We start from the raw sequence: 115,343 nt of genomic DNA on the forward strand, positions 1-115,343 counted from the left end.
GAAGGTAGCAATGGCTAAAGTAATTAAAGCTTTTAAACTTAAACCTGACTGTCATTGTACATCGAAATATCTGAATAAGCTCATTGAGCAAGATCACCGTCATATTAAAGTAAGAAAGACAAGGTATCAAAGTATCAATACAGCAAAGAATACTTTAAAAGGTATTGAATGTATTTACGCTCTATATAAAAAGAACCGCAGGTCTCTTCAGATCTACGGATTTTCGCCATGCCACGAAATTAGCATCATGCTAGCAAGTTAAGCGAACACTGACATGATAAATTAGTGGTTAGCTATATTTTTTTACTTTGCAACAGAACCTTATTTTTTATATAAAGGGTGAGTGAGATTGCTGGAACGGCTGTCTCCTGTTTTAATATTAATAATGATGGGCGTTGCACTGTTCATAGGTCAGTATGAATGGATGGCGGACGTTCTCGGTGCATTGGTCATGCCGTTATTAATGGCGTTATTATTCCTGATTTTCCTTGATGTACCGTTCAAGGATATTCCTGCTTCGATAAAAAATTATAAATTTAACTTTGTATCCCTTGCCATAAATTTCATATGGACGCCGGTACTCGCTTATATTCTGGGGTACATTTTTCTTTTGGACCAGCCGGTACTGTGGCTTGGGCTGGTCATGCTGCTTGTAACTCCCTGTACGGACTGGTATATAATATTTACGAATCTTGCCAAAGGAAATACAGCATTATCGACAACGATACTGCCGATAAATTTCATACTGCAGATCATTCTCCTGCCAGTGTATATCTATTTATTTTTCGGTGTGTTCGAATGGGTCTCATTCAGTGTCGTCTTCTCTATGATAATGACGCTGATTATACCTCTTGCCCTTGCAGTAGTGATAAAACTCGTATTCCCGGGGGAATATCTGCAGCGCATGTCTTCGGTAAGCCCCGTTGTCCTGAATCTTGCTGTCCTTTCAATATTTGCCTCTGAAAGAGACACGCTGTTCAATAATTTAAATTTACTGCAGACAATACTCATGCCGATATTACTGTTTTTCATTATTAATTTCATAATTGCAAATGTGGCAGCGAAAATATTCAAATTTAATTACCGGAATACTGTCAGTCTTGTAATGACAACAATGGCAAGGAATTCTCCGCTCGCGCTGGCTATCGCTGTCGTAGTTTTTGATGATATGCCGATTATAACGCTGGCATTGATTATCGGACTGTTAATAGAGATACCGGTACTTGCTGTGACAAGCCGGCTGATGCAGATGAAAATGTAAACAGGACACCTGTTCAGTGAAAGCTGGCAGGTGTCTTTATCTATAAACAAATCATGATTGTTTATCAGTGCATATTTATAAAGTACAGAATAATGTGATAGAATGAAAGCACTAAAAAAACAGCTTTCAAAGGGGTGTATACGAGTGGATATTAAAAGATACTCCGAGAATTCTGTAACCGTTTACCTCGGAGATGAAATCAGCGAAGCTATAAATAAACAACTGGTACATTTGAAAAATGAACTGGAAGATATGGAGATGGACGGTGTCTCGGAAATCGTCATATCTTATACGAGCCTGATAATCTACTATGATATTTTTAAAACAAACGGTAAAGATCTGGAAGATGTATTGAAGACGATAGATCCGGCCAGACTCGAGAAACGGTCTTTCAAGTATAATCTGGTTGAAATCCCGGTCTGTTACGGCGGAGAGTACGGTCCGGATCTGGAGCTGTTCGATGACAACGGACTCTCACCGGAAGAAGTCATTGAACTTCACAGCGACACGAAATATCTCGTGTATATGCTTGGGTTCATGCCGGGGTTCCCTTATCTCGGAGGTCTGGATGAACGATTGTTCAAAGACCGTCTCGATAATCCGAGGACGAGCATTCCGGCAGGTTCTGTCGGTATCGGCGGAAAACAGACAGGAATGTACCCTTTCACTTCCCCGGGCGGCTGGAATCTGCTTGGGCGCACAGCGATTCCGTTGTTTGATGAGAACAGGGACCCTCAGATCTTATATGAAGCGGGAGACAGAATCATCTACAGGTCGATTGATGAAGATGAACATAAAAAGCTGCAGCAACAGGTGGAAAACAATGATTATGAAGTGAAAATCACGAGCAGGGAGGCAAAGTAATGACTTTTAAAGTATTAAATCCAGGAATGTTCTCAACAATCCAGGATGCCGGCCGGTTTTCTTATCAGACCTTTGGTTTCTCCCCTTCGGGGGTATTGGATTACAGAGCCTATCAATTGGCCAACCGTCTTCTTGGGAATGAAGATGATGCGGCAGTCCTCGAGATGACGCTGCAGGGTGTTGAACTGCTTGTAGAGAAAGACGCGATGATTTCAACATCCGGTGCAGAAGCACCGATAACAATTGAAGGTAATAATTACAGTCACGGCACCGTCATAAAAGTGATGAAAGGTGAGACTCTGAAAATTGGCAAGTGTGAAAACGGATCGAGGACATATCTCGCAGTTCTCGGGGGCTTTGATGTTCCGGAGATACTCGGCAGCAGATCAACACATACCAGAAGCGGAATCGGTGGTTTCAAAGGCAGAACTATAAAGAGTGGTGATGTTTTAAAGACACTCGGCGGTGATTTTTCAGATGGTATGAAGAAAATCAAAGCATTTGAAAGTGATAATAACATCCGTATCATACCGGGCCAGCAATATGAACGCTTTAAAGAGGATGTGCAGAGAAAACTGTTCAACTCTGAGTACACAATTACAAAAGACAGTGACCGGATGGGTATTCGTCTGGATGGTCCCGGTCTGGAAACTGACGAAGGGCATGATGTACTCAGTGAACCGACTCAGCTCGGCAGCATACAGGTACCGAAAAACGGACAGCCCATCATTCTGCTCAATGACAGGCAGACTGCGGGAGGATATGTACGTATTGCGACTGTGGCACTTGCCGATATTCCGAAGCTGGTACAAAAATCGCCGGGAGAAACACTTACCTTTGAAGAGATTGATGTAGACGAAGCAACAAAGATATATAAAGAGGAATTGGCAAAAATTGATTCCGGGGAATATTTTGAGGATATACGTGATTTCACGTCAGTCCGCCGTCATACTTCTTTAAAAATATCAAAACTGATGGGGGTATAATTATGAACGTTAAAAAAGTGAAGGAACTTATTAAACTGTTCAAAGATGAAGAGCTTACAAAACTGAAGATCGAAGAAAAAGGTGTGAAAATCCATATTGAAAAGGGAGGTATCGTACAGTCGTCATCACCGGCGGCGGGTTCTGAACAGAGTTCTGGCGGCACCGGTGAGGATAAGCCTGGAACACTTGAAATTAAAGCGCCCCAGGTAGGTACTTTCTATATGCAGAAAGAGGAAGGCTCTGATGAAAACTTTGTCAATAAAGGTGACACTGTCAAAAAAGGTGATCAAGTCGGCATCATCGAAGCAATGAAAGTATTCAATGACGTTAATGCCGATCATTCCGGTGTCATTGAAGAAATCCTAGTGGGAAATGGTGACACTGTCGAGTATGACCAGGTGCTGATGACTGTGCGCAAAGAGGGTGAATGATATGAAGAAAGTTCTGATTGCAAACCGCGGTGAAATCGCAGTAAGGATCATACGGACTTTAAAGGAAATGAACATAAAAAGCGTCGCTGTATATTCTACGGCTGACAAGGACAGCCTTCACGTCGCCCTGGCGGACGAAGCGCTTTGCATCGGTCCGCCGCCGAGTAACGAGAGCTACTTGAATATAGACCGGATACTCACTGCTGCAGAAATCAGTAAAGCAGATGCGGTTCATCCGGGTTACGGGTTTTTATCTGAAACACCCGAATTTGCAAAACGATGTGAAGAAAACGGAATTACTTTTATCGGCCCTACTTCTAAAATCATGCAGAAAATGGGTGATAAAGCCGAGGCACGGAGTACGATGAAAGAAGCGGGAGTCCCTGTCATCCCGGGAAGTGACGGTGTTGTCGACAGCCTTGAGTCAGTCAGGGCAGTCATTAAAACCATAGGCTATCCTGTCGTCATCAAAGCGGTATCAGGCGGCGGCGGTAAAGGGATGCGTTTTGTCCATGATGAAGCCTCTCTCGAAAAAAGTTACAAGGAAGCAAAAAAAGAAGCTAAAAATGCATTTAATGATGATAGGATTTATGTAGAAAAATATATTTCCAAAGCAAGGCATATTGAAGTCCAGGTTGTCGGAGACGGCAATGGCGGCGCGGTTCATTTATACGAAAGAGACTGTTCGATTCAGCGTAATAATCAAAAGCTGATTGAAGAGGCACCGGCAGAGATTTTATCCGGCGAGTCGAGAAAGTTCATCACTGAAACGACGAGGAATGCGATAGCCAAACTGGACTACGGCGGTGCGGGAACAGTTGAGTATTTATATGTCGAGGAAGAAGATGAGTTTTATTTCATAGAAATGAATACGCGTATCCAGGTCGAACATACAGTCACAGAGGAAATTACGGGTGTCGATATTGTACGGCTGCAGGTGGAAGTCGCCCTCTTCAATGAGCTGAATATCAGCCAGAGAGACATCAATATCAATGGTTTTGCGATTGAAACGAGGGTCAACGCAGAAGACCCTGAAAAGAATTTCCAGCCGGCACCGGGACAGATTGAGATGCTTCATTTTTCTCTTGGGCGGGGTGTCCGTGTCGATACCGCAGTGTATCCGGGATATAAGATTCCGCCGAACTATGATTCGATGATTGCCAAAGTGATAGTCAGCGGCAGAGACAGACCGGAAGCGATCAACAAGATGACGCATGTTCTGGATGAGACGGTCATCGGCCCTCTGAAGACCAATCTCGATTTTCAATATTATCTCATGCAGCATCCAAATTACATTAAAAATATAGTTGATATCAAGTTTTTACAGCGCAATAAAATTATTGAAGACCAGGAGGATAAAAATGCATAAAGTAGACTTGAATGCAGATTTAGGCGAAAGTTTCGGTAATTATACGATTGGAAACGATGACGAAATCATCCCTCTCATATCATCCGCGAATGTTGCATGCGGTTTTCACGCCAGCGATCCGAGTGTGATGATCAAAACGGTTGAAATGATTAAAAAAAGCGGTACGACAGGGCTTGGTGCTCATCCGGGCTTTCCTGACATGATGGGTTTCGGCAGACGTTTCATGGATATGACAATGGAAGAAGTAAGGGCAATCATGCTGTACCAGCTCGGTGCTTTGGAAGGGATTGCGAAAACTTACGGTGTCGAACTCAACCATGTCAAACCGCATGGTGCACTGTACAACGCAACATTCGACGATTATGAATTGTCGCTGGCAATTGCGAATGCAGTGAAAGAGTATGATCCGAAGCTGAAATTGATGGGACTGAGCAATCAGAACCTCATCAAGGCAGGGAGCGAGGTCGGCCTTGAAGTGAGACACGAGGTGTTTGCCGACCGTGCTTATGAAAATGACGGCACGCTTGTTTCCAGAAGAAAAGAAGGTGCGATGGTCACAGATACTGATCAGGCGGTAAAAAGGGTCGTTAAGATGATCAAGGAAAACAAAGTGGAAAGTATTGACGGCAATATGATAGATATTCAGGCGGACAGCATCTGTGTTCATGGAGACGGGGAAAAAGCGCTCGATTTCATTAAAGAAATACGTAATGCATTTGAAGAGAATGATATTAAGATAGAAACGATGTAAATATCATTCTGAAATAAGGGGGAAAATCAATGGATAATGAAAAACCAAAAATCACACCCGCGCAGCGGCGTCTGCTCTTCGGATCCGTATTCCTGATGGCAACATCAGCGATCGGCCCGGCATTCCTTACTCAGACAACCGTGTTTACAGAGCAGTTCCTGGCAAGTTTTGCATTCGCGATTGTTGTATCAATCATTATAGATATCGGTGCTCAGCTGAATATATGGAGAGTACTGAGTGTTTCAGGAAAACGCGGTCAGGAAGTGGCGAATGAAGTCGCTCCGGGCCTGGGCTATGTGGTGGCTTTCTTCATCGTCTTGGGCGGTCTCGCCTTCAATATCGGTAACGTTGCCGGTGCAGGGCTCGGCTTTAACGCGATATTCGGCCTGGATGTTCGTATAGGAGCGGCGATTGCCGGTGCATTTGCGATCTTTATTTTCCTGGTGAAGAACGGTCGTGCCGTGATGGATGTCGTGACACAGATACTGGGTATTTTGATGATTGGTATTACAGCATTTGTCATGATCCAGTCGAATCCTCCATACGGTGAAGCGGCATTCAGAACTTTTGTGCCTGAAGACCCGGTCGGTATGTTTGTTCCGATTGTCACGATTGTCGGGGGTACGGTCGGCGGTTATATCACATTTGCCGGTGCGCACAGGTTGATTGAAGCTGGTATGACAGGCAAGCAGAATATAAGATTTGTGAGTCATGCAGCGAACTATGGTATTTTAACGACCGGCGTTATGAGAGTGATACTATTTCTTGCAGTTCTTGGTGTTCTTGCGCAAGGTGCGGTTTTAAGTGAAGAAAACCCGCCTGCTTCAGTGTTCCAATTCGCTCTTGGTGATATCGGCATGCAGATATTCGGTCTGGTATTACTCGCTGCGGCGTTATCTTCAGTCATCGGTGCAGCCTATACGAGTGCATCATTCCTGAGGTCGTTCCACAATATTTTTGATAAATATAATAACATGGTAATTGTTACATTTATCGTCTTTTCAACATTGGTATTTACAGTAGTCGGTCAACCGGTAACGCTGCTGATTCTTGCAGGAGCATTCAACGGCCTGATTCTGCCGTTGATATTGGGCGCGGTATTGCTCGCATCAAGAAAGAAAAAACTTGTCGGAGACTACCGTCATCCGACATGGATGATCATCTGGGGTATTATAGCGGTCCTTGCAACAGCGATTATCGGTGTGATGTCCCTTGGCGGACTTGCCGATCTATGGAATGGTTAATCTAAGGCAGGTGAATAATGAAATGAATGCAGATAATATCAGAAAACGGATAAGAAGTGGCGAACATCAGGGGACAACATCAGGGCTCTCCGGGGATAAGGTTCAGGCGAATTTAGTAATATTGCCCAGGAAATATGCATTTGATTTCCTGCTTTTCGCCCTCAGAAATAAAAAGGCGGTACCGATTATCGAAGTGCTTGAAGACGGACAGTATGAAAGCAGATACGCCAAGGACTCCGATATAAGAACGGATATTCCAAAATATAATATATACAGATACGGAGAACTGATAGAAACTGTTGATGATGTGACATCATACTGGCAGGATGATTTCGTTACATTCCTGATTGGCTGCAGCTTCACATTTGAACAGGCAATTCTTGACGGCGGCATCGATATTAAACACATTAAGGAGAAGAAGAATGTGGCAATGTATAAGACGAATATTGACGCTGAATCCGCAGGTGCTTTTCATGGACAGGCAGTTGTCTCGATGCGACCTTTTAAAAAGGATGACGTGGATAAGGTGAAAGAGATTACCGGCAGGTTTCCAGACATGCACGGTGCACCGGTTCATGTCGGCACTCCGGGCGACATAGGCATAGCGAATATGTCCCAGCCGGATTACGGAGATGCGATTGCTATTGAAGAAGATGAGGTCCCGGTATTTTGGGCATGCGGAGTGACGCCGCAGAATGTCGCTCTGAATGCAAAGCCGGATGTTATGATTACCCACCTGCCGGGACATATGTTCATCACTGATATCAACAATGATGAATTTAAAGATTGAGTGTTATCAACTTCTATATGGTAAGTAATATAGTCAATGTATAAACCCAATAGTCATATATATAAAGCGTCTGAAAATCATAGGATTTTCAGACGCTTTAATTTTCATCAGATCATTAAGAACGTTAGGATGGATAATCCGACAGAAACGATGATCATTGCCATCAGTGGTCTGAATGCCTTGGTCCGCACATCGTTCAAGCTGACATTCAATCCAAGTCCAACCATCGCCATAGTCAGTAAAAACGTGGATAAATCATATACCCTTACAATTACCGTCTCAGGTATGAAGATGACCTGTCCGATTATATATGTATTCAAAAGACTCATGATCACGAAGCCCAGTAAAAACCATGGGAACTGCATTTTAATATCACCGGGTGATAATTTTTTCTGGTGACGTCTGACAAAATAAACGATGATGAAACATAATGGAATGAGCAGCAAAACGCGTCCAAGTTTTGCAAGAAGTGCAATCGCAAGTGCGTTGTTGCCCGCCGGCTCTGCAGCAAGTGCCACATGCGCCAGTTCATGCAGGCTCATTCCGGACCATGCCCCATAGTCATTGTTGGAAATGTCGAGTAACGGACGGGTTAATATATATCCCAGAGAAAACACTGTACCAATGAGTGCAATGATACCGACACTTATTCCTGTGTCTTCATCTTTTGCCCTTATGATCGGTGCTACAGCTGCGATTGCTGCCGCTCCACATACGCCCGTCCCTACCCCGAGGAGCAGTGAAAGATTGAAATCTGCTTTGAACAGCCTTGCAAGACCGAGCATGGAAAGGACCGCAAAAGCAATGACTATTGTATCTTTAAGCAGAAACTCAAGTCCTTCACCGAGAATGATATTTATATTTAAACGGAGACCGTATAAAATGATTGCCACACGCAGCAGTTTTTTAGATGAAAAAGTGATACCGCTGGAATATGTATAGGGATAGCCGAAAAGTTGCCGGTAAATGATTGCGGCTATGATTGCACTCCCAAGAGGACCGATCAATGAAAAACCGGGGAGGAGTGCAATGAAATATCCGGCGACTGCCATAACAAATGTAATCCCCACTCCAATTAACCATTTGGACCGCGGATTCAATTCGATGTCTGAACCTGTCACTGTTTCACCTCCATAAAATCCTTTTATTAAACTGAGAAATTTTACAACTGCAGACAATCGGTCATAAGTTAAAGACAAATCATGCTTGAATGATTTGTCTCAGTTTACACTATTTATCTTTCCAAAAGTCATTTGCCTGGGAAATTGTGTGAAAATGTATTGCCACTACTTCGGATGCATGTGCAATATTTCTGGCATCCCCTATATACTCCGGATACATTTTTTTACGGGATTCAGGGTCCGGCAGTATTGTGGATATCGCTTTTCTTGAGAGCTGGACAGCAAGCTGATACCTTTCTTCCGGAGTATCTGTAATCAGAGAAGTGATTTCATTGGACATATAAACCCTCCTATAATAATTTAGGTCAATTATTATTATATATGAATTACATTGGGCATGACACGTTTAGCAGTAATATGTTTAACAATAGCAGATAAATGTGAAGAGAAACATATATATGTTTTTGAATAATAAATTTCATTTTAGGATTTTTAATTACCTAATATGTTATAAAAAGTTGAGTGTGATGGTATAAAAATAATGATTTCAGAGGTGGATAAATATGTTTTTCAAACAATTTTATGATGAGAAGCTGTCCCAGACGTCTTATATGATTGCCTGTCAGCAAACTAAAGATGCGATTATCATTGATCCGAGCCGTGTTCTTGATGAATATGAAGAAGTGGCATATAAACAGGGCTATAACATCTCCTATGCTGCGGAAACTCATATACATGCAGACTTTGCATCCGGGCTGAGGGATGCCGCGAGAAAGTTCGGCTCCCGTCTGTTTGTATCTGATGAGGGTGATGACAACTGGAAATATGAAAATATGCCGGAAAACACAGTTTTTCTTAAAGAAGGCGACACGATTGAAGTGGGTAATGTTGAACTTAAAGTGATGCATACACCTGGACATACGCCGGAAAGCATTACATTTATCCTGACAGATCACGGCGGAGGCAGTGAAGAACCTATGGGAATGTTCACCGGAGATTTCTTATTTGTTGGAGACATCGGACGTCCTGATCTGCTTGAAGAAGCGGCAAAGATGAAAGGTACCACTGAACTTGGTGCAAAAGAAATGTTCAATTCATTGAAAAAGCTTGAGAACTACCCCGATTTTCTTCAAATCTGGCCGGGACACGGTGCCGGCAGTCCATGCGGAAAAGCTTTAGGTGCAGTACCATTATCCACCCTGGGTTATGAACGTCAAAACAACTGGGCATTAAAAGCAGAGAATGAAGAAAGCTTTGTCAAAGAGCTCGTGAGCGATCAGCCGGAACCGCCCACCCACTTTGCACATATGAAAAAGGTGAATAAAGAAGGCCTTCCTGAATTTAAGGTGAAGGAAGTGGACGTCGGAACCCCGGAACAGCTCCCCGGACAAATATTTGATTTAAGAAGCAAAGAAACATTTTCTGAAGGGTTTATAAAAGGGTCGATCAATATTCCTTTCAACGATAAATTTCTGCGGTTTGCCGGATGGTACGTAGATTTCAACCGGCCGATGACTTTGATTGCGGATCCGGAAAACAGTGAGCAGCTGCAAAAAGATTTTGCTTCCATAGGGTTTGATGATATAGCGCTGATTGTACCTGAAGATAAAGTGGAGCAGTATGCAGTTGCTTCTTATGAAAATGTGCAGCCTGCAGAACTTACTGCCGATTATGAAGATAAAAATATACTGGATGTCCGTTCAAAATCAGAGTACAGGAAAGAAAACTTAAAAAATGCAAAACATCTGCACTTTGGTCAATTAACATCTGAGGATAAAGAAATACCGTTTGATAAAGAAGATAATATTTATGTACACTGTCAGTCAGGTGTCCGCTCAGCCATTGCCGCCAGTGTTTTGAAGGCTGAAGGATATGAGAATATAATCAATGTGAGAAAAGGATACAATGGGATTAAAAACGAGCTTCAAACATAAATATCCATTAAATGATAAATAATCCTATAATATACGTTTAACTCTTTGTGGAGAGGCTATAATAGTATATGAAGATAAATGATATAGGATAAGTATGTCAAAAATATTTAAAAATTATAAGGAGCGTGTATTATTTAATGGCTGAATATTCACGAGAGGATATTCATAAAAGTGTTGAGGCGGATGGCGTGCAGTATGTCAGACTTCAATTCACTGATGTGTTAGGTGCAATTAAAAACTTGGAAATTCCTGTAAGTCAACTGAAAAAAGCAATCGATGGGGAAATGATGTTCGATGGTTCTTCCATCGAAGGATTCGTCCGAGTTGAAGAATCTGATATGTATCTGAAGCCTGATTTGAATACGTGGGTGGTCCTCCCATGGACTGAAGGCATTGATAAGACGGCACGTTTAATCTGTGACATTCACGATATTGATGGAGAGCCATTTACCGGAGACCCAAGATCTAATTTGAAGAAGGTCATTAAAGAAATGAAGGAGCTCGGGTACGATAATATGAACCTGGGACCGGAACCGGAATTCTTTTTCTTCAAGCTGGATAAGGACCGTAACTATACAACTGAAATCAATGATGACAGCGGCTACTTCGACCTGGATATAACAGATACGAGCGGGCAGTGCCGCAGAGAGATTGCCAGAACTCTGGATAAGATGAACTTTGAGGTTGAAATGTTCCATCATGAGGTTGGCCCAAGCCAGCATGAGATCAGTTTTAAATACATGGACGCATTAACAGCAAGCGATGCCCTTCAGACTTTTAAACTTGTAGCTAAAACAATAGCAAGGAAATATGGGCTGCATGCAACATTCATGCCGAAACCGATGTATAACCAGCCGGGAAGTGGTATGCATTACAATGTGTCATTATTTAAAGATGGTAAAAATATATTCTTTGATGAAAATGATGATTTCGGACTAAGTGAAGAGATGCGGTATTTTATGGCCGGTTTACTGGATCATGCCAGATCATACACTGCGGTATGTAACCCGCTTGTCAATTCTTATAAGAGACTGGCATCCGGATTTGAAGCACCAAGGTATATTGCCTGGAGCGGCCGCAACAGAACACCGCTGCTGAGAATTCCGTCCAGCCGTGGTGCAAGCACACGTGCAGAAGTCAGATCACTCGATCCATCTGCTAATCCATATCTTGCTACGGCGGTCATTTTGGCAGCAGGGCTCGACGGTATAAAAAATAAAGCGGATTTGACGACTCCTGTAAATGAAAATATTTATGAAATGACACAAAAAGAGCGTAAAGCTGAAGATGTTGAAGATTTACCGACTACGTTATACACCGCACTGAAAGCGATGAGAGAAGATGATGTGGTCAAAGATGCACTTGGTGAGCATATTTATGAACACTTTGTTGAAAATAAGATGATTGAATGGAAACAATACAGTGCGCAGATTACATCCTGGGAACTGGATGAATATTTAGGGAATTACTAGAAATAATAAAAAACAAGCCTGTCTCATACAGGCTTGTTTTTTATTTTAGAGGTTCTGATTAATAAAAGAAAACCTGGGTGTAATCACCCAGGTTAAAATTATTTAAGTCTGTTAATTACTGCTTCAGCAACTCCCTGTGCTGAGGCCGGGTTTTGGCCGGTAACAAAATTTCCGCTTGAAACAACATTCTCTTCCATCTCACGGCCTTCAACAAAACCTGCGCCGTTCTCTTCCAGTTTTGACTGGAGCAGGAAGGGCATTTCCTCTGTTAGATCCATAGCCTTCTCTTCAACATTTGTAAATCCTGTGAGTTTGATGCCGTCAACGAGGTGTTTACCATCTTTAGTTTTGGCATCGGCAAAAGCTGCAGGTCCATGACAGACAGCACTGATGATTCTGCCATCATCTTTAAAGTATGCCATAATGTTCTGGATGTCTGCATTGCCCGGGAAGTCATACATCGCACCATGCCCTCCGGCAAAGAGAATTGCGTCATAGCCTTCATATACCAGGTCTCCAAGGCGTTCTGTCTGCTGGAGTATCTTCGTCACTTCAGTGAACCTTTCATCATCATTTCCATTCTCCACCGAATTTGGGTCTATCGGTACATTTCCGCCTTTAGGCGATGCGATATCCACTTTAAATCCGGCGCTTTGAAAAGCGATGTAAGGCTCTGCCGCCTCGGAAAGCCAAACGCCTGTAGGACGGTCTTTATTGCCAGCTATCCTGTCATGATTTGTAACCACTATAAGTACAGATTTACTCATATTGATAACCACTCTCCTTTCCATTGCTTTACCCTAAAGTAACTCTGAATAATCTTAAATCAAGGATTATAAGCGACCGACGGGTTTTCATAAATTGACTTATACCCATGAGGGGTATATAATTGATGTAAGAATAAAATACGGAAAGGAAGAAGGTTTAAAATGTCACACAGCAGAAATGAAGAACATGATCACTCCCATCATCACGACGGTCACAATGATCATCACCATGATCACGATGACCACAGCGGGCATGACCACCACCATCATGGTGAATTTAAAAAGAAATTTTCTATATCGTTACTGTTTGGGGTTCCCATACTGTTTTTCGCACCCATGATGGGTATTACACTGCCGTTCCAATTCACTTTTCCTGGTTCTGACTGGGTAGTGCTGATTCTGGCGACGATATTATTCGTATACGGCGGAGAGCCCTTTTTAAGAGGTGCAGTGGATGAATTGAAAAGCCGCAGGCCCGGCATGATGACGCTTGTGGCCATGGGTATATCCGTCGCCTATTTATACAGTCTTTTTGCATTCTACATGAATCATTTCACGGCTGCAGAGGCTCATACGATGGATTTCTTCTTTGAATTGGCTTCTTTAATATTGATTATGCTGTTCGGTCACTGGATTGAAATGAAAGCGGTGGGCAATGCAGGTGATGCATTGAAAAAGATGGCTGAACTACTGCCCAATACGGCAATGTTGATAGATGATGACGGCAATACTGAAGAAGTGGAATTATCTGAAGTGAATGAAGGGGATAAAGTTCAGATAAAGGCCGGAGATAATATACCCACTGACGGTAAAATCATTTCGGGTAAAAGTTCGGTGGATGAATCTCTTGTAACGGGTGAATCGAAAAAGGTTGAAAAATCTATGGATGATGAAGTGATCGGCGGAACTGTGAATGGTTCAGGTACACTCATCATTGAAGTCACGGGCACGGGCAAGAGCAGTTACTTGTCGCAGGTCATGGGTCTTGTCAGTGAGGCCCAAAGTGATAAATCGAAGGCGGAATTGTTGTCGGACAAGGTGGCAGGGTATTTATTCTACTTTGCTTTAAGTGTCGGTCTGATTGCATTCATTGTCTGGCTGATGATTCAGGGAAATGTGGATTTTGCACTTCAGAGACTGGTGACGGTACTCGTCATCGCCTGTCCGCATGCTCTAGGCCTTGCTATACCGCTGGTGACTGCGCGCTCAACGTCGCTCGGTGCTAAAAATGGTCTGATTGTGAAAAATCGTGAATCGCTCGAAACAGCAAAACAGCTGGACTATATCATGATGGACAAAACAGGTACATTGACTGAAGGTGACTTTGCAGTCAACCATGTTGAAAGCTTCTATGAAAAGTATTCTGATGAAGATGTACTGGGTCTGATGGCGGCAATTGAGCAGAGTTCGTCCCATCCTCTTGCCGAAGGTATAATGACAGAAGCAGCTTCAAGAGAAGTAAATATCCCGAGAGCTGAAAATGTAAATAATATACCGGGGGTAGGTCTGGAAGCTTCAATTGAAAATAAAGATATGAAGATAACAAGTGTGTCTTACTTGAAGGACAATGACATAGCCTATGATGACAGTCAGTTTAAGGAGCTCGCCGGTCAGGGAAACTCTGTGAGTTTTCTGGTGGTGGACGGTGAGAATTATGGCATTGTCGCCCAGGGTGACAAGATCAAAGAAAGTTCCAGGGGCATGATAAAAGAAATTATTGAACGCGGCATCCGCCCTGTCATGTTGACAGGTGACAACAGACAGGTGGCAGAAGCCGTGGCCAAGGAGCTCGGTATTGAAGAAGTCAGAGCAGAATTAATGCCTGAAGATAAGGAACGGATTATCCAGGAGTATCAGTCTAAAGGTGAAAAAGTCATGATGGTCGGCGACGGGATTAATGACGCACCAAGTCTTGTACGTGCTGATATCGGTGTGGCCATCGGGGCCGGTACGGACGTAGCTGTCGAATCAGGTGACGTCATTTTGGTTAAAAGCGACCCGGCGGATATCATTCATTTCCTATCTTTGGCAGAAAATACTGTGAAAAAGACAGTACAGAATCTATGGTGGGGTGCCGGTTATAATATTTTGGCAGTACCACTTGCAGCAGGAATATTGGCATTTATGGGACTGATCCTCTCCCCTGCTGTCGGAGCAATATTGATGTCGCTGAGTACGATTATAGTTGCGATAAATGCGATGACTTTAAAAATGGAATAGTGAGCACCAAATACAGGGTTGAAAAACCCTGTTTTTTAATTGATGAAACTATATTGACAATCATCTATATAGAAGATAATCTATATAGTGGAAGGTGGAGATGATGTGACATATGATAAATTATCGGATTACTTAAAAATAATTGCTAACCCCAGCCGATTGGAAATACTGGACTTATTATCCTGCGGGGAACTGTGTGCAGATGATCTGTTAAAGTATTTTGAGTTTTCCCAGCCGACTTTAAGTCATCATATGAAAGTGCTGGCTGACATTGAACTGATCATCACCCGCAGGGATGGTAATAAAAAGATGTATAAATTGAATAATGAAGTATTGAAAGAAGTAGGCATCTATATAGATTTACTTGCCCGTGACAATGAAGAATGTGTCTGCAAATCCATCAGCAAAGGTGACTGTGCATCATGACGTTTTTAGCGATATTGATATTTTTAGTGACATTGGTCTTCATCATATGGCAGCCGAAAGGGCTGGATATCGGAATTACAGCAACTGCCGGAGCCGTTTTGGCAATCATCACAGGTGTCGTATCATTCAGTGATGTTATAGAAGTTGCTGAAATTGTCTGGAATGCTACATTGACATTTGTAGCGGTCATCATCATTTCTTTAATTCTTGATGAAATCGGCTTTTTTGAATGGTCGGCCAGACATATGGTTAAAGCCAGTAAAGGAAACGGCATCAAAATGTTCATTTACATAATATTACTCGGCGCCATTGTTGCAGCATTCTTTGCCAATGACGGTGCAGCACTTATACTGACTCCTATAGTTCTCGCAATGGTGCGTAATTTGAAATTCGAAGAACAGATTGTTTTTCCGTTTGTACTGGCGAGTGGTTTTATTGCGGATACTGCTTCACTGCCGCTGATTGTGAGTAACCTTGTGAATATTGTGTCTGCAGATTACTTTGGGATCGGTTTTCTGGAATATTTGAGCCGTATGATCATTCCAAACTTATTTTCAATTGCCGCCAGTATCATTGTATTGCTAATCTACTTTAGAAATTCCATTCCGCGCCATTTTGAAGCTCAGGAGCTTGCTTCACCGGAAGATGCAATTAAAGATAAAAAACTATTCCAAATTTCCTGGGTAATACTTGGCGTTTTACTGGCGGGCTATATGGCGAGTGAATTCATCGCCGTGCCTGTATCGTTCATCGCAGGAATCATCGCAATTATATTTTTACTGCTGGCCGGCAGATCAAAAGCTGTGAATACCGGCGAAGTCATTAAAGGTGCACCTTGGAATATCGTCATTTTTTCTCTGGGAATGTATATAGTCGTATTCGGTTTAAGAAATGCAGGGATAACTGAACTGCTGGCAGATGTCTTGATTATGATTGCCGGCCAGGGCTTGTTCGCTGCAATTATGGGTATGGGTTTCATCGCTGCATCCTTATCATCGGTAATGAACAATATGCCGACAGTGATGATCGATGCCATAGCAATCGACCAGTCCGGAGTCCGGGGCATCCTGAAGGAAGGTCTTGTCTATGCAAATATCATCGGTTCGGACCTGGGCCCGAAAATCACACCTATCGGTTCTCTTGCGACTCTGTTGTGGCTCCATGTACTGACACAAAAAGGCATGAAGATATCATGGGGTGTTTATTTTAAAGTGGGAATCGTCATTACGATACCGGTGCTCATATCGACACTTATCGGTCTTTATTTGACATTGCTTTTATTCTAGAAAGGAATTGATTTAATGGATAAGAAAGTAATTTACTTTATATGTACAGGTAATTCGTGCCGTTCTCAGATGGCTGAAGGGCTCGGCAGAACGATACTCGGCGACGGGTGGGAAGTTTATTCGGCGGGGATTGAAACCCACGGGGTCAATCCAAAGGCGATCCAGGTAATGGATGAAATAGATATTGATATTTCGTCCCAGACGTCAGATCTTATAGAGGCGGATATTTTGAAACGTTCTGATCTAGTTGTTACATTATGCAGTGATGCAGATGTGAATTGCCCTGTAATCCCTCATGGGGTTGAGAAAGAGCATTGGCCGTTTGATGATCCTGCAGGTAAGGGCTGGTCTGAATTTCAGAGGGTGAGGGATGAAATCGGAGGAAAGATAAAAGATTTTAAAAGGACTTTCTAAACGAAAGTCCTTTTTTAGTACCATACAAAGTATACGATTGTTGACGTCATTACCATGGTAATGAGTACTAATGGTGTACCTATTTTTACGTAGTCGCTGAATTTGTAGCCGCCGGGACCATAGACGATCAGGTTGGTCTGATACCCGATAGGTGTGATGAAACTGCACGATGCGGCGATTGCAATAGTGATGATAAGTCCCATGTAAGGGATATCCATCTGGGTTGCAATCTCAAATGCAATCGGGAACATCAAGACTGCTGCGGCACTGTTTGTAATCAACTCTGTAAATATATTGGTTACGATGTAAACGATGAATATGATACCAAGAATACCAAGCGGACGCGCAAAGGCGAGCATGTTTTCCGCAATGAAATGCGCGAGCCCTGACTGGGTCATTGCGGCCCCGATTCCAAAAGCACTGGCAATCAATAGAATGACATCGAACTGGATATACGTTAATATCTCTGACCAGTTGATCAGCCTGGTAATAATCAATAGAATGACTGCAATCAGCATGGCTTCAAACATTGACAGCATGCCAAGCGTGACGGACAGAATCATCACCAATAAGAGTCCAAGAGCCAAAGCACCTTTCAGGTTGCTCTGTTTCAGAGTTTCAGGCGGATTGACCGTTGAGACGACATAGAAGTTATGTGAATGCTGATGGTTCTGTACAAAACTGTCTTCAGCAAGGAGCAGCAAAGTATCGCCCGTTTTCAGGACTATGTCACCTACCCTGCTCGTAATACGCTGATTATTTCTGTGGACTGCAATGACGCCGGCATTATATTTTGATCTGAACAGCGTGCTTCTGATGGTTCTGCCGACTAAACCTGAATTATGGGAAATGACCGCCTCCACAAGGTGATGGTTGTCATTCTGCAGAACTTCCAGACTCTCGTTGGTGCCTGTTTCTAAAGAAACACCTTTTAATTTTTCAACTTCAGCTATTCTGCTGAGAGTTGCTGAAAAGATCAAATTATCTCCTTTTCGTATGATGGTATGTGCACTGACAGGAAATACATGTTCCCCGTCTTCGCGGATAATCTCAATGATGTAAATCCCTTTTAACGAATTTTTTGAAGCGGTAATAATTTTATCGTTGATATATTCAAACTTTTCTCCGATAGTGGCTTCAGCTAAAAATTCTTTTGCCTCTTTACGAATCGTATCTTCGGCACCCAGGTTACTGGGTAAGATTTTATAGCCGATGGTCAAAATATAGATCAGCCCTACTATGGCTATCGGCAGCCCGACGATAGCCATAGTGAAGAATGAAAAGCCTTCGACACCTGCGTTTATCAGTAATCCATTAACAATCAGGTTGGTGGATGTGCCGATCATCGTAATCGTCCCGCCAAGAATTGTTGCATAAGACAGCGGGATTAAAAGCTTGGAAGGTGAAAAACCGTTATCCCTTGCCCAGTCTCTTAAAATCGGGGTCAGTGTAATGACAATCGGCGTATTGTTTAAAAATCCGGAAGCCAGTGATATAGGTGCTAGCAGTTTCACCATGGACAGGCGTAATGATTGTGATTTGCCCAAAATTCCATAAATGAAATTTTCTATGATACCATGTTTTTGAATGGCGCCTGCAACGATGAAGAGCAGCAGCACCGTGAGCATCCCCTCGTTGGAAAACCCGCTCAATGCCTGTTCGGTGGTTATGATGCCGGACAGTAAAAATATCACCAGAAAGAAAAATATGACGAAATCTGCACGGGCAACTTCAAACAGTAGTAAGCCGAGCATTAAAATTATCATTAAAGCTACATAAATCATTTCTACAGTCATGATGGCACCCCCTGTCTGAAGAATAAACATTAAGAATATTCTAGCATACAATTTAATCACCGTGAATTTTTATTCTTAACATTCAAAATATGACAGGGGAAATACCCAAGTGACCGGGTAAAATGTTTAGGTCACTGTCATTTAGTTTAATTAGTATATATGTAGAGATTATAATATACACATTTAAATTTAAAACTGTTAGTTTGACCACAAAATACTTTTATACTATAGTGTGTCGTATCGAATGAAAATCGACTTAATTTCAAGGAGGAGTTATATTAGAAAAGGAGGCAATTAATATGATCATACAAGTGATCCAACATGACCCGCTTTTACCGTTGGGATATATAAAAGATTGGGCAAAGGAAAATAATTATCAAGTAAACACTGCCAGAATCTATGAAGGTGATCCATTACCTGTGGATGAAACATTTGATCTGCTGGTTATATTAGGTGGACGCCAGACGGCATATGAAACTGAAAACTACCCTTTTGTGGTCGAAGAAGCAGAGTGGTTGAAAAAACTTGTTGATGAAAATCAAAGCATGCTCGCAATATGTCTTGGAGCACAGATTTTATCAACGGCACTGGGCGGCGAGGTTCAAAGAATGGCACATATGGAAATCGGCTGGCACTATTTATATGAAGTGGAAGGTGCAACACAGCATCCTCTCTTGCAAGGTCTCCCGAGCGAAATCCGATTATTCCAGCACCATCAGGATTTCTTCTCTATACCTGAACGTGCTGAAAAAGTATACTACAATCAAAACTGCAACAACCAGGGATTCGTTGTAAACGACAACATATTGGCATTGCAGTTCCATCCGGAAATCGATGCAGTGGGCATTGAAGAATTTCTGGCAAAAGACCAGATTTATGAACCGGAAGAAGAAGTGCTTGTCCAGACTGAAAAACAGATCATCAATGATGAAAAGTTCGAAGCAGGACGCAAGTATCTCTATAACCTGATGGACAACTATAAAGCCGTGATCAATCAACCACGGCCGCATGAGGTTTAATATATGACGAAAGCCAGGTCACAATGACCTGGCTTTTTACATACCTTTAATATTTGTAAGATTGGCCGCCGTCGATATTGATGACTGCGCCGTTGATGAATCCTGATTCAGATAACAGGAATGCCACGAGTGAACCGACTTCTTCAGGTGTGCCAAAACGTTTCATGGGATTGACGGAAACGAATTCTTTTCCTGCATCTTCCCAATTTTCAGGGTCCATCTGCTTCTATGTTTGTCATCACATAAATATATTTATGCGGCTGAACCGTATTTGAAATAATATTTCGTTTAATCGTATAAAAAATAGATAGATTTTCCGTATTCAATCATAAGTGACACTAGTTAACAATGATTGTCATTATCATTTAAAATTGTTTAATATGTCAAATATTAACGATATAAAATTACATATATATAGTATAATTGAATTAAAGAAAAAATGTTTTCAATTTTGAAAGGGTGAGCTCATGACCGGTGCTTTGAAATGGATCAATAGTCACAGGGAACTTACGAATACGATCATCAGCGGTATATTAATTGTGCTGGGTCTGGTTTTCACGTGGAACAATGTTGAAACCATTGCTTCAAAAACATTTATAACAGTGTTTCTGATCGGCGGATATTACAGTGCGAAATCGGGCCTGATTGAACTTTTTCGTGACAAGCATCTGAACGTTGATGTACTGATGATACTTGCCGCAGTCGGCGCTTCCATAATCGGTTATTGGATGGAAGCCGCCCTCCTTATATTCATCTTTTCACTGGCGGGTTCCATGGAAACGATGGCCCGTATGAGAAGCCGCAATGCGATTGCGGAACTGATGAAACTGACACCGAATGAAGCCCGCAGATATAAGGATAATGGTGAAATTGAAATAGTGGAGACGAAAAAACTGAAAATCGGAGATTTACTGCAGGTTCCGAGGGGTGCGACGATACCCATCGACGGGATTCTTGCTGTTGATTATGGAGTAATCAACGAATCAAGTGTGACCGGGGAATCTGTACCTGTCGAAAAAAATTATGATGCTGAAGTGATTGGCGGTACAATCAACGAAGGGGAGCTCATCGATATCGAGGTGTCCGTAGAGGATGAAGATACACTTTTTTCGAAAATAATCCGTATGGTGGATGAAGCACAGTCCAAGCCTTCCAGAACGGCAGGTTTCATCGAAGGCATTGAAGACACATATGTCAAAGCTGTACTAATTGGTGTGCCGGTTTTCATCCTGGCCGTCCATTTCTTTCTTGGGTGGTCCATGGAGGAATCATTCTATAGAGGGATGGTGCTTCTTACAGTCGCTTCCCCCTGCGCTCTTGTGGCGAGTGCCACGCCGGCCACACTGTCGGCCATCAGCCGTGCCGCCAAAAAAGGGATGGTATTCAAAGGCGGAGAAGCTATCGACAATGTGAACCAGCTTAAAGCGATCATATTCGACAAGACCGGTACTTTAACTGTCGGGAAACCAGAAGTGGCAGAAGCATCTTATGCAGATGATGGCATGAAGGAAACAGTGGATGAAGTGGTAAAAGCCGCCGAATTCGGGTCCACCCACCCTATTGCCAGCGCCATTTTAAGATATTTGGATCGGACTGCTAAAATTGAGGTGGATCATATTGCAGACATCACCGGTAAAGGATTTGAGGTCACCCATAATGGCGATATCTGGAAAATCGGCAAACGGACATATGCCGCAGAAAGTGCCATGCTGCCTCCAGATATATCAAAGAAAACCGAAACACTTGAAGAACAGGGTAATACGGTAATATTCGTTTCGAGAAACGATGAAGTGCTGGCTTATTACTCCCTTGAAGATTCACTGAAACCGGAAAGCAGGATGGCAATTGAGCGTTTGAACACCATGGGCATACAGACAATCATGGTCAGCGGGGATAACCAGAGAACCGCCGAACATATCGCCTCTCTCGTCGGTATCAAAGAAGTGCATGCGAATCATATGCCGGATGAAAAAACGGAACGGCTGGAACAGCTTCGTGAAAAATACGGTGTGATCGGCATGGTTGGGGATGGAATCAACGATGCCCCCGCCCTGGCACTTGCCGATGTCGGTTTTGCGATGGGCAGCGGTACGGACATTGCAATGGAAACTGCGGATGTGGTACTCGTACAGGATGATCTTAAACAGATACCTTTTGCTCTCGGATTGTCCAGAAAGATGAAGAATATAATCATTTTCAATATCATTTTTGCCCTTTTCGTCGTCGTACTGCTTATTCTTGCCAATATACTGCAGGTCATCAACCTGCCTATGGGTGTGATCGGGCATGAAGGCTCTACCATACTTGTTATATTGAACGGTCTCAGGCTGCTGAACTATACAGGTGGTCTTAATGGCAGAAACGAAGACAGTGTGAGTAATATCACACGTCGCAGCACAGCGGTATGATAAAATGAAAGTAATAATAAAATTCATAAAAAGAGGAGGGATTTAATGGCAAAGTTACAGGACAAAGTCGTTGTTATTACAGGCGGAATTTCAGGAATCGGCAAGGCATCCGCTGAATTGTTTGCAAGTGAGGGTGCCAAACTGGTCTTAGTCGATCTTGACGAGACAAAAGGTAAGGAAGTCGTGTCAGAATTGGAAGACAAGGGGCACGATGCCATTTTTGTCCAGGCTGACGTGACAAGTGAAGAGGATGCGAAAAATGTGTTTTCAAAAGCTGTCGAGAAGCACGGACAGATTGACGTTCTCTTCAATAACGCAGGTATCGGCGCATCTAAACCGACACATGAAGTATCTTTCGAAGAGTACCGCAAGACGGTCAATGTGGACCTGGATGGCGTATTCCTGTTTGCACAAAACGCAATCAAACAAATGCGCAATCAGCCAAATGGAGGTGTCATCGTAAACACAGCATCTATGTACGGCTGGATAGGTGCGCCGGGCTCCGCTGCATATAACGCAGCTAAAGGCGGCGTGGTCAACCTGACAAGATCCCTCGGTGTGGAATATGCGTCGGAAAACATCCGTGTCAACGCTCTGTGCCCGGGATACATCGACACACCGATCATTCCTGAAGAAATGAAGGCACCTCTCAGACAGGCGACACCGATGGGACGCCTCGGTCTGTCAGAAGAGATGGCGAAAGCTGCATTATTCCTGGCATCAGATGACTCGAGCTTCATGACCGGTCAAAGTCTGATTGTCGACGGCGGTTTTACTGCACAATAAATTTAAGAAATGAGAGTCAGGAACCGGATATTTAATCCGGTTCTTTTTTATACAGTAATTCATTAAAATAGAAATGTCTGTTAATATTTAGATAAGAAAAATACGATGGAAAGAAGTCGGTTGTATGTTTCAACTCAGAAAAATATTCGGCGAAAGGATTATAAAAACAGGGATTTCAACCTTTCTTACGGCTTTGATATGTATATGGCTGAATCTGCCGCCCATATTTGCGGTGATCACTGCAATTGTCACGATCGAACCGACAGCGAAAGCTTCGCTGAAAAAAGCGTATGTCCGGTTTCCTGCCTCAATAATCGGTACTTTCATCGCTGTTGTGTCCTTGTTCATATTCGGTGAAACCGCAATTACATATGCAATCGCCGCAACATTGACCATTTTGGTGACTTACCGTCTGAAACTTTATGACGGTGTGCTGGTTGCTGCCATAACTGCTGTTGCGATGATTCCGTCAGTACAGGATGCCTATGTCTATCATTTCACTTCAAGACTGGCAACGACAATAATCGGTCTGACGACGAGTACCGTAATCAATTATCTGATACTGCCGCCGCAGTATACCGACCGGATTAAGGAGCTGGCAACCGCTGCGAAAAAAGACATTCAAAAACTTCTTAACAGACGTTTGAAAGAATTGACCGGGCAGAAGTTTCAATCCGGTAAATCGGATAAAAATTATAAAGCGATACAGAAAACGATGAATGAGGCAGAGCGGCTGCTGCAGTTTCAGCATGATGAGTACAGCTATCTGCGGTTTAATGAAGAGGGACTCAGGGATTTAAACAAGATTCAAAGAGAACTGCAGTTCATCAAATTATATCTGATCCATGTGGGCAATTTGATTTATATACCGAGAAATCTGAATTTGGGCTTTACTCAAAAAGAATTGGATACACTGGAGCAGGTGCTCCCCCTTATTGATGAGGACATGTCAAAAGTTGATGTGGACCATCCCGTTTTAGAAGATTTATATGACTGTATAAAAGAACTGGATGAAGACTCGGTATTCAAAGCCCATTTGCTGAATGAAATAATTCTGTTATTCAGAATGCTGATTAATCATGATAAAACTACAGATGTCACTAATATAAAAAAGGATGGAAAATAAAACTGCTGAAATCTTTACGGATTCCGGCAGTTTTTTATTCTTAAATTTCTCCTGGTATGATAAATTTAAATTATATTAAGGAGTGAGAATCATGGCGATGGAGTTTAGAGAAAAGGACTTGGATCTTCAGAATATTATTGCGGATGAGGTCAATAAATATTTAAAGAGAGACCTGGGTACAATGTCTGCGACCAAAAGGGCACCGCAGGAACTGATTGATAAGTACGAAAAGATGTCTGTGCCGCAAAAGGGACGTGATATTTATGAAATCATGAACGAATTGGACAATGAAATATTGGAATACATACACCGGAATAATCATCCCCGTTCATTTTCATTTATCCCGGGACCGGGATCGAGACTATCCTGGCTGGGTGATATTTTAACGACAGCGAATAATATTCACGCATCTAACTTCAAAAATGCGACGCTGCCGATCAGTATCGAAAGGAATCTGATCAACTATTTTGCTGAAAAACTTGGTTATAAAATAAAACCCGCCGGCGGTGTGTTCGTCTCCGGAGGCTCCATGGCAAATCTGACAGCGGTTGTCACGGCACGTGATGAAAAAATTGCGACGAAAGAACTGTACAAGGGCACTGTTTACATTTCAGACCAGGTGCACCACTCATTGAGCAAGGCATTTCATATTGCCGGGATTCCGAAGGAAAATGTCAGAAGAATTCCGGTTGATCGGGAATTTAAAATGAATGTGGATGAATTATCAGCAGTGATCAAAAAAGATATTGAAGCGGATATGAAACCTGTAATGGTGGTGGGCACTGCAGGAACAACGAATACCGGCACGGTTGATGATATTGAAGGAATAACGGCTGTATGCGAAGCGCATGACCTTTGGCTTCATATTGACGGAGCCTATGGACTGTCACACCTGCTTTCTACTAAAGGGAGAGATTTATTTCCCGGCATCGAACATGCCGACAGTGTCAGCTGGGATGCACACAAACTTCTATTTCAGACATACAGCTGTGCAATGGTCATCGTCAAGGATAAGCAGCATCTGTTGAACAGTTTCAGTGAGCAGGCGGAATATCTGGATGATATTCAAAGTGATGATGATGTCATCGACCCGGAAATGATCGGTATGGAACTCACCCGCCCCGCCCGTGCAGTGAAGCTGTGGATCACGCTGCAGGTGTTGGGTGAAGAGCAGTTCAGGGAACGTATCGATTACGGGCAGCATCTCGCGGAGTATACGGAAGAATGTGTGGAAGAGATGGAAAACTGGCAGGTCATATCACGTCCGAGTCTGTCGATATTGAGCTTTAAATATGTACAGCCGAATTTAAATGAAACTGAAAATAATAAAATACTCTCAAATGCCGCCGGACGGATGGCATCTTCCGGCTATGCCGTCACTTATACGACGGAACTGAATGGCCAGAAAGTCATCCGCATGTGTACCATCAACCCTGAAACGACAAAAGAAGATATTACGGGAACACTTGCCCGACTGGATGAATTTGTGAAAGATGAGCTGGAAAGTCTGTAACTCCAGACCGCTGTCACAATTGACATATTTGAATTTCAGAAATGACCATTTTATGAAACTGTCTCTTTCCGTCTATCTAACACTATATATTGTGTTACCTTTTATATAAATCAATATATTGTGTTCAGGAGGATGAAAATGCAAACATTAGAAAAAAATTTGGACAGTCTGATTACGTATAAGCCTGAAGTGGTCAATGAGAACGCAAACAAAGACAGTAAGACATTCAATACATTCAGGGATTTGACTGCCGGAGTTGTGGCGAAATCCTATGCACTTAAAAAAATGCTTCCGAAACATATTTCAGAGGCACACCAGAGTGGTGATATTCATTTTCATGATTTGGATTATCACCCGTTCCAGGCAATGACGAACTGCTGCCTGATTGATATTGAAGGTATGCTCACGGAAGGTTTCCAGATGGGCAATGCAAAAGTCACCTCGCCAAAATCCGTACAGACAGCGGCTGCCCAGATTGTTCAGATCATAGCGAACGTCTCAAGCAGCCAGTATGGCGGGGTGACGGTGGATAAGTTTGATGAAAAGCTTGGCAGGTATGCCAGATTGAATGAAGAAAAGCATCGCAGGACCGGTGAAGAGTTTGTCCTGCCTGATAAGCTGGAACAGTACGTCAAAGAACGCGTGGAGAAAGATATCAGAGATGCCGTGCAGAGTTTTGAGTATGAAATCAATACGCTATACACTTCGAACGGTCAGACGCCTTTTGTCACAATCGGTTTTGGCCTGGGTACGGACGAGTACAGCAGAATGGTGCAAAAAGCAATACTCCAGACCCGAATTGACGGACTTGGCGCTGAGAAGTTCACAGCTATATTTCCGAAGCTGGTATTTGCTTTGAAAAAAGGTGTAAACCTTGATAAAGAAGATGTGAACTATGATATTAAACAGCTTGCTTTGGAATGCTCTTCAAAACGAATGTATCCGGATGTGCTGAACTACGACAAGATTTCAGAACTTCTGGGTGACTTTAAAACGCCGATGGGCTGCCGCTCTTTTCTGCCGCAGTGGACTGAACCGGAAAGCGGAGAAAGCATCAACGAAGGACGTGCCAACCTTGGTGTGGTCACACTTAATCTGCCAAGAATCTCCATTGAGTCAAAAGGCAGCAAAGAAAGTTTTTGGGCGAATTTCCATCAGAAGATGAACCTGATGCATGATGCGCTCGTCTTCAGATTGAAACGACTTGAAGATGTCATCAGTGACAACGGCCCCATCCTTTATAAAAGTGGTGCTTTCGGAAAGCGCCTGGAAGCTGGAAACAGTGTTATGGAGTTATTCAAAAGGAAGCGCTGTACTTTATCGATGGGATATATCGGACTGTATGAAACAGCCACCGCATTTTATGGTCCGGACTGGGAAACGAATCCCGAAGCGAAAGAATTCACTTTGGATATATTGCGTGAAATGAAAAAATATCAATTGGAGTGGACAGAGGAATACGATGTCTTCTTCAGTATTTACGCGACACCGAGTGAGTCTCTGACCGACCGTTTCTGCAGGCTGGATCATAAAAAGTTTGGAGAAATAGAAGATATTACGGACAAAGGATACTATATGAACTCATTCCATTACGATGTAAGGAAAGACATCACCCCGTTTGAAAAAATTGACTTTGAACAGGATTATCCGCACCTTGCCGGCGGCGGTTTCATCCATTATTGTGAATATCCTAAGATGACCCATAATCTGAAAGCGCTCGAAGCTGTCTGGGATTATGCATATGATAAAGTGGGATATCTCGGCACCAATACGCCGATAGACCGGTGTTTCGACTGTAGTTTTGAAGGTGATTTCGAAACGACGGCTACAGGCTTCAAATGTCCAAACTGCGGCAATCAGAATCCTGAGACAGTCGATGTAGTGAAGAGAACGTGCGGTTATCTTGGGAACCCGGTCGTCCGTCCGACGATAAAAGGCAGACATAAGGAAATCAGTGCCAGAGTAAAGCATATGGGAAGTTCTGAATGAGTGCTTTAAATATTTATGAAGGCCGCTGTCATATCGCAAAAGTAGAACCGAGAACTTTCGTGGACGGAGAAGGTGTCAGGTGCAGCATTTATCTTTCAGGATGCCCGTTTGACTGCACAGGATGCTATAATCTTGCTGCCCAGAACTTCACTTACGGGGAAGAATGCAGCGATGATATGATTGATAAGATCATTGAGTATTGTGCAGCGGATTATATAAGCGGCTTGAGCATTCTCGGCGGTGAACCATTCTGTAATTTAAAACTCGCAGAAAAAATCGTCAGCCGGTTCAGAGCACGATTCGGCAGCCAAAAGACAATCTGGGTCTGGAGCGGTTTTGTATTTGAGTACCTTAAGAATGATATAAAACGGCAGTATTTGTTAAAAAATATCGATGTTTTGATAGACGGTCCGTTTATGCAGCGGCTATTCCAGCCGAATCTGGCATTCAGGGGTTCATTGAACCAGCGTATCATCGATGTAGGCAGGTCTCTTTCGAATGATAAAACCGTCTATTTGAATGACATCAGAGATGCCATAGAAATATAAAGAAGACCATGGATTTTAATCCATGGTCTTCTTTTACTGGCTTTAATAATAACTTTTCTTTTTTGAAAATATAAGCGGGATGGCTATTGCTGCAGCACCGGCGACACCTGTACCGGCGGCCAGGACAGCAGCCTTGCCAAGAGAGCCTGTTTTTTTATCATAGACTTTTGAATCATCTTTGGACAGTTCATAGCCTTCAGCCCGATCACTCATCGTCGAAATGGAATCCTCAACTTTGTATTTCTTTTTTAGATCATCTGTATTTGCACCGAATCCTTTGACAAACTGTGTCAGAACATTCGAGCCTTCAATGAACTGTGGGTCCATTAAAACTTTGAACAGACCGAACCATCCACTGCCTCTGTTTCTATATTCGTATTCTGAGGCGATTTCTATGCTGTTGTTGACCTTTAAAATAACAGGTTCCAGTTCATCCATATTGATTTTGCCCAGCATCTGGGTCATCAATAGTGCGTTTTTAATGGATTTACTGGCACTGGAAGATTCTACTGCGGTCAAAAGGCGGTAAAGTATACTATCACTTTCAGCGAGACCGCCTTTCACCATATTGAGCACTTCATGATCTTCGAGTTTGTTTAATATATCAAAAAGTTTTTCAAGCAGCTCCTGATTCTCAACGAGCAGTTTCTCAAGTTCCTTTAAATCACGTTCATGCTGGACTTCAGGGTCGACTTTCATTTTATGAATGACTTTCGTTTCTTTTGCCATTATTTTCTCGACCTTCTTTCCTTAACGATATCACCAGGGAAGATATAATCTTTACGTGCCCATTTCTGTTCAACACCGACACCGATCTGTGGCTGCGGGTTGCCATATCTGTGATTGATTTTCGGTAAAGGACTCTCACCTTTTTTCTCGAGCACTTCGATTTTTGCGGATACTTCCTTATATGCCGGTGTATCTGTATCTTTATCTGCATATGAACTTGTCAGATAGTTTATCGCGCCTTCACCCGCATCGTTCATCGGCAGGTATACCTGCTTTCCGTAAACACGGTCAGTGACGACAGCTTTAAGTTTCACACTACCGTATGGTGAGGTGAGCCTGACCATCGAGCCATCTTCTATGCCGCGGTCTTCTGCCAGTTCATGGGATACTTCCAAAAAGACTTCGGGTGTCTTTCTGGTGATTGCTTCAGATTTGTAAGTCATATTGCCTTCGTGGAAATGCTCCAGTAGACGTCCGTTATTTACATGAATATCATATTCATCATCGAATTCAAGCGGTTCTGTCCAGTCTACCGGATAGAAGCGCGCTCTGCCGTCAGGGAACGGGAATTCTTCGGTAAAGAGCAGCGGAGAATCTGTTCCGTCTGCATCCACCGGCCACTGCAGGCTGTCATAGCCTTCCAGGCGGTCATAGCTTACACCTGCAAATAATGGCGTCAGTGAGGCCGCTTCATCCATGATTTCGCTTGGGTGTTCGTAATCCCATCCTGCATCAAGACGGTTGGCAATTTCCATGATGATCTGCCAGTCCGGCTTTGTACCTTCCAGAGGTTCGAAAACTTTGTACAGGCGCTGGAATCTGCGCTCCGTATTGACGAATGTACCGTCTTTTTCGAAGCTCGGGCTTGCAGGCAGTACGATATCTGCGAATTCACAAGTTTTAGAGAAGAAGATATCCTGTACTACGAAAAATTCAAGCTTCTCAAATGCTGCCTGCACGTAGTTGATGTTTGAGTCGACAATGCCCATGTCTTCACCTTTCAGGTAAAGCATGTCCAGATTGCCTTCATGGATATAATCAACCATTTCGTGGTTGTTCAAGCCGGGTACTTTTGGCAGCTCAGTGCCCCATCCTTCTTCAAAACGCTCTCTGACTTCCTCGTCAGTTACGAACTGGTAACCAGGGAAACGGTCCGGCATACTGCCGAAGTCACTTGCGCCCTGAACGTTGTTATGGCCGCGCAGCGGATAAGCGCCGGCACCTGGCTTCATATAGTTGCCTGTCGCAAGCAGCAGATTTGAAATGGCTGTACTTGTGTCACTGCCGCCCTGTTTCTGGGTGACGCCCATCGCCCATAAAATACAAGTCGTTTCAGCTTTATGAATCGATTCGGCAATTTCAACCAGTTTTTCTTTGGAAATGCCTGTCATTTCAGCAGCATAGTCCATAGTATATTTTTCCAGTGTTTGATAATACTCATCAAAATCATTGACATGATCGGTGATGAATTTATCATCATGCCATCCCTGGTCGATGATATATTTTGTGACAGCTGACAGCCAGATCAAGTCTGTTGTAGGGTTCGGCTGCACGAAAAGGTCTGCTCTGTCTGCGAGTTCGTTTTTACGCAGGTCACTGACAATCACTTTTTGTCCGTTCAATTTTTGGGCACGTTTAACCCTTGTCGCAAGCACAGGGTGTGATTCTGCTGTGTTGGAGCCTATGGAGATGACCAGCTCGGACATGCCGATATCTGTGATGCTTCCTGAGTCACCGCCGTGTCCGACCGTTCTCCACAGCCCCATCGTTGCAGGTGACTGACAATATCTTGAACAGTTGTCCACGTTATTGGTGCCCACTACACCGCGTGCAAGTTTCTGCATCAGATAAGATTCTTCATTTGTACATTTTGATGAAGAGATGAATGCCAGTTTATCCGGTCCTTTTTCTTTAATTTTATCCTTGAACTTGGATTCTATAATATCCAGTGCCTCTTCCCATGTGGATTCCACGAAGCTGTCTCCTTTACGGATGAGGGGTTTGGTCAGCCTTTCCTCACTGTTGACAAAGTCCCACCCGAATTTACCTTTGACACATGTTGAGACACCGTTTGCAGGTGCTTCTTCCTGAGGTTCGATCTTTAATATTTCACGGCCTTTCGTCCATACATCGAATGAACAGCCGACACCACAGTAAGTACATACCGTTTTTGTCTTTTCTATGCGGTCTTCTCTCATTTCAGCTTCAACATCGGAAACGACCATCAATGAATTGTATCCTGTTTCCACTTCTTTCGTTACGTTGACTGCCGGTCTGAATGAATCTTTGAGCATACCTGTCAAATAGCCCGCTTCACCTTCCATACCGACTTCCATCATCGCGTTACACGGGCAGACAGTTGCGCAGTGTCCGCAGTTTACACATGAAGAATCATCGATCGTCGTATCGTTATCCCATATCACTTTCGGTCGTTCCAGCGTCCAGTCGATCAATAATGTTTCATTGACCTGGAGATCCTGGCAGGCTTCTACACATCTGCCGCACAGGATGCACTGGTCCGGATCATAACGGTAAAAATCATTTCGCTGAATTTCATGGCCTTTTGCTGTATGCGGTGATTCCTGATGATCAATGCGCATTTCTTTAACTGTATTATGTATTTCACAGTTGCCATTGTTAAAGTCACATACTGTACAATACAGCTCGTGATTCCCCATCACTCTGTCCATTGCAATCAATTGTGCTTCGTGAACCTCGCTGCCGACTGTTTCAACAACATCTCCATCATTCAGTTCAGTTGAACATGAACGCACAAACTCGCCGTTTACTTTAACAATACAAGTATCACATGTTTCCAGCGCACCAAGGCTCGGATGGTAACATAAACTCGGAATGTCTATATCTTTGGATTCAAGATACTTCAGCAGACTGCCGTGCCTAGGGGCGGTAAAATTCATGCCGTTCAGCTTGATGTCCACTGTCTCTGTTCTTACTTCCGTCATATATAAGCTCCTTCCATACAGTTTGATATACTCATTCCCATGCAGGATGACATCAAAACATTTTTTGACTATTTTGACAATTATATTGAATAACAAAAACTGTGTGTTAGCCAGAATCGCTTCTACACAGTTTTTGAATTTTATAATCATTAACCACAGTCATATCCAGTATAGGAAGTTTACAGCGATAAGCCTATTGGTGAATTCCCTACGTTTTCTTCTGATTTTACAGTATATGAAAGATGCATCTATGATATGAATGCCGATTTGAGTATAATAAAGGAAAATACTGTTTGAAAAAGACAATTTAAGAGAATAGGTAAGAGAATCAGGCAAAGGAGGCTTTATTTTGATTGAATTTAAAAATGTCTCAAAAAAGTACGGAGATAATCCGGCAGTTAAGGATATCAATTTCAAAGTGGAAGAAGGAGAATTTTTCGTCATCATCGGTCCGTCGGGGTGCGGAAAAACCACGACATTGAAGATGATTAACCGGCTGATTCCTCTGACTACAGGCTACATATACTTCAAGGAAAAACCGGTCAGTGATTTTCCGCTGTATGAAATGCGCTGGGATATCGGGTATGTCCTGCAGCAGATTGCCCTGTTCCCGCATATGACAATCAAGGAGAATATTGCACAGGTGCCAGAGATGAAAAAATGGTCGGATAAAGACATAGATGCACGCGTGGACGAGCTTCTGGAGATGGTCGGCCTTGCACCTGAAGAATACCGCAGCCGTATTCCAAGTGAGCTGTCAGGCGGCGAGAAGCAGCGTGTCGGGGTCGTACGTGCGCTGGCAGCAGACCCTCCGGTAATATTGATGGATGAGCCATTCAGCGCACTGGATCCTATCAGCAGGGAAAAACTGCAGGATGATCTCTTGGAGCTGCAGAAGAAAATTAAAAAGACAATTGTTTTTGTAACACATGACATACAGGAAGCGTTGAAAATGGGTGACCGTATCTGTCTGCTCAATGCGGGCAGTGTGGAACAGATTGGCACACCGGAAGAGTTTCTGTCTGAACCTAAAAATGATTTTGTCAAAGACTTCATCGGTGATATTGACAGCCACATGCTGAAACAGTCCACTGCTGGAGATATTGTCAGGAATGCCCCTGAAATTGCCGAAGGAGATGAAGATGGTCTGCCTGAAGTAATTCATGAAGCGGATATGTACCAGTTATTCAAATATTTCAGTGAACACGAAAAGCTGGTTATTGTTGATGAAAAACGACGTAAGTTATTGAAGCGTGAGGATATGTTCAAGTATTTATCCAACGATGAGGGCGGTGATCATCTGTGAGCAGTCTGTTAAGTACATTGGAGTCGAGAAGCGGTGATCTGTTCACAGCATTGATAGAGCATATCCAGCTCTCATTCATCGCTCTGTTGATCGCAGTGATTATAGGCGTGCCGCTCGGCATACTATTGACAAAAACGAAGAAAATCTCAGAAATAGTGATAAATATCGCTGCCGTAATGCAGACGATTCCTTCACTTGCCCTGCTCGGTCTGATGATTCCGCTGTTTGGTATCGGTACGGTGCCGGCAATCATCGCACTGGTCATTTACGCCCTGCTTCCTATTTTAAGGAACACTTATACGGGAATTGATGAAGTTGATGAGTCGCTTGTGGAAGCGGCAGAAGGCATCGGTATGAAACCGGGACGCCGATTATTTAAAGTCGAGCTGCCGCTTGCGATGCCGGTCATTATGGCCGGTATCAGAACTGCAATGGTACTGATCATCGGTACGGCGACACTTGCCGCTTTGATCGGTGCGGGGGGTCTTGGTGATCTGATTTTACTCGGTATCGACAGAAATAACATGTCTCTCATCATTATAGGTGCAATACCGGCAGCGTTGCTTGCCATATTCTTTGATATCGTGCTCCGCATACTTCAGCGTCTGTCGTACAGGAAGATGCTGATTACACTGGGCTCCATTCTTTTGGTATTACTTCTTATAGCAGTTGCACCGCTGGTCTCGGGACGTGGAGAGAGCATTACGATTGCAGGTAAGCTTGGTGCAGAGCCGTCCATAATAACGAATATGTATAAAATACTTATTGAAGAAGAAACTGATTACATGGTTGATGTTGAAGACGGCCTTGGTAAAACGACTTTCCTTTTCAATGCACTGCAGTCCGACGATATTGACGGCTACCTGGAGTTTACAGGGACTGTACTTGGTGAGCTTACACAGGAAGAGCTCGAATCCAAAGAAGAAGAAGATGTATATGAGCAGGCAAAATCGAGTCTTGAAGAGGAGTATGATATGACATTGCTGGAACCGATGGCGTTCAACAACACTTATACTCTGGCAGTTAAAGAAGACTTTGCCGAAGAGCATGGACTGGAACAGGTGAGTGACCTCGAAAATATTCAGGACGATATCAGTGCCGGGTTCACATTGGAATTCAATGATCGTGAAGAAGATGGCTACCCTGCCATACAGCGTGAATACGATATTGAGTTCGGTGAAGTCAGCACTATGGAACCTGCATTGAGATATCAGGCGATTGAAGCGGGGGATATCAATCTTCTGGATGCCTACTCCACGGATGCAGAACTGGAACAGTTTGATATGGTGGCGCTTGAGGACGATCAGAATGTATTTCCGCCATATAACGGCGCACCGATGTTCAAGCAGTCATTCCTCGAAGAACACCCTGAAATTGCCGAACCTCTAAATAAACTGGCCGGACAAATCACAGATGAAGAGATGCAGCAGATGAACTATCAGGTCAGTGCAGAGGATGCGGATCCGTATGAAATCGCAGAAGAATACCTGCTCGAAGCGGGATTAATAGAAGAATAGAATTATGATAGAACCCTTCATATAGTGAAGGGTTTTATTTTTTTAAAAATATATGTTTACAAATTCCACATTAAGGTATATAGTTATATACATATGTATATAACTATAGTTCGAGGAGGGAATACTTTGAATGGAAAATTAAATGAGAAGAAACCGATTTTTGAACAGATCAAAGATTGGATCAGTGACCAGATTATAGACGAGACGCTTGTCGATGACGATAAAATCCCTTCAACCAATGAAATTGTAGAATTTTTTAAAGTGAACCACCTTACAGTAGCCAAAGGTGTCAATCAGCTTGTTGACCAGGGCGTAATCTATAAGAAGAGAGGTGTCGGCATGTTTGTAGCTGAAGATGCGAGGAATACACTGCTGAAGGAACGTAAACATCAATTCAAGGATGAATATGTGAAACCGATGATAGAAGAAATGTCAAAACTCGGCCTGACGGAAAAAGATTTGAATCAGCTGATAGAAATTGTAAAGGAGGATGACCATGGTAAACGTAGAATTTAAAAATGTGGACTTGAATATAAAGAAGGATGAAATTTTAAGAGGGATCAATTTAAAGTTTGAACCCGGCCGGATATACGGGCTGCTTGGCAGAAATGGTGCAGGGAAGACGACACTGCTTTCATTGATTGCAACATACAGAAAAGTGACGAGAGGTGTTTTGACGGTCGATGGGCAGGATCCGTATGAAAATGAAAATATCATGCCGCTGGTCGACTTTCTGCACCAGGAGGACTACAGTGAGGAATCAGAGACGGTGGAGGACTATCTGGGGATGGCTGAAAGATACAAGCCGTCATTTGATATGGATTATGCGCTGACACTTCTGGACGAGTACAAGATCGATCTTAAGAAGAAAATGATGGAGTTATCACAGGGACAGCAGGCTGCGGTGGATGCCTCGATGGGACTCGCAACAATGTCGCCGGTCGTTTTGTTCGATGAGGTGACGAACGGCATGGATGCACCGTCACGCGAGAAATTCTATCACCAGGTGCTCAATGCCAAAAACAGGGAAAACAGGGTGATTGTGCTCTCTACGCATATCGTCTCTGAAATGGATTATCTGTTTGATGAAGTTGTGGTCATCCATCACGGGAAAGTGCTGGTCGATGAACCTGTGGATGAGTTTCTTGGCAGAGGGTATCAGGTTACAGGCAATGCAGAAGACATTGATGAATTTACAAAGGATAAAGAAGTTGTGAATTCAAGAACACTGGGACCGACGAAAGCGGTATCCATACTCGGTGTACCGTCAAGTGAAGATGAGAAAGTATTCGACAGCGGAAAACTGTCATATTCAGCGATGAGATTACAGGACCTGTTTATAAATATGACGGAAGATTAAAATGGAAAGGAGAACAATTATGAATAATAATAAAGTTAAAAACGGAACAATGGATTTATCCGTAATCAGTGTCTTTGGTGCATTTTGGTATATTCCGATTTTCACCGTAATATATATAACGCTGTTCCTGATATTCGGGGCCGAAGAAATGGACAACATGTCTTATTTTTCAATGGGAGCAAACTCAAATAGAATATTTATGCTTGTGATGGGCATCATTATTGGCAGCTCTTTTATAAAATGGGCGATTGGTCTCGGGATGACACGGAAGCAGTTCTATAAGGCAAATATGTACTCGGGTGCTATCTTGGCAGTGGCCTTGACAATAACGATGATCATCATCAGCCTGTTTATCGGATTGTTGCCGTTCGCTGGTACGGAGCATATAAATCAGCCGCTTGAAATGCACCCTGCGATGAATTTGTTGACAATCACATTGCTGGTTTACCTTGCGTATCTGGCAGGAACACTGATCGGAGCCGGTTTTTACAGAAATGGCTGGTTCGGCACATTGGGCATCATCATCACTATACTTTGCAGTTTTATACCTGAAGCCTTGGACCCCTTAATAGTGAATTTCTCTGGGCTTGCCTCAGGCACGGGTGTACTCATGACCGTAGTTGTCCTGATCGCCGCACTTGTTGTTGTGAACTATTACTTTATGAAGGATATCGTAATAAAAATATGATGAATGGAAAAAGCAGGAGAATCAGTGATTTTCCTGCTTTTATTTTTCGTCTCTTATTCTTTTCATTTCCCGGGAAATCTCTTGGTCGTCACCCATGTTTCTCTCTTCGAGCGATGCTATGACATTGTGATAATCGGTTTCATTCCTGTTCTGACTCATCTTATATGCAGCCTGGACTTCCTTAACTTTGACTTTGAAGCCGGCAATTCCCCTGATCTGTTTTCGGGTATCATCACTTATATTATCCCACGTCGCACCTTCAGGATCATGTCCTTCATACTTATCAAGAAGGTTGATAAGGTCTCTTTCAAGCTCATCTTCACTCAATAGGGAACAGGAACCGTACAGATGGACGGATTCGTAGTTCCAGGTCGGGACGTTTTCCCCTTCGTACCACGTTGAGGAAATGTAGGCATCCGGACCCTTGAATATGAGCAGCGTATTCTCATGACCGTCAAAAGTCTGCCACTGTCCATTGCCTTTGGAAATATGTCCTGTCAGTGTCCATTCACCATTTTCTTCGTTCAGCATCATCGGGGTATGTGTAGCCACAGGCCTGTTATTATCAGTAGTTATAATCGTGCCAAAATCATTATTGATGATAAAATCTTTAATTTCATCCAGATCATCGACTTTAAAGTGCTTGGGAATATACAAGTTAATCTGCTCCTTCATATTTGACTGAATTATTCCAGGGTATCTTTGGGGCGTGGATTGTCCTCAGGATGTATAAAATTATAATCGGTGATGTTTTCTGCTTCTATTGTTCGGTCAGTGATTTCGTGAGGTTCATAAAAATTCATTTCGGTAATTTCAATGGAACCATCACTGCCAACATCTGTTACATATGCGACATGACCGATTTCCCCTCTTGAAGTCTGGAGGATGGCACCACTTTCCGGTTCCTGATTGACTGAATAGCCGTCGGCTTCAGCCCGTTCAGCCCAGTGTTCGGCATCTCCCCAGCTGTTCTCGATCATATTCAAATCATTCTTTACCAGGTCAAAGACGTAATAAGTGCATTCGCCTTCGTCATATGAGTTATTCGCCATGGGATCCGGCAGAATCACATACTTTATATCTTCAATCAGACCACCCTCCGACAGGCTGTCGGCGTAAAACAGACCACCTGCGCCAATCAGAAGAATGCCCAATGTTATAAAAAATTTTTTCATATTTCACCCGTTCATCATATATTATCTTGTTTACATCACATTCATTGTATCAAGATATGATAAAAATAAAACACATTAAACTTTCAGCTTTCCTCTGAATCCGCGTGCTGCATAGTACGATTCAGCACCGTTATGATAAGTGAAGACAGTACTGTAGCGGTAATCACAGAACAATGCACCGCCGAGTGCTCTGATATCCTCCGGTGTTTCTATCCAGGACGACGTTTTCTTATCGAATGTGCCCAGTGTCTGAAGATATTTATAATCTGATTCGTTCAGCAATTCAATTCCCATCTTTTCAGCAGTTGCCTTTACCGAACTTTCGGGTTTATGCTTCTTTCTGGAATCAAGCGCTGCCTGGTCATAGCACAGGCTCCGTCGGCCTTTGGGGGTTTCAGCCGAACAATCCATGAAGATGAAGGAACCATCTTCTGTTTTTATGACATCGGGTTCACCGCCAGTCAGTTCCATTTCGTTGAGCGACCATAATTTCTCGGGATGCGCGGTCAGTTCTGTCTGCACTTCTTGCCAGTTTATTTCCTGATGACGCTCTGGATACTCATCAAATCTTGTTTTCAGAGTCTTTAACAATTCGTTTTCTATATCCCCTGCCAATTTTTTCTCAGTCATTTTCATCCCGCTTTCTTTATTTTACTTTAATTTTAATATAAAAAAGGCCAGTACACCAATATGTACCGGCCACAGGTAAATTAAATACCCGGTGGATCTTCTTTTGCTCTCTTCTTGTAATCTTCAAGTTCTTCTTCGTGCTCTTCTATAGAGCCTTTGACGTAGTTTTCATAACGTCTCTTATTCGGACTGATGGTCAGCTCGAAGTATTTCCGTTCGGCGTTGGCATCTTTATAGAATGATATGACCATCAGTATGACGACTATACTGAACGGCAGTGCCGAAATGATAGCTGCAGACTGCAGGGCGTTCAGACCTGTTTCCCCACCTGCCAGTAACAGGACGAAAGCGATGGCTGAAAGGGAAACGCCCCATACCACTTTGATCATACTGGACGGTGTAAGCGAGCCGAATGATGTCTGCATGCCGATCACAAATGTTGCCGAGTCGGCAGATGTAATGAAAAATGACGATACGAGCAACATCGCAATCAGTGATAAGAGCAGCCCCATAGGAAGTTCGTCAAATACGCCGAACAGCTGTGTTTCAGCTGGCAATTCAAATATTTCCGGCACACTCTGACCGACTGAAACGCCTGTCATGCCGAAGGTACTGAACCATATGATACCGATCAAGGTCGGTACGAACAGTACAGCCATGATGAATTCCCGGATAGTCCGGCCGCGAGACACACGGGCGATGAAAATGCCGACAAACGGACTCCAGCTCATCCACCAGCCCCAGTAGTATACTGTCCACGTGCTCATCCAATCGCTTTTTTGTTCGTTGAGCGGCGCAACATCAAAGCTCTGTGTCAGGAAAGTGCCGAGATACTGTCCTGTACCTGCAGTCATCATATTCAAAATCAATATGGTCGGACCGACAACCAGAATCACGATAAAGAGCATGGCAGCCAAAATCATGTTCAGGTTGCTCAAGTACTGGATGCCTTTACTCAGGCCGGACCAGGCACTAATTAAAAACAGTACGGTGACAACAGCAATGATGATTCCCTGAACGAATGTATTCACAGGGATGTCGAATAAGTAATTCAAACCACCGTTGATCTGCATTGCGCCGATTCCAAGGGAGACAGCAACACCAATTACGGTGGCGAATACTGCCATGACGTCGACCACGATACCAAGAAGACCGTCTACTTTGTCGCCGAATAATGGGCGGAGCACTTTTGACAGCAGTCCGACTTCGCCTTTTCTGAATTGTGAGTATGCAAGTGCGAGCGCTACGACCCCGTACATTGCCCATGCATGGAAGCCGTAATGTAAAAATGTAGATCTCATGGATTCAAGCAGTGCTTCACGTGTTTCAGGCTCCGCACTCGGCGGCACAACATAGTGGGACATGGGTTCTGAAGCACCGTAGAAGACGAGCCCGATACCCATACCTGCACTGAACAACATTGCCAGCCATGAAACAGTATGGAATTCCGGTTTTTCATCCGGTTTTCCCAATTTTAATTTGCCGATCGGGCTGAGTAATAAAAACACACAGAAAAACACAAGCAATGTAGTCAAAATCATGTAATACCAGCCGAAATAATCAGTTATCCAGCCTGAAATTGAACTGGAAATCTCACCAAAACTATCTGGGAATAATGCACCTAATAAAACAACGATCCCGATGACGATTACTCCATAAACAAATACTTTTGATAATTTTCCATTCGTTTTGTTGTTTTCCAAAAGTTTTCCTCCTCTGATTTGAATTATGTTGTGCACAAATCATTTAAAATGACAATAACGTTACTGATACTATCAATGATCACTTAAACTATCAACCATATTATTGACATAATTCCCTATGTCACGATTAATACTTGTAAAACTGCAAAATAAAAACACACCCTGCATATGAGTGTGTTTAAGAAATTTTTATAAATCTGTAATTTCATAAGTCTTATTATCAATCTTTCTGATCTTCCCATCGTCCTCCATTTTTTTGAAGTTCCGGGTCAGAGTTTCCGGCTGCATGCTTAAATACGATGCCAGATTTTTCTTGGTCATATTTAAATTTAAAATACCCTTTTCAGTGTGTGTCCTGATATATTCCTGAAGTCTTTCGCCGCTGCTGAGCAATGAGATGTTTGTGGTCAGTGATTCTGATTCATTGAGACGCTCTGCGAAACTTTCTATAATTTTGATGCTGATATTGGGGTACTTCTGCATAAGATCATAAATGTCCTGACGGTTGATTGTACATACCTGCGCATCTTCCATAACCTCGGCATAGGATTCATGAGTGTTATCTTCGTTAAAGAGTGAAGTCTCCCCTGTGAAATCAGCATGGCCAAGCACTCTGACAAGCTGTTCCCTGCCTTCCGGGTTGAGCCGGTATATCCGTACTTTGCCCGCGTGCAGTACTGACAGAGATTCGTTCTGATCTCCCGCCATATACAGATAATCACCCTTGTTCAAGTGCTTATGATTTATTTTGCTGAATACTTCCTGCAGTTCATCATCATTCAGATGACTGAATATAGGAACTTTGCTCACACAGAGCTGGTGACCCTGCAGTTTTACCATATATTATCCTCCTTCACGAAATTCATTTCGGAAATCTTTTGTACGAGATTGTATATATCAATGTCCATTATACCGGCAGCATAGATAAAATGAAGAAAACAGCACTCAAATGTTGGAGTGCTGTTTAGGGCGAACCGGTTTTTAATCGATGGTTCATAAATTGGATTAAGCTGATGTGTTAACTGATTTAACAGGGTAACCCAGTTTCTCAACAGTGTTTTTTAAAGACTCCCCTGTTACTGTATCATCATGTTCAACGGTGACTTTGTTTAAGTTGAATTTTACATTGACTCCTGTAACCCCTTCTGTTTTTCCGATACCTGTTTCAATCTTTTTGATACAGCTTGGACATGTTAAATCGTCTGTTCTCAAATTTGTTTTCATATACTGAAAGCCCTCCTGATTTCTTTATTATCTTAATTGTAAGGCATTTTCATTCATAAAAAATTGACGCAGGTCAAGAAAAGATAAGAAAGTGTTTTATCGTGGTATTTGGGTATTAGAATTAAGAGGTGATTAGGATGAGCCTGTCGATACAGTATATATCTAAAAATAATGAGATTGAGAAAGTGGAAAATAAAGAGCAGGTGCCGGAACATGCGGCCTTTATCTGGTACGACTACGACAGCTTTGATGATAAGGAACAGCTGAAGAGGAACCATGATCTGGACGATATCAGACTTGAAGATGAAGCTATAAAAACATACAGGCCGGCTTATTATAAAAGTGATGATTATCAGCTGTTGATTTGTCATGTCATCAATCGGGAAACGCTTGAGGCACACGCTGTAAATGTATGTGTCATGCAGGATGTCATCATTACATTCCATAATGGTGTACTCGAGCAATTCATAAATATAGAGGAAATCATCAAAGATAGAAATGATGATCTGGAAATTGATATTGCACTTCACATCTTATTGAACACGATAGACCAGTATTTCGATATCGTGCATGAAATAGAAGATGAAGTCATCCTATTTGAAGAAAAGCACGCGGATGACAAGAAAGGGAGGGATATTACATCTGAAATTTTTAATATGAAAAAGAAGGTCTTCAGAGTCAAACGTGTCATCATTCCAATGGAAGAACTGGTGGAGAAGTTTAAAGAACAGGATGACGTATTGGACAGTAAAAGAAGTGAATATATTTTGAATAAGGTCAATGCGAAAATCGACCGGCAAAAGCTGATCATCCAATTCTCCGAAGAAATGATTGATGAAATCAAGGATAATTATATGTCATATAATACATATCGAATGAACAGAATCATCAATGTATTGACCATCATCTCGGCAATATTTTTGCCGCTGACATTAATAACTGGAATATACGGAATGAACTTTGACAATATGCCCGAGCTCAACTGGGATTTCGGTTATTTTATGGCCTTGGGGATCATGCTGATCATCAGTGTCTCCATGCTGGCATTCTTTAAAAGTAAAAAGTGGATGTAGTTTGAAGCTTTATTAATAGCTGTCATGCTGAATGATGGCAATGATAAAACTCTTTCGGGACTTTTCCCGAAAGAGTTTTTATTACTCGTGAGTCAATGCTTTTGCGCTGTCGAATAGTACTTGGACAGAGGTCATCAGACTGTCCTCATGTGTATCAAATCTTTCATTATGATGACCGGCGGCAAGCTCGGTGCCGAAGACGCAGTATGTTGCATAACCGCCCCGCTTTTGTACTGTATCGATAAAATAAGTTGCATCTTCGGACCCGGCGGCGGAATTATCCTCAAGAATGCTTGTCAGTCCGATGTTATCGGCACTCTCCTTAAGTATTTCTGCAAGTTCTGGAGAGCCTTTCGCCTCTATCGCCTCACCAACGAGATCAATTTCATAATCCACCTGGTGCATCAAAGCTGCGCCTTTTATAATCTCTTCTGCATAATTTTTCATATATTCGTTGAGCACTGTCGTTTCGCCGCGCAGCTCCATTTTCAGCTCGGCTGTATCAGGAATGATATTTCTGCCGCTGCCGGAATGCAGTTCCCCGACGTTGATACGCGTGGCACCGTCTGCATGTCTTGGAATCGAATGCAGATTGGAAACCGCCGCAGCTGCAGCAAGCATCGCATTTTTACCTTCTTCGGGATGGCCGCCGGCATGAGAAGAGTCGCCCGTAAACTTGACATCGAGTTTGGAAGAAGCCAGGAAGCCGTTGTTTGATGCGACGAAATGATTGAAATGCACACCGAGGCCTATGTGTGATGCAATGAAGTAATCGACATCATCCACCACACCGGCATCAACCATCGACTTTGCTCCGCGTGCACCCTCTTCTGCGGGCTGAAAGATCAATTTTATCCTGCCGCGTATATTTTCTTTGTTCTCACTGATCAGTCTGGCGAGACCGAGACCGACAGCGGTATGGACATCGTGACCGCAGGCATGCATATTGTTGTTGGATGACCGGAATCCTTCCTGGTTCGGCAGATGATCATCACTCTCACTTTCGTAAATGGGCAATGCGTCCATATCTACTCTGTACGCAACCGTAGGCCCTGGTGTGTTGGAGTCAAGGACACCCACCACTGCTGTAAAGCCATCTTCGAAGTGGGGAATGTATTTTTCAATTGCCCCGTTAGCCCGTGCCCATTCGATATGTGAACGCGTATCATCTGCACCCGGCTTACCCATGCAGGAAGTGGGTTCCATGACTTCTTTGCCTAAAAGAAGATCGAACCCCAGTTTTTCCAGAGTATCAGCGACAATGGATGCTGTTCTCATTTCCAAAAATCCCAGTTCGGGATATTTGTGAAAATCTCTGCGCCAATCAATCAGTTGATTTTGAAGCTGTTCCATCATTTCACCCCTATATATGATATTTGTACTTATATTAAAGTATATCATTTACTTTTTATATTTGAGACTGTTGGCCGATAATATTAAAATGTAGCACAAAGAGAGTTTGGAGGATCTGACTATGAATGAAAAAGATAAAATGCTTTCCAATGAATGGTACGATGCGAATTATGATGAAAACTTATTGAAAGAACGGATGAAAGCGCAGAATCTATGCCATGATTTCAATCAGACCAAACCGAGTGATGAGAAGCGGAGGCAGGAAATACTCGTTGAACTCCTCGGATATATTCCTAAAAATGCAGAGGTAGCCAGTCCGTTCATGACGGATTACGGTTATAACGTAAAGCTCGGTGATAATGTTTTTATCAATATAAATAATTATTTTATGGACGGTGCAGAGATCACTTTAGGCAGCAATGTCTTTGTCGGCCCGTCATGCGGCTTCTATACGGCAAGCCACCCTCTGGCCGCTGAAGAGCGGAATAAAGGGCTTGAAAAAGCGTCTCCAATATATATTGGAAGTAATGTATGGCTGGGCGGTAACGTAAGTGTAATGCCGGGCGTTACAATTGGGGAAGGAACGGTTATAGGTGCGGGAAGTGTCGTTACAAAAGATATACCAGACAATGTTTTGGCAGCAGGTGTGCCATGTAAAGTTATCAGGACAATAGACTAAAAGCGGCATCCGGGGATGGTCAGTCTCCGGATGCCTTTTATCATGATATTTGAATGAACACACTTAACATCAGAGCTAACCAGCTTATGGCTGCAAAAATAATAAAGAAAATACTCCACTTTGATATTCGTTTATTATCATTACGATCTTTTCGAATCCTGCTTATAAAAGGGATAATGAAAAAGATGAATACCAGAGTTCCGAGTATTGCTCTTAAAAATCATATTATCACCTTCCTGTCTGCTGTAGGCACTGTATCCATCATACAGCCTATCAAAGTGATATATCCAGAAAGCCGTTTTTAAAGGCGGATAAGACTAAGGGTGATGAAATAACGCCGTGCGTTACAAATTAATGATGACGGGCGTTATTTTAATTTAATAAATTTCTTAAAAGCTGACAGTGACAGTGTTTTACTTGACCATCTCACTTAGCTTATCCATAATGTTATCGATATCAGTGCCGATACTTATTTCGACGGCCGCTAAAAAACTGCCTTCGACAACTGGTGCATTGGCAATATGGATGTTATGATCTCCTTCGTACATCTCAACGGCCATCTCAAGGTTCATCAGACTGGAACCTATATCAAAAAAGCAGATTGTATCACTTTTCACTTCGGACAACATATGGTCAATCTGGCCGATATTAGTACCGATACCGCCGTTCACACCACCTGAGGCATGGACTGTGACGCCCTCAGCCATCTGTTCAATAAGTGCTTTGGTGCCTGATGCTATATCCTCACTGTGGCTGATGATCAATATTTCTGTCATACTTTACTCCTCCTCTAAATCAAAAGCGTTTAAAATATAAACTGCACTCTGTGCGCCTGGATCGATCGTCCCTTTGGACTTTTCTTTAAAATAAGCTGCACGCCCTTTGGTTGCAATCATATCTTCAGTGTCATCAGCAAGTTTTTGAAGATCTTCGAGCTTGAGTCTCCCACTCTCTTCAAGAACCTTTTCAGCATTTGATATGACATCGTACATCGTCTTTTCCCCGCCGGTCACTTTACCTTTTGAACTGACCGTCTGGGCGAATACATCAATGAGCTGCTTTAAATTTTCAGCATCGATTTCATCCTTGGCGACTTCACTCATCTTAACAAAGCTGAAACCGTACAGCGGTCCGCTGGCTCCGCCTATGGAACTCATAAGGGTCATGCCGGTCTGTTTGAGTATATCCTCAGTACTGCCTTCTGCGACCTTATCTTTGACAGCATTAAATCCGCGTTTCATATTGACACCGTGGTCACCGTCGCCTATTTCACGGTCAAGTGCAGTCAGTTCGGATTCTTTCTCAACAAAGACTTCCTGTAAATTGTGCAGTGCATGCAAAAGTTTAGTATTATCCATAATTGCCTCCTTAAAAATGTGTGGACTCAGTCGGGGCATTGAGTGCGCTGACTATGTGATCATCATGGCTCAGGACAGTGAGTGAAAAACCCTGCATATCCAGAGCTGTCATATAATCTCCGACAAACAGCTTAGTCACTCTGATGCCTTTATCTTCCATTGCCTCGATAACATTTTTTGTAACGATGTATAATTCGCTCAAAGGAGTGGCACCCATGCCGTTAATCATCAGAATCAGATTTTTATTGTCGTTATATTTGAAGAGCTCGTTTAAAAGCCTGTCGGTAATTTTATCCACCGTCTCAGCCTTTTGACGGTAAATACCTTTTTCGCCATGTATTCCAATACCGATCTCCATCTCATCATCCCCCAGGTCAAATCCATATTCACCGGTTGTCGGAACCATGCATGGATGAAGTGCCATACCGATGGAGAATAAGGAAGTCATCATTTTTTCCACTTCACCTTTGATTTGAGGCAGGCTTTGTTTTTTATCTGACAAATACCCTGCATATTTATGGACGAGTACCGTCCCTGCCACACCTCTGCGCATTTCAGGATTTTCTATGGAAATATCGTCGCTTACTACGACGGTTTCAACCTTATGACCGGCTGCTTCGGCCATCTCTTTGGCCATATCAAAGTTCATGACATCCCCTGCGTAATTTTTAACGATGAGAAGTACCCCATCGCCATTATCTACATGCTTTATGGCATCCAGTACTTTGTCAGGTGTCGGTGAGGTGAACACTTCACCGCATACGGCAGCATCCAGCATTCCTTCTGCCACATATCCTGCATGCGCCGGTTCATGTCCGCTGCCGCCGCCTGATACCAGGGCCACGCCGGACTCTTTTCTATGTTTCCTTACAACAACGCTGCCCTCGATGATTTCTATTTTCGGATCACTGTACTTTAATCCGGACAGCATATCACTTACAAATTGTTCACGTTCATTAATAAGTTTTTTCATATTAAACTCCCCCTCGTAATAATATTATACTCGTTACTTAATTTGATTAAAAATAAAATGAGCAGGAAAAAGCGGTCCGGTGATAAAAAGTAAACATTGGACAAATGATATATAAAGTTGGAAAATGAGATTACAGAATGGTGAGTTTAAGAAGATGGAGTTTTGAAAATGAGAATAGGCATTATTTCTGATTTACACATCGACCGCTACAATAACAGTGTGGAAAATATTCACCTGTATGAAGACGCCCTGGTTGAGGAAATACAAAACAGGCAAATTGATATGTTACTGATTGCCGGAGATATTTCAAACAGCTATGAACTGACCATGGATTTCATACATACAATTTCAAAGGAAAGCGGTATTGAAATTAAATTCGTTCCGGGAAACCATGATTTATGGCAGTCTGATCTGACAAAAAATACTGAAGAAATATTGCAGCGTTATGCCGACCAGTCCGAATGTCTGGTAAGGCAGCCGTATATCATCAACGATGATTGGGCAATAGTCGGCCATACGGGCTGGTATGACTACAGCTACGCCTCCGGCCGCTTCTCTTATGAGCGTCTGTCCAGACGGGCGTATTACGGCGGTACATGGCAAGACAAGGAGCATGTCGACTGGAGTTACAGCGATGATATAATGTCGAAAAATTTTGCGGATGATGTAAGGGATGACCTGGCAGGACTGGAAGGCAGAAAAATCATATTGGTAACGCATATCGTTACGAACACGAACTTCAGAGTCCCCATGCCGCACCGCTTGTTTGATTATTATAACGCCTTCATAGGCACCAGTGATTTTGATGAGATATATGATGATTACGACATACGTTACAGTATTATGGGTCATGTACATTTTAGGCATTCACTGACAGAAGGCAGTATCACATACATTTGTCCATGCCTCGGATACAAACGGGAATGGAGAACGGATGATATACGGACTGAAATGGGAAATTCAATGTATGTCATTGAAATATGAAAAATATAAGGGAGAATTGAAATGAAAACGTTCCAGGATTATATTGAAACGATTGATGATATGACGCATCGCAGACAATTCGAAGAAGTTATAGAATGGATCAACAAAAACTATCCGGATCTTGACCGGGTCATCAAATGGAATTCACCGATGTATACGATGGATGACACTTTCATTCTGGGAATCGACAGTGCAAAAAAGCATATGTCAATTTCGCCGGAAGGAAAAACGATGGGTATCTTTAAAGAAGAGGTTGAACAGGCGGGTTATTCACAGACAAACGGATTGTTCAGAATCAAATACTCAGAGACGGTTGATTACGATCTGCTTAAAAAGATGATAGACTATAACGTTGAAGATAAGAAGGGTTATGAGAAATTCTGGCGATGATATGACCCGGGAAACAATCACCTTTGTATAACCAATGAAAGGATTAAACTATGGCAAAGTTATATTATCGTTTTGGAACAATGCAGAGCAATAAGAGCAACCAGATCATTACTACACACTATCAATATACGACCCAGGGGAAAAAGTGCCTTGCCTACTCGACCCCCGTCGATACAAGAAGCGGGTTTAAAAAGATTGAATCCCGCATCGGTCTGAATCTGGATGCAGAGTATGTGACAGATAAAATCTTCGAGCAGGTTGAAGCGCAGCACAAAAAAGAGAAAATCTATGCAGTGCTGGTCGATGAAGCTCAGTTTTTAAAGAAGTCCGAGGTACATCATCTGAGTGATATTGCCGACAAGCTGGATATACCGGTCATCGCTTTCGGTTTGAAGACGGATTTCCGTAACCAGCTGTTCGAAGGCAGCAAAGCCCTGCTGGAATTGGCAGATGCCATCGATGAATTGAAGACGGTCTGCCAGTACTGCAATAAAAAAGCGACATTGAATATGAGAATGCTTGATGGCAAACCTGTAAATGTCGGGGAAACGATACAGATCGGCGATGAGGAGTATGTGCCCGTCTGCCGTAAATGTTATAAAAAACATTTGGATTTAGTGTGATGAGGCAGGTTCATGTGAATTCTTTGGAGTTCATATGAACTTTTTTTAATGTATAATTACTTTAAGAATAACTTTTAATGATATTTTAAGAAATCTCTAATACTATTCAAAAGGTTCATGTCTAAAATTAAGATTATTACTTAGTATGGATGAAGCCATCTCTTAGGAGGAAAATTTATGCAAAAGATTTTAATCGTTGAAGATGATGAAAAGATTGCCCGTGTGATTCAACTTGAATTGGAATTTGAATCCTATGAGGTCAGTAATGCATATACAGGTAAGGAAGCACTCGATAAATATGAAGAAGACTTTGATTTGATATTGCTGGACGTAATGATACCTGAACTGAACGGTCTGGAAGTTCTGCGGAGAATCAGACAGAAAGATGAAGCCGTCCGTATCATTATGCTTACCGCACGGGACGCGGTCATGGATAAAGTCGGCGGCCTGGATTCAGGTGCGAATGACTATATGACAAAACCGTTCGAGATTGAAGAACTTCTGGCAAGAATCCGTGCACAGCTGAAACAAAGTGAAGTCATTCAAAATTCAAAACAGGAAGAGATGACAATTAAAAATATTAAGGTGCTGCCCTCTTCAAGGGAAGTCTTTATAGGTGGTGAAGACGTGTATCTTACACAAAAAGAATATGATTTGTTCTTTTATTTACTGTCGAATAAAAACCAGGTGCTGTCGAGAGAACAGATTATAGAATCAGTATGGGGATATGACTATTTCGGAGATACCAACACCGTTGATGTATATGTAAGATATTTACGTAAAAAAATAGACCAGAACTCTCCTTCTGTTATTTCCAGTGTCAGAGGCATCGGTTATATGATAAAGGATTAACGGCCATGAAATTAGGGACTAAGATTCAGCTGTATATCACTGTAATGTCCGCCATTGTCGTCATTCTTATCAATACATTCGTCTATTACAGTTATAAGAACTTCACGTTGGAAGCCGAAATGAGCCAGCTGGAAGGCCGGGGCATTAATATTTCGCAAGAAATCCAGAATGCTATAGGCAGTGATGCAAATACCCGTGCGGTACTGCAGTCACATCTTTTGTCAGATGGTTTCATCACGCTTCTTAACGAGGCAGGAGAACAGGAACTCAGAATCACTACCAGTGCGAGCTATCCTGAAGATTATGAAGGGTATAATACCGGTCAGTACAGGGATGTCGTTACTTATGATGATATCCATTTTGTCATGGTTTCCCTGCCGGTCATATGGGAAAACGGTGAAGTCTATAACTTGCAGGTATATGAAAATATAGAGTTTTTATATGATACTTTCAACCTGCTCCAATGGATATTGATCATCTCCACCCTGATTATCCTTATTGTCATCTACTTTTTAAATCGAATCATTACGAATATCATTTTGAAGCCGATAAACAGACTGATTGAAAAAATCAAAGAGACTGAAAACACCAGTGCGTATACAATGCTGGAAGTGAACAACAATGATACTAAAGAACTGAGAGATCTGTCAGAGTCCTTTAACGAAATGATGCTTGATCTTAAAGAAAATGATGAACAGCAGCAGGCGTTTATAATGAATGCTTCCCACGAGCTGAAAACTCCGATTACAGTCATCGATTCATACAGCCAGATGCTCAAGCGCTTTGGCAAGACGAGAGAAGACATTTTAGATGAGAGCATCTTTGCAATATCCGATGAAGCAAAGCGCATGAAATATTTGACCGAACAACTGCTCAGCTTCAGTAAAGCAGCACAGGCAAAAGAAAATTTCCGTCCTGAAAAGCTGAATCTGGTCGATATGATATCCGGGATTAAAAACAGGCTAGAGCCTGTGTACGGCAGAAATATCGAAGTGCATCATGAAGCGGACTTCATGTTTGTGACTGCTGATGCGGACAGTCTGGATCAGCTGCTTAAAATATTCCTTGATAATGCCTATAAATACAGTTCAGAAGACATTAACATAAATATTACCAAGGACAAGGAATTTACAAGGGTGGATATCATAGACAGAGGTATCGGCATACCGGAAGAGGATCTGGGGAAAATTTTCAATCGTTTTTACCGCGTGGATAAAGCACGGGCAAGAAAGACCGGCGGCTCAGGCCTCGGTTTATCAATCGCAGATGAACTCGCAAAAATGAACGATATACGGGTCAGTGTTGAAAGTACAGTTGACGAAGGAACAACATTTACTCTGAAATTTGAACATGGAAAGGAGGAACAGGATGAAAACCGGTAAAATAGTAATTGCTGCAGTCGCAGTAACGCTGGGCGTTATAATAGGCATTGTCTTCATGAACTTCATGGAAGCGGACTATATCAATGAGGATGAAGTCAGAGCAATTGTCACAGATCGTTATCAGGGCGATATAAGCAATGTGTCACTTTCTGAGAATGATGACTATTTTCTTGTCACAGTTGAGAATGAACAATATTTATATGAAATTACGATTAACAGAGCGGAAAGTACAGTAGAAGATATAAAATCTTCGGAAAACCCGGATTATGTAGCAGAGAAAGATACTGAGGAGACGACTTCTGAGGAGTCCGGTACTGAGGGTTCCGATTCTGAAGAGTCTGGAACTGAGGATTCCGGAACTGAAGAGTCATCTTCAGAAGGAACAGATCAAAAAGAGGAACCTGCTGGCGATAACAAACAGGGAGAAGGAACTTCTGATGAAACTGCGTCTGAGTCTGGAAGTAGTGAATCCCCGTCAAATGAATCTGAGGCCATATCGATGGAAGAGGCCCGTGATATAGCAATGAATGAAGTGGGAGGATTATATCTTCATTCAACATTGAATGAAGAAGTCAGCCCAAGCGAATATTTGATTGCCAATCTGATTGATGGTGATGATGAAGGAGCGATTGTTTCAGTAAATGCTGTAAACGGTACTGTCAACAAAGTGATTTTCCTGGATATTGAATTTGATGAGATTGGTGACCTTGAGTCATTTATGCGTCAGGTCGCATCATACAATGCACAGAATCAGCACTACTATATAGAGTATGATGACGATGATGACTGGGACGATGACGACTGGGACGACGACAATGACGATGACTGGGATGATGATTGATATGTAAAAGGCTGATTTTCCAATCAGTCTTTTTTTATGCAGGGAAACAGATAGCTTCTTTATTTCCTGAAGGTATTATGGTATATTCATGAATGGTGACAGATGGACCGGGGGTGTTCAGGTTGATAAACATGAACAGTGTAACAAAAACATATCAAGGGAAAAATGGTCCATTCAATGCTGTGGACAAAGTCTCGTTAAAAGTTGAAGAAAATGAAATATTCGGTCTGATAGGCGAAAGTGGAGCAGGGAAATCCACATTACTCCGATTTATCAATGCTCTTGAATCTCCTACTGAAGGTTATGTGAGTGTAGATGATACAGACGTCTTCAATCTTTCAAGGAAGCAGTTGCGCCAGCACCAAAAGGGTATAGGGATGATATTTCAGCAATTCAATCTGTTGAATAACAAGTCTGTCAGAGAAAATATCCAACTTCCACTGGAGTTACATAAGTATGAAAAGCCATTAACCGTAGAAGAAGTGCTGGCATTTGTCGGTCTGCCTGATAAGGCTGATAATTATCCCAGTCAGTTATCCGGCGGTGAAAAACAACGGGTGGGTATTGCCCGTGCACTGATTACACGTCCTAAAATTCTGCTTTGTGATGAACCGACTTCTGCTCTGGATGAAAGTACCACTGAAGAGATTGTCGATGTTTTAAAACGTGCACACGAGGCATTTGATATGACGATCCTTGTCGTCACCCATGAGCTGAATGTCATTAAAAGAATGTGCAGGAGATGTGCTGTGCTGGAAAAGGGCAGACTTATCGATATTATTGATATTGCTCCAAAAACGCGTAAACAAAGCTATAAATCATATCACGACCGTGTTCTGAAGGTGCTGAAAAATGGTTGATGCTGTCAGGGAGTACATTGTTCGTGTTATAGAATTTTGGCCTGCGTTATTTGAAAGCCTTTGGGAAACGGGCATCATGATGGGTTTTGCAATGATAGCGGCAATTCTGCTTGGACTGCCGCTCGGTACACTTCTGTATTTGACCGCTAAAGGTAAGCCGATGGAAAATATTTATATATATCAGCTGTCAAACTTCTTCGTAAATATTGTCCGCTCATTCCCATTTCTGCTGCTTGTCGTAGCCATGCAGCCGTTTATAAGAGCAGTTTACGGAAGAGCGACCGGTGACCCTGTGGCAGCATCATTTCCTATGATGCTCATTGCCATTGCTCTTTATGCACGTTTTGTTCAGCAGTCGTTATTGGATGTACCGCGTGGCGTTACAGAAACTGCCCATTCAATGGGTGCTTCAAGACTCCAGCTTGTCTGGAAGTTTCTGTTTGTGGAATCCAGAAGTTCATTGATAATCGGTTTTACCACAGCATTTGTGAGCTTCATCTCCTACTCTACAATCATGGGTGTTGTAGGCGGCGGCGGTATTGGTGATTTTGCCATTCGTTACGGCTATCAAAGGTATGAAACGGATATAATGTACACTGCAATCATCGTCATCATCATTATTGTGCAGATTATACAGTGGCTGGGATTAAAACTTGCTAAAAAAGTGGATAAAAGATAACAATAAAAAGTTATAAATTATAAGGAGTGAAAATAATGTTCAAACGTAATTTATTATTCGTATTGCTGGGTGTCATTGTATTTGTTATGGCGGCATGCGACAGCGGAGATGAAGAAACTTCAGAGAATGCTGAAACAGAGGAGAACGGCAATGAAGATGCTGCTGAGGAAGAGGATACTGAATTACAGGTGGCCTCCCAGACAATTCCAATGACTGATGTCGTTAAACTGGCAGCTGAGGCAATTGAAGAGCCGTACACTGTTGAAATGGTTGAAGTTGCCGATAATATCCAGTATAACGAAGCCCTTTTGAATGAAGAAGTGGATGCAAACTTTGCCCAGCATGAACCGTTCATGGAAATGTTCAATGCTGAAAGAGACGGTAATCTGGTTGCAATACAGCCGATCTACAATGCGATTGTGGGATACTATTCCCCTGTATATGATTCAATCGATGACATAGAAGATGGTGCTGAAGTCGCAATCCCAAGTGACGCCACAAACGAAGCACGTGCGCTGATGATTCTGGAACAGCACGATCTGATTACACTGTCTGACGGTGTGACTTATGATGCCACAGTTGATGACATCGAAGAAAATCCGCATGATTTCACTTTCACTCATGTAGACCTTTTAAATTTAACATCTTCTTATGAGGATGGTGTCGAATTGGTGTTCAACTACCCTACATATATCGACAGCATCGGATTGACACCGGATGATGCGGTATTCCTGGAAGAAGATGAGAATAATACATTTGCTATTACACTGGTTGCACGTGAAGATAACCAGGATTCAGAAGCGATTCAGGCACTGCAGGAAGCATTTACATCGGATGAGGTTTATGAATTTTTATCCGGACTTGAGGATGAAGGCCATCTCGAACCTGCATTTGAACAGGGTGAATAGTAACAGCCCAATGTTTCACGAGAAACATTGGGCTGTTTTTTATATCTTTAATTCATACTCCTGAGCAAGTTTGGCTTTGAACAGCTTTGTGTATATATCTGTAACGACCGCTTCGAGACGGGCATTATGGATGTTGTCCATATCATGCATACGGATCACAGTTAATTTGACATTTGAGGATTCCAGCAGCTGTTTGAATCCTTCGTCCTTTTTGAAATCATTTTTCAGCCGTTTGAATACATTATCCCTGCTGTTTCCGACGATAAACAGATCACCGTCTTTGAACAGCATATATATACCTTTTAAGTCGTGCATGAACTGTAAGTCATACGTACTTTTAAACTCTTTTTTAAGTTTATTGAAATCGATGGACCGTTTATTATTTTTATCTATGATAGTCAGTTTAAAGTTTTCCATATGGCTGTTTTCCCAGATTTTGCCCAGATCACATGCATATTTTGTAATGATAGATTTCATTAATTTTTTATCTTCCAAATATTCTTTAACCATATTATCACCTCGTTCATAACACTTTACTTCAATTCAACAGAAAAGTCATCAAAATAAAACTCATGACAGATGACAGGCTTATGCGAAATAACCTTTGATGGTTTTGACTTCTAAAAACTCATCAATACCGAAATCGCCCCATTCACGGCCGAGACCGGATTGTTTATAACCGCCGAACGGCAAATCGGCCTGCCCGGGCACATCATTGATCCCCACAGTACCTGCCTCTATTGAACGCGCAATTTTCTTCAATGATTCTTTATCGTTGCCCATAACATAGCCTGCCAGGCCATATTTAGTGTCGTTGGCAATCTCAATCGCTTCGTCCAGGTCCTTATAAGTGATCACAGACATGACAGGCCCGAAGATTTCTTCCTGTGCAATCTGCATTTTATTATCGACTTCCGTGAACATAGTCGGTTTGGCAAAATATCCATTGTCAAGGCCGTGAGGCTTCCCTGTGCCGCCATGGTACAATTTAGCCCCTTCTTTTGTACCGATGTTGATATAGTTCTGAACTTGCTCAAATTGCTTTTTGCTTATAATCGGTCCCATGGTTGTATTATCATCATTTGGATCACCGACGACGACCTCGTCCATATATTTTTTGGCCTTGCTGATGAATTCATCTTTGATGGATTCCGGGACGAGAGTTCTTGTACCTGCAGTACATACCTGACCTGTATTGTTGACCACTTTCTGGACTGCAGACTTTGCCGCCTCATCTATATCCACATCGTCCAATATGATGTATGGAGATTTACCGCCGAGTTCGAGTGCAACGCGTTTGAAATCCCGGCTCGCCTTCTCCATTATTTTTGACCCGGTCGCGCCTGAACCTGTAAATGACATCATACGGACTTTCGGGTGGCTGGATAAAGGTGTGCCCACCCCTTCTCCATCACCATTAACAAGATTGAAGACGCCTTTTGGTACGTCTGCCGCATCGAATATTTCGGCAAGGATAATTGCTGCAAACGGTGTTTCCTCGGATGGTTTCAATACTACAGGCGACCCGGCCGCCATAGCTGCTGATAACTTTAATGAAGTCTGATTCGTCGGGAAATTCCACGGAGTGATCAGACCGGCAACACCGATAGATTCCTTTACTACAAGAGCATCTCCGCGTCTTTCTTCAAACTGAAAATTACCCAAAGCATCTCTGGCAGCTTTAAAGTGTGTCAATCCCATTTCGTAGTGCACTTTATCCGATTTGCTCTTTGGAGAACCAAGTTCGGAAGTGATTGCTTCAATGATGTCATCTTTTCTTTTTTCATACTCAATCACAATTCTGTCGAGCATACTCTTTCTGTCTTCTGCCGGCATATTCCTGAATTTGAGATAGACGGAATCTGCCGCCGCTACTGCTTTATCCACATCTTCTTTGTTACCTTTGGCTATCTTTCCAAAGACTTCTTCCGTTGCCGGATTGATAACATCGATATATTCACCGCTCGTGCTGTCTACCCATTCTCCATTGATGTATTGCTTTGTGTAATTGTTCATTATCAAATCTCCTCATAGTCATGTTATTTATATTTTATCCCATTAGTAACACATATAAACTATTAAGAACAGGATGTAAGGTTCCTTTGTTTCATATATAAATGCAAAATAAAAACCATTGCGGCAATGTATCGCAATGGTTTCAAATGATTATTTGCGGAAAGTTTCAAAGAAGCTCAATGTATTCAGACCAAAGAATTTAAGTGCACCTTTTGTTTCTTCAAAACCGTCCCCTGATTTATAGTGCTTGAATATCGCAGTACCCAGCACAAGGTTCATCATGATAATACCTATTCTGACAAGTGTTTTACTGAACAGTGTAAAGAACATCAGCGCACCGCCGATAGCTTCGAAATAACCTGCAAGCTTCATCTGGTTACTGTCCACATTGAACTTTTCTTCGAAACCGGTACCGAGTTCCCCGTCGTTTTGAACTTTTTGAAGTCCGCCTTCAAACATGTTCTTACCTACATAAAAGTTGACTACATGACGTAACATATTAAATCCTCCTAATTTATTGATTTTAATTATATATACCCAAGAATTCCCATGCTAATTTATAATAGCATGATATAATCGAAATTACTTATTATCAATCTGAAAGTAAGGTCAGAATTATGAGTGATCACTCTAATCAATTGAAATTACAAAACTCTAGATACATGCCTGGTCTGGATGGCTTGAGAGCTGTCGCAGTCATAGCGATAATAATTTACCATCTGAATCCCCGTTGGCTGCCTGGTGGCTTTTTAGGTGTGGACACTTTCTTAGTGATTTCAGGTTACTTGATCACAAGTCTGCTGCTGAGGGAATATCATAACACTCAGATAATCGATTTGAAGAACTTCTGGATAAGAAGGTTCAGAAGATTGATACCTGCCTTATTTTTTATGACCGGCGTCGTGATTACATATGTTCTGGTGTTCGAATCCGGAATCATCCGGACCGTCAAAGAGGACGGGATTGCAGCATTCCTATATTTATCCAACTGGTGGTACATCATTGAGGATGTCAGCTATTTCGAAGCATCCGAACCGAGACCGCTCATGCATTTATGGAGCCTTGCAATCGAAGAGCAGTTTTATATCATCTGGCCGGTGGTTTTGCTGGTGCTTCTGTCGAAGTTTAAAAATTATAAACATATTATGCTTATTATCCTCATAATGACCATCATCTCATTAATATGGATGATGGTGCTCGCATTGCCTTATGAGGATAATTCCAGAGTGTATTTCGGAACCGACACACGACTCCAGACACTATTGCTGGGTGTACTGCTCGCATACATATGGCCGCCTTTCAGGCTGAAAAAAGATATCGGGCAGAAAATAAAAGTCTGGATAGACGGAATCGGAATCGGCGCCCTGCTTATACTTATCATTTTCTTTGTCACTGTCGATGATTCCAGTCATTGGATTTATTACGGTGGGCTTTATTTGATTACACTTGTGACATTATTGCTGATTGCCAGCAGTGTACATCCTTCGACCGTGCTGCCCAAAGTATTGGGGAACCGTTTTATGCTGTGGGTGGGTACCAGATCATACAGTCTGTATCTATGGCATTATCCGATTATCACTTTGATTAATATGAATTTTGTACAGGGACAGATTCCATTTTATATAATACTGCTCCAGGTCTTACTGACTGTCCTCTGTGCTGAAATATCCTTCAGGTGGATTGAAACGCCTTTGAGACGTCATGGATTCAAAGCGGTATGGCCGGCGGCCAAGCACAGAGTACGTTTCGTTACGACAGGGGTCATCGCTGTTGTCAGTCTGACAGTGATGACGGGAGTATTCGACAGTCTGCATCATGATGTGAATGAAAACCGGCAGACGAATTTTATGTCGGAACAGGAGACTCCTTCAAAAGATGAAGAAGTGTCAGATGAAGCAGTCGATTTACAGGAAATCAGTCCGCTTTTCATCGGAGATTCAATCATGGTCAACGTCGGCGAAGAGCTTGAGGCACGAATTCCGAATGCAGTCATCAACGGGGAGGTAGGCAGACAGGTAAGGGATACTTTGGAACTGGTAAAAGATAATTACGATGATTATGGGGAATCGGATGATATTATAGTGATTCAGCTGGGAACAAATGGGACCTTTACGGAGGAGGAGCTGAACGCGCTTATAAACGTCTTCGAAGAGGCGGAAATATATTTCGTAAACACACGGGTGCCCAGATCATGGGAAACATCGGTGAATGAAAATCTGGAAGAAGCGGGTAATCAGCATGAGAATGTCACAATTATTGACTGGCATTCACATTCCGAAGGTAAGACGGAATATTTTTCAGCAGATGGTGTACATCTTTTGCCGGAAGGCGTAGAAAGTATGACTGATCTTATAATTGACGAAATCAGCAGGAAATGAAGAAGCATATATTTTACATGTTTAAAATAATATTATGTCCAAAGTGTCAATTTTAACGATAAAATGTAATAATACATCAAAATATCATAGGATTTTACATTTTTTGTTTTGTGATTTTTAGAACAAGTAACTATAATGGAAATACTGAAAGCCTTTTTAAAGGATTAAAAATATTGGAGGGACTTAAAATCGATCAGTTAATAGGTATAGGACTTTTATTATTAATACTCGTTTTTTTCAGCTTATTTACATACTATGCGCCGTACGGCAGTGAGGTTATGAGCGCTCTGGCTGCAGCAGCCATCGCGACATTTTTAGTGGAGGCATTACAGGGATATGTCATAGGGGACATCTTTGCCCTTGATTTCTTTAAAGAAACAGGGACAGTCGCGGGTACACTTTCAGGCGTCATTGTTGCGATGTTAGTCGGCCTGAAGATGGGCGTCAACCCCCAAAACTCTGCAATACTTGCTGTAGCTTTTGGAGAAATTGGTCTAATCCCTGCATTATTTTCGGCATACCTGGTTGCATTCCTAATTAAATTTTTCCAGAATAAAGTATCACTGGGAATGGACTTTATACTGGTTATTTTAATCGCAGTGCCTCTGGCCAGATGGTTTGGATTATTAATTACACCTCTGGTAGATGGATCATTGCTTAGAATTGGTGCAATCATTGAGTTGGCAATGGATGCAAGTCCATTGGTCATGGGCTTGATGCTTGGTGGAATCGTTACAGTAGTGGGTACCTCTCCTCTGAGTTCCATGGCTTTGACTGCGATGCTTGGATTAACTGGTGCACCGATGGCGGTTGCGGCACTGTCAGCTTTCGGTTCGGCATTTATGAACAGTACTTTGCTTCATAGATTAAAAATTGGTAAGTTGAAATCTGTAATTTCAATCGCAATAGAGCCTTTGTCCAAAGCGGATCTTGTTACTGCTAACCCGATTCCAATCTATACGACAAACTTTGTCGGCGGGGCCTTAAGTGGTATCGTCATCGCATACTCAGGTATGATCAACGATGCACCAGGTACAGCTGCGCCTACACCGGGCCTGCTGGTCATGTTCGGGTTCAACCCTGCCGGACAAGTGCTATTATATGCAGCAATCTGTGCTGTCATCTGTTTCATTGTCGGCTGGGCTGGCAGCTATGTGTTCAGAAACTTCCCTATCAAGAACAGTGAAATCCTGACAGAAGATCAGACTTTCGCAAGTGCTAAAGCATCAAGTAAATATTAATATTTAATCTGTTGTACAACAGGAAGAAAGTATATGACAATTTGGTCATATACTTTCTTTTTGTCTTCGGACCATCGACTGAACTAAATATTATTGAATTGAATAAAATGTTGCTATAATATCTCATAAGGAGTGATATGAATGTCAATTTATGATATTGAAGTTACAGAGACAGACGGCAGTAATTATGAGCTTGAAAATTATCGGGGGCGTCCGATGCTGATAGTAAATACAGCAAGTAAATGTGGCTTCGCATCGCAATTTGACGGCTTGGAAAAGCTGTACCAGGAATATAAAGATGATGGCCTGATTGTTCTTGGATTTCCATGTAATCAATTTGGAGGCCAGGAACCTGGAACATCTGAAGAAGCAGCAGAAAACTGTAAGTTGAATTATGGAGTATCTTTTCCGATGCATCAGAAAATCGAGGTCAACGGAGAGGATGAACATCCCCTGTATGAGTATCTGAAATCATCCAAGAGAGGTTTGTTCAATGATAAGATTAAATGGAATTTCACTAAGTTTCTTGTAGATAAAAATGGTGAAGTGAAAGAAAGATATGCACCTAAAACAACACCGGAAGGCATAAAAGAAGATGTAGAACGGGTTTTATAACGGCACCCGTTATATGGATTAAATGCATAGATTCACAGGTTACAAAGGGTATTATTTAAAAGAGTAACGCAGTTGTAACGGCAAAATAAACAGGAATGTTTCACGGGAAACATTCCTGTTTTAAATTCTATTTATAAATATATTTTATGATCTCAAGTGCCTGATCCACAGTTTCCACAGTTACGTTGGCTTTGTTGGATAATTCTTTAAGAGCATGAATTGCGCTTTCCGGTCTGATAATGATTAAAGGCTTGCCGAGGTTGATGGCTGTAGTTGCGTCCATAGTCGTATTCCACTGCTTGTACTTTTCACCGTACAGTGCAATGACAAAATCAGCTTTGTTCATGAGAACAGAAGTCCTGAAGTTATTGATGCTGGAAGCCGCGTCGTCCCTGAAGTAATCATTCGGTTGTTTGCCTAAAACTTTCTCGCCGATATCATCCGATAAATCATGGTCAGTCTGGGGACCGACAAAATTTAAGTTCAATCCGCCTTCTTTTGCTTTTTTCTCAACTTCTCCGCGCCAGTCATCATGAATCTGGCCGGCTAGATAAACTGTAAACTCCATCAATTAATATCCTCCTTGTTAATCCTAAGTTATATATACTCTACTATAATTATGATAATATAGTAATTGAAATGATTAACATTGTAAGGATGTGGCTAGATGAAGGTTGCGTTATTCGATTTTGACGGTACTTTATATCCCCATGAAACATTTGATATATTAATAGAAAAGATAAAAAAGCATCCTGATTATAAGGCAGTCTACAATAAATTCATGAGAAGTTTTGCACCGATTTATGTTGGTTATAAACTGAAGCTGGTATCAAAGCTGACCATGCAGAACAAAGCGCTTGAAAAGTATATCCATGCTTTCAAAGGCATGGGCAAAGAGGAAATTGAGAACTTCTTTCACGAGATAGCAGTTAACATGGCTGGTGACATGCGCCCTACCCTGGTTGACCAGCTTCGTAAACTTAAAAAAGACAATTATTATATTGTATTGGTATCCGGTGCTTTCGTGCCGTTACTGGAAGCGTTATTCAAGTCAGAAACCGTAGATTATATATTTGGTTCTGTAATTCACTATAATCAGGGCAAACTGGATCACAAAAAGCAGTTCAACAGACTGCATTCCGGGATGAAGGTCAAACTTTTAATAGATCATTTTAACAACAGGGGTGAGACGATTGATTGGGAGAACAGCCTGGCCTTCAGTGACAGTTATTCAGATATACAGATGCTGGAATTGGTAGGAAATCCAGTTGCCGTACAACCTGATGAAAAGCTGTTGAAGATAGCAACCGAGAAAAACTGGAAAATATATAATTAAGGAGTTAATGGTATTGGATTTAACAGTAATAGATGAAAACGAACTTTATCCGACAGAAAAGACAGGCCCTGCAGTTCAGGGCACACTACTCTATAAAGTGGGAAATCAGACGGAATTTGAAGGTGCATATATTACTACGACAGAAAGAATGATCATGAATGTGGATATGAACGATGAATCATATAAACGTGTCTTCAGCTATCAGGACATTGTCAAAGCATATATGGAAAAAGAAGCCCTGTTTCTTGAGTTTCCTGAAGGTATGGGGAAGATAGCAATGGTTAATATCACTAAAGGCAGCAGTGAAGAATTCATAGAATTTGTAAGCTCAAAATTACAGACTGATTAAAGGGTCCTGAAAGGGATTCTTTTTAATTGGTATGACATATTTAAGTGATTGTATGACACATATCATTAAAACCCTTTAATCATCATATTAAAAGGCGTATAATGAACAGTAATAAAACATCTAAAACCAAACCTTCTTGTTGTCATGACTGTTGAAGGTTCTAAATGTGTAAAAGGAGAGCTTTAAAAGATTATGAGCCAGTTAGAAGATAAAAAAGACATTATTTTAATAGGCAGCGGCGTCATGAGTGCCACTCTGGGGACTATTATAAAACAACTTAACCCCGGGTGGAATATCAAAGTATTCGAGAAATTGGATAGTTCAGGCCAGGAAAGTTCTGATGCGTGGAATAACGCCGGCACCGGCCACTCGGCTTTATGTGAATTAAACTATACACCTGAACAGGCTGACGGTTCCCTGGACATCAGTAAAGCTGTAAAGATTAATGAACAGTTTCAGGTGAGCAAACAGTTCTGGGCTTATCTTGTTGAACAGGGAATGCTTGAAACACCTGAGAAGTTTATCAGGCAGGTGCCCCACTTAAGTTTTGTTGAAGGCAAAAAGAACGTGGAGTTTTTAAACAAACGTATCGACTCTCTTACAGATAACCCTTTATTTGAAGGTATGGAATTCGCAGATGATTATGATACATTGAAAGAATGGATTCCTTTGATGATGGAAGGACGTAAACCCGGTCAGGACATCGCAGCAACGAAGATCGATACAGGCACAGACGTCAACTTTGGAGCCCTGTCACGTAAACTGTTTTCCTTATTGGAAGAACAAAATGTGGAGATGAAATATAACCACAGCGTAGAAGATCTTAAGCAGCTGGATAACAACAAATGGCAGGTTACAGTGAAGAATCATGATACAGGTAAAACTGAATACCATATGAGTGATTTTGTATTTATAGGAGCCGGAGGCAATAGTCTTCCGCTGCTGCAGAAAACAGGAATTGAAGAGTCCAGGAACATCGGGGGTTTCCCTGTAAGCGGTATGTTCCTTGCATGTACCGATGAAACAGTAATTAACAAGCATAATGCCAAAGTATATGGAAAGGCAAAAGTCGGCGCCCCGCCGATGTCTGTGCCCCACCTCGATACACGTTATATAGATGGTAAAAAAAGTTTATTGTTTGGCCCGTTTGCCGGATTTTCACCGAAGTTTTTAAAGACGGGTTCTTATATGGATCTTGTAAACTCCGTCAAACCTTATAACGTCCTTACAATGCTCTCAGCAGGCGCAAAAGAGCTGGGTCTGACTAAATATCTTATACAGCAGGTATTGCTTTCTGACGAAGAACGTATGAACGATCTCAGAGAGTTTATACCAGATGCCAAAAGCGAAGACTGGGAATTGATTGTGGCAGGACAGCGTGTGCAGGTCATCAAAGATACTGATGATAAAGGTAAAGGAACGTTACAGTTCGGTACCGAAGTCATAACGTCATCAGATGGCAGTATAGCAGCACTTCTAGGCGCATCGCCAGGCGCATCTGTAGCGGTAGAAGTAATGCTGGATATACTACAACGATGCTTCCCTGCAGAATATGATCATTGGGAAGATAAGATAAAAGAAATGGTGCCGTCATATGGCATCAAATTATCAGAAAACCCTGAAATGTTCGAAGAGATTCATGAAAGCACGTCAAAATCATTAAAACTATCAACTGATGAAGACAGCGTACTTTTAAGTTAAAAAAAGATGCGATTCTAATTGAATCGCATCTTTTTTATTATTTTGTATGACTATTGGATAATGCCTGTTCCAAATCATTTTTTATATCTTCGTAAGATTCTATTCCGACTGACAGACGGATTAACTGTTGATCGATACCCCTGGCTTCAAGTTCTTCTTTAGGCATATCCGCATGGGTTTGTGTGTAAGGGAAAGTGATGAATGTCTCTGTTCCGCCCAGACTCTCAGCAAATGTACACAGTTTAACATTTTCAAGCAGCTGATTCACACTGTACCCTTCCTCCAGCCTTAGACTTAACATACCGGTCTGGCCTGAATACAAAACATCTTTGATTGAAGCATGATTATTAAAGTGTTCTGCGAGCTTCCCGGCATTTTCCTGTGACCTTTCCACTCTGAGATGTAATGTCTTTAACCCCCTGATCAATAAGTAGCTGTCGATTGGTGACAAAGTGGCCCCTATCATATTATGATATTCCGCCAATCTGATGCCCAAATCTTCATCGTTTACCGTTACAACACCACCCAATACATCATTATGTCCACCGATATATTTAGTAGCTGAATGAATTACTATATCAGCGCCCTGTTTAAGCGGTTGAGATAAGTATGGAGTTAGGAATGTATTATCTATAATGGTAGTAATACCGTTATCTTTAGCGATATTTATTAATGATTCCAAAGGGGCTTTCATCATGGAAGGATTTGTGATGGGTTCTATGAAAAAGGCAGTAGTACTGCTTGTCATGTGTTCCTTTATTGTATCAGTATCTGTGAAGTCTACATATTTAAACTTAATGTTGTATTGTTTTGTATAGAAATCGAACAGCCTGAATGTGCCGCCGTATAGATCGAAGCTTACCAGAATCTCATCGCCCGGTTTAAAAAGGTTGCATACCAGCTGTATAGCTGCCATACCACTTGAAGTACCGAGAGAATACTTGCCGCCTTCCAACTCTGCGAAGGCTTCTTCAAACTGAGTTCTTGTCGGGTTTTTGGTTCTGGTATAGTCAAACCCTGTCGATTCGCCTAATCTGGGGTGTTGATAAGCTGTAGCCAAGTATATTGGATTTGATGTAGCTCCTGTGTGGTCGTTCACTAATGATAATTGAGAAAGTCTTGTGTCCATTTAATACCTCCAAGTCCGATAGGATATTAGGATTAATATACAAATGATTCTGACTAAAGTCAATATGAATAAATTATAAACAATTTATTTCACCGCTGAATTATAGTATAATTAACGGTATGAAAATAAATGATTAATAATAGGTACTATTGTTGAAACGATACACATAATTTAGCTTGAATAATGCATTAAAAGCTTTCAAACTATAGTTTAATAGAAATAATAACGACGGTCGCACTATCATTATCGGAACGATACTTAAGGAATTTACAGCGACTTTGTACTGATTATTTCAGTGTAACGCCGTTATAATATATATGAATGATTAACCCGGAGGTAATAAGGATGAAAGAACTTAATCAGGCAGTTTATTACACAACTGCACAAGTAACAGAATTGGTTGACTTATCTGATCAGAATGTCAGAAAGTATGTAAGGTTACTTGAAGACAGGAAATATGAAGTGGCCAAGGATGAGCACAATAGAAGATTATTTTCAGCAAATGATGTATTGATACTGAGAGAACTGATCAAGAAGGCCAAGAAACCCGGCTACACTATTGAATCCGCTGCTGATGAGATAGTAAATGAAACCGGTGAGATTATATCATCTACAGGATATAATGTGTCAGCAGGTTCAAATGATAATGACATTAAAGAGATGTTTGCACATGTAATAGAAAGACTGGATGCAATCCAGGATGAGAATAGAGATTTAAAAGATAACATCCGGAATCTGGTAGAACGTCTGGAACAGTATGATCGATATAACTCACAACGTTATTTAGAATCAACGTTTTCTGATGATAATAACGCCGTAAAAAATGATGAAAAATCTACAAGATCAACGGAACAAGGAGATAACGAAGGGCATGACAGTAACGTAAAAAATGATGTCGGAAATTATGATATTGAAAGAACAGATAACGATATTGCTGACGTTGAGGATGATCCTTCAGAGGCTGAAGAAACACAGTCAGAACGAATCGTTGATGAAGCACCTTCCGTCAGTGAGAATTCAGAAGATAATAATATTGATATGAGTGAATATAGCAGGGAAGATAGTGAGACGACAGAAAAACAGGACGATGAAATTCAAAAGGAATACAGTCAGTCCGGTAATCAAAATGAAGGAAACAAGGAAGGGTTTTTAAGCAGTCTGTTTAAAATGTTTAAAAAATAACCTGTGATTTGAAACTGCAAAGGGGAGAGAGGTTTGACAGGTAAACGATGGTTTCAACTTGCCGTTACGATACTTTTCATACTTTTGATTATAGCGTTGTTAATGCAGGTTTCAATCATTTTCTACCCTGTTACGGCACTGCTTGATACGTTATTTATACCGTTGCTTTTTGGCGGACTTCTGTATTATATCGCATTGGCATTCCAGACACTTTTAGAAAGAAATGGATTGAATCGACTATCCAGTATTACACTGATAATACTTGTCTTCGCATTATCAGTGGGCGGAATAGGCTATTTCGCAGTACCGATGCTAGCTGAAGAAAGTCAAAAGCTGATTATGAGGTGGCCGGCTTTTCAACAGGAGTTGGAAAGTGTGGCCGGGTACATCATTTCACAGAGAGAAGCACTTCCAGGTGTAATGGCAACATTTATCGATAACTTGACAGAGGTCGTAAACGATTCTCTGTCTGGTGCGGTAACTGACATAGTAGGTGTTGTGACAAATACCTTATCTACATTATTCATGATTATTATAATCCCGTTATTCTTATTTTTTATGCTAAAAGATCATGAGAAATTCATCCCGAAAACAGCTGGGATATTTTCAGGTGAATTGAGATCATTTGTTATATCGCTTCTGATGGATATCGATGGGGTTTTAAAAGCTTTTGTCCAGGGCCAAGTAATAGCCAGCATTATTAGAGCGTTATTTTTATACATAGGATTTGTTTTGATTGATATGGATTATGGTATAATCCTTGTTATTATAGCGTTGTTTTTGAACGTTATACCTTTCATAGGCGGCTGGCTTACATTCATTATCGTCATAGTTTTCACCCTTGTTCAGTCTCCGTCAATGATAGTATGGATATGCGTTATTTTTCTTGTGAGCTACTATGTGGAAATGAAGTGGATTACCCCGTCTATCGTTACCACACAGTTGAAGATCCATCCTTTGACAGTTGTGACGCTGATTGTAGGGTCTGCAAACATTGCAGGTTTCTGGGGAATCATTTTGTCATTGCCGCTATACCTGGTATTACGTGCATTCGTCATCAATATTTATAAATATAGACATGAGATAAAAGATACGATGTTAAGTGATACGCTTAAAATATAAAAACCTCCCGATTATATTTTCATATAATCGGGAGGTTTTTATTTAGATTGCTTTACGATTCAGATCAATGGACGTTACCGCATGTGACTGCAATTAATGCTTTAATTGTGTGCATCCTGTTTTCGGCCTGGTCAAAGACTTTCGAAGCAGGGCTTCTGAAAACATCATCGGTAACTTCAAGACCATCGACATTGAATTTTTCATAAGCGAGCTTGCCTACATCTGTCGATTTATCATGAATGGCAGGCAGACAGTGTAAAAAGATGGTATCTTTTTTTCCTGTCATGTCCATTAATTTCTGATTGATCTGGTAATCAGACAACAGCTTGACTCTTTCATCGAGTGCATCTTCTTCTCCCATGGAACACCATACATCAGTATATACTGCATCGCTGTTTGCAATGCCTTTTTCAATATCTGATGTAATCAGCAGTTTGCTGCCTGAACCTTTTGCAATATCATATGCAATTTTTTGTACAGACATTGCAGGCTGCAGAGACTCCGGGGCAAGAATATTAATATTCGCACCTAAAATAGCACCTGTGACCAATAATGAATGGGAGACGTTATTTCTGCCATCACCCACAAAAGTGATTGTTTTACCTTTATATGTGCCAAGGTGTTCCTTAATCGTTAAAAAGTCTGCAAGCATCTGTGTCGGATGCCATTCATTTGTCAAAGCGTTCCAGATAGGAATGTTTGCATGCTCCCCAAGGGATTCTACAGTTGTCTGATGATCGCCTCTGTATGCAATGCCATCGAACATGGAGCCGAGCACTTTCGCCGTGTCCTCCACTGATTCTTTCGAACCCAGCTGAATATCATTTTTGTTCAGATATTCTACATTCGCACCCAGTTTGGCTGCTGCTACTGTAAATGCGGAACGTGTACGTGTAGACTGCTTTTCAAAGATCAGTGCAATATGCTTTCCGCTCATGAATCGCTGAGGGATGCCATGTTTTTCTTTCTTTTTTAAATCTGCTGCAAAGTTTATCAAAGTTTCCAAATCATCTTTGGAAAAATCGATTTCCTTTAAAAAGCTTTTTCCATAAAATTTATTGAGTTCTATTTGTTTTGCCGCCCCATGTAACCATCTCCTAAATTGTTAATAAATCATATTATACATACAAAGCATCAAATTGTAAATAAATATTTAAAATAATGCATAAAAATTCTTGGTGTGCAATAAGATAAAGAAATATTCCAAGTAAGGAAAATAAAAAGTACAGCCTGATCAGGCTGTACTTTGCTTATTCATCTGACATGTCCAGACTATGTAAGTCGTGATATCTTCTGCGGGATTCCACCATCATCTGCTCCATGGTAACAATATCCTCATCTTCAATGGCTGTAGATAATTTGTCGAGCTGCAATTTAAACTCATCAATATGTTTTTGAAGGTAATCCTTATTCATCACAAAAAGCTCCGGCCACAACTTATCGTTGATATTGGTGATTCTTGTCAGATCCCGGTAGCTGTCCCCGGTGTATTGTTTAGTATTACGGCTTATATCATCACTGTTGATTAAAGAAATCGCTATGACGTGTGCAAGCTGGCTCGTGAAGCCTATGACTTCATCATGAAATTCCGGAGAAACCTCAGTGATATTGCTGAAACCGATAAGCGTAAGAAAATCTTTCAGCCATTTTATATTATCAGGCAGATTTCTTTTGGTCGGTGTGATCAAGTAGTTGGCACCGATAAAAACTTCGCTGCTGGCATACTTTAACCCGCGATTTTCACGGCCGGCCATCGGATGGCCAAATATGAAATCAACTTTTGGAGGCAGTTTATTTTCTATTTCTTCAATGACTTTCCGTTTAACACCGGTGACATCATTAATAATCGTGTTTTCCTGGAAAAGTGAATAGTATTCTTCAATAATGTTCACAATGACTTTGGGATAGACCGCAAAAAGAATAAAGTTTGCTTTGGGGATGATATCTTTGGGATCGGTATACCCTTTCTTTATCAGACCCTGCTTTTCTGCTGTTCTGAGTGCTTCCTCATCAACGTCTATGGCATACACATCATGTCCTTTTGTATTCTTTTGTATAGCCTGCGCAAATGAGCCGCCGATATTTCCAAGGCCGATGATGACTATATTCATGTAATTCCTCCAATATGATTATACTTTTGAGTATATATCTAAAGTAAATAAACGACAAGATTTTTAAAAGTCTGAACATTTTAATATTTTGGGTTGACAAAGAAATCATTACCCAATATAATTGCAATCAACCACATTACAAATTGGAGCGATTACTATGTTGAACAGATTGACAGAACAACAAATTAATAATCGATTTTACTTTAGCTATTTTTGATGCCGTTTGTACTCATCATTGCGTACAAACGTAAAACTCACAAAAGTTTGTATCAATGATGGCTAAAGCATTTTGTAATGTCTAGCCATTTAAAATAAGTGGCTGGAGAATCGGACTTCTATATTGTTTCAACACTGCCACTTATTTATATATTAAGTGGCAGTTTTATTTTTTAAAAATTATGGGAGGTTTTTATTATGATTATTCATGTTACACACGACGCCAAAGACAGTGAGATTGATACGTTAATTTCCAATATTGAGGAAGCTGGATTTCGCGCACACCGTTCCGACGGGGAAAGAAGAACAATAATTGGACTTATTGGAGATACTTCCCGTGTCGATGAGAATGACTTTAAAAAATACAGAATAGTGAAGGCGGTATACAGAATCCAATCACCATATAAGAAGGCGAACCGAAGATTCCACGAGGATGACAGTGTTATAGATATAGATGGAGTGAAAGTGGGCGGCAGCCATTTCATGGTATGTGCCGGTCCTTGTTCGGTGGAGAATGAAGAAGATACTGTAGCACTTGCAAAAGCACTTAAAGATGCCGGTGCAAACACTTTAAGAGGCGGAGCGTTCAAGCCGCGTACTTCACCATACAGTTTCCAGGGACTGGGTATTGAAGGGCTGCGCATACTGAATACAGCTAAACAGGAAACAGGTCTGCCTATCGTATCCGAACTGATGGGTACTGAACATATTGATGAGTTTGTTGACATGGTGGATGTTATCCAGGTCGGTGCACGTAATATGTCAAACTTCGATCTGCTTAAAGCACTAGGCCAGACTAATAAGCCTGTACTTCTTAAACGTGGTATGTCTGCAACAATCCAGGAGTGGTTGATGTCGGCAGAGTACATCATGGCAGGCGGAAATGATAACGTAATCTTCTGTGAGAGAGGTATACGTACTTTTGAAACAGCGACTCGTAATACGCTTGACCTGCAGGCTGTACCGGTGATTCAGAAAGAATCGCACTTGCCGATAGTGATTGACCCTTCCCACGCTGCAGGAACAAGATACGTCATTCCTTCCATGGCTAAATCAGCTGTTGTTTCCGGTGCAAACGGACTTCAGATAGAAGTACACCAGGACCCTGAAAATGCATGGAGTGACGGCCAGCAGTGTCTGACACCTGCAGAATTCAAGGACTTGATGCAGCACATCAACATCCTTGCGGAAATGGAAGGTAAAACTATTACGAACGACCCTATCGTTCAAAAATAATGATAAGGAGGAGTACCCATGACGAAACATGATATGTTGCGTAAAGAAATTGATGAAATTGACCAGGAGTTAATGCGTCTGTTTGAACGAAGAATGCAGATATCAGAGGAGATAGCTCAATATAAATACTCAAAGGATATCGCTGTCTTTGATTCATCACGTGAGAAACAAGTGATTGATAAAAATGTGGCTCTAATAGAAAATCAGAGTTTGAAACTCTATGGTGAATTATTTATTAAAAATCTCATGGGACTCTCCAGAAAGCATCAAAATGATAGTATTAATCATATGAAAGTTTCCCACAAATCATAAAAAACTCAGGTCCAATATAGGGCCTGAGTTTTTTAATTCTCCAAATCATTTAGATCATAATATGTGTTCTGATAAGTTTCGTTCAGCCAATTATTGAATAACAGGTGGCCGTGTGATTTCCAGTTGAAGAATGGCTCATTGTTGGAGTCATCATCAGGGAAGTAATTGTGCGGTATGCCGATATCGGCTCCTTTTTCAATATCTCTGATGTACTCACTTTTCAGTGTATTGCGTTCATACTCCAAATGCCCGAATATATACAGATCCCTGCTGTCTTCAGTACTCAATATATCCGGCCCGAAATCAGGATGGACAGACAGTACTTTCAGCTCCGGGTGCCGGTCCAGAGTGGAGAAATCCATTCTGGTATGCCTTGAATGCGGCACTTCAAACTGATCATCGAAGCCCCTCATCAAAGGATGTGAGGGCAGAATGTTCTTGTATTTGAATATCCCGAACAGTTTACTGGACAGCGTGATCTTATCAAACTGATAGTAGTAGTTTAAGGCATGCTGGGCACCCCAGCATATGAAAAATCTTGAGAACACATGCGTTTCCGACCATTTGAGGATGGCTTCCAGTTCATTGATATAGTCTACCTGGTCAAAGTCCAGTTTTTCGACCGGAGCGCCTGTGACAATCATGCCGTCAAAGCGCTCCTCCTTAATTTCATCAAAAGTTCTGTAATATTTATGAAGATGACTGGTCGGGGTGTTTTTACTTTTATGTGTTTCAGTATATAAAAATTCAATGTCTATCTGCAGTGGTGTGTTGCCGAGAAGTCTTAACAGATGTAACTCCGTCTCTTCTTTTTTAGGCATCAGGTTTAAAATTAAAATTCTGATCGGACGAATGTCCTGTGTTGTTGCCCTGGAGGCATCAATTGTAAACACATTTTCCTGTTCTAATCTTTTTTTTACCGGTAATCCTTCAACTATTTTTATTGGCATTAAATCGCATCCAGACCTTTATTGATATCATCAAGTATATCATCTATATGCTCAAGACCGATAGAAAGACGCACAGTTTCGGGTTTTACGCCGCCTGCCAGCTGGTGTTCCTCGGTTAACTGAGCATGAGTTGTCGACGCCGGGTGAACCACAAGTGATTTCGCATCTCCCACGTTTGCAAGCATAGAAAACAGTTCTAGTGACTCGATGAACTTCTTGCCTGCTTCATATCCGCCTTTGACTCCGAAAGTGAATATTGCCCCTGCGCCTTTAGGCAGATACTTTTCCTGTAACTGCTTGTAAGGACTGTCGGACAGGCCGGCAAAGTCAATCCATTCAACCTTTTCATGGCCGGCCAGATAATCAGCGACTTTAGCCGCGTTTTCAACATGTCTCTCCATTCTTAATGACAGGGTTTCGAGGCCCTGGATCAGAAGGAAGGAGTTGAATGGTGAAATGGCGGCTCCTGTATCTCTTAACAGTGTCGTTCTGATTTTATATGCAAAAGCCTGATCGCCGAATGTATCTGCAAAAACCAGCCCGTGATAGGAATTATCAGGTTCGCTGAACCCCGGGTACTTTCCATTATTCCAGTCAAAGTTGCCGCCGTCGACAATGACGCCGCCGATCGATGTACCATGGCCGCCTAAAAACTTGGTAGCTGAATGAATGACGATATTTGCACCGTGTTCAATCGGACGGCAAAGGTATGGCGTGGCAAATGTATTATCTACAATCAGAACAATGTTATTATCCTGGGCGACTTTCGCCAATGCTTCCAGATCCTCGATGTTACCTTCGGGATTTCCGATTGTTTCCACGAATATCGCTTTGGTATTGTCTTTTATTTCACGTGAAACGTTATCCATATCTTTAGTATTTACTAAGGACACATCAATTCCAAATTTTTTGAAAGTGTGTGTAAATAAAGTGTGCGTTCCGCCGTAGAGGCTCGTTGTTGAAATGATGTGGTCGCCTGCATCGGCAACCCCCTGGATGGCGTAAGTGATGGCAGCCATTCCGGAAGCTACAGCAAGACCCGCTGTTCCGCCTTCCAGTTCAGCAACCCTTGTTTCAAGAGCAGCGGAAGTCGGATTCGTAATGCGTGTATATATATTTCCTGCTTCTGATAATCCGAAAAGGTTGGCGCCGTGCTCCGTGTCATCAAAAACATATGAAGTGGTCTGATAGATTGGAAGTGCACGGGACTTTGTATCAGAATCAACCACTTGACCTGAATGTAACTGCTTTGTTTCGAACTTAAAATCTTTTGACATTAACATTTCCTCCTTAGTAAATAAAAGAGCCTGCTAAATTTAGCAGACTCTTATCTGCTCATCTTCCGGGAAACCCCGGCTGGAATTGGCACCTTACTGAAAAGGTTGCCGGACTTCATCGGGCCAGACCCCTCCGTCACTCTTGATAAGCTATATTTAATATTTTTTCTAATGTTACATCCGAAAACCTTTTTTGTCAAATACTTTACAACATTAAAAATTATCTGATAAATATGCGGATGAACAGTTGGATTAACAGGAAGTAACGCACAGCGTTACTCACTGTTTCATCTTATTTCCAAATGTATTTCAATAATTTCTGAAACTTTCTATAGGTAGGATAACGCAATGGAATATCGAATAATGTCGTCTGTTTCAGAATGCTTTTGGAATGGCTGAAAGTATCGAACGAATAACGCCCGTGATATTTCCCCATACCGCTGTTTCCGCGACCGCCGAATGGCAGGTGGGGTGTCGCCAGATGATACATTGTATCGTTGATTGCACCGCCCCCGAAAGGTATACTTTTTATGACATGCTGCGCAGTTTTGTCATTTTCAGTAAAAATGTACAGCGCCAAAGGATCGGGGAGATCTCTTATATCAATCATTGCCTTCTCCAGATTATCATAGCCTAAGACGGGCAGGACCGGGCCGAATATTTCTTCTTCCATCGCAGGATGGCTGAAATCTGCATTTTGAATGATGGTCGGTTCAATCATCCGTCTGGATTTATGGCTGCGTCCGCCATAGGCAATATCTCCCTGAATGTAATTATGGACACGTTCAAAATGGTCATCATTTATAATCTGCATATAATTCTGCTGTTCAAATTCTTTATTATAAAACTTGTGTGTATAATGTTTTAAATGTTTGATCAGCTGATCTTTTACACTGTTATCGACATAAATATAATCCGTAGCAACACAAGTCTGGCCGGCATTCATGAATTTACCCCATACAATCCTTTTTGCCGCATATTTCAGATTGGCATCTTTTGTGACGATGCTTGGAGATTTACCGCCAAGCTCAAGTGTGACCGGAGTTAAATTTTTGGAAGCTGCTTCCATGACGATTTTGCCGACATGTGAACTGCCGGTATAAAATATATAATCAAAAGGCAGACTTAACAATTGCTGGTTGGTCTCGATACCACCTTCGATTGAAGCGACATATTTTTCAGGAAAGGCGAGCTCAATCACTTTTGTAATGACTTCTGACACATGGGGGGTATGTTCAGAAGGTTTCAATATGGCCGTGTTTCCTGCGCTCAGTGCGCCGACAAGCGGTGCAATAGCAAGATTGAAAGGGTAATTCCATGGAGAAATAATCAATGTAACACCGTAAGGTTCTTTATAAATCGTGGACTTTGAGCCGAAGTGTGTCACCGGTGTTTTGACATTTACAGGTTCTGCCCAGTCAGCCAAGTTTTTAAGATGGAAATTTATTTCACTGTAGACAATTCCAATTTCAGTTAAAAATGCGTCACTTTCATTTTTGTTGAAATCCGCCCTCATTGCGAACATCAGATCGTCTTCATAAAATCTTATGGCATCTTTCAGCTGTTTTAATGCTTTTATCCGTACGTCCAATGACATTGTATCCTTCGTCTGAAAAAACTGTTTCTGCTTGTTAAAGATTGATTCGTACATATCCTCACTCCCTATAAACTTATTACCCGAATTTAAAATAATTAATTAGTGCATATAGCGGAAAAAATTGCATTTTATTTATAATTTCCAATAATTAGTATTACTTAACAACAAAAGGAAATGAACATGGGCGGTAAGTTTAATCTGTTATCAGCCGGCATCTGTTTTGAATGTATTAAGCATATAGTTGAAGTTCATGGAAACTGTGATATAATTAGTTAATGATGTTTCGATACTTATGAAGAAGGTGACATTGTGAACACTGAATTGAACCTTTCACTACTCGTGAAAAAACTAACTGCATACCAGATCAGCCGAGCTGTAGGTGTCGATATGGAATTAGCACAGAAAATTGTTGACGAAGAAATTAAACTCGAAGATTTACCCGAGGATACACTGGGTAAATTACAGGAACTGAATCATAAATTGATGAGCTGAGACTTTGTTAAGTCTCTTTTTTTTACTCCTTTTGACGTATGTGATTTCAAGCATGGTAAATGTTATCATTAATGTACTAAATATCTAAATAAAGGAGCAAACTTATGAATCTGCTGATTATTTCCGGGAGTCCATTTCCAGGTTCAAGTACTGCTTTTTTAGCAGAAGAAATAAAAGCTCAGATTGAACAGCCTGAAAACCATGTGGAAATCATAGATTTGTGTCAATGGGACATTCCGTTACTCGGACATCCCGAGACAGAAGACCTGGAAAAATTGAAGCATATTGCCGGTGAGGCCGATGGCATCATAATCGGTACACCAAACTTCCATACTTCGTTTTCCGGTATATTAAAAAATGCGCTGGATCATTTATCATTTGACCAGTTTGAGGAAAAGCCTGTTGCGCTGTACTGTACGAGCGGCGGCATGAGAAACACTGATCCCCTCGCTCAGCTGAGAATTGTAATGAGAGGGCTGCATGCACTCGCTATACCGACTCAGCTTTGTGCGAGCAGTTCCGATTATAAAAAGGATGCATCGGGTAAATATGGTGAACTCAGCATTGAGATGAAGCAAAGAATAGGGAAGATGCTGGATTCATTAATATCAATTGCGGGTATGGCTGAAAGTAAGCATCAGATCTGATGCTTACTTTTTATGGCATTGGTGTAATGTCATTTAAGTTTTTAGAGGGAAAAGGTAATCAACATGTTGAATAAAGATAAAAATGATATGCCGTTATTATTGTTGAGCATCATCATGGGTGTTTTCGTCATAGCTTTTATCGTTTCTGAAACAACAGGTAACAGAAATTATCAATCAGAGTTTACTTTTGATGAAGCTGTTTCTTTACAGCTGGATAAGAACACACAGGATGTGACCATCCATGAAGGTGAGCTGACGGATGCTGATGAAGACCAGATTAGAGAATATATGAAGACTGATGAGGACCATTATCCGCTGCAGCACATGGATCTGCGTGAGAAGGTGGATGCTGATGCTGAAACATTGAATGAGATTTTGGAAGGAAGAGGCATACTCGAGAATCGCGGCGAAGCATTTTTGGAAGCCCAGAACAACTATGATATCAACGCTCTGTACCTGATCAGCCATGCCCAGCTGGAGACAGGGAATGGTCAATCAGAGCTGGCACAGGGTGTTGAAGCAGATGAGACTTATTACAATTTTTTTGGTATCGGCGCTTTTGATGAGCAGGCTGTGGAGACAGGTTCCAGTTATGCAGAGCAGGAAGGGTGGACATCGCCTGAAGCGGCTATAATGGGCGGAGCCGAATTTATCAGTGAAAACTATATTAACAATTACCAGAATACTTTATATAAGATGAGGTGGAATCCTGAAAATCCGGGGAAACATCAATACGCAACGGATATCCGCTGGCCGGTGATCATCGCTGATATCATGTCTTCCCATTATAATGATCATAACCTGGATACCGGCACGATGGAATATACAGAGTACCTCAATGACGAATAAAGCGCCGCCATTAATTTATGGGGCGCTTTAAAATTTACTCCAGGAAGTTACGGATAGTCCTGGGCACATCATCTGCCTCGGAGATTGCCGAGATGACTGCGATTCCGTCCGCTCCGTTTTCAATGCATTCATGGTAATTGTTCTCTGTAATGCCGCCGATGGCGACCATTGGCAGCTCGCCGATTTTATCCCGCATCGATTTCAGGCCGGAAACACCTGTAGCCTCTCCCGCATCATCTTTGGAAAGGGTCGGGAATATCGGACCAGTGCCGATATAATCCACATTGCCGAGGTCGCTTGCAGCAAGTTCGGCTCCGTCCCGGACGGAAAGTCCAACAATCTTATTATCAAAATAATCAGGGAGCGCCCCCGGACGCATATCATCCTGGCCGAGATGAATACCGTCGGCCTGTACTGCCATCGCCAGTTCCACATCATCATTTATGATAAAAGGAACATCATGGAGGGCAGCCATATCCTTGACGGTCAAGGCGAACTCTTTAAGTGCTTTGCCGGCCAGTGCCCCGTCACCTTTCTCCCTCATCTGGAATAAGGTGATTCCACTCTGCAATGCTTGTTCGATGACGTCCAGGCTGCGTTGTACATTACCGTTACCTGAACCGTATATAAAATAAAGTCTTAAATCATTTTTATTCATGGGATTTAACAACCTTGTCCTTTAAAATATCGTCATCGTTCGAATACAGCGAATCAATATAGTTTGGTATAAAAGTGCCGGGTCCGGCTGTGTTGTTCTCTCCCGCTGTCTCTGCACAGAGGTTATAGTAGCTGACAGCATTTTCAACAGCGTTATTTACATCGTTATTTTTGGCGATGAATGCGAGTATGACAGCACCGAGAAGGCACCCGGAACCTGTAATCCGACCCTGCAGCGGGTGACCGTTGTGAAGGGTGGATTTATGACCGTTTGCAACAACAGCATCCGTCTCACCCGTGACCAGAACCGGAATATTGAACTTATCATATGAGGTTTCTGCTATTTTAAGAGCATCGCTGTCCTCAGTCGAATCCACACCGCGTGATGTACTTTCTCCACCTGACAGCGCGAGCATCTCACTTCTGTTTCCTTTGATGAGCTGAATATCATATTTTTCTATCAGCTCATTCACAAGGTTCTTTCTGAAAGGTGATGCTCCATATCCGACAGGGTCCAGTACGACCGGGACATTATTTTTATTTGCCTGTGCAATCATTTCTGACATCAGCTCTTTTTTATGCATATCAGCTGTTCCAATGTTAATCAGCAGACCGTCTGCAACTTTCATCAGCGATTCTGCCTCTTCCTTTTCACCGCTCATGATCGGTGATGCGCCGAGTGCAATCATTCCGTTTGCAGTAAAATTTTTTACGACGTCATTTGTGATACAGACCACCAGCGGTGGTGTCTCGCGTATACTTTTTATGAATGACATAGTTTTATAATTCCCCTTTATATGCAAAATGGTTGACCGGTCCGTCACCTCTGCCGATTTCCGGAGTTTCCTGGATGGCTTTGGTAATATAATTTTTACCGGTGTGGAATGCCTCTTTCAATGTTTTCCCTTTAGCAAGCTCTGCAGTGATGACAGCTGAAAATGTGCATCCTGTCCCGTGGGTGTGATGTGTATCCACTCTGTCGGAAGAAAGGCTGGTTTCACTGTCTTTTTCAAAAAGATAATCGACAGCCGCCCCTTTCAGATGACCACCTTTTATGATGACACTTTTCACGCCGATTTCTTCGATAAACACTTTCGCTGCTTTCCTCACATCTTCCTCGTTTTCGATATCGACACCTGTAAGTTTCTCAGCTTCCATGATATTGGGTGTTACCGTCAAAGCCGCAGGAAGAAGTTCATCTCTCAAATAGTCTATAGCATCCTCACTGATCAGGTTGTGCCCGGATGTAGAAATCATTACCGGATCGATGACAAGCGGCATTTCATATTTTGTAACATATTTCTTCAAAACCCTCATCATCTCTTCGGTCGCAATCATACCACTTTTCATCGCATGGGGCATTTCATCTGAAAATATACTTTCAAGCTGTGCTTTTAGAAAGTCAGCCGGTACGTTGAAGACGTCCTGTACACCCATCGTATTTTGAGCAGTGAGTGAAGTGACGGCCGACATGCCGTAAACTTCTCTTGAATGAAAAGATTTAATATCTGCTAGTACTCCTGCTCCGCCTGTAGGGTCGGTTCCTGCAACCGTCAGAGCAATCGGTAGGCTTTCTGTCATTGTTCTTCATCCTTCCCTTTTCCAATATAAAAAGCCCGTTTCCGGCAATACAATCATTGCAGAAGCGGGCTTAGTAATATAAATAACAGCACACACCAAAAGAGCATCATAGTCTATAGAAATATATTTGGTTAGCTGTTTGATATTTATGTACTAAACCACTTCCTTACGCTAGAATTACCCAGATCAAGTCGAAGGGATCAGCACTTCCTGATGATTATTCATCAGAAATCTGCTATCTCAGCTAAATGCACCCCTAGTGGTACTGTTATTTACTTAGTTTTATGATAAATGTGTAAAGCATGTAAGTCAACTGACAAGAATTTAAATATAAAGATTATTCACTTTCTTTTATACGCCATGGGTGGCTGTAGATGTTAAATGAATTGCCTCTTACAAATCCGACTGCAGTAATGTTCAGATCGTGGGCCAGTTCTACAGCGAGATCCGTAGGCGCGGACTTGCTCAGAACGATGCCGACACCGATTTTAGCAGCTTTGGTCAAAACTTCAGATGAAATGCGTCCGCTGAACACCAGAATCTTATCCCTTACAGAAATATTATTTTCAACACAGTAGCCGTACAGTTTATCCAGGGCGTTATGACGGCCGATATCACCACGGTGAACGACAGTGCCTTCAGGACTGCCAAGACTTGCATTGTGGATGCCGCCTGTTTCTTTGAAGATGGTACTCGTCGTCTGCATCTCTATCATCAGTCTGCTGATCTGCTCAGGAGTCAATGTCGTCTTACTCATCGATACTTTGGCTGTGTCCACATCATTCTGGAAGTAGAACTGACGGCTTTTACCGCAGCATGATCCGAGTATGCGTTTGGAGTATTGGAAGTGGTCTGTCGGAATCGATTTGTTCAGCTTTATATGACAAAATCCGCCTCTGTCATCGAGGTTGATGGACTGGATGTCCTTATAAGATCTTATTGCGCCTTCAGACGCGAGGAAACCGATGACCAGCTCCTGCAGGTGTTCCGGAGAACAGACAAGAGTGGCAAACTCAATATCATTTATATAAATGGTCAACGGGAACTCTTCTGCGACTACATCATCTATATCGGAAAATTGTCCGTCCTCGTATCTGACAATTTTTCTGTGTGTCGTTATTTCCATTTTATTACCTCATTAAAAATATTTTAGAAAAGATTTAAAAAAGAATATTATTGAAACAGTAATAAGCACAAGTGATATATTATAGCAAACATTTATAAATTATAATGATAAATATATACAATGTAAATTTTTAAGCTCATATGACAAGGTCATTATATAAATAATCATTACCTCTTGATGACAAGGGTTCACAAAGTGTACAAGATAAACCACAGACAGCTGAGTAAATATTCTTTTTAAACATATAAACTTAATGTATAATAAATATACTATTGATAAAAGGAGTGTCATTAATGGGTAAAACTTTACACCCGGGTCCTATTAAAAAAACAAAAAAATGGGACACCAGTTTATGGGTCAGCCCTGTACCTTTTGGAATCACAAAAGTTAAACCAAGACATATTATAGATTCAGCCAAAGTTGCATGGAAAAACAAAGATAACCTGAACTATGCAAAAAATATAATTTTAAAAGGTGTCTGTGACGGCTGTGCTTTAGGTGTGGGTGGTCTTCAGGACCAGACTTTAACAGGGCCGCACGTTTGTACGACACGTTTCAACGTCTTAAGACTGAATACGGCACCACCTATTGAACCGAAAATACTGCACCAGGATATCAATGAACTCAGAAAACTCGACTCTTCAGAACTGAGAGAACTCGGCCGTATCCCTTATCCGATGATCAGACGTAAAGGTGAAAACAAATTTACGAGAATTTCATGGGACGAGGCAATGGGCACTATTGCCGACAAGATGAAAAAGCTTGATCCGAAGCAGTATGCATTTTACTTAACGAGCCGCGGGATCACAAACGAGTCATATTATGTGGCTGCCAAAACGGCGAGATACCTCGAGACCAACAACATAGACAACGCTTCAAGAATCTGTCACTCACCAAGTAAATCCGCATTGAAACGTTCAGTGGGCGTCGGCGCCTCAACTTGTAACTATCAGGACTGGCTTGGTACGGACGTTTTGGTATTCTGGGGAAGCGTGGCTTCAAACGCGAGCCCGGTATCCACCAAGTATATGATGGAAGCTAAAAAGCGCGGTACTAAGATTATCGTGATCAACCCTTATAAAGAGCCTGCAATGGAAAACTACTGGGTGCCTTCAGTTCCAGAATCTGCATTATTCGGTACAAAACTTGCAGATGATTTCTATGAAGTGAACATCGGCGGAGACATTGCCCTGATGCATGGTGTCATGAAGCACTGGTTTGATATGGAAGAAGCGGTTGAAGGTTCAGCTGTGAATCATGAATTCGTCCGTGAACATGTCAACAACTATGAAGAACTGAGAGACAACGTTCAAAACCAGTCATGGGAAGAAATAGTGCAATCTTCAGGAATCAGTAAGGACAGAATCATTGAACTCAGTAACATGCTTGCACAATCCAAAAATGGTGTCATGGTATGGGCGCTTGGACTTACAATGCACAAGCATGCAACAGATAACATTTCACAAGTTGCAAACCTTGCATTGCTGCGCGGATGGCTTGGAAGCAAGTACAATGGTCTTATGCCGCTTCGTGGACACTCAAGTGTTCAGGGTTCAGGCGAGATGGGTGCAGATCCATTCTCATTACCAGGCGGGGACTATGATGAAGTGAACACTGAAAGAATTGAAAAAGTGTGGGACTTCGAATTGCCTAAATGGCCGGGAGACTCAGTCGGCGTAACGATTGAAAACGCAATGCTTCCTGAGGATAACGAGAAAAAATTAAAGCTTTACTATATGTCAGGTGGTAATTTCCTTGAAACGATGCCGGATCCGGATTTCGTAAAAGATGCGCTTGAAAATCTGGACATCCGTGTTCACCAGGATATCATCCTGAATACCTCGACGCTGCTAGATGCCAAAGAAGCGGTCGTTGTACTGCCGGCAAAAACACGTTATGAACAGGATGGCGGGGGACTGTCAACTTCAACCGAGAGAATGATCTATTTCTCCCCTGAAATTGAAGGAAACCGCAACCGTATTGCTGAGGCACGCAGTGAGTGGAAGATATATATCGACCTCGCTAAACGTGTGAAGCCTGAAAATGCGCATCTGATCGACTTTAAATCCGGTCAGGAAATACGCAATGAGATTGCAGTGGCAAACCCTCAGTACGACGGTGTCCAGTACTTGAAGAAAGCCGGCGACGTATACCAGTACGGCGGTGCATGGTTATGTGAAGGCGGCGTATGTCCGACGCCGGACGGCCGTGGCAACCTGATCAGTATGGATATCCCGGATAACAATGCAAAAGCAGGGGAATTCAAACTCCTTATGCGCCGCGGAAAACAGTTCAACTCAATGGTCTACGGCGACACTGACGCATTCAACCATATGGGGCGCTACAGTGTTCTGATGAGTGAGAACGATGCGTATAAACAAGGTCTTGAAGAAGGAGAAGCGGTTGTTCTGTACAATAAGAACGGCGTATTCCAGGGCTTTGTCCAGCACGCTGATATCAGGGACGGCAACGTTGGTGTCCACTTCCCTGAAGGAAACTACCTCGTTGAGAAAGGTATTTACGAAAACTTCGTTGAAATGCCTGACTATGTGACTGATATCAAAGTGGAGAAAGCAGACCACTTCAACGCAAATAAAGACCGTCAGTATTATGAAAGACCAATCCCTGATTTAGAGGATAACCCTAACTAAATCTTATGAATATTTCAGCCGGCCCGTGAGGTCGGCTTTTGTTATTATTATTGTTTTATTGCACTATTCAAAATAATGTTTCTATGCTAATATATGAAAACGTTCTATATATTTTTTATTCAGGAGGGAAAGATTTGGAGAAATCTCAATGGGGTTCTAAAATTGGTTTTATATTGGCTGCAGCCGGGTCTGCAATAGGGCTGGGAGCACTGTGGCGCTTTCCCTACATGACTGCTGAACATGGCGGCGGGGCGTTCCTGCTTATTTTCCTGCTGTTCACTTTAGTGGTCGGTTTACCATTATTATTATCAGAGTTCGTTATCGGACGTGCCGGCGGCCGGAATCCGATAGATAGTTTTGAATACCTGGGCGGTAAAAAATGGTTCCGCCTGTTTGGCTGGAGCGGTAACATAGCGGTTATTCTGCTTCTGTCATTTTACAGTGTCATCGGAGGCTGGATATTACTTTATCTTTTCGTAGCTTTTATCAATACTGTCGGTATACTGCCGATTTCAGATTATGAAGGAATGTTTGGTCAGATTGTAACGAACCCGCTTTACGTAATTCTTGGGCAGGGTGTATTCTTATTACTTACTGTTTTCATCGTTGCGCAAGGTGTACAAAAAGGGCTTGAACGTGCATCTAAAATAATGATGCCTTTATTATTCATTCTGTTTTTAATAATTATTATCCGTTCATTGACCTTGCCGAACGCAATGGAAGGGGTAGAATTCTTTTTAACGCCTTCATTTGAAAATATCAACGCCGAGGCTGTGCTTTATGCTTTGGGGCAGTCATTCTTCGCATTAAGTATCGGTGCGACGACAATGATCACATATGCGTCTTATCTGGATAATACACATAACCTGACCAAGTCGGCACTTTATATTGTGCTTATGAATGTAACGATTTCGATCATGGCAGGGCTGGCAATATTCCCTGCGATTGCATCGTTTGAAATGGAAAATGTCTTCGGCCCGGGACTGATCTTTATTGTTCTGCCGCAGGTATTCAGCGAAATTGCTTTAGGTAATGTGTTCTATATTTTGTTCCTGATTGCATTTTTATTTGCAACGCTGACGTCGGCAATCTCCATGATTGAGATCAACGTGGCGAATGCGATTAAGGGCAATGAAAATAAGAGAAAAATCATGGCCTATGTTTTTGGTCTGATCGTATTTATCGTAGGTATGCCATCTGCACTGTCTGAAGGTGTGCTGAATAATGTACAGTTCTTTGCGGGAACAATATTTGATAATGTGGATTTTCTTGTATCGAATATGATCCTGCCACTGAACGCTCTCATTTCATCGATATTTGTCGGTTATATACTGGAGCATTCGGTCATTAGGAATCAGGTCGGTGTCAGAGAGAACAGTGCGATGTATCCATTGTTCAAGGCGTGGATTTTCCTGCTTAAATTCATATTGCCGATCATTATCGTTTTAGTGTTCATAATGAACATTGTCAATTTCTTTTAAATAATCACAAACAGGGTGTTAATCTTAAATGGTTAACACCTTTTCTATTTCTTCACAAGGATGTCGCCGTGATGCATTTAGAGGGCGGGACCTGAAAAAAAAGAGATGAAGAAAAATCCTATACTGTGAAGTAGATTTTCCATATAATAATACAGATGTCAGATAATCTGACATCGATTATGTATATGAAAAAAGTTGTGTTATTATTTTTTTATAGTTGGAGTGGTGCTCATGAACAATGATAAAAATCGAAGAAGTACTCCCGTATTCCCAATGTCATCCGCGATGAAACTGACGGGTCTGACAGCACGACAAATACGCTATTATGAGACAAAAGGCCTGATTGTACCATCAAGGAGCGAAGGGAATCACCGTCAGTTTTCAATGAATGATCTTGAAAAACTGTTGACCATCAGAGAGTTGATGGAAAAAGGTTTTACAATGAAAAGGACTGGAGAGCTTCTGATTAAAGATGAGAATCACCCGGCTGAAGGCATTTTGAATTACAAGGAATTGAACAGGACACTGCCGAATCGTGGAGATTTATCAAGATTTTTCTAAAAAGCAGAGGAGAGTGAATGGATGAAGCACAATTACACAAGGGAAGACATCAAGCGCATAGCAGAAAGTGAAAACGTGAGATATATCAGACTGCAGTTTACTGATATACTGGGCACAGTTAAAAATGTGGAAGTACCTTTAAGACAGCTGGATAAAGCGCTCGATGGCGAAATGATGTTTGATGGTTCTTCGATAGAGGGGTTTGTAAGAATCGAAGAATCAGATATGTATTTGAAACCTGATCTGGCGACATGGTCAATATTTCCATGGACTGCAGGCAAGGGAAAAGTCGCAAGATTGATATGTGATATCTACACTGTTGATAATGAACCTTTTGAAGGGGATCCGCGAACAAATTTAAAAAGAGTATTGAAAGAAATGGAAGATATGGGCTATACTTCGTTCAACCTCGGACCTGAACCGGAATTCTTTTTATTTAAACTGGATGAAAATGGTCACCCGACAACCGAATTGAATGATCGGGGTGGCTATTTTGATCTAGCACCAACGGATTTAGGTGAGAATTGCCGACGTGATATCGTTCTTGAGCTTGAGGACATGGGTTTTGATGTTGAGGCCTCGCACCATGAGGTTGCAGAAGGTCAGCATGAAATCGATTTTAAATATGAAGATGCTGTCAGTGCCTGTGACAATATACAGACCTTTAAACTCATTGTCAAAACAGTTGCCAGAAAGCATAATCTTCATGCGACATTCATGCCTAAGCCGCTTTATGGTCTCAATGGCAGCGGCATGCACTTCAATGTATCATTGTTCAAAGGAAAAGAGAATGCCTTTTATGATGAAAGTGATGATATGGGACTGAGTTCGGACATGCGCTATTTCATGGCCGGAATATTGAGGCATGCGAGAGGTTTTACTGCGGTCTGCAATCCGATTGTAAATTCATATAAGAGGCTTGTACCGGGTTACGAAGCGCCAAGCTATATTGCATGGAGCGGTAAAAACCGTTCACCGCTGCTCCGAATACCGTCATCCAGAAAATTATCGACAAGGGCTGAAGTACGTTCTGTCGATCCGGCGGCGAACCCATATCTTGCACTTGCCGTCATCTTGAAGTCAGGACTCGACGGCATTAAGAATAAAATGAACCTGCCGGAACCGGTTAATCTGAACCTGTATGAAATGACACGTGAAGAAAGGGAAGCGGTCGGGGTTGAAGATCTGCCGTCGACGCTGTATACAGCTCTTAAGGCTTTAAAAGAGGATGAAGTTGTCCAGGAGGCGCTCGGTCCTCACATATCAAGACAGTTTCACAGCAACAAAAGCATCGAGTGGGATATGTACCGCGCCCAGGTGTCAGATTGGGAAATCAAACAATATTTGAATCATTATTAATATAAAAAACCTGATTGAAAATCAATCAGGTTTTTTGCTGAGTATATCTTTGAACTCTTTAATATAGGTTTTCAGCAATTTGAACTCTTCGTCCGATAACACTTTGTCCTTATACCGCATCTTTTGATAATACTGGAGTTTGGAGATTGAAATATACTCTTCGAGTGACAGGCGGCTGAACCATTGTTCGATTGTTTCATCGTAATATCTGCCATACCCTTTTGAAGATGCCCATTTCTCAAAGTCAAAGTACAGCCTGCGGACTTTGTCTGTGGGTGCTTTTTTATTTTCTGGCTTATATGTCTTTGTATTATCAGCAAAAGTGTTCTTCTGGCCGGCCGTTTTTTCTTCTGTAACAATATCCCGGTTTTTAAAATAAAAATAGATGAACAGAATGACTGCGATGACAACTGCAGCGATGACAACCGGACCGAATGGAATATTCAGTATCTGATTTGTCGATGAGACGATTTCTTCAGGTGATTCATACCCGTCCAGTTCAGTTTCTTCCTCTTCGAATATATCATCAGGATAATCCAATTCTACGTTTTCTAAAAATGCAAAAATGGGTCTCAGCAGAAAAACAAATGCATTCAGCAGGAAAATCACCACATAGCTTAATCCGAATATAATAAATTTATATATATATCCTATAAAAAATGAGACTGCCAAAAATATTGCAGCAAAAACTGAAACCACTTTTAAATATGATGTGAAACCATAGCCGCTGTCCATTGCGAGGCTGATGATCTTAGTCACGAAATATCCTGTTATCGCAATCACAAATATGAGGTTGAATGCACTCAAATTTGAATCGACTTCTGATGTGGAAAGCATTGTAATGATGATCAGCAGTATCAGTGATGCGATGATAGCCAGTGGTGCGAGTGTATCAGATGTACTGTAGTGAAGCTGTTCCAGACGCCATACAGGCAGAGTGCTGAGCAACAGGGCAGACAGGAAATAATCACCTGTAAACATCAGTATGATCAATGTCACGGGTGCCAGAATATAGATGTACCGTATCCGGGTCTTCCAGTTGATCAGATGGCTGATTACATACTGTGCCAGAATGACAGTTATGAAAATGAGTATATGGTTTCTGTCGTCCGTTGTGTTATGAATATTTAAAAATAAATAAATCATCAGGACAAAGGCCATTTCTACTAGGTATAAACTTAAAAATGAGGTGTGATATTTCAGGAAACTCATCTTTCAGCCTCCTTTAAAGCACTCAATTTAAAAGGTTCCAGGCCGTGCTCATTCAACTGATAGATGACGGTGCCCCTGTCTATATACATTCGCAGTTCCCTGGCCATCAGTGCATCCATTTGGCCGGTGAAGATGATGTGGGTCGGTGTTTTTTCCGTCTGCTGGACAAACTTCAAAAATCGGTCGAAGCTGATTGTATATGTAACGGTTTTAATACGGGCCAAAGCTTCCAGTGTTGTTTTGTAGTGTGATTTACCGGAACTTTCCGGTATGGTGTAAAAATGGTTCTGGTCAAAAGTCCTCATGTTCGCCATCAGTTTGAAAGGAATATTTTTCTTTGTTATTTCTCCGAATATATACGCGAGTTTTTCAAAGATGGTTTCAATGTTGTTCGGAGGAGCGAAAGATTTCTCAGATCTCAAGTTTATTAAAAACAGCCAGGACATATGGGTCGTCTTTTCATACTCTTTTGTCATCAGTTCACCGCTTCGGGCACTCAGTTTCCAGTGCACATCACGCAGACTGTCCGTCCTTTCATATGGCCTGCTGCCGCTGGAAAGAAGCGGGTCATGGAACAAAGTGTTTTTTTCCATGTATAATCCCTGCTCTATCTTAGCTTTCAGAGGCTGATTGTGCAGAGCATAACGGTCCGGATAGATGAGTATTTCATGGTTTGAATGACCAATCTGCTCCAGTTTTATTTCTCCGAATCCGAACAGGCGGGGAATGTTGATTTTAGTGTTTGTAATTTTGCTCGTCCCTCTGTTTTTCGCTTCAAAAGGAATTTCAATCAGTGCTGATTTCCTGGGAAATACGGTAAACAGGAAAGTGTTTTCTGTAACATTCCTGATTTTCAGCGCCTGGTCATTATGAAATTTAATATCATCACCGGCCGATATATGAATGCGTGCCGATAAGATGGGCAGCCATCCCTTTTGAATGACCTTTAATTTTACAGTACCGTCCTGCCCCTTATATTTTCTGATCTGCTCAGGCGATACTTCGACTGTCAAATGTGCGGCTGCATATCTTTCATAGATCAGATTAAGGATTGTCATCGCAATGATGATTCCAATGATCAGCTCGAGCCAGCCGTTCAAATCCACTGTGAATAATAGATTGAATATGATCATCACCGCAATGATGAAAAAGAGCAGTGTCTCAATTTTCGATTCTGTATGGACGATCCTATACTTCATCCCGTGAAACCCCATATTCGACCGGTACTTCCGTCTTGTTCAGAATACTGTCGATCACCTCATCATTATTGGTCACAGTCATGCCTTCAATATTGAGTACGATGCGGTGGGACAGGACATAAGGGGCGATGTATTTTACGTCATCCGGTGTAACATAGTCTCTGCCATTGATCAGAGCGGTGCCGATACCGGCTCGCATCAGGGCAATCGTCGCACGGGGCGATGCGCCCAGTTCTATATGCTCATGTCTGCGTGTATGATGGACCAGGTTGATGATGTAATCTTTGACAGTATCATTGATCTCTATCTTCTCAGCCATGTTCTGTATTTCTTTAATCGTTTCCAGAGTCAGGACCTGACTGACAGACTCCTGAATATGATTGCTCCTGTGTAGGTCCAGCATCAGGCGTTCATTTTCAAATGATGGATAACCCAGGTCGATTTTCAGGAAGAAACGGTCCATCTGAGCTTCGGGTAAATCGAAAGTCCCCTGTTTGGATTCAATCGGGTTTTGAGTCGCAAGGACGATGAACGGCTCCTCGATAGGGTAAGTTTTGCCGTCGACAGTCACCTGTCCCTCTTCCATCACTTCAAGCAGCGCTGACTGTGTGCGCGGCGTGGCGCGGTTGATTTCATCCGCCAGCAGAATATTTGTTTTTACAGGCCCGAGCTGCAACTCGAATTCTTTAGTTTTCGGGTTGTATATATTCATGCCGGTAATATCTGTAGGAAGGACATCCGGTGTAAACTGTACCCTTGAAAAAGTGCCGCCCATCACTTTTGAGACGGATTTCGACAGGACTGTTTTACCAGTGCCGGGAACGCTTTCAAACAATATGTGACCTTTCTGTACAATACTGATGAAGATCAGGTCGATTACTTCTTCCTGGCCGACGATCACTTTGCCGATTTCTTTTTTCAAATCATTCAAATATGTAAGTGCCAATATAATTTGTCCCCTTTATTTGTAAATTCAGTTAATAGTATAACAGAGCATTCCATGTATAAGAAAGATTAATGACATTAGTGTTCGACATTTACATGGTTATGTGAGAAACTTTAATATAAATAATAGACGAAACACGCTTTGAAGGAGGCGCATTATGTCCGTTGTAATTTTTGATGTTGATGGAGTATTTTTAAGTGAAGAAAGATGTTTTGATGTCGCTGCATTGTCTGTACATGAACTGCTTTTTAACCCAAGATATTTAAATCTGACTCAGGAAAAATTTAAAACATCTTATACAGATGAGGAAATTGCAGAAATTAGAAATAAAATCTTTTTAGACGACAAAGTTTTAAGCCGTTATAAAGAGATGGGATTAAACTCTAACTGGGACATGTTATACATATCGTTCTCGATTATTTATATCAACCTGCTGAAAGACTCGGGTATCAATATAAGTAATGTCAATATTAATAATCTTTATGAAATGGGCGAAATGCTTGGCGATGCAGAGCCGGACTATGGTAAAGTTTTAGAGTTTTTGGATGGTGATGAATACACTAAAGAAACAATTTACGAAGGTCTGGTAAACTACGCAACTTCATTGAAGTTCCTTAATGAAAAGGACGACTTTAAAACAAACAGTAAACTGTGGCAGCTGGGACAGCATATATATCAGGAATGGTATCTGGGCAGTGAAAGAATGAAAATGAAAGACAGCGAACTTCCTATCGAAGGCGATAAAGAAGGTTTCCTTCATCAGGAAGAATGGCTTGCGCCGGTTGATAAAATAGAAACGATGCTGAAAAATCTGCTGGATGCTGATAAGACGATCGGTATTGCCACGGGCCGTTCAAGAGAAGAAACCCTTATTCCCTTTGAAGCGGCAGGGCTGCTTAAGTATTTTGAGGACCAGAGGATTTCCACTGCTTCTGAAGTCAAGGAAGCGGAAGCGAGGGAAGGTGTGGACCGTCAGTTATCCAAACCGCACCCGTACAGTTACTTGTGGACGCTTTACGAACATAATGAAGAGTACTTTACAGAATCCGTCAAAGGAGACAACGTCTCTGAAGAGAAAGTTTATGTTGTCGGTGACTCGGTGGCAGATTACTTCTGTTCCGAGAAGATGGAAGTTGAATTTATAGGCACACTGACAGGTCTGACAGGTGATGACATCATCCCGACATTTACAGACCTCGGAGTTTCAAGGGACAACCTGGTACCGGATGTTCTGCATGTTGAAAGTATGGTTAAATAAATTAAACATAAAAGCACCGCAGAAAATTTCTGCGGTGCTTTTCATTATATTAAAGTTGTAAATCAACTTGACGTACATTTTTGAATCCCTCTATACTCTGTAAGTCTTCGAGTGCTTCATTGCTGACTGCGGAATCCAGTGACAGTGAAAGCAATGCTGCACCGCCTTCATTGGACCTGCCGAGCTGCATACTGGCGATATTTACTGAATGTTTACCGAGGATGACTCCCATATCACCGATGACGCCAGGACGGTCAATATGGTTGATGATGAGTATATGTCTTGTCGGCTTGATGTCGACTTGATATTCATCGACCTTGACGATGCGCTCGCCATAACCGTCCAGGACACTTGCTCCAAGAACCAGATTTTCCTCATTATTGGAAAGTTCAACTTCCAGATAGTTGTTATATCCTTTTGTTTTCCCTTTTTTCTCCACTTTGTAAGTGACGTCCTGCTCCTGCAGGAAATACAGTGCGTTGATGATATTTACGCCTTCACCGAAATGAGGGCTCAACAAGCTCGCAATAAATGAACGGGTGAGCATGCTTGTGTCATCTACTGCAATATCACCATGGTATTTTAGTCTGATTTCATTTGGCGGCTGTTTCATCAACTGAATACCGACAGAGCCCATGTGACTTGAAATGTTGATGTAAGGTTTCAGTTCCTTGCTGATATTTTCACTGATACGTGGTGCATTGACTGCGTGAATGATTGTATTGTTTTCAAGTATCTGGATGATTTCCCGGGAAATGCTGACCGCCACTTTTTCCTGGGCTTCGATCGTGGAAGCACCGAGGTGTGGTGTTACGACTACGTTCGGATGAGAAAGCAGCTCCATCTCAGTCGGGGGCTCTTCTTCGAATACATCGAGTGCTGCACCTCCGATTTTACCTTCTTTCAAAGCTGTTAGCAGATCTGCTTCATCAATGATACCGCCGCGTGCGACGTTGATTAGACGGAGATTCGGTTTACAGTTTTCAAAGAAAGACTCGCCGACAATACCTTTCGTCTGCGGAGTCAGCGGTGTGTGCACTGTAACGAAGTCGGCGACTTTCGAAATCTCATCTACTTCCATCTTTTCTATTTCTGATTCCTTCGCTTTTTCATCTGATAAATAAGGATCAAAAGCGACTATCTTCATACCGAAGACCTGGGCACGGCGTGCGACACCGAAACCGATTTTACCAAGACCGATGATGCCGAGGGTCTTGCCATATAATTCGACCCCTTTATGTGCACTGCGGTTCCAAACGCCTTCAGACAGTTCTTTATGAGCTTCAGGAATATCTCTGGAAAGGGACAGCATCATGGCCATAGTGTGCTCGGTAGCAGAGATGGTATTACCGTCCGGTGCGTTTACAACGATAACACCAAGCTTTGTCGCTGCATCAATGTCGATATTGTCAACACCGACACCAGCACGTGCGATCACTCTCAAAGAGCGGGCATGCTGAATGATTTTTTCCGTAATTTTAGTCTGGCTGCGTACGATAACAGCATGGTAATCATAAACGATTTTTATGATTTCGTCTTCTGTCAGTCCAGTATTGATATCCACCTGATAATTTGGGTGGTTGATCAGCTCACTGATACCATCTTCACTTACCGGATCCAGAACAAGAACTTTATAAGTCATTAAAAAATACCTCCTGCGCTTTTGTGATTGCTTTACCATAATAGTTTTGCTGACGATATTTACTTAATATCCCTTCCATCGCACTTAAAACGACGATGATATCTGCCGGGAACATGTACCCCATATGACCGATACGTAAAATCTTGCCTTTCAGATGTTTTTGGCCGCCCGCTATCGTTATACCGAAGTTATTTTTCAACTCGTCTTTAATGTGAGAAAGCTCATCTGACGAGGATTTGAATGCTGTAACGGTAGGCGATGCAAAGTCATCTTTTACAAGGAGTTCCAAATCCAATGCTTCTAAGCCTGCTCTTAGCATATCTCTCATTTTCATGTGTCTTTCAAAGACATTTTCCAAACCTTCTTCAGCAATTGAATCGAGCACGGCATCCAAACCTTGTATCAGAGATACTGCAGGCGTAAAAGGTGTAGTATCTTTATCCAGTGAATCGAAATACTGATTCAAGTCTAAATAAAATCTTGGAATGTCATTGCTTTGAACCTTTTGTTTTGCTGTCTGATTCATCGCCACAAATGCGAGACCCGGAGGCAGCATTAAAGCTTTCTGGCTTCCTGAAATCAGACAATCGATGTTCGATTCGGTCAAATTGAACTTCGTGCCCCCGACACTGCTGACACCATCAACGATGAACAGAGTGTCTTTATCGTAATCTTTGACGATCTGGCCGATTTCCGTAATCGGATGTAAAACAGCAGTGGATGTCTCACAGGCCTGAGAAACGACAACTTTAATATTATCTAATTTTGAAAGAAATTCTTTGAAGTGCCCGGGATCGACAGCATCTCCCCATTCCACTTCATAAGTATGGACGTTATATGGAAAAGTTTCAGCGATGGCACGGAAACGTGCGCCGAAAGCGCCGCTGACAATAACGACGATATCTTCATCCGGTGCGGCCAAGTTGACCATCGCCGCTTCCAATGAGCTTGTTCCACTTGACGATAAAATCACCACATCATCTTTTGTTCCGAAGACATCTTTGATTTTCGGTTTGATGCTGTTCATTAAATCAGTAAAATCACTTGAACGGTGGCCAATCATACCTTCAGCCATACGCTGATTGACATTTTCCGGGATCGGTGTTGGACCGGGAGTCATTAACATTTTCTTTTGCAACCTGAATTCCTCCTATAAATTGAGCTTAAGTCTATAATATCGTAATTTTTAGAAAATAAACATATTGTATTTAATTATCTTTACCATCTGCGAGCATTTTATCTACAAGCGAGTGTGCTTCCTGATAAATATCCTTATAGGATGTGCCGCCGAGCTCATGGGTCAGATTCATCAGATCATTGTTTTCAATCTCTTTTCTGAGAGCTTTATAAACGATGTTGTCATATTCAGCATCATCAGCAGGCGGCAGTAATAATATCAGAGACCAGTTCTGCAGTTGAATATAATAATCGAAAACGTCGTATAACCGGCTTGAAGCATCATTCGAATCAGACAGTTTTGTCATGACCTTTGCAGTCATCACGTCAGTATCTGCAAAGAACACTTTCCTGGTGGCGGGCGAATGGATATTTTTCCGATTCATGTCGAACTGTCCGATACCAATGGCGTGAAAGTCTTTTACATCGAGTTCATCCGGACGGACTTGATGTTCAATCTGATAATCCTTTTTATATTCAACAGAATAACTCGTGGAATAGCGCCTGGCCAAATCCTGTACTAGTTTTGATTTACCCGTATCAGGGGCGCCGATAACCAGAACATTCTGGACAAAAAAACGGCGGAAAGGCCGGGTCACATAGTCCCAGTTTATCAGTGCAGATTCTCTGATATTGGTGCCGCTGATTTTAAGGACTTGTCTGTCTACAAGGGTGACATTTGTTGAAACATTTTTCCAACTTTTTGAGTAAAAATCTTTTAGAGGGTCGATATATTCCTCTTCACCTACATAAAATGTCAGATCTTCCATATCTTCAAAAGGATACGGCATATTGCCGGAAATGATTTCTGACATCCTTTCAAGCCATAATTTCCAGCCCTTGGGATATCTTGGAATATCTGTTTCATCCAATTTAAGCACAGTGACATTTTCATCACCCGCACATAACTGCCTCATTGCTTTCACGCGGTGATTCAGATTCATTTCGTGTTCATCACCGCGGTCCCCATCATAGCCACTGACAATGACAAGTGCATGATCGTTCTCCCTTTTCGCACGGATGATCTGTTCGAAATGTCCGACATGACACGGTGCAAAAGTACCAAAATAAACGCCTAGACTTTTCATGTACACAACTCCTAAATTATATAGTGCGTTAATAACTCCATTATACTCCTAATTCATGAAACTTTAATTTAATTTGTGCTACAATCATTTTATAATATTAATACAATGCCGTTTCTGAAAGATATTTTACACATAAAGAGTGAGGAAAAAGAATGTTTAAATGGATGAACCTCTTCAGAGGTTTTTTAATGGGGATTTGTGAAATCATCCCGGGAGTAAGCAGTGGCACAATGGCGCTGCTGCTCGGTATATATGATCAGTTTTTAGGTGCCATCGGCCATATTGTCTCAAAACACTATAAGAAATCAATCATATTTCTTTTGCCGCTCGTAATGGGAATGGGTATTGCGATATTGACGATGTCATCATTGATGGATTATTTACTGACGGAACATACCAAACCGACACACTGGTTTTTCATCGGGATGGTCCTCGGCGTCGTACCGATGATGTTCAAGATTTCGAATTATAAAGCTGAGTTTAAAACGATACATTATATATTGATGAGCTTTGTATTGCTGCTGCTGTACTGGTTGTCGACCATGAATGAAAGCCGTGCAGCGGCAGAGAGCATTGATGTGTCGCTGCCGCTGCTTGCCGGACTGTTTCTGAGCGGCATGCTGGCTTCATCGGTAATGATACTTCCGGGCATATCCGGGTCGCTTGTATTACTGATAATAGGTGCGTATCCAATGATCATGAAAGCAATTAATGAATTTACATCACTAAACTTTGAAGTTGTGCCCTTACTGATAGCGACCGGACTCGGCATAGTGTCAGGTCTGCTTCTGGCGAGCAGAGGCATTCAATTTTTACTGAGAAATTACACATACCTCATGTATGCAATGATTATCGGTCTTTTATTCGGTTCAGTATTTTCCATTTATCCAGGACTGCCGGAAACTACGGGTACTTTTATAGCATCAATTGTTTCATTATTGGCAGGTTTGTCAATAAGTATATATATGGGCAGCAAAAATAAACAAAGTATATGATGAGGTGATGTGATGGCGGATCAACACCCATTGGTGGAAGATTTTTTTGAGTATGTGAAAAGTTCCATCGATTACAGAATTGCCGTGATCGGCCAGGTGGATGCAGGTAAAAGTGCCTTGATAAATGCTTTGACAGGCGAGAATTCCCACATATCCACCGCAACTGATGCGACAAGAGATGTAGTCAGCTATCCTTACAAAGACCGGGGACAGCTGCTTGATTTTCCGGGTGTCGGGACGACGGAATTTTCACCAAAACAATATAAGCAGCTCCTGAAGAAATATAAAGTAAAACATGTACTTTATGTCTTTTCATCCAAAATCAGGGATGCTGATGAAAAAGTGATCAAGTTCCTTTCAAAACAGAAGATTAAAGTCACATTCATCTACAGTAAGCTGGATACTCTGGTGGATGTTACCGGTAAATATGACCAGTCGCTGCTAAAGCAGGAGAAGAACACTGAACTGCATGTCACTTTTAAGAAAGTGATCACAGATTCCCTTAAGTATCACTTTATCAGTGTGAAGGATGATCAGGGAATTGAAGAATTGAGAGCATCCATTGACAATTATCTGGATAAGAAAGATGAAACTTTTCAAAAGCGAATTAACAGCTCAAAATACTTTAACAGATTTTTGAGTAAAAGAAGCAATGCTCTGGCGGCCAAGCTGCTGACTCCCGGTTTTAAAGACTTGATACTGAGCAGGGAGTTTAAAACGATAGAGCAGAAAACGAGAAATCATTTTCATATAGATGAAGAGGATGCAGAACGCCTCGGGCAGCAGATGCCACATGTCATTGATTTTGTCAATAAGGCGAAAGAAAGCAACAAGGCTGAAGGCAATTACAAAAAGATGATTGGACCGCTGACCACACTGATTTCGACGGTACTCAAAGTGAGAAAGCTGAATGTCATTACATTCATCCTGTCGACATTCGGAGAAGCGGGGATCAGGGCGGTTTATCCGAGGCTGCGGGGCGTCTTTGAATATGTTCGTGCTGTGAGTGATCTGGCAAGCGACGTGCTTGAAGCACGGCTGAAAGAAGTATAAATGCATGGCGGCAGGCGGGTATCACCGTCACTTTTATAAGGGAGAAGGAACATATGGCTCAATTAATTTTTGAAAATATCCGGAAAGTCTATGAAAATGGGCCGGAAGTCGTAAGTAATTTCAACCTGAATATAAGTGACGGGGAATTCATCGTGTTTGTCGGTCCCTCAGGCTGTGGGAAATCGACGACTTTAAGGATGATAGCCGGTCTGGAAGAAATTACCGGCGGCGATTTTTATATCGACGGCAAAAGAATGAATAATGTCGAGCCGAAAAACCGTGATATTGCGATGGTATTTCAAAACTATGCATTGTATCCTCATATGAGTGTATACGATAATATGGCGTTTGGCCTGAAACTCAGAAAGACACCTAAAAATGAGATAAGGGACAGTGTCGGTAAAGCTGCGGAAATACTGGGGCTGAGTGAATATTTAAGTCGCAAACCAAAAGCTCTGTCAGGCGGCCAGAGGCAGCGTGTCGCTCTCGGCAGAGCGATTGTCCGGGACCCGGGTGTGTTTTTGATGGATGAACCGTTGTCGAACCTGGATGCCAAACTGAGGGTGCAGATGCGCTCTGAAATTACCAGGCTGCATAAACGGCTCAACACGACGACAATCTATGTCACCCACGATCAGACGGAGGCGCTGACGATGGCCTCGAGAATTGTGGTGCTTGATGAAGGGAACATCATGCAGGTCGGCACGCCCAAGGAAGTATATGACCTGCCTGAAAATATTTTTGTGGCAGAATTTATAGGATCACCTGCAATGAATATATTTGATTCGGAACTTCGGGATGGAAATCTTCTTATCGGCGGTAAAACATTCAGAATCCCTGCAGATAAGAAACAGATGCTGATTGATCAGGGCTATGACAATCAGCGTGTCAAATTCGGCATCCGTCCTGAAGATATAAGAGATGAAGCGGAATATGTAAAAGAATCACAGGCAAGCTTTGATGCAGAGGTCAAAGTGAGTGAACTGCACGGCTCAGAATCAATGTTATATGCGGATTTAGACAAACAGGAATTTATAGCGAGAGTGGATGCACGACACAATATTACAGTCGGTGACAAGCTCAGATTTGCCTTCGATATGGATAAAGGGCACTTCTTCGATGCTGAATCAGAGCAGAGAATAACAAGTACTGATCTGATGGAGAAAGAAAAAGATATTATAAAAGCTTAGTTCTACTGTAAAGAGGCGGATATGATTACGGGGGCATAATGTGATCATATCGGCTTTTTATTTACTTGAAAATGGTATAAAATACATGACAATACATATCGAATGCTGAAAATGTTATGATTATATATGAAAATGAGGTGGCTGATTATGATTAAGTTCGATCACATCATACACTATGTGAACCAATTGGATGATGTCAGGGAAAAAGCGCCGCTGCCGGTACACACAGGCGGTGTGCATACGCGTCTCGGCACAGAAAACCTTTTGTCTTACCTGGATACGCGATATATTGAATATATTTCAATCAAAGATGAGAAACTATTTACCGACCATGTGCGGGAAGCGGAAGACTCTTTTGCCAAAGCGATCTATAAAATGAATTATACGAACGATTTCATCCGTTATGCGCTTGCTGCGGAGGATATTGTTATGCTGCGCGACCGTTACCGCGCACAGGGCTATGAAACGCTCGGTCCTCTGTATATGGAGAGGGAAACTGACGGTGAGACGCTCCGATGGTCTTTATTATATATAATGCATGATACAATAATGTTTCCATTTTTCATACAGTGGGAAGAGCCGGAAAGTGAGAGAATTGAACGCATCAAAAATTTTGGTGTGGATATGAAACCGGTGAAGATGACGATTAAACATGAAGTTGAAGAGATTGAAGAGTGGCGTGCTTTCTTTGATGTCATCGGAGTATGGCAGGGAGAGATTGATGACAGGACGACTGTGGAACTCACAGAAGGTAAAAACCCGGCCATATCCGTGGAATTGGACATGGCGGGCAACAGCGGAAAACATCTTGGCGCATATTATAAGTTTATATAAAGCATGAAGCCTAAATGAGAAAGAGCAATCAGTATGGTGATTACGCTGAACAGTTTAATTGCGGTGGAGCCGCCGACCAGCAGATATGCAAGAGATAACATAAATGATACGATGGCAAGAATTATACGTAAACTTAACAGCTGGATGAATCCGCTGTCCAAATACTGCCCCATTTCTATCATGCTGGCAATATTCAATAATATTAAAATGACGATTATAGTGAGTCTCATAGTCAGCCACCTTTCATAAATGGAATTATAACAGATTTTTTGGATTGGAGATAACGATGTATAAACGATTGCATTTAAATGAGAAAGAGCACAATAAATTCATAGAAGAACATCAAAACGGCGACCTGCTTCAGCTGACGGACTGGGCAGAATCGAAAAAGCTTACAGGATGGTATTACAGAAGATTTGCACTTGCAGACGAAACGTCGGAATTAAAAGGCGTGGCGACACTGCTGTTTAAAAAGGTGCCAAGATTAAATACAACACTCTGTTATATATCAAGAGGATTTGTGTGTGATTATCATGACCATGCGTTGGTCGAAGCGATGTTGAAAGAAGCGGTCATAGTTGCTAAGGATGAAAAGGCGTATGCCATAAAAATCGACCCGGATCTGCCGATAGACGAGTATGAAGATGCTCTTGAAAACCTGAAGATTTTAGGTTTCAGGCATCATGGCTTCCAGGACGGTATGAGCAAGGGCACGATTCAGCCGCGCCAGACGATGGTGACGGATATAGACAAGAATGATGCAGATCTGCTCCAGAGCTTTGAAAGGAACAACAGGACAAAAGTCCGGAACGCCCTTAAGAAGGGTACGGAAGTATATATTGCCGGCAGGGATGACCTCAAGACATTTGTTGACCTGATGAAGGAAACCGGGGAACGTGACGGTTTCCTGACACGGGATATCACTTATTTTGAATCGATGTATGATCATCTCCACCCGAACGGACATATGGAATTGTTCCTGGTCAGGCTCATTCCTTCCAAAGTGGAGGCGTCGGTGAAAGAGGACCTGGAGAAAATTGAGAACGAAATGAAAAAAGCGCATAAGAAAAAAGGCAGCGAGAAAAAAGATAATCAGTTAAGAGATTTAAGCAATAGGCAGAACAAACTGTATAATCAGCTTCAGGATGCAGAAAATCTTCATAGAGAGCATCCGGACGGAATTATACTGTCGGGTGCACTTTTGGCGCTCTCCGGGCACAAAGCCTATTATTTATACGGTGCATCTTCAAATGATTACAGGGATTTTCTGCCGAACCACCATATGCAGTACAGAATGATGCAATTTGCGAGGGACAAAGGTGCAAAAACTTATGATTTCGGCGGTGTCAGCGTGATGCCCGAGAAAGATTCGCAGCACTTTGGCCTGTGGCAGTTCAAGAAAGTATGGGGGACGGAAGTTTCTGAGAAAATCGGGGAATTCGACTATATCCTCAAACGTCCGCTGTATACCGCGGCAGAAGTCGCCATGCCTCTTTTTCAAAAAGGCAAAGTTAAATTGAATCAGTTAAGAAAGAAATAAAATGATTAGAAAAAAAAGGTTGGCATCTGAATCAGATGCCAACCTTTTATAATAAGTATGGACGTGTGACAAACAGAAATACTATAAACAGCAGCGATAATATACTGAGAAGAGATACTATTAAATAAGTTGCTGTGTACAAAAAATGATTTTCATATAGATAGGGTCCGTTTCTCCATGAACGGATGCCCATCATAATGCCGAAAATCGCTGTAAATGCCCATAAGTATAAATTGAAAAACATTACGCCGTCATTTAAAAAGTAATTTATAAAAAATAACAGCTGCATTAAGATTAAAAGTATAGATATAACTCTTCTCATATTTTCACCTTCTGTTTTAATTCGTGAAAATCATTATGATCAGGACCGCTGCGAACATCGCTGTAAATGCATAAATTAAAAACACATTGTCACGATCATTTTTACTCTCTTTAAAAGCAGCAATCTCAATCGACAGCATCAACGACAGTCCGAGTACAAAAACAATGACTGCAGTGGGGTTTACGAGCGATAGGCTGTAGATGAGAATCATCAGCATGAACGCCACGCCAGAAATCAATCTGAGTATATCCAATGTCCGGTTTCGCATTATCATGACCGTGGAGTAACCGATCACCAGATATATCAGCATCATCAAGACGATGATCATAATGCCACCTGCTTTCTTTTACGGTAATATTGGAAAATGAAATATGTCGCAAATATGGTCAGACCGGCACCAAACCAGAACGGAACACCAGGAGTGATGATGAATAACAGGTTGAAAGTGATCGGCCCGAATATTCTGCCCAGGCTGTCCATGGAATAGGTTGTGGAAGTCATGAGCCCCATTTCATTGGCACTGGCCTCCTTCGTTATCTGGGAAGTGACCAGAGTCCTGACAAGAGCGTTCCCCACCATCAGAAAGACGATGCAGAAACCGGCATATATCAGACCGTTCATAAACGGCAGCATGATAAACGCGATAAATGTAAACACCTGTCCAATGATCATAAACGGCATTTCCTGCCCATCCTTCAGTTTGCGGATGACACCACCCTGAACAATGGCGTTGAATATGCCGCCGATAAAGAACAGTACGCCCATTTCTGCAGGAGTTATATTGATTCTTTCAATTCCGAGCAGCTGGAAGGTACTTTCCATACCGCTGTTGATCAGCATGATTAAGAATGTACATACTAATAAAATGCCGACCGGCTGCAGCAAGTATTCTGTAGGCAGCGTAATCTTCTTGCGGACGTCAGTTGTCGGCTGATAAGTTTCTTTAATTTTAAAGATGGAAAAGATCAATGTTGCCAAAATGACTAAAGTCGTCATAAAGTAGGCCAGGCTCAGACTGACTCCGGCAAGCAGTCCGCCGATGCCCGGGCCGAATATAAAGCCCATGCCGATGGACATGCCGACAAGGCCCATATATTTGGTGCGTGTTTCACGGGTCGTAATATCAGCGACCATGCTGGTTGTCGCAGTGTACAATGCACCTGAAGCGGCACCGCCAAGTATGCGGCTTATGTATAGTATCAGTAAGTTATCTATAAAAATACCAAATATGAAAAAGCTGAACGCAAAGGCGAATAGCCCATACAGCAAAATTTTTCGGCGGCCGAACCTGTCACTCAGCCTGCCAAAGTACGGCGCGGACAGGAAGCTCGCCAGCGAGTAGATGGCGAGCAGCCATCCCATATGAGTGGTAGATGCATTAAGTTCAGTAACGATTTCCGGTATGACAGGAATGATCATGCTGAAACCGAAGTAGATCAGGAACTGAACAATCATGATTATCGTTATCATTCTCTTCATTTCATGCACTTCCTGAAATCATTATTTTTGTTGTCTGATTTTATCTTTTGTTTCTTTGATCTGATTTTCTATATCTACAAGCTGTTTTTCGAGAGGTACTGTGTTATTTCCGGTATTTTCAACTTTTTCCAAGTCACCCTGGACACGTACATAATCATATTTCAATTCTTTCAGTTTATATTCCAGATCCATGTTTACACCACCTTAAATACTAGTTGTATCATATCATAAAGTGACATTATTAGGGGAAACTCTAAATGACTTTTCGACTACTTCTTAGGTATGATTATAATGAATGGAGGAAATATTATGCACACCTTTGAGATATATGAAGAATATTATAAATGGAGCCCGTTAAAGGGAGAAGAAGCCACTGAAATTTATTTGCTGGAATACGGCAAGGAAGAAGCGCCCAATCAGTATGAACCGACAGAACCGCTGATCGCGAAGTCATATACCGACGATATTAAGAAAACCAGAAGAGAGCATAAACGTCAGTTATGGCTGGAAATTAACGGCGTGAACGGTGTACCGAAGCCGGTGACATATTATCAGGAAGACTATGCATTTCTATTTTATATCGCGCTGCCCGGTGTGTCTGCAGATTCATTTTTGGAAGAAGCGGATCCGGAAAAATGTGCAGGTGTTTTAAAGCAGACCGGCCGGTATTTGAGTTTACTGCATAAGACGAAGACCGAAGACTGTCCGTTCAAATTTTATGATGAGGAAAATGAAATGCATGGAGACATCGTTCTCGGTCATGGTGATTTCGTGCTGTCGAATGTCATCGTGAATGAGAGCTATATTACAGGCAGCATCGATGTGATCAATATCGGTCTGCGCGACCGCTACGTCGATATCGCCAGCATGGTCAAAAGTATTGAAGAGACAATAGGTGCAGAGTACGTCGAACACTTCTACGAAGGATACCGCATTTCAGGTGAAGTGGACATGGACAAACTGGAATACTTTAAAGTCCATGGAGACGGGAAATGACATATATGATAAAAACCGGCGTGGTGTCAAAAGACATCACGCGGGTTTTTAATTATCCTCATTGAAAATAATAGACTTTATATTAAAAAGTTCTTTTGTAAATACGGAATTTTTTAAATCGGATATGGATGCTTCCAGAAGTTCAAATTCCGCTTTTGCTTCCTCCGTCCGACCGGTCCTGAGCAAAGCCATCGGATATATGGCAGCGCGCGTGGCAATGAGTATACGATCAAAAGGGAATTGTGCCACCGGACGATGATACAGTGCGGCATCATAGTTCTTCAGAACGGCTTCGAAATTACCGGAATGATAGTCAATTTCCAAGTCCATCATTTTTAATATGTTTGCATAATTTTTCTGGTAGAACTGGTTTTGTTCTTCAGAGGATATGAATTTCGCCTTTATATTCTTCAAATCATTTAAATGAGTTTTCTGATTTTCTACGAGTATGAACCAGAGCTGTATCGGTTTGTCGTCGGAAGAATATCCAAGATTATTGTTGGAATAGGGGTTGAATTTCAAATAACTTCTCAAATCTTCACTATATTTCTCATACTTGTCCATATTACCGGTCATACCGTAATAAAGGCCGAGCATCAGAATCTGCGCATAATAGTATTTGAAATTCTCACGTTTGAATGACAAATCGATCAATGCAGTGCCGTATTCAATAAAATCATCCTTATCAAATTCGATTGCAAATACACTTCTCCAATGCAGATAGTCCAGTTCAAGTCCGGAATCGTATTCCTTAAATTGGCGGATATCGTCCTCGACCGACAGCAGCTTCTCATATCCTTCTTTATAATCTCGGCTGTAAAGCATCGATAATACATCGTTCAACTGATCTTTAAGGGCCAGGTTTTTGAGCCCCGTCTGTTCGTAAAATTTACCAATTTTTTCTGTTATCTGATCGGCAAGCCCGTGCTGTCCGGTATAGCGGTAATAGACCCTCACAATGTGATAAAGATCCATGCCGATTTTTGAAGAAGATATTTTCTCCATTTTGGGAAGGATATTCTTCTCAACGAATTCTTCCGGGAAAGCATAAGTATCATAGAAAACTTCATTCTCCACCATTTTTCTGGACCAGTCTTCATCACCATCCCGGGTCAGGTAGCCAATCGAGACATTCAATCTATTCGCAATATACTCAAGCGTCTCCATTGAAGGTCTGGATTTTTCATTTTCTATCAGACTGAGCATACCTTTCGTAATTTCGTCCCCAGCCAGATCAACGAGTGTCATATTCTGTTCTTTTCTTATTTTTCTAATCCGTTTTCCCAGTGCCATAGGTTTCACTCCAATTCATCAGTTTAATTATATTAAACTTTCCATTGACAAGCAAGTCTTGATATTTTACATTAAGTTTAATTAGATTAAACAAAGGGTGGTAAAATGATATTAAAAAAAGAAATACCTTTCAGAGAGCGGTTGAATTTTTTAATTTATGTATTCAGCCGTGTGATGTTGAGTATCGGTGACCACGTGTATTTATTTGCAGTGTCGTATTTTATTCTTTATGAAACAGGGTCGTCGTTCTATTTCTCGATCAATCTGGCGATAGCCATTATAGTATCTTTGATACTGCTGCCGTTTTCCGGACTAATCAGTGATTTGGGCAATAAGAGGAAGATAGTCATTTCCGGTGAAATATTGTTTACTTCAGTACTGTTGGGGTTATTCATCTATTCATATTTCTTCGGCATAAACCTTTCGGCAATTTATATTACGACATTTTTAACCTCATTGATCAGTCCGTTCGTATCGAATGCATTTCAGGCGGCAATGACCGAGCTGTTCCATAAGAACAGAATCCAAAAAGTCATGGGGTATGTATCTGCAATATTATCTACTGCTGTCATAGCCGGTCCGATATTAGGTGGAATACTTTTTGGACTGTTATCTTTTAATCAGATTATATTAATCTATTTAATACTGTTTGGTATTTCGTCAGTGCTGGATTTTTTACTGAAGTTTGACTTGTATTTGGAACCTGAAAATTACGAAGAAGATATAGTGGAAAGCCCAAAACCTTTGAGTAAATTTAAAAAAGATATCAGTGAAGGCATGATGTTCATTGTAAATAATAAAGTGCTGAAAAGAGTATTCATACTCGCGGCATTTATCAATCTTGTCGGGGCGACAATGTCCATACTTCCGGAGAAGATGATGATTACAGAGCTTGATTTCAGCCCAGAGATTGTCGGGTATGTCAATGCATTTTTAGGGTTGGGAATGCTTGCGGGCGGTATTTTGATAGGCGCCGGCAAAAAGATGAAGAATCCGGTTGCTGTAGAAAAGAAAGCGCTTTTATTATTGGCTCTGCTCACAGTGGTCTATCCACTGCCAATCTACCTTGGATTGGGAACTGTATTTAATTTTATATATGTCGCCATGCTCGGCTTTGGTCTGGCGATAGGGATGCAGCTTGCTAATATTCCAATGGGGATATATCTGCAGCTGATTGTGCCGCAAAAGATTAAAGGGCGTGTATTTTCCAGCCTTGGACTCGTTGCATCGAGTCTGATGCCGCTCGGCACCATCATTTATGGCGTTTTGTATGATATAGGAGGTTACTGGATCATCAACATGGTCAGCGGTTTCTCTATAGTGATTTTTGCTGTGACTTTGTTGAACAGAAAAGTTCTGTCCATGTCTGAAGAGGACTATGGAAAGGCAGTTGCAGAAGCAGCAGAAGAAACGGCGGAGGAAAGATTTGAAGAAACAGCTGATGCAAGGGTGCAGGAAGCATAATCGACAATGATATGGATGCAATATTATTATTATAAAATAATTTTTCAAGTATAGAAATATAAGGATATAATATAAACACATAATATTGCACTTTTACACTTTATCCGAATTTATAGAAACATTTTACACATTCACTGTTACAATAGTGTTACAACTATAGTAATATAAAAACATGATTTGGTTTTTCAATACAACATATTTTGTATTGAAAGCACTTTTTACGTCTCTGCGCCCATTTTTATCCAATCGAGTATTAACTTGGTTTGGTGCTTACATAACAAGTAGGCATAAGTTTTTAAAAAATATATACAGGAGGAGATTTATTTGAAGAAACTTACATTATTTCTCACTCTTACCCTGGCTTTTGTACTGGCTGCCTGTGGTAATGGTGAAGATTCAGGCAACGGTGAAGCTGAAGGTAATGGTGACAACGGCAGAGTAGCTGAGCTTCAGGAAGAGGGCACAGTAAATGTCGGCTTCGCAAATGAACCGCCTTATGCGTTTGAAAATTCAGAGACAGGTGAGCTTGAAGGTGCGAATATTGAAATAGCAACAGCAGTGTTCGAAGAAATGGGCGTTGAAGAAGTAAATGGTCATTTGACTGACTGGGGCGAATTGATTCCGGGTGTTCAAGCCGGCCAGTATGATGTTATTACTGCAGGTATGGCGATTCTTCCTGACAGATGTGAAAATGCCATTTTCTCAGAACCTGAGATGCAGTATGGTGAAGGACTGGTTGTTGCAGCCGGGAACCCTGAAGGTATTCAGAGCTATGCAGATATTGCAGAAAATCCGGATGTAACTCTGGCATTGATGGAAGGTACGACACAGTTTGATTTTGTTGCCCAGGAAGGTGTATCTGATGACCAGATCATGTCAGTTGCTGACATTCCAGGTCAGTTATCAGCTGTACAGTCAGGAAATGCTGACGTAGCTGCTGCAACAGAAGCGACAATCAGAACGGCTTATGAATCTTTAGGCAGTGATGATGTAGAATTGGTTGAAGACTTTGAACAGCCGGACGTAGAAGGTATTCCTAGTTATGGTGCAGCTGCATTTAACCAGGATGATGAAGAATTGCGCGATGCTTACAATGAAGCGCTGGAAACATTAAAAGAAGATGGAACAATTGATGAGATTCTGGATAATGCTGATGGTTTCACAGCAGACTCCAACAGAGTTGAAGTAGGAGAAATCACTACTGAAGAGCTTTGTGAAGGTGGAGAAGACGAAGAAGCGTAATAATTATCTGGTCCAGTGATTCCAGTGGAAGATCTGGACCTTTTCATTTGATTTTTAAAGGAGTGAGTCGATGTTTGATACGGGGTTAAACATCCTGAGCTACTTATCACAGGGGTTGGGTACTACAATCAGTATTTTTCTGACTGCAACAGCAATTTCTTTTGTCATTGCGTTTGTTGCCGGTCTCTCCAGGTTATCGGGTAATATTCTTATCCGGGGATTCACTGCTTTTTATGTAGAGATTTTTAGGGGGACATCATTGATTGTCCAGCTTTTCTGGTTATACTACGCCGTGCCTATGCTGTTCGATATCAACCTCGGAAGCAACTGGTGGGTTGGTGTGATTGCAGTTGCACTCAACTACGGGGCATATATGTCCGAAGTCGTGAGAACGTCGGTGGTGTCTGTGGACAAAGGGCAGACAGAAGCGGGTATTGCCCTCAATTTAAGCCGTTTTCAGAGGATGCGGGAGATCATTCTTCCTCAGGCGCTCAGATTGATGCTGCCTGAGTTTGGAAACTATTCTATCCAGATACTTAAAGGGACGGCACTCGTTTCTCTGATCGGTCTGACAGACTTACTGTATTACGGAGATATTTACCGTTCGACGAATCTCTCCGAAGGGCCGCTGGCTTATCTGATGGTGCTGGTGATGTACTTCATCATTGCACTGCCTCTCATCTGGTTATCTAAAAAAGGTGAAAAAATCGCTAAGAAAGGGGTGGCGAGCTGATGAGTTATTGGAGTTGGGAAACATTTCTTGATGCGTTCCCCATCATTATAACAGGTATCAATGTCACGCTCGGTTTGACGATTACGAGTTTCATACTTGCGCTGATTGTCGGGTTCGTTTGGCTGATATTGGAATCCACCCCTGTAAAAGCTTTTAATTTCATCGTCTATTGGATCAGAGAATTTATCAGGTCGACGCCTCCGATCGTCCAAATTTTCTTCCTGTATTATGCATGGCCGATGGTGCCTTATGTTGGTACATCGTTTACGCCGTTCATAGCGGCGATGCTTGCACTCGGCATACATTTTTCAACATATGTGAGTGAAGTGTACCGCTCAGGTATAGACAGTGTGGACAAAGGACAGTGGGAAGCGGCGACTGCGCTTAACTTCTCATTGAAGGACAAGTGGTTTGACATTGTTCTTCCTCAGGCACTGCCGCCGACGATTCCGATGCTTGGGAACTATCTGATCATCCTGTTCAAGGAAGTGCCGCTTGCAGCGACAATCGGTGTAGTCGGCATATTGAGTATTGCACGCAGCTATGGTGCAGATACCTGGTCATATCTTGAACCATTGACGATTGTGGCCATTTTATTCTTAGTATTAAGTTATCCGTCAGGACTGCTTGTCAGGATGCTGGAGAATAAAATGAACCGCCGCTTTGATAAAAAGAGTACGAAAGTGAAGGTGACCGAATAATGGAACCGATTGTACAGTATAAAGATATTCATAAATCTTTTGGTGATACTCATGTTTTAAAAGGAATAGACCTGGATATCAGCCCGAGTGAAAAAATTGCGATCATCGGTCCGAGTGGATCGGGTAAAACAACGATTATCCGGTTGCTGATGACTCTCGAGGAGCCGACCAAGGGCGATATATATGTAGCAGGTAAAAATTTATGGAAAATGGAAAAGGGCGGCAAATCAGTGCCGGCGAAAGAAAAACATCTGGCAGAAGTCAGAAAAGATATCGGCATGGTTTTCCAGCATTTTAATCTGTTTCCGCATAAGACAATTTTAGATAATTGTGCAATGCCGCTCATAAAAGTTAAAAAAATGAGCAAGAAAGAAGCACAGGAGCAATCGAAGCAGATGCTGGACCGTGTAGGATTGGGAGATAAGTATGACGCCTATCCTTCGAATCTTTCCGGCGGACAGAAGCAGCGTGTAGCCATGGCCAGAGCTTTGGTCATGAAGCCGAAAATCATGCTGTTTGATGAAGTTACGTCGGCGCTTGACCCTGAGCTTGTAGGCGAGGTGCTGGAAGTCATTAGGGATCTTGCCGAAAATGATGAGATGGCGATGGTCCTTGTGACTCATGAAATGGACTTCGCTTTAGAGATTGCTGACAGGGTTTTATTCCTGGATGAAGGTGTCATTGCCGAGTCCGGGTCAGCTGATGAAGTCATCAACACTTCCGACAACCCGAGACTTCAGGACTTCCTAAGAAGATTCAGAGACTAAGAAAAGCCTGAACAAGGATTTTATCCTTTGTTCAGGCTTTTTTTACTTTGGATATTAATCATCCACTTCAATGACTTCACCGGATTCTGCATTGATGGTCACGTCGGTGTCGTCACCATTATCGGCGTTGGTCACTTCCACATCGTATTCAAGCTGGCCGTCATCTTTATCCAATGTCCAGCCTTCAAACTCCCCGCCGGTTTCATCCAATGCGGTTTGAACTGCTTCGTCGTGCGGGATTGCATCTTCGTATGTGAACTGGTCTTCTGTATCGTTGTCATCATCAGTTTCTGTCTCTTCACTTAATACTGACAGATCCTCTGCAGACAATTCAACTTCATACTCCTCAGAATCATTTTCAAGGTTGACTTTATAGACCCAATCGCTGCGGTCCTGGTCCAATTCAAACTCTACCAGTTCTCCGTCAAAGTTTTCCTGTGCTGCTGAAACGGCATCTTCAGGTGTGGAACCGAGTTGATCAAGTACTGCGACACCTGTGCTGTCTGTGGATTCACTGCTCTCATCAGCTCCGCTGTCTTCTTCTGCTGAATCTGTTTCACCATCATTCGAACCACCGGTCCCGTCAGATGAGTTATCTTCAACCGCGCCTTCTGAATTTGCAGCATCGCCTGAAGTTTCTTCTTCTGAAGTGTCGTCAGATGCTTCTTCAGTGCTTTCAGTATCTTCTTCTGTCGTAGTTGTATCTTCAGTTTCCTCTACCGCAGTATCATCCGTCTGCTCTTCGGGTGCCTGCGCTTCTTCTTCGCCGCCGCATGCGCTGAGCAGGAGACCTGTGGATAATACCAAGGTGGCTAGTTTGTATTTGTGATCCTTCATAATATACCGCTCCCTCTTTGATAGTGCATTCATTAAGTCGGTTATTAATCATTTACCTCATAAAATACAATATCAAACATCATGAAGAGGCTTTATCACCACATATGTCCCGGCGGTTTGATTTCTCTATTGTCATTTCAAGTGGACATCTATAAAATATATCTATATGTAGATAGGAGGAAGCTGATTGCGAAATTCAATATTAAAACGTTGGATATTTTTTATCGCAGGTATGATTATTTTATCCCTCGGCATAACACTCACCATAAAAGGCCGTATGCTTGGTCTGGCCCCCTGGGATGTTTTACATTACGGCTTATGGCAGACGTTCGGGCTTACCATCGGTTCATGGGCGATCATCGTCGGTGCTGTCATTGTTATATTCACTGCTGTTGCATTAAAGCGGCTGCCTAAACTCGGTGTATACATAAATATGTTTACTATCGGTATTTTCATAGATATTTTCAACTTTTTACTTCCGGATGTTGATGGCTGGATAATGCACGCACTGATATTTACAGCAGGGTTGTTCGTCATGGCTTTCGGAATAGCATTTTATATCACACCTAATCTTGGCGCCGGCCCGCGCGATACACTGATGCTGTTTTTCATTGAAAAATTCAATTTAAAATTATCCAGTGCACGGAATCTGATGGAGATTTTTGCATTGATCGCAGGGTTCCTTCTTGGCGGACCGGTATTTATCGGTACAATCATCATCGTCTTCCTTCTTGGGAGACTTATAGAGAAATTTTTGCCGCTCACCCGTCGCCTGCTCGTCAAATTCATCGGTCATGAAGATCCGGATATAATCAAGATCATCTGATGATTGATTTGAAAACTTCCTATTATATATAGGGAAAATAAAAGAACGGAGAAGTGAAATGAAAAAATATTTTGATTTCAAAGGACACGATACCAATTACCGGCGGGAAATCATCGGTGGTTTAACGACATTCCTGTCAATGGCATATATACTTGCAGTCAACCCTTCCATGTTATCTCTTCAAGGGATAGATGGCGTACCTGATGAAATGAAGATGGATATGAATGCGGTTTTCGTGGCGACTGCACTTGCAGCCTTTGTCGGCACGCTGATCATGGGGGTTTTTGCAAGATATCCAATAGCTCTTGCCCCGGGCATGGGGCTCAATGCATTCTTCGCCTTCAGTGTGGTTCTGACGATGGGGATACCTTGGCAGACAGCGCTGACCGGAGTTTTATTCTCCGGTATAATCTTTGTGGTGTTGACAGTTACAGGTCTGCGTGAATACATAATAAATTCCATACCTATGGAAATGAAGATGGCCGTCAGTGCCGGTATCGGATTTTTCATCACCTTTGTCGGCCTGCAGGGGGCAGGCATCATCGCTGCGGATGAAGCGACGCTTGTCAGTCTGGGACCGGTACATGATTCAGGTGTCCTGCTGGCGGCATTCGGGCTTTTGGTCACAGTCATTTTAATGGCCAAGAAAACTCCGGGCGCAATATTCATAGGGATGATTGTAACGGCGCTTGCCGGAGTTGTATTGAACCTCGTTCCTATGCCTGAAGGGGTTGTCAGCGCAGTTCCTAGCCTTAAACCGACATTCGGCGCTGCATTCGAAGCATTTTCAGAACCATCCCAGTTGTTTAATACACAGTTCTTGATTGTTGTGCTGACGTTCCTGTTTGTAGACTTTTTTGATACGGCAGGTACACTGGTGGGTGTTGCCTCCCAGGCAAACTTCATCAAAGACAACAAACTGCCGCGTGCAAACCGTGCATTGCTTTCCGACGCTGTAGCGACAATCTCCGGTTCGATACTTGGAACATCGACGACGACGTCCTATGTCGAATCCACAGCGGGTGTCGCCGCAGGTGCGCGTACCGGATTTGCGAGTATCGTAACGGCACTCTTGTTTCTGTCGGCGATATTCTTCTCTCCGCTGCTTGTGACATTTACGTCGGAGGTGACCGCACCGGCACTTATCATAGTCGGGGCGTTGATGGCTTCAAACTTGACTAAGATACCGTTCAACCAGTTTGAAATAGCAGTGCCGGCATTTTTGACGGTGTTCATTATGCCGTTGTCATACAGTATAGCAACGGGTATAGCTGTAGGATTCATTTTCTACCCGGTGACGATGATCATGGCCGGACGACGTAAAGAAATTCATCCGATGATGTACTGGCTGTTTGTCATTTTCATACTTTATTTCGTATTTGTATCGGAATGACCATTGTAATAAGTAACTGAATATCGTACAATAATAGGGTCCGAAAAAACCTGAAGCAAAAAGAGTGAAGGAATCTTAGTTTATCTATTGATTTTCTCACTCTTTTCGTGTATTATATCTAACGTTGGACTAAAAAGGCGGACGACTCTGCCTTGAATGAGAAAAGCAGGACAAACGTTGATGTTGTCCCTTTTCGATATCTGAGAAGCGAGAGGTTACTGACACACCCGGCCGCATTGCCATGGCAATGTGTTGGAAAATTTTCGTGGAGAAGTCTATCAAAACTATTGATGACGACCAAAGGAGGTAAAAATAATGGCAAAACAAAAAATTCGTATTCGTTTAAAAGCGTATGATCACAGAGTATTGGATCAGTCAGCGGAAAAGATTGTAGAAACAGCAAAGCGCTCAGGTGCAGATGTTTCCGGACCGATTCCACTGCCGACTGAAAAAACTGTCTACACTATCATCCGTGCGGTGCACAAGTACAAAGATTCACGTGAACAGTTTGAACAGCGTACGCACAAACGTCTTATCGACATTTTAAACCCTACACCGAAAACGGTTGATGCTCTAATGGGCTTGAACCTGCCATCAGGTGTAGACATCGAAATCAAATTATAATTTTTAACAGGAGGTGGACTTTCGATGACCAAAGGAATCTTAGGTAAAAAAGTTGGGATGACTCAAGTTTTCGGTGAAAACGGAGAGTTGATTCCAGTAACAGTAGTAGAAACAGCAGGTAACGTAGTAGTACAGAAGAAAGTTGAAGAAACTGACGGCTATAACGCTGTACAAATCGGTTTCGACGACAAACGCGAATACTTTGAAGGTGCTAAATCCAATAAGTATGCAAACAAAGCGGAAGCAGGACATGCTAAAGCTTCCGGAGCTCTCCCTAAGCGCTTCGTTCGTGAATTCAAAAACTTGAATGTTGAAGAATTCGAAATCGGTCAAGAAGTCACTGCAGATACATTTGAAGCAGGGGACTTTGTTGATATAACGGGAACTTCAAAAGGTAAAGGATTTCAGGGTGCAATCAAGCGTCACAATCAGTCACGCGGCCCAATGAGCCACGGTTCCCATTTCCACAGGTCACCTGGTGCTATGGCAGCAGCTGCGTATCCGGGAAGAGTTTTCAAAGGTAAAAAATTACCAGGCCGTATGGGCGGTAAGACAATTACTCTTCAAAACCTGGAAATCGTCCGTGTGGACCAGGAGCGCAACGTTTTACTGATCAAAGGTAACGTGCCCGGCCCACGTAAAGGCTATGTAAAAATTGCTACAGCAAATAAAAAGAGTGTTAAATAAATAAAAAATCAGGAAGGGAGGATTTAACACATGGCAATCGATGTTTTATCTAAAGATGGATCAAAAGTTAATTCTATGGAATTAAACCAGGATATATTTGGTATTGAACCGAACCAGCACGTATTATTCGAAGCTGTTCAATTACAACGTGCATCACTTCGTCGTGGTACACATTCAGTGAAAAACCGCTCGGAAGTTCGTGGCGGCGGAAGAAAACCATTCAGACAAAAAGGTACAGGTAACGCACGTCAGGGTACAATCCGTGCACCGCACTACAGAGGCGGCGGAGTTGTATTCGGACCGACGCCAAGAAGCTACTCTTACAAGATGCCGAAGAAGATGCGCCGTTTGGCACTTCGCTCAGCACTGTCGGCAAAAGTTAATGAAGATGTATTGACAGTAGTGGACAACATCTCATTGGATGCACCAAAAACAAAAGAATTCCAGGCTGTATTAGCGAATCTTAAAGCAGACAAGAAAGTTCTTCTTGTTCTGGAGAATGAAAATGTAAACGTAGAACTTTCATCCCGCAACTTACAAGGTGTGACGGTACTTACTCCGGAAAACCTCAATGTCCTGGATATCCTTTCTGCAGACCGTGTTATCTTCACGGAAGGTGCAATCACTAAAGCAGAGGAGGTACTTCTGTAATGGATGCTCGCGATATTATCAAAAGTCCAGTGATCACTGAACGTTCAGCAGACTTAATGCAGTTGGACAAGTACACATTTGATGTGGACGTAAAAGCAAACAAAACACAAGTCAAAAAAGCAATCGAAGAAATTTTCGATGTAACAGTTGAAAAAGTGAACATTATGAACTATAAACCGAAGAAAAAACGTATGGGTCGCTACGAAGGCTATACTAATAGAAGAAGAAAAGCGATCGTAACATTAAGAGAAG

The 115,343-nt window shown here is 42.0% G+C and carries 116 protein-coding genes and 2 riboswitches (1 of these 118 running past the window's edge); of the genes, 73 read left to right on the forward strand and 43 right to left on the reverse strand.

Going from position 1 to position 115,343, the window contains the following annotated elements:
* The 9 genes from BLR15_RS02420 to BLR15_RS02460 form a co-directional block, all read left to right on the forward strand.
* Positions 1–262: DDE-type integrase/transposase/recombinase (locus tag BLR15_RS02420; RefSeq protein ID WP_143003915.1), on the forward strand; the 262-nt coding region annotated here is incomplete at its 5' end.
* 87 nt (positions 263–349) lie between these two features.
* On the forward strand, positions 350–1,261 hold the full coding sequence (locus tag BLR15_RS02425) for an arsenic resistance protein (RefSeq protein WP_092984342.1): 912 nt from the start codon (positions 350–352) through the stop codon (positions 1,259–1,261).
* Between the two features lie 144 nt (positions 1,262–1,405).
* Complete coding sequence (gene pxpB / locus BLR15_RS02430; protein WP_092984345.1) at positions 1,406–2,125, forward strand: 5-oxoprolinase subunit PxpB; 720 nt, start codon at positions 1,406–1,408, stop codon at positions 2,123–2,125.
* Entirely contained in the window at positions 2,125–3,111 is a 987-nt protein-coding gene (locus tag BLR15_RS02435) for a 5-oxoprolinase subunit C family protein (RefSeq protein ID WP_092984347.1), read from the forward strand. Before pxpB ends, BLR15_RS02435 begins: the two co-directional genes overlap by 1 nt.
* Positions 3,112–3,113: 2 nt before the next feature.
* Positions 3,114–3,542 carry an acetyl-CoA carboxylase biotin carboxyl carrier protein gene (locus tag BLR15_RS02440; protein ID WP_092984349.1) on the forward strand — a complete coding sequence of 143 codons (429 nt, stop codon included), beginning with the start codon at positions 3,114–3,116 and terminating at the stop codon, positions 3,540–3,542.
* Between the two features lies 1 nt (position 3,543).
* Positions 3,544–4,911 (forward strand): acetyl-CoA carboxylase biotin carboxylase subunit, encoded by a 1,368-nt coding sequence (gene accC / locus BLR15_RS02445; protein WP_092984351.1) that lies wholly within the window; start codon positions 3,544–3,546, stop codon positions 4,909–4,911.
* On the forward strand, positions 4,904–5,662 hold the full coding sequence (locus BLR15_RS02450) for a LamB/YcsF family protein (RefSeq protein ID WP_092984353.1): 759 nt from the start codon (positions 4,904–4,906) through the stop codon (positions 5,660–5,662). The genes accC and BLR15_RS02450 overlap by 8 nt, the downstream gene beginning before the upstream one ends.
* Before the next feature lie 29 nt (positions 5,663–5,691).
* Complete coding sequence (locus BLR15_RS02455) at positions 5,692–6,906, forward strand: NRAMP family divalent metal transporter (protein ID WP_092984355.1); 1,215 nt, start codon at positions 5,692–5,694, stop codon at positions 6,904–6,906.
* Positions 6,907–6,928: 22 nt separating this feature from the next.
* Positions 6,929–7,696 (forward strand): putative hydro-lyase, encoded by a 768-nt coding sequence (locus BLR15_RS02460; protein WP_092984357.1) that lies wholly within the window; start codon positions 6,929–6,931, stop codon positions 7,694–7,696.
* A 107-nt stretch (positions 7,697–7,803) separates the two neighbouring features.
* Here BLR15_RS02460 and BLR15_RS02465 read toward each other — a convergent pair whose 3' ends face one another.
* Both BLR15_RS02465 and BLR15_RS02470 read right to left on the reverse strand, forming a co-directional pair.
* The gene (locus BLR15_RS02465; RefSeq protein ID WP_245696506.1) at positions 7,804–8,817 is read right to left on the reverse strand and encodes a YeiH family protein; all 1,014 of its coding nucleotides are present in this window, start codon (positions 8,815–8,817) and stop codon (positions 7,804–7,806) included.
* A gap of 109 nt (positions 8,818–8,926) precedes the next feature.
* Positions 8,927–9,157 (reverse strand): hexameric tyrosine-coordinated heme protein, encoded by a 231-nt coding sequence (locus BLR15_RS02470; protein WP_092984359.1) that lies wholly within the window; start codon positions 9,155–9,157, stop codon positions 8,927–8,929.
* Positions 9,158–9,380: 223 nt separating this feature from the next.
* Here BLR15_RS02470 and BLR15_RS02475 point away from each other — a divergent pair, with 223 nt between their 5' ends.
* Both BLR15_RS02475 and glnA (BLR15_RS02480) read left to right on the forward strand, forming a co-directional pair.
* Positions 9,381–10,751, forward strand: coding sequence for an MBL fold metallo-hydrolase (locus BLR15_RS02475; RefSeq protein WP_092984361.1), 1,371 nt, complete (start codon positions 9,381–9,383; stop codon positions 10,749–10,751).
* A 137-nt stretch (positions 10,752–10,888) separates the two neighbouring features.
* A complete protein-coding gene (glnA, locus tag BLR15_RS02480; RefSeq protein ID WP_092984363.1) occupies positions 10,889–12,223 on the forward strand; it encodes a type I glutamate--ammonia ligase in 1,335 nt (444 codons plus the stop codon).
* Positions 12,224–12,321: 98 nt separating this feature from the next.
* Here the strand turns inward: glnA (BLR15_RS02480) and BLR15_RS02485 are convergent, their stop codons facing one another.
* Positions 12,322–12,990, reverse strand: coding sequence for a type 1 glutamine amidotransferase domain-containing protein (locus tag BLR15_RS02485; RefSeq protein ID WP_092984365.1), 669 nt, complete (start codon positions 12,988–12,990; stop codon positions 12,322–12,324).
* Between the two features lie 162 nt (positions 12,991–13,152).
* On the opposite strand from BLR15_RS02485, the gene BLR15_RS02490 reads away from it, so the two are divergent.
* The 4 genes from BLR15_RS02490 to arsC all read left to right on the forward strand — a co-directional run bounded on the left by BLR15_RS02490 (position 13,153) and on the right by arsC (position 17,336).
* On the forward strand, positions 13,153–15,210 hold the full coding sequence (locus tag BLR15_RS02490) for a heavy metal translocating P-type ATPase (protein ID WP_092984367.1): 2,058 nt from the start codon (positions 13,153–13,155) through the stop codon (positions 15,208–15,210).
* 105 nt (positions 15,211–15,315) lie between these two features.
* The gene (locus tag BLR15_RS02495) at positions 15,316–15,636 is read left to right on the forward strand and encodes an ArsR/SmtB family transcription factor (protein ID WP_092984369.1); all 321 of its coding nucleotides are present in this window, start codon (positions 15,316–15,318) and stop codon (positions 15,634–15,636) included.
* Positions 15,633–16,922 (forward strand): arsenite efflux transporter membrane subunit ArsB, encoded by a 1,290-nt coding sequence (gene arsB, locus BLR15_RS02500; protein WP_092984371.1) that lies wholly within the window; start codon positions 15,633–15,635, stop codon positions 16,920–16,922. Before BLR15_RS02495 ends, arsB begins: the two co-directional genes overlap by 4 nt.
* A 15-nt stretch (positions 16,923–16,937) precedes the next feature.
* A complete protein-coding gene (gene arsC / locus BLR15_RS02505) occupies positions 16,938–17,336 on the forward strand; it encodes an arsenate reductase (thioredoxin) (RefSeq protein WP_092984373.1) in 399 nt (132 codons plus the stop codon).
* 14 nt (positions 17,337–17,350) lie between these two features.
* On the opposite strand, the gene BLR15_RS02510 is transcribed toward arsC, so the two are convergent.
* Positions 17,351–19,132 (reverse strand): SLC13 family permease, encoded by a 1,782-nt coding sequence (locus tag BLR15_RS02510; protein WP_092984375.1) that lies wholly within the window; start codon positions 19,130–19,132, stop codon positions 17,351–17,353.
* 299 nt (positions 19,133–19,431) lie between these two features.
* On the opposite strand from BLR15_RS02510, the gene BLR15_RS02515 reads away from it, so the two are divergent.
* Complete coding sequence (locus tag BLR15_RS02515) at positions 19,432–20,151, forward strand: type 1 glutamine amidotransferase (RefSeq protein WP_092984377.1); 720 nt, start codon at positions 19,432–19,434, stop codon at positions 20,149–20,151.
* Positions 20,152–20,197: 46 nt separating this feature from the next.
* Here the strand turns inward: BLR15_RS02515 and BLR15_RS02520 are convergent, their stop codons facing one another.
* A complete protein-coding gene (locus BLR15_RS02520) occupies positions 20,198–20,371 on the reverse strand; it encodes an SDR family oxidoreductase (protein ID WP_092984379.1) in 174 nt (57 codons plus the stop codon).
* A 247-nt stretch (positions 20,372–20,618) separates the two neighbouring features.
* Here BLR15_RS02520 and BLR15_RS02525 point away from each other — a divergent pair, with 247 nt between their 5' ends.
* The 6 genes from BLR15_RS02525 (at position 20,619) to nrdG (ending at position 28,521) form a co-directional block, all read left to right on the forward strand.
* Complete coding sequence (locus BLR15_RS02525) at positions 20,619–22,559, forward strand: heavy metal translocating P-type ATPase (RefSeq protein ID WP_092984381.1); 1,941 nt, start codon at positions 20,619–20,621, stop codon at positions 22,557–22,559.
* Positions 22,560–22,604: 45 nt separating this feature from the next.
* Complete coding sequence (locus BLR15_RS02530) at positions 22,605–23,345, forward strand: SDR family NAD(P)-dependent oxidoreductase (RefSeq protein ID WP_092984383.1); 741 nt, start codon at positions 22,605–22,607, stop codon at positions 23,343–23,345.
* 124 nt (positions 23,346–23,469) lie between these two features.
* Positions 23,470–24,471, forward strand: a complete 1,002-nt coding sequence (locus tag BLR15_RS02535) for an FUSC family protein (RefSeq protein WP_092984385.1) — start codon at positions 23,470–23,472, stop codon at positions 24,469–24,471.
* 91 nt (positions 24,472–24,562) lie between these two features.
* Positions 24,563–25,984: a pyridoxal phosphate-dependent decarboxylase family protein gene (locus BLR15_RS02540; protein WP_092984387.1), complete on the forward strand. Its 1,422-nt coding sequence runs from the start codon at positions 24,563–24,565 to the stop codon at positions 25,982–25,984.
* A gap of 132 nt (positions 25,985–26,116) precedes the next feature.
* Complete coding sequence (gene nrdD, locus BLR15_RS02545; RefSeq protein WP_281182349.1) at positions 26,117–27,973, forward strand: anaerobic ribonucleoside-triphosphate reductase; 1,857 nt, start codon at positions 26,117–26,119, stop codon at positions 27,971–27,973.
* Positions 27,970–28,521 carry an anaerobic ribonucleoside-triphosphate reductase activating protein gene (nrdG, locus tag BLR15_RS02550; RefSeq protein ID WP_092984391.1) on the forward strand — a complete coding sequence of 184 codons (552 nt, stop codon included), beginning with the start codon at positions 27,970–27,972 and terminating at the stop codon, positions 28,519–28,521. The genes nrdD and nrdG overlap by 4 nt, the downstream gene beginning before the upstream one ends.
* Positions 28,522–28,563: 42 nt before the next feature.
* On the opposite strand, the gene BLR15_RS02555 is transcribed toward nrdG, so the two are convergent.
* Complete coding sequence (locus BLR15_RS02555; protein ID WP_092984393.1) at positions 28,564–29,250, reverse strand: helical membrane plugin domain-containing protein; 687 nt, start codon at positions 29,248–29,250, stop codon at positions 28,564–28,566.
* The gene (fdhF, locus tag BLR15_RS02560) at positions 29,250–32,213 is read right to left on the reverse strand and encodes a formate dehydrogenase subunit alpha (protein ID WP_092984711.1); all 2,964 of its coding nucleotides are present in this window, start codon (positions 32,211–32,213) and stop codon (positions 29,250–29,252) included. The genes BLR15_RS02555 and fdhF overlap by 1 nt, the downstream gene beginning before the upstream one ends.
* A 349-nt stretch (positions 32,214–32,562) precedes the next feature.
* Between fdhF and BLR15_RS02565 the strand changes: the two genes are divergently transcribed.
* From BLR15_RS02565 to BLR15_RS02585, 5 genes are all read left to right on the forward strand, one after another.
* Complete coding sequence (locus tag BLR15_RS02565) at positions 32,563–33,519, forward strand: ABC transporter ATP-binding protein (RefSeq protein ID WP_092984395.1); 957 nt, start codon at positions 32,563–32,565, stop codon at positions 33,517–33,519.
* A complete protein-coding gene (locus BLR15_RS02570; RefSeq protein WP_092984397.1) occupies positions 33,516–35,036 on the forward strand; it encodes an ABC transporter permease/substrate-binding protein in 1,521 nt (506 codons plus the stop codon). The genes BLR15_RS02565 and BLR15_RS02570 overlap by 4 nt, the downstream gene beginning before the upstream one ends.
* A gap of 126 nt (positions 35,037–35,162) precedes the next feature.
* Positions 35,163–35,552, forward strand: coding sequence for a GntR family transcriptional regulator (locus tag BLR15_RS02575; RefSeq protein ID WP_092984399.1), 390 nt, complete (start codon positions 35,163–35,165; stop codon positions 35,550–35,552).
* Entirely contained in the window at positions 35,533–36,396 is an 864-nt protein-coding gene (locus BLR15_RS02580; RefSeq protein ID WP_245696510.1) for an ATP-binding cassette domain-containing protein, read from the forward strand. The genes BLR15_RS02575 and BLR15_RS02580 overlap by 20 nt, the downstream gene beginning before the upstream one ends.
* A gap of 19 nt (positions 36,397–36,415) precedes the next feature.
* Positions 36,416–37,084 (forward strand): hypothetical protein, encoded by a 669-nt coding sequence (locus BLR15_RS02585; protein WP_092984403.1) that lies wholly within the window; start codon positions 36,416–36,418, stop codon positions 37,082–37,084.
* A gap of 39 nt (positions 37,085–37,123) precedes the next feature.
* Here the strand turns inward: BLR15_RS02585 and BLR15_RS02590 are convergent, their stop codons facing one another.
* The 6 genes from BLR15_RS02590 to BLR15_RS02615 form a co-directional block, all read right to left on the reverse strand.
* Entirely contained in the window at positions 37,124–37,759 is a 636-nt protein-coding gene (locus BLR15_RS02590) for an FMN-binding negative transcriptional regulator (protein ID WP_407927511.1), read from the reverse strand.
* Between the two features lie 11 nt (positions 37,760–37,770).
* Positions 37,771–38,259, reverse strand: a complete 489-nt coding sequence (locus tag BLR15_RS02595) for a CHAP domain-containing protein (RefSeq protein WP_092984407.1) — start codon at positions 38,257–38,259, stop codon at positions 37,771–37,773.
* A 75-nt stretch (positions 38,260–38,334) separates the two neighbouring features.
* On the reverse strand, positions 38,335–38,889 hold the full coding sequence (locus BLR15_RS02600) for a DUF4256 domain-containing protein (protein ID WP_092984409.1): 555 nt from the start codon (positions 38,887–38,889) through the stop codon (positions 38,335–38,337).
* Positions 38,890–38,969: 80 nt separating this feature from the next.
* Positions 38,970–40,592 (reverse strand): BCCT family transporter, encoded by a 1,623-nt coding sequence (locus tag BLR15_RS02605; protein ID WP_092984411.1) that lies wholly within the window; start codon positions 40,590–40,592, stop codon positions 38,970–38,972.
* 189 nt (positions 40,593–40,781) lie between these two features.
* On the reverse strand, positions 40,782–41,432 hold the full coding sequence (locus BLR15_RS02610) for a Crp/Fnr family transcriptional regulator (RefSeq protein WP_092984413.1): 651 nt from the start codon (positions 41,430–41,432) through the stop codon (positions 40,782–40,784).
* 165 nt (positions 41,433–41,597) lie between these two features.
* Positions 41,598–41,816 (reverse strand): heavy-metal-associated domain-containing protein, encoded by a 219-nt coding sequence (locus BLR15_RS02615; RefSeq protein ID WP_092984415.1) that lies wholly within the window; start codon positions 41,814–41,816, stop codon positions 41,598–41,600.
* 137 nt (positions 41,817–41,953) lie between these two features.
* Between BLR15_RS02615 and BLR15_RS02620 the strand changes: the two genes are divergently transcribed.
* The gene (locus BLR15_RS02620) at positions 41,954–42,889 is read left to right on the forward strand and encodes a CorA family divalent cation transporter (RefSeq protein WP_092984417.1); all 936 of its coding nucleotides are present in this window, start codon (positions 41,954–41,956) and stop codon (positions 42,887–42,889) included.
* An 81-nt stretch (positions 42,890–42,970) separates the two neighbouring features.
* Here the strand turns inward: BLR15_RS02620 and BLR15_RS02625 are convergent, their stop codons facing one another.
* On the reverse strand, positions 42,971–44,242 hold the full coding sequence (locus tag BLR15_RS02625) for an amidohydrolase (protein WP_092984419.1): 1,272 nt from the start codon (positions 44,240–44,242) through the stop codon (positions 42,971–42,973).
* 121 nt (positions 44,243–44,363) lie between these two features.
* On the opposite strand from BLR15_RS02625, the gene BLR15_RS02630 reads away from it, so the two are divergent.
* Positions 44,364–44,921, forward strand: coding sequence for a sugar O-acetyltransferase (locus BLR15_RS02630; protein WP_092984421.1), 558 nt, complete (start codon positions 44,364–44,366; stop codon positions 44,919–44,921).
* A gap of 413 nt (positions 44,922–45,334) precedes the next feature.
* Here the strand turns inward: BLR15_RS02630 and dhaM are convergent, their stop codons facing one another.
* From dhaM to dhaK, 3 genes are read right to left on the reverse strand one after another with little or no spacing between them, the layout of a single operon-like run.
* A complete protein-coding gene (gene dhaM, locus BLR15_RS02635) occupies positions 45,335–45,697 on the reverse strand; it encodes a dihydroxyacetone kinase phosphoryl donor subunit DhaM (RefSeq protein WP_092984423.1) in 363 nt (120 codons plus the stop codon).
* A gap of 3 nt (positions 45,698–45,700) precedes the next feature.
* The gene (gene dhaL / locus BLR15_RS02640; protein WP_092984425.1) at positions 45,701–46,279 is read right to left on the reverse strand and encodes a dihydroxyacetone kinase subunit DhaL; all 579 of its coding nucleotides are present in this window, start codon (positions 46,277–46,279) and stop codon (positions 45,701–45,703) included.
* 10 nt (positions 46,280–46,289) lie between these two features.
* A complete protein-coding gene (dhaK, locus tag BLR15_RS02645; RefSeq protein WP_092984427.1) occupies positions 46,290–47,252 on the reverse strand; it encodes a dihydroxyacetone kinase subunit DhaK in 963 nt (320 codons plus the stop codon).
* Positions 47,253–47,420: 168 nt separating this feature from the next.
* On the opposite strand from dhaK, the gene BLR15_RS02650 reads away from it, so the two are divergent.
* The 9 genes from BLR15_RS02650 (at position 47,421) to BLR15_RS02690 (ending at position 54,771) form a co-directional block, all read left to right on the forward strand.
* Positions 47,421–48,236: a metallophosphoesterase gene (locus BLR15_RS02650; RefSeq protein ID WP_092984429.1), complete on the forward strand. Its 816-nt coding sequence runs from the start codon at positions 47,421–47,423 to the stop codon at positions 48,234–48,236.
* A gap of 21 nt (positions 48,237–48,257) precedes the next feature.
* On the forward strand, positions 48,258–48,626 hold the full coding sequence (locus BLR15_RS02655) for an iron chaperone (RefSeq protein WP_092984431.1): 369 nt from the start codon (positions 48,258–48,260) through the stop codon (positions 48,624–48,626).
* A 50-nt stretch (positions 48,627–48,676) separates the two neighbouring features.
* Positions 48,677–49,249 carry a thymidine kinase gene (locus tag BLR15_RS02660; RefSeq protein ID WP_092984433.1) on the forward strand — a complete coding sequence of 191 codons (573 nt, stop codon included), beginning with the start codon at positions 48,677–48,679 and terminating at the stop codon, positions 49,247–49,249.
* Positions 49,250–49,426: 177 nt separating this feature from the next.
* Entirely contained in the window at positions 49,427–50,101 is a 675-nt protein-coding gene (locus BLR15_RS02665; protein WP_092984435.1) for a response regulator transcription factor, read from the forward strand.
* A 5-nt stretch (positions 50,102–50,106) separates the two neighbouring features.
* The gene (locus BLR15_RS02670) at positions 50,107–51,483 is read left to right on the forward strand and encodes a sensor histidine kinase (RefSeq protein ID WP_092984437.1); all 1,377 of its coding nucleotides are present in this window, start codon (positions 50,107–50,109) and stop codon (positions 51,481–51,483) included.
* Positions 51,470–52,324, forward strand: a complete 855-nt coding sequence (locus BLR15_RS02675) for a PepSY domain-containing protein (protein ID WP_092984438.1) — start codon at positions 51,470–51,472, stop codon at positions 52,322–52,324. Before BLR15_RS02670 ends, BLR15_RS02675 begins: the two co-directional genes overlap by 14 nt.
* A 131-nt stretch (positions 52,325–52,455) precedes the next feature.
* Positions 52,456–53,184, forward strand: coding sequence for a methionine ABC transporter ATP-binding protein (locus BLR15_RS02680; RefSeq protein WP_092984713.1), 729 nt, complete (start codon positions 52,456–52,458; stop codon positions 53,182–53,184).
* Positions 53,177–53,863 (forward strand): methionine ABC transporter permease, encoded by a 687-nt coding sequence (locus BLR15_RS02685; RefSeq protein WP_092984440.1) that lies wholly within the window; start codon positions 53,177–53,179, stop codon positions 53,861–53,863. Before BLR15_RS02680 ends, BLR15_RS02685 begins: the two co-directional genes overlap by 8 nt.
* A 35-nt stretch (positions 53,864–53,898) precedes the next feature.
* Positions 53,899–54,771 (forward strand): MetQ/NlpA family ABC transporter substrate-binding protein, encoded by an 873-nt coding sequence (locus BLR15_RS02690; RefSeq protein WP_176754037.1) that lies wholly within the window; start codon positions 53,899–53,901, stop codon positions 54,769–54,771.
* A gap of 39 nt (positions 54,772–54,810) precedes the next feature.
* On the opposite strand, the gene BLR15_RS02695 is transcribed toward BLR15_RS02690, so the two are convergent.
* The 3 genes from BLR15_RS02695 to BLR15_RS02705 all read right to left on the reverse strand — a co-directional run bounded on the left by BLR15_RS02695 (position 54,811) and on the right by BLR15_RS02705 (position 57,285).
* Entirely contained in the window at positions 54,811–55,281 is a 471-nt protein-coding gene (locus BLR15_RS02695) for a hypothetical protein (protein ID WP_092984442.1), read from the reverse strand.
* A 78-nt stretch (positions 55,282–55,359) separates the two neighbouring features.
* Entirely contained in the window at positions 55,360–56,787 is a 1,428-nt protein-coding gene (locus BLR15_RS02700) for an aldehyde dehydrogenase family protein (RefSeq protein WP_092984444.1), read from the reverse strand.
* A gap of 150 nt (positions 56,788–56,937) precedes the next feature.
* Positions 56,938–57,285, reverse strand: a complete 348-nt coding sequence (locus tag BLR15_RS02705; RefSeq protein ID WP_092984446.1) for a hypothetical protein — start codon at positions 57,283–57,285, stop codon at positions 56,938–56,940.
* 164 nt (positions 57,286–57,449) lie between these two features.
* Here BLR15_RS02705 and BLR15_RS02710 point away from each other — a divergent pair, with 164 nt between their 5' ends.
* From BLR15_RS02710 to BLR15_RS02720, 3 genes are all read left to right on the forward strand, one after another.
* Entirely contained in the window at positions 57,450–59,165 is a 1,716-nt protein-coding gene (locus tag BLR15_RS02710; protein ID WP_245696520.1) for an acyltransferase family protein, read from the forward strand.
* A gap of 188 nt (positions 59,166–59,353) precedes the next feature.
* On the forward strand, positions 59,354–60,406 hold the full coding sequence (locus BLR15_RS02715; protein WP_092984717.1) for a PTS sugar transporter subunit IIC: 1,053 nt from the start codon (positions 59,354–59,356) through the stop codon (positions 60,404–60,406).
* A 141-nt stretch (positions 60,407–60,547) separates the two neighbouring features.
* Entirely contained in the window at positions 60,548–61,021 is a 474-nt protein-coding gene (locus BLR15_RS02720; RefSeq protein ID WP_092984450.1) for a glutathione peroxidase, read from the forward strand.
* Between the two features lie 127 nt (positions 61,022–61,148).
* On the opposite strand, the gene BLR15_RS02725 is transcribed toward BLR15_RS02720, so the two are convergent.
* The gene (locus BLR15_RS02725) at positions 61,149–61,589 is read right to left on the reverse strand and encodes a YtoQ family protein (protein ID WP_092984452.1); all 441 of its coding nucleotides are present in this window, start codon (positions 61,587–61,589) and stop codon (positions 61,149–61,151) included.
* A 99-nt stretch (positions 61,590–61,688) separates the two neighbouring features.
* On the opposite strand from BLR15_RS02725, the gene BLR15_RS02730 reads away from it, so the two are divergent.
* The 3 genes from BLR15_RS02730 (at position 61,689) to BLR15_RS02740 (ending at position 64,407) form a co-directional block, all read left to right on the forward strand.
* Complete coding sequence (locus BLR15_RS02730) at positions 61,689–62,357, forward strand: HAD family hydrolase (protein WP_092984454.1); 669 nt, start codon at positions 61,689–61,691, stop codon at positions 62,355–62,357.
* A gap of 13 nt (positions 62,358–62,370) precedes the next feature.
* Positions 62,371–62,706: a hypothetical protein gene (locus BLR15_RS02735; protein ID WP_092984456.1), complete on the forward strand. Its 336-nt coding sequence runs from the start codon at positions 62,371–62,373 to the stop codon at positions 62,704–62,706.
* Positions 62,707–62,898: 192 nt separating this feature from the next.
* Positions 62,899–64,407 (forward strand): malate:quinone oxidoreductase, encoded by a 1,509-nt coding sequence (locus tag BLR15_RS02740; RefSeq protein WP_092984458.1) that lies wholly within the window; start codon positions 62,899–62,901, stop codon positions 64,405–64,407.
* Between the two features lie 37 nt (positions 64,408–64,444).
* On the opposite strand, the gene BLR15_RS02745 is transcribed toward BLR15_RS02740, so the two are convergent.
* Positions 64,445–65,536, reverse strand: a complete 1,092-nt coding sequence (locus BLR15_RS02745; RefSeq protein WP_092984460.1) for a PLP-dependent transferase — start codon at positions 65,534–65,536, stop codon at positions 64,445–64,447.
* Between the two features lie 345 nt (positions 65,537–65,881).
* Here BLR15_RS02745 and BLR15_RS02750 point away from each other — a divergent pair, with 345 nt between their 5' ends.
* A complete protein-coding gene (locus BLR15_RS02750) occupies positions 65,882–66,718 on the forward strand; it encodes a hypothetical protein (protein WP_092984462.1) in 837 nt (278 codons plus the stop codon).
* 33 nt (positions 66,719–66,751) lie between these two features.
* Positions 66,752–67,840 (forward strand): AI-2E family transporter, encoded by a 1,089-nt coding sequence (locus BLR15_RS02755; RefSeq protein WP_092984464.1) that lies wholly within the window; start codon positions 66,752–66,754, stop codon positions 67,838–67,840.
* Positions 67,841–67,904: 64 nt separating this feature from the next.
* Here BLR15_RS02755 and argF read toward each other — a convergent pair whose 3' ends face one another.
* Together argF and BLR15_RS02765 are read right to left on the reverse strand one after the other, a co-directional pair.
* Entirely contained in the window at positions 67,905–68,909 is a 1,005-nt protein-coding gene (gene argF / locus BLR15_RS02760; RefSeq protein WP_092984466.1) for an ornithine carbamoyltransferase, read from the reverse strand.
* 181 nt (positions 68,910–69,090) lie between these two features.
* Positions 69,091–69,951: a prephenate dehydrogenase gene (locus BLR15_RS02765; RefSeq protein WP_092984468.1), complete on the reverse strand. Its 861-nt coding sequence runs from the start codon at positions 69,949–69,951 to the stop codon at positions 69,091–69,093.
* A gap of 414 nt (positions 69,952–70,365) precedes the next feature.
* Here BLR15_RS02765 and aroF point away from each other — a divergent pair, with 414 nt between their 5' ends.
* Both aroF and BLR15_RS02775 read left to right on the forward strand, forming a co-directional pair.
* A complete protein-coding gene (gene aroF, locus BLR15_RS02770; protein ID WP_092984470.1) occupies positions 70,366–71,403 on the forward strand; it encodes a 3-deoxy-7-phosphoheptulonate synthase in 1,038 nt (345 codons plus the stop codon).
* An 18-nt stretch (positions 71,404–71,421) separates the two neighbouring features.
* Positions 71,422–71,715 (forward strand): chorismate mutase, encoded by a 294-nt coding sequence (locus BLR15_RS02775; RefSeq protein WP_218118652.1) that lies wholly within the window; start codon positions 71,422–71,424, stop codon positions 71,713–71,715.
* 32 nt (positions 71,716–71,747) lie between these two features.
* Here BLR15_RS02775 and BLR15_RS02780 read toward each other — a convergent pair whose 3' ends face one another.
* From BLR15_RS02780 to BLR15_RS02790, 3 genes are all read right to left on the reverse strand, one after another.
* Entirely contained in the window at positions 71,748–72,665 is a 918-nt protein-coding gene (locus BLR15_RS02780; RefSeq protein ID WP_092984472.1) for a homoserine O-succinyltransferase, read from the reverse strand.
* Positions 72,665–73,942 carry an O-acetylhomoserine aminocarboxypropyltransferase/cysteine synthase family protein gene (locus BLR15_RS02785; protein WP_092984474.1) on the reverse strand — a complete coding sequence of 426 codons (1,278 nt, stop codon included), beginning with the start codon at positions 73,940–73,942 and terminating at the stop codon, positions 72,665–72,667. The genes BLR15_RS02780 and BLR15_RS02785 overlap by 1 nt, the downstream gene beginning before the upstream one ends.
* A gap of 55 nt (positions 73,943–73,997) precedes the next feature.
* Positions 73,998–74,094, reverse strand: a riboswitch (SAM riboswitch).
* A gap of 140 nt (positions 74,095–74,234) precedes the next feature.
* Positions 74,235–75,593, reverse strand: a complete 1,359-nt coding sequence (locus BLR15_RS02790) for an aldehyde dehydrogenase (protein WP_092984476.1) — start codon at positions 75,591–75,593, stop codon at positions 74,235–74,237.
* Positions 75,594–75,848: 255 nt separating this feature from the next.
* On the opposite strand from BLR15_RS02790, the gene BLR15_RS02795 reads away from it, so the two are divergent.
* The 3 genes from BLR15_RS02795 to BLR15_RS02805 all read left to right on the forward strand — a co-directional run bounded on the left by BLR15_RS02795 (position 75,849) and on the right by BLR15_RS02805 (position 77,527).
* Positions 75,849–76,031: a hypothetical protein gene (locus BLR15_RS02795; protein ID WP_092984478.1), complete on the forward strand. Its 183-nt coding sequence runs from the start codon at positions 75,849–75,851 to the stop codon at positions 76,029–76,031.
* A 104-nt stretch (positions 76,032–76,135) separates the two neighbouring features.
* Positions 76,136–76,678, forward strand: a complete 543-nt coding sequence (locus tag BLR15_RS02800; RefSeq protein WP_092984480.1) for an NADPH-dependent FMN reductase — start codon at positions 76,136–76,138, stop codon at positions 76,676–76,678.
* A 63-nt stretch (positions 76,679–76,741) separates the two neighbouring features.
* Positions 76,742–77,527, forward strand: coding sequence for an N-acetylglucosaminidase (locus BLR15_RS02805; RefSeq protein ID WP_092984482.1), 786 nt, complete (start codon positions 76,742–76,744; stop codon positions 77,525–77,527).
* A 34-nt stretch (positions 77,528–77,561) separates the two neighbouring features.
* On the opposite strand, the gene thiE is transcribed toward BLR15_RS02805, so the two are convergent.
* The 4 genes from thiE to fdhD all read right to left on the reverse strand — a co-directional run bounded on the left by thiE (position 77,562) and on the right by fdhD (position 80,891).
* Positions 77,562–78,185: a thiamine phosphate synthase gene (gene thiE, locus BLR15_RS02810; protein ID WP_092984485.1), complete on the reverse strand. Its 624-nt coding sequence runs from the start codon at positions 78,183–78,185 to the stop codon at positions 77,562–77,564.
* On the reverse strand, positions 78,178–78,960 hold the full coding sequence (gene thiM / locus BLR15_RS02815) for a hydroxyethylthiazole kinase (RefSeq protein ID WP_092984487.1): 783 nt from the start codon (positions 78,958–78,960) through the stop codon (positions 78,178–78,180). Before thiM ends, thiE begins: the two co-directional genes overlap by 8 nt.
* A 4-nt stretch (positions 78,961–78,964) precedes the next feature.
* Entirely contained in the window at positions 78,965–79,765 is an 801-nt protein-coding gene (thiD, locus tag BLR15_RS02820; RefSeq protein ID WP_092984489.1) for a bifunctional hydroxymethylpyrimidine kinase/phosphomethylpyrimidine kinase, read from the reverse strand.
* A gap of 146 nt (positions 79,766–79,911) precedes the next feature.
* Positions 79,912–80,033, reverse strand: a riboswitch (TPP riboswitch).
* A gap of 69 nt (positions 80,034–80,102) precedes the next feature.
* A complete protein-coding gene (fdhD, locus tag BLR15_RS02825; RefSeq protein WP_092984491.1) occupies positions 80,103–80,891 on the reverse strand; it encodes a formate dehydrogenase accessory sulfurtransferase FdhD in 789 nt (262 codons plus the stop codon).
* Between the two features lie 293 nt (positions 80,892–81,184).
* Between fdhD and BLR15_RS02830 the strand changes: the two genes are divergently transcribed.
* The 4 genes from BLR15_RS02830 (at position 81,185) to glnA (BLR15_RS02845) (ending at position 86,943) form a co-directional block, all read left to right on the forward strand.
* Entirely contained in the window at positions 81,185–83,542 is a 2,358-nt protein-coding gene (locus BLR15_RS02830; RefSeq protein ID WP_092984493.1) for an FdhF/YdeP family oxidoreductase, read from the forward strand.
* Positions 83,543–83,676: 134 nt separating this feature from the next.
* Positions 83,677–85,023 carry a sodium-dependent transporter gene (locus BLR15_RS02835; protein ID WP_245696523.1) on the forward strand — a complete coding sequence of 449 codons (1,347 nt, stop codon included), beginning with the start codon at positions 83,677–83,679 and terminating at the stop codon, positions 85,021–85,023.
* Positions 85,024–85,254: 231 nt separating this feature from the next.
* Positions 85,255–85,584 carry a MerR family transcriptional regulator gene (locus BLR15_RS02840; RefSeq protein ID WP_092984497.1) on the forward strand — a complete coding sequence of 110 codons (330 nt, stop codon included), beginning with the start codon at positions 85,255–85,257 and terminating at the stop codon, positions 85,582–85,584.
* Positions 85,585–85,605: 21 nt separating this feature from the next.
* Positions 85,606–86,943 carry a type I glutamate--ammonia ligase gene (glnA, locus tag BLR15_RS02845; RefSeq protein ID WP_092984499.1) on the forward strand — a complete coding sequence of 446 codons (1,338 nt, stop codon included), beginning with the start codon at positions 85,606–85,608 and terminating at the stop codon, positions 86,941–86,943.
* A gap of 21 nt (positions 86,944–86,964) precedes the next feature.
* Here the strand turns inward: glnA (BLR15_RS02845) and BLR15_RS02850 are convergent, their stop codons facing one another.
* The 3 genes from BLR15_RS02850 to BLR15_RS02860 are packed head-to-tail and all read right to left on the reverse strand — an operon-like array spanning position 86,965 to position 90,300.
* A complete protein-coding gene (locus tag BLR15_RS02850) occupies positions 86,965–88,155 on the reverse strand; it encodes a hypothetical protein (RefSeq protein WP_092984501.1) in 1,191 nt (396 codons plus the stop codon).
* Positions 88,152–89,354 carry a DUF58 domain-containing protein gene (locus tag BLR15_RS02855; protein WP_176754038.1) on the reverse strand — a complete coding sequence of 401 codons (1,203 nt, stop codon included), beginning with the start codon at positions 89,352–89,354 and terminating at the stop codon, positions 88,152–88,154. The genes BLR15_RS02850 and BLR15_RS02855 overlap by 4 nt, the downstream gene beginning before the upstream one ends.
* Entirely contained in the window at positions 89,344–90,300 is a 957-nt protein-coding gene (locus BLR15_RS02860) for an AAA family ATPase (RefSeq protein ID WP_176754039.1), read from the reverse strand. Before BLR15_RS02860 ends, BLR15_RS02855 begins: the two co-directional genes overlap by 11 nt.
* A 157-nt stretch (positions 90,301–90,457) precedes the next feature.
* Here BLR15_RS02860 and BLR15_RS02865 point away from each other — a divergent pair, with 157 nt between their 5' ends.
* Positions 90,458–91,558 (forward strand): HAD family hydrolase, encoded by a 1,101-nt coding sequence (locus BLR15_RS02865; protein ID WP_092984505.1) that lies wholly within the window; start codon positions 90,458–90,460, stop codon positions 91,556–91,558.
* 49 nt (positions 91,559–91,607) lie between these two features.
* On the opposite strand, the gene serA is transcribed toward BLR15_RS02865, so the two are convergent.
* The 3 genes from serA to BLR15_RS02880 form a co-directional block, all read right to left on the reverse strand.
* Complete coding sequence (serA, locus tag BLR15_RS02870; protein WP_092984507.1) at positions 91,608–93,200, reverse strand: phosphoglycerate dehydrogenase; 1,593 nt, start codon at positions 93,198–93,200, stop codon at positions 91,608–91,610.
* The gene (locus tag BLR15_RS02875; protein WP_092984723.1) at positions 93,190–94,326 is read right to left on the reverse strand and encodes a pyridoxal-phosphate-dependent aminotransferase family protein; all 1,137 of its coding nucleotides are present in this window, start codon (positions 94,324–94,326) and stop codon (positions 93,190–93,192) included. Before BLR15_RS02875 ends, serA begins: the two co-directional genes overlap by 11 nt.
* A gap of 82 nt (positions 94,327–94,408) precedes the next feature.
* Positions 94,409–95,464: an AAA family ATPase gene (locus tag BLR15_RS02880; protein WP_092984509.1), complete on the reverse strand. Its 1,056-nt coding sequence runs from the start codon at positions 95,462–95,464 to the stop codon at positions 94,409–94,411.
* 152 nt (positions 95,465–95,616) lie between these two features.
* On the opposite strand from BLR15_RS02880, the gene BLR15_RS02885 reads away from it, so the two are divergent.
* The 4 genes from BLR15_RS02885 (at position 95,617) to BLR15_RS02900 (ending at position 99,536) form a co-directional block, all read left to right on the forward strand.
* Positions 95,617–96,459 (forward strand): DUF368 domain-containing protein, encoded by an 843-nt coding sequence (locus BLR15_RS02885; RefSeq protein WP_092984511.1) that lies wholly within the window; start codon positions 95,617–95,619, stop codon positions 96,457–96,459.
* A gap of 12 nt (positions 96,460–96,471) precedes the next feature.
* Complete coding sequence (locus tag BLR15_RS02890; protein ID WP_092984513.1) at positions 96,472–97,512, forward strand: GTPase domain-containing protein; 1,041 nt, start codon at positions 96,472–96,474, stop codon at positions 97,510–97,512.
* A gap of 53 nt (positions 97,513–97,565) precedes the next feature.
* Positions 97,566–98,702 (forward strand): ABC transporter ATP-binding protein, encoded by a 1,137-nt coding sequence (locus BLR15_RS02895; protein WP_092984515.1) that lies wholly within the window; start codon positions 97,566–97,568, stop codon positions 98,700–98,702.
* Positions 98,703–98,849: 147 nt separating this feature from the next.
* Positions 98,850–99,536, forward strand: a complete 687-nt coding sequence (locus BLR15_RS02900) for a VOC family protein (protein WP_092984517.1) — start codon at positions 98,850–98,852, stop codon at positions 99,534–99,536.
* On the opposite strand, the gene BLR15_RS02905 is transcribed toward BLR15_RS02900, so the two are convergent.
* A complete protein-coding gene (locus BLR15_RS02905) occupies positions 99,521–99,766 on the reverse strand; it encodes a hypothetical protein (protein ID WP_092984519.1) in 246 nt (81 codons plus the stop codon). The genes BLR15_RS02900 and BLR15_RS02905 overlap by 16 nt on opposite strands.
* A gap of 56 nt (positions 99,767–99,822) precedes the next feature.
* On the opposite strand from BLR15_RS02905, the gene BLR15_RS02910 reads away from it, so the two are divergent.
* Entirely contained in the window at positions 99,823–101,076 is a 1,254-nt protein-coding gene (locus BLR15_RS02910) for a lipid II:glycine glycyltransferase FemX (protein WP_092984521.1), read from the forward strand.
* Positions 101,077–101,414: 338 nt separating this feature from the next.
* Here BLR15_RS02910 and mspA read toward each other — a convergent pair whose 3' ends face one another.
* The 3 genes from mspA to BLR15_RS13970 are packed head-to-tail and all read right to left on the reverse strand — an operon-like array spanning position 101,415 to position 103,069.
* A complete protein-coding gene (gene mspA, locus BLR15_RS02915) occupies positions 101,415–101,726 on the reverse strand; it encodes a membrane stabilizing protein MspA (protein ID WP_092984523.1) in 312 nt (103 codons plus the stop codon).
* Positions 101,723–102,877 (reverse strand): MFS transporter, encoded by a 1,155-nt coding sequence (locus BLR15_RS02920; protein ID WP_092984525.1) that lies wholly within the window; start codon positions 102,875–102,877, stop codon positions 101,723–101,725. The genes mspA and BLR15_RS02920 overlap by 4 nt, the downstream gene beginning before the upstream one ends.
* Before the next feature lie 21 nt (positions 102,878–102,898).
* On the reverse strand, positions 102,899–103,069 hold the full coding sequence (locus tag BLR15_RS13970) for an SE1832 family protein (protein ID WP_176754040.1): 171 nt from the start codon (positions 103,067–103,069) through the stop codon (positions 102,899–102,901).
* A gap of 117 nt (positions 103,070–103,186) precedes the next feature.
* Between BLR15_RS13970 and BLR15_RS02925 the strand changes: the two genes are divergently transcribed.
* On the forward strand, positions 103,187–103,873 hold the full coding sequence (locus BLR15_RS02925) for a phosphotransferase (RefSeq protein WP_092984528.1): 687 nt from the start codon (positions 103,187–103,189) through the stop codon (positions 103,871–103,873).
* A gap of 48 nt (positions 103,874–103,921) precedes the next feature.
* Here BLR15_RS02925 and BLR15_RS02930 read toward each other — a convergent pair whose 3' ends face one another.
* The gene (locus BLR15_RS02930) at positions 103,922–105,166 is read right to left on the reverse strand and encodes a helix-turn-helix domain-containing protein (protein WP_092984530.1); all 1,245 of its coding nucleotides are present in this window, start codon (positions 105,164–105,166) and stop codon (positions 103,922–103,924) included.
* A gap of 105 nt (positions 105,167–105,271) precedes the next feature.
* Here BLR15_RS02930 and BLR15_RS02935 point away from each other — a divergent pair, with 105 nt between their 5' ends.
* The 5 genes from BLR15_RS02935 to BLR15_RS02955 all read left to right on the forward strand — a co-directional run bounded on the left by BLR15_RS02935 (position 105,272) and on the right by BLR15_RS02955 (position 110,073).
* The gene (locus BLR15_RS02935) at positions 105,272–106,630 is read left to right on the forward strand and encodes an MFS transporter (protein ID WP_092984532.1); all 1,359 of its coding nucleotides are present in this window, start codon (positions 105,272–105,274) and stop codon (positions 106,628–106,630) included.
* Between the two features lie 324 nt (positions 106,631–106,954).
* Positions 106,955–107,872, forward strand: coding sequence for an ectoine/hydroxyectoine ABC transporter substrate-binding protein EhuB (ehuB, locus tag BLR15_RS02940; RefSeq protein WP_092984534.1), 918 nt, complete (start codon positions 106,955–106,957; stop codon positions 107,870–107,872).
* Between the two features lie 70 nt (positions 107,873–107,942).
* Positions 107,943–108,605, forward strand: a complete 663-nt coding sequence (locus BLR15_RS02945) for an amino acid ABC transporter permease (protein WP_092984536.1) — start codon at positions 107,943–107,945, stop codon at positions 108,603–108,605.
* On the forward strand, positions 108,605–109,306 hold the full coding sequence (gene ehuD, locus BLR15_RS02950; RefSeq protein ID WP_092984538.1) for an ectoine/hydroxyectoine ABC transporter permease subunit EhuD: 702 nt from the start codon (positions 108,605–108,607) through the stop codon (positions 109,304–109,306). Before BLR15_RS02945 ends, ehuD begins: the two co-directional genes overlap by 1 nt.
* Positions 109,303–110,073 carry an amino acid ABC transporter ATP-binding protein gene (locus BLR15_RS02955; protein WP_092984540.1) on the forward strand — a complete coding sequence of 257 codons (771 nt, stop codon included), beginning with the start codon at positions 109,303–109,305 and terminating at the stop codon, positions 110,071–110,073. Before ehuD ends, BLR15_RS02955 begins: the two co-directional genes overlap by 4 nt.
* Before the next feature lie 54 nt (positions 110,074–110,127).
* Here BLR15_RS02955 and BLR15_RS02960 read toward each other — a convergent pair whose 3' ends face one another.
* The gene (locus BLR15_RS02960) at positions 110,128–110,910 is read right to left on the reverse strand and encodes a PepSY domain-containing protein (RefSeq protein ID WP_092984542.1); all 783 of its coding nucleotides are present in this window, start codon (positions 110,908–110,910) and stop codon (positions 110,128–110,130) included.
* A gap of 187 nt (positions 110,911–111,097) precedes the next feature.
* On the opposite strand from BLR15_RS02960, the gene BLR15_RS02965 reads away from it, so the two are divergent.
* The 6 genes from BLR15_RS02965 to rplW all read left to right on the forward strand — a co-directional run.
* Positions 111,098–111,736, forward strand: a complete 639-nt coding sequence (locus BLR15_RS02965) for a YczE/YyaS/YitT family protein (protein WP_092984544.1) — start codon at positions 111,098–111,100, stop codon at positions 111,734–111,736.
* 58 nt (positions 111,737–111,794) lie between these two features.
* A complete protein-coding gene (locus tag BLR15_RS02970) occupies positions 111,795–113,129 on the forward strand; it encodes an NCS2 family permease (RefSeq protein WP_092984546.1) in 1,335 nt (444 codons plus the stop codon).
* Between the two features lie 315 nt (positions 113,130–113,444).
* Positions 113,445–113,753, forward strand: coding sequence for a 30S ribosomal protein S10 (gene rpsJ / locus BLR15_RS02975; RefSeq protein ID WP_017547645.1), 309 nt, complete (start codon positions 113,445–113,447; stop codon positions 113,751–113,753).
* A gap of 24 nt (positions 113,754–113,777) precedes the next feature.
* Positions 113,778–114,440 (forward strand): 50S ribosomal protein L3, encoded by a 663-nt coding sequence (gene rplC, locus BLR15_RS02980; protein ID WP_052255474.1) that lies wholly within the window; start codon positions 113,778–113,780, stop codon positions 114,438–114,440.
* Between the two features lie 30 nt (positions 114,441–114,470).
* The gene (rplD, locus tag BLR15_RS02985; protein WP_092984548.1) at positions 114,471–115,091 is read left to right on the forward strand and encodes a 50S ribosomal protein L4; all 621 of its coding nucleotides are present in this window, start codon (positions 114,471–114,473) and stop codon (positions 115,089–115,091) included.
* On the forward strand, positions 115,091–115,343 hold the 5' portion of the coding sequence (gene rplW / locus BLR15_RS02990) for a 50S ribosomal protein L23 (RefSeq protein ID WP_092984550.1). Its footprint extends 20 nt past the window's final position; only the first 253 of its 273 coding nucleotides appear in the window; it begins with the start codon at positions 115,091–115,093; the stop codon falls past the right edge of the window. Before rplD ends, rplW begins: the two co-directional genes overlap by 1 nt.

Source organism: Lacicoccus qingdaonensis (assembly GCF_900101075.1).
GTDB lineage: Bacteria > Bacillota > Bacilli > Staphylococcales > Salinicoccaceae > Lacicoccus > Lacicoccus qingdaonensis.

Bases quoted from the DNA above. Each gene is read 5' to 3' on its own strand.
- thiM (WP_092984487.1), bottom strand. From the start codon at position 78,960: ATGTCATTCATAAAAAGTATACGCGAGACACCACCGCTGGTGGTCTGT.
- accC (WP_092984351.1), top strand. From the start codon at position 3,544: ATGAAGAAAGTTCTGATTGCAAACCGCGGTGAAATCGCAGTAAGGATC.
- dhaK (WP_092984427.1), bottom strand. From the start codon at position 47,252: ATGAAAAAACTTATTAATGAACGTGAACAATTTGTAAGTGATATGCTG.
- BLR15_RS02665 (WP_092984435.1), top strand. From the start codon at position 49,427: ATGCAAAAGATTTTAATCGTTGAAGATGATGAAAAGATTGCCCGTGTG.
- BLR15_RS02600 (WP_092984409.1), bottom strand. From the start codon at position 38,889: ATGACTGAGAAAAAATTGGCAGGGGATATAGAAAACGAATTGTTAAAG.
- aroF (WP_092984470.1), top strand. From the start codon at position 70,366: ATGATTATTCATGTTACACACGACGCCAAAGACAGTGAGATTGATACG.
- BLR15_RS02935 (WP_092984532.1), top strand. From the start codon at position 105,272: ATGATATTAAAAAAAGAAATACCTTTCAGAGAGCGGTTGAATTTTTTA.
- BLR15_RS02515 (WP_092984377.1), top strand. From the start codon at position 19,432: ATGATCATACAAGTGATCCAACATGACCCGCTTTTACCGTTGGGATAT.
- BLR15_RS02540 (WP_092984387.1), top strand. From the start codon at position 24,563: ATGGCGATGGAGTTTAGAGAAAAGGACTTGGATCTTCAGAATATTATT.
- BLR15_RS02675 (WP_092984438.1), top strand. From the start codon at position 51,470: ATGAAAACCGGTAAAATAGTAATTGCTGCAGTCGCAGTAACGCTGGGC.
- BLR15_RS02470 (WP_092984359.1), bottom strand. From the start codon at position 9,157: ATGTCCAATGAAATCACTTCTCTGATTACAGATACTCCGGAAGAAAGG.
- BLR15_RS02510 (WP_092984375.1), bottom strand. From the start codon at position 19,132: ATGACTGTAGAAATGATTTATGTAGCTTTAATGATAATTTTAATGCTC.
- BLR15_RS02705 (WP_092984446.1), bottom strand. From the start codon at position 57,285: ATGTTACGTCATGTAGTCAACTTTTATGTAGGTAAGAACATGTTTGAA.
- BLR15_RS02555 (WP_092984393.1), bottom strand. From the start codon at position 29,250: ATGGCAAAAGAAACGAAAGTCATTCATAAAATGAAAGTCGACCCTGAA.
- BLR15_RS02780 (WP_092984472.1), bottom strand. From the start codon at position 72,665: ATGCCAATAAAAATAGTTGAAGGATTACCGGTAAAAAAAAGATTAGAA.
- BLR15_RS13970 (WP_176754040.1), bottom strand. From the start codon at position 103,069: ATGGATCTGGAATATAAACTGAAAGAATTGAAATATGATTATGTACGT.
- BLR15_RS02865 (WP_092984505.1), top strand. From the start codon at position 90,458: ATGTCCGTTGTAATTTTTGATGTTGATGGAGTATTTTTAAGTGAAGAA.
- BLR15_RS02685 (WP_092984440.1), top strand. From the start codon at position 53,177: ATGGTTGATGCTGTCAGGGAGTACATTGTTCGTGTTATAGAATTTTGG.
- BLR15_RS02970 (WP_092984546.1), top strand. From the start codon at position 111,795: ATGAAAAAATATTTTGATTTCAAAGGACACGATACCAATTACCGGCGG.
- BLR15_RS02905 (WP_092984519.1), bottom strand. From the start codon at position 99,766: ATGAGACTCACTATAATCGTCATTTTAATATTATTGAATATTGCCAGC.
- BLR15_RS02580 (WP_245696510.1), top strand. From the start codon at position 35,533: ATGGTAAACGTAGAATTTAAAAATGTGGACTTGAATATAAAGAAGGAT.
- BLR15_RS02585 (WP_092984403.1), top strand. From the start codon at position 36,416: ATGAATAATAATAAAGTTAAAAACGGAACAATGGATTTATCCGTAATC.
- BLR15_RS02435 (WP_092984347.1), top strand. From the start codon at position 2,125: ATGACTTTTAAAGTATTAAATCCAGGAATGTTCTCAACAATCCAGGAT.
- BLR15_RS02710 (WP_245696520.1), top strand. From the start codon at position 57,450: ATGCCTGGTCTGGATGGCTTGAGAGCTGTCGCAGTCATAGCGATAATA.
- BLR15_RS02790 (WP_092984476.1), bottom strand. From the start codon at position 75,593: ATGTACGAATCAATCTTTAACAAGCAGAAACAGTTTTTTCAGACGAAG.
- glnA (WP_092984363.1), top strand. From the start codon at position 10,889: ATGGCTGAATATTCACGAGAGGATATTCATAAAAGTGTTGAGGCGGAT.
- BLR15_RS02610 (WP_092984413.1), bottom strand. From the start codon at position 41,432: ATGGTAAAACTGCAGGGTCACCAGCTCTGTGTGAGCAAAGTTCCTATA.
- BLR15_RS02900 (WP_092984517.1), top strand. From the start codon at position 98,850: ATGATTAAGTTCGATCACATCATACACTATGTGAACCAATTGGATGAT.
- BLR15_RS02840 (WP_092984497.1), top strand. From the start codon at position 85,255: ATGAACAATGATAAAAATCGAAGAAGTACTCCCGTATTCCCAATGTCA.
- BLR15_RS02730 (WP_092984454.1), top strand. From the start codon at position 61,689: ATGAAGGTTGCGTTATTCGATTTTGACGGTACTTTATATCCCCATGAA.
- BLR15_RS02520 (WP_092984379.1), bottom strand. From the start codon at position 20,371: ATGGACCCTGAAAATTGGGAAGATGCAGGAAAAGAATTCGTTTCCGTC.
- BLR15_RS02475 (WP_092984361.1), top strand. From the start codon at position 9,381: ATGTTTTTCAAACAATTTTATGATGAGAAGCTGTCCCAGACGTCTTAT.
- BLR15_RS02655 (WP_092984431.1), top strand. From the start codon at position 48,258: ATGAAAACGTTCCAGGATTATATTGAAACGATTGATGATATGACGCAT.
- BLR15_RS02630 (WP_092984421.1), top strand. From the start codon at position 44,364: ATGAATGAAAAAGATAAAATGCTTTCCAATGAATGGTACGATGCGAAT.
- dhaL (WP_092984425.1), bottom strand. From the start codon at position 46,279: ATGGATAATACTAAACTTTTGCATGCACTGCACAATTTACAGGAAGTC.
- nrdD (WP_281182349.1), top strand. From the start codon at position 26,117: ATGAAAATGCAAACATTAGAAAAAAATTTGGACAGTCTGATTACGTAT.
- BLR15_RS02440 (WP_092984349.1), top strand. From the start codon at position 3,114: ATGAACGTTAAAAAAGTGAAGGAACTTATTAAACTGTTCAAAGATGAA.
- BLR15_RS02920 (WP_092984525.1), bottom strand. From the start codon at position 102,877: ATGAAGAGAATGATAACGATAATCATGATTGTTCAGTTCCTGATCTAC.
- BLR15_RS02890 (WP_092984513.1), top strand. From the start codon at position 96,472: ATGGCGGATCAACACCCATTGGTGGAAGATTTTTTTGAGTATGTGAAA.
- BLR15_RS02485 (WP_092984365.1), bottom strand. From the start codon at position 12,990: ATGAGTAAATCTGTACTTATAGTGGTTACAAATCATGACAGGATAGCT.
- BLR15_RS02590 (WP_407927511.1), bottom strand. From the start codon at position 37,759: ATGAAGGAGCAGATTAACTTGTATATTCCCAAGCACTTTAAAGTCGAT.
- BLR15_RS02740 (WP_092984458.1), top strand. From the start codon at position 62,899: ATGAGCCAGTTAGAAGATAAAAAAGACATTATTTTAATAGGCAGCGGC.
- BLR15_RS02830 (WP_092984493.1), top strand. From the start codon at position 81,185: ATGGGTAAAACTTTACACCCGGGTCCTATTAAAAAAACAAAAAAATGG.
- rpsJ (WP_017547645.1), top strand. From the start codon at position 113,445: ATGGCAAAACAAAAAATTCGTATTCGTTTAAAAGCGTATGATCACAGA.
- BLR15_RS02595 (WP_092984407.1), bottom strand. From the start codon at position 38,259: ATGAAAAAATTTTTTATAACATTGGGCATTCTTCTGATTGGCGCAGGT.
- BLR15_RS02525 (WP_092984381.1), top strand. From the start codon at position 20,619: ATGACCGGTGCTTTGAAATGGATCAATAGTCACAGGGAACTTACGAAT.
- BLR15_RS02775 (WP_218118652.1), top strand. From the start codon at position 71,422: ATGACGAAACATGATATGTTGCGTAAAGAAATTGATGAAATTGACCAG.
- fdhF (WP_092984711.1), bottom strand. From the start codon at position 32,213: ATGACGGAAGTAAGAACAGAGACAGTGGACATCAAGCTGAACGGCATG.
- BLR15_RS02660 (WP_092984433.1), top strand. From the start codon at position 48,677: ATGGCAAAGTTATATTATCGTTTTGGAACAATGCAGAGCAATAAGAGC.
- BLR15_RS02925 (WP_092984528.1), top strand. From the start codon at position 103,187: ATGCACACCTTTGAGATATATGAAGAATATTATAAATGGAGCCCGTTA.
- BLR15_RS02460 (WP_092984357.1), top strand. From the start codon at position 6,929: ATGAATGCAGATAATATCAGAAAACGGATAAGAAGTGGCGAACATCAG.
- BLR15_RS02945 (WP_092984536.1), top strand. From the start codon at position 107,943: ATGTTTGATACGGGGTTAAACATCCTGAGCTACTTATCACAGGGGTTG.
- rplD (WP_092984548.1), top strand. From the start codon at position 114,471: ATGGCAATCGATGTTTTATCTAAAGATGGATCAAAAGTTAATTCTATG.
- BLR15_RS02700 (WP_092984444.1), bottom strand. From the start codon at position 56,787: ATGAACAATTACACAAAGCAATACATCAATGGAGAATGGGTAGACAGC.
- BLR15_RS02620 (WP_092984417.1), top strand. From the start codon at position 41,954: ATGAGCCTGTCGATACAGTATATATCTAAAAATAATGAGATTGAGAAA.
- nrdG (WP_092984391.1), top strand. From the start codon at position 27,970: ATGAGTGCTTTAAATATTTATGAAGGCCGCTGTCATATCGCAAAAGTA.
- glnA (WP_092984499.1), top strand. From the start codon at position 85,606: ATGAAGCACAATTACACAAGGGAAGACATCAAGCGCATAGCAGAAAGT.
- BLR15_RS02875 (WP_092984723.1), bottom strand. From the start codon at position 94,326: ATGTTAATGACTCCCGGTCCAACACCGATCCCGGAAAATGTCAATCAG.
- BLR15_RS02855 (WP_176754038.1), bottom strand. From the start codon at position 89,354: ATGAAGTATAGGATCGTCCATACAGAATCGAAAATTGAGACACTGCTC.
- BLR15_RS02745 (WP_092984460.1), bottom strand. From the start codon at position 65,536: ATGGACACAAGACTTTCTCAATTATCATTAGTGAACGACCACACAGGA.
- BLR15_RS02450 (WP_092984353.1), top strand. From the start codon at position 4,904: ATGCATAAAGTAGACTTGAATGCAGATTTAGGCGAAAGTTTCGGTAAT.
- arsB (WP_092984371.1), top strand. From the start codon at position 15,633: ATGACGTTTTTAGCGATATTGATATTTTTAGTGACATTGGTCTTCATC.
- BLR15_RS02895 (WP_092984515.1), top strand. From the start codon at position 97,566: ATGGCTCAATTAATTTTTGAAAATATCCGGAAAGTCTATGAAAATGGG.
- BLR15_RS02695 (WP_092984442.1), bottom strand. From the start codon at position 55,281: ATGGTTAAAGAATATTTGGAAGATAAAAAATTAATGAAATCTATCATT.
- BLR15_RS02535 (WP_092984385.1), top strand. From the start codon at position 23,470: ATGTTTCAACTCAGAAAAATATTCGGCGAAAGGATTATAAAAACAGGG.
- BLR15_RS02650 (WP_092984429.1), top strand. From the start codon at position 47,421: ATGAGAATAGGCATTATTTCTGATTTACACATCGACCGCTACAATAAC.
- serA (WP_092984507.1), bottom strand. From the start codon at position 93,200: ATGACTTATAAAGTTCTTGTTCTGGATCCGGTAAGTGAAGATGGTATC.
- thiD (WP_092984489.1), bottom strand. From the start codon at position 79,765: ATGACAGAAAGCCTACCGATTGCTCTGACGGTTGCAGGAACCGACCCT.
- BLR15_RS02670 (WP_092984437.1), top strand. From the start codon at position 50,107: ATGAAATTAGGGACTAAGATTCAGCTGTATATCACTGTAATGTCCGCC.
- BLR15_RS02850 (WP_092984501.1), bottom strand. From the start codon at position 88,155: ATGAGTTTCCTGAAATATCACACCTCATTTTTAAGTTTATACCTAGTA.
- BLR15_RS02725 (WP_092984452.1), bottom strand. From the start codon at position 61,589: ATGGAGTTTACAGTTTATCTAGCCGGCCAGATTCATGATGACTGGCGC.
- BLR15_RS02455 (WP_092984355.1), top strand. From the start codon at position 5,692: ATGGATAATGAAAAACCAAAAATCACACCCGCGCAGCGGCGTCTGCTC.
- BLR15_RS02530 (WP_092984383.1), top strand. From the start codon at position 22,605: ATGGCAAAGTTACAGGACAAAGTCGTTGTTATTACAGGCGGAATTTCA.
- BLR15_RS02615 (WP_092984415.1), bottom strand. From the start codon at position 41,816: ATGAAAACAAATTTGAGAACAGACGATTTAACATGTCCAAGCTGTATC.
- fdhD (WP_092984491.1), bottom strand. From the start codon at position 80,891: ATGGAAATAACGACACACAGAAAAATTGTCAGATACGAGGACGGACAA.
- BLR15_RS02765 (WP_092984468.1), bottom strand. From the start codon at position 69,951: ATGAATATAGTCATCATCGGCCTTGGAAATATCGGCGGCTCATTTGCG.
- BLR15_RS02880 (WP_092984509.1), bottom strand. From the start codon at position 95,464: ATGAAAAGTCTAGGCGTTTATTTTGGTACTTTTGCACCGTGTCATGTC.
- arsC (WP_092984373.1), top strand. From the start codon at position 16,938: ATGGATAAGAAAGTAATTTACTTTATATGTACAGGTAATTCGTGCCGT.
- mspA (WP_092984523.1), bottom strand. From the start codon at position 101,726: ATGATCATCGTCTTGATGATGCTGATATATCTGGTGATCGGTTACTCC.
- BLR15_RS02690 (WP_176754037.1), top strand. From the start codon at position 53,899: ATGTTCAAACGTAATTTATTATTCGTATTGCTGGGTGTCATTGTATTT.
- BLR15_RS02750 (WP_092984462.1), top strand. From the start codon at position 65,882: ATGAAAGAACTTAATCAGGCAGTTTATTACACAACTGCACAAGTAACA.
- BLR15_RS02490 (WP_092984367.1), top strand. From the start codon at position 13,153: ATGTCACACAGCAGAAATGAAGAACATGATCACTCCCATCATCACGAC.
- BLR15_RS02805 (WP_092984482.1), top strand. From the start codon at position 76,742: ATGTTGAATAAAGATAAAAATGATATGCCGTTATTATTGTTGAGCATC.
- BLR15_RS02800 (WP_092984480.1), top strand. From the start codon at position 76,136: ATGAATCTGCTGATTATTTCCGGGAGTCCATTTCCAGGTTCAAGTACT.
- BLR15_RS02910 (WP_092984521.1), top strand. From the start codon at position 99,823: ATGTATAAACGATTGCATTTAAATGAGAAAGAGCACAATAAATTCATA.
- BLR15_RS02885 (WP_092984511.1), top strand. From the start codon at position 95,617: ATGTTTAAATGGATGAACCTCTTCAGAGGTTTTTTAATGGGGATTTGT.
- BLR15_RS02785 (WP_092984474.1), bottom strand. From the start codon at position 73,942: ATGTCAAAAGATTTTAAGTTCGAAACAAAGCAGTTACATTCAGGTCAA.
- rplC (WP_052255474.1), top strand. From the start codon at position 113,778: ATGACCAAAGGAATCTTAGGTAAAAAAGTTGGGATGACTCAAGTTTTC.
- thiE (WP_092984485.1), bottom strand. From the start codon at position 78,185: ATGAATAAAAATGATTTAAGACTTTATTTTATATACGGTTCAGGTAAC.
- BLR15_RS02625 (WP_092984419.1), bottom strand. From the start codon at position 44,242: ATGGAACAGCTTCAAAATCAACTGATTGATTGGCGCAGAGATTTTCAC.
- BLR15_RS02960 (WP_092984542.1), bottom strand. From the start codon at position 110,910: ATGAAGGATCACAAATACAAACTAGCCACCTTGGTATTATCCACAGGT.
- BLR15_RS02720 (WP_092984450.1), top strand. From the start codon at position 60,548: ATGTCAATTTATGATATTGAAGTTACAGAGACAGACGGCAGTAATTAT.
- ehuD (WP_092984538.1), top strand. From the start codon at position 108,605: ATGAGTTATTGGAGTTGGGAAACATTTCTTGATGCGTTCCCCATCATT.
- dhaM (WP_092984423.1), bottom strand. From the start codon at position 45,697: ATGACAGAAATATTGATCATCAGCCACAGTGAGGATATAGCATCAGGC.
- BLR15_RS02680 (WP_092984713.1), top strand. From the start codon at position 52,456: ATGAACAGTGTAACAAAAACATATCAAGGGAAAAATGGTCCATTCAAT.
- BLR15_RS02930 (WP_092984530.1), bottom strand. From the start codon at position 105,166: ATGGCACTGGGAAAACGGATTAGAAAAATAAGAAAAGAACAGAATATG.